Here is a 115,343-nt window from a genome sequence, read left to right on the forward strand (position 1 = left end):
ATCAGGTCTTCCCTTCTGAAGCTGCCTTTCAGAATCTTTCCGGCTTCCACAAGAGCCTGGTCCCCGGCATCATGGCCCCAGGAATCATTGATCTTCTTAAACGAATCCAAATCCGTCATAATGACTCCGAGCGCGGCGCCCTCCCTGCCGTTTTTAATCCAGCCCCGCATATAGTTTTCCAACTGCCTGCGATTGTAAAGCCCGGTTAAAGGATCCGTGTACAGTTGGCTGTTTTGAATATTGAGAAAGATAATCATAATGGAAAGCGCCGTACAGGCCCACACAATGGAAACCCCATAAAACAAGGCTTGGATGATTCCGCCGAGAAAGGGCGGCAGCGCAAATAAAAGCAGCGAAATGTAAACCTTTTTTTTCAAGGGACTCTCTGTTGCGAACGATGGAAATGACGGAATACACAAGGTAGAAATAGCAGACGCCGGCCATGAAGTAAAAAAGACCGCCCCGGTGGTAGATGTTATTTTGATCGATGACAAACAAAAATCCGTAGAAAACGCTCAAAAAAGTAAGAAGCAGATTGAGGATTAAAGGAATTACCATCGGAACGAACCGTTTTTTAATGCGGTCTTCGTCCTTGTAAATCTGATAGTCCGCATAGATGCTCCAAAAGAAGCAGGGAAACGGAGTCATCGCGCAGTAGACCGTCGCTGTCAGCAGCGAAAGGATCCTCATGACTGCGCCCGGCTTTCCGATCAGAATCCATTGCAGTGTGTCCAGGACAAGCAGAACCGCATTCAATGCCAGCATCGTTAAAAATACCCTTTGGTCATAAAGATATTTTTGACCTTTGTTGCGGACATTTAAAAATATCACAAAAAGAAATGCGAATGCGAAACTATTAAGCTCTGAATAAGCGAGAATGTTCATCTTCCACCTATATCCTCCGAATGCCCGGATTCCGCCTCATTTCACGATTCTGTTCGGATAAGGACAGAAAGTCAGAATGTTTGCCGACCCGGGAACCGTCTGATACTTCGCTCCCTATGAGTTTGCTGAAAGCAGATAACGGTCGACGGCTTCGGCGCAGCCGTCGTGGTCGTTGTCCGCGACCACCACATCGCATATTTTTTTGATCCGCGGCAGCGCATTGCCCATGGCAACGGATAAGCCCGCGATGCGCAGTACCTCCGCGTCGTTGTCCGCGTCACCGACGACGACGGTTCGCTCCAGCGGGATCCGAAGATAACGGCACAGCCAAACCAGCCCGCTTGCTTTACTGACATGAAGCGGCGACAGCTCCAGCGAAGTTTCTTCCGAGTAAGCGATGGAAACGGGAAGCTCCCGAATACGCGCGTAAATCCGTTCGCGAATCTCGGCGGAGGCCGAGAACAGATTTAATTTCTCCACAGGAATCTGAGTAGACCGGTAATAGGCAGCAAGGTCGTCTTTTTGATTCGCCGTGCGATTCATCATATCCTGATAGAGGCCCATATGGAAGTGGCTTGTATTGGAAACCTCTCTTCGGTTTGCAAAGGGAGCTCCGGCGCTCATCATATACACCATGACGTCTTCCGCCGCCGCAATCTCAAGCACTCTTTCCACTGTATCCCTAGGAAAAGTTTCCGAGTGAAGAACGCTTTTTAAGGCGGTATCATAGATTAGCGCACCGCTTTCGCAGACATAGTAGCGGACATTTTGAAGAAGATCTTCAAACTCTTTCAGCTCACTGATGCATCGGCCCGTCGACAGGATCACCTTCTTGCCCGAAGAGGCCGCGCGGTTTACCGCATCCAGCGTGCGGCCGGATATGGTCTTTTCGCTGTTTAATATTGTCCCGTCCATATCGAAGCCAATCAAATCATATGTACTCATAAATTTTCCTCACACATTTCTGTGTCCCCCGGTTCTATCGCAATGATAGGAAGGGACGAAGTACGCAAAAGCCCCCGATTCCGGCATCTGCTTCAAAAAGCCTTTGCGCCGTACGTCGGATTTAATCCTGATTCTGCTCCGCGATTCGGTCCGCCAGCTCATTTAAATAGACCCATCGCTCCGTTTTCTCATCCAGCTCCGCTTCCAGCGCTTCTTTTTTCGTCGTCAGCTCCGTCAGGAGAAGGTAGTTGCTGGATGCCTGCTCTATTTCACTGTTAATTTGAGAAATCTGATTTTCGAGGTCCGCGACGGCGGCGTCAATCCCTTCATATTCGCGCTGCTCTTTGAACGAGAATTTCAATTTACCGGGTTTCACTCGCGGACTTGATTTTGGTCTGCTGACGGCAGCCTTCGGTTCGTTCTGCTGTCTTTGTTCTTTTCGTATGAAATAGTCTGAATAACCTCCGATGGTATCGAGAATTTCTCCATTCTGCTCAAAGGAAAACACATGCTCCGCAATCTTATCAAGAAAATAACGGTCATGTGATACCGCAATGACCGCGCCTGAGAAATTTTGCAGGTAATCCTCAAGAATCGTAAGCGTCTGAATATCCAGATCATTGGTAGGCTCGTCGAAAAGCAGAACATTCGGCGCCTGCATCAAGATTCCCAGCAGATACAGTCTGCGCCGTTCTCCGCCGGAAAGTTTTCGGATGGCTGTATACTGCAAGTCGGATGAAAACAGAAATTTTTCAAGCATCTGGGATGCCGTCAGGGTTCCCTCCGGCGTTTCAATTTCCGACGAAATATCTTTGATATAATCCATCACGCGCAGCGCCGGATCCATTTCTTCGCATTCCTGCGAAAAATAACCGATCCGCACCGTCTCCCCGATATGGACTTCGCCATTATCCGCGGGGACGGCACCGAGGATAATTTTCAACAGCGTGGATTTTCCGCAGCCATTCGGGCCGACGACGCCAATGCGGTCCCGGCGCAGCAGGTTGTAGGAAAAATCACTCATTAACTGCCTGTCACCGTAACGCTTGGAAACGCCGCAAATCTCAATGATTTTTTTCCCAAGCCTTGAACTCATGGAATTCATTTGCAGGTTTTCCTGTTCCAGGTCAACCGACTCCGAGCTCATCTTTTCAAAGCGTTCCACCCGGAATTTCTGCTTGGTTCCCCGTGCGCGGGCTCCCCGGCTGATCCACGCGAGCTCCTTTTTGAGCAGACTCTGGCGTTTCCGCTCGCTTGCGGCAACCATGCTTTCCCGTTCCGCTTTGAGTTCGAGATACTTCGTGTAGTTTGCCTGATAGGAATACAGATTCCCGTTGTGCAATTCCATAATTTTATTTGTGACGCGGTCCAGAAAATAGCGGTCATGCGTTACCATAAGCAGAGCGCCGTTATAACCGGCAAGATAGCTTTCCAGCCAGTCCACCATATCGTTGTCCAGGTGATTGGTGGGTTCATCCAGGATCAGCACTTCCACCGGTGTTACCAGAGCGCTCGCAAGTGAAACGCGTTTCTTCTGTCCGCCGGAAAGCCGGCTTAAAGGCGCGTCAAATTCATGGATTCCCAGCTTTGTGAGGATCGCCTTGCACTCGTATTCTTTCGATTCCCTCTGCTGCTCCGAAATTCCCCGAACGACCTGCCCGAGGACGGTGACGCCTTCTTCGAACAACGGATTCTGCGGCAGATAGCCCACACGAACCCCGCCGGATCTTGTGACGGTTCCGGCGTCGGGGGGGTCCAATCCCGCAAGGATCTTCAGCAAAGTGGATTTTCCCGCGCCGTTGATTCCAATCAAACCGATCTTGTCCCCGCTGTTAATCCCAAAGGAAGCCTCTTTCAGCAGCATTTTTTCATTGTAACTCTTACGAATCTTTTCCGCAGTTAATAGCAGCACATTATTATCCTCTTTTAGCATCATGATGGTCTGTATTAATTTCATTATACCTTTAGCGGGCAGCGTCCGTCAAATAAAGTAAACCAAAACGCGGTGAACATTTTAGATAAAAAGATTCATAAAAATTGATGCAACTAACTTTCACTTCGTCGAGATAAAAATTCCATACTCTTTCGGAATGTAAATTTTGCCGTTTGTTTTTCGTTTTTCAAGGATTTGGCGAATGATTTCTTTGGAAACAATCTATTGCCGTATTTGTTATAAAATACCGTTGACCGGTTTTACTGAAGCAGATCAAGCCGGTCCACGTCCATCCGGTAGGTTACGTCCTTGCGCTCAACGATAATGCTGATCTTATCGCCGAGCGGTTTATCCTTCCGGATATTTGTAAGCAATTCCCTGGTTGGATTGATCACGAACGGATTGCCGACGAGCTTCAGCATGGCGAAATCACCGTTCGTATCTCCGTAAGCATAGCTGGCCGATAGGTCGATGCGATATTTTTCGGCGATTTCAAGAACCGCCTTTCGTTTGCTTTCGGCATCCCACATAGGGGTTATTTTTCCGTTGTAGATTCCGTTGCCGTCCACTTGGTAAATAGTCCCTTTGTAGTCATCCATGCCGTATTTAGCAGACATCTCGCGCACCAATTCGATGGGAGAACCGGAAATAGCGATCACCAAATGCCCCTGCGCCTTATGCCACCTAATTCTTTCGCGCGTGTAGGTATACACACGTTCCCCCTTCTGCTCAATCACCTTTTTAGCGATGTAGGCAACATGGAAAGAATCCGTGTTCTTGACGGTCTCGGTATAAATATCTACCATTTTCTGCAGATAGTCGTCGTAATCGCCGACACGCTTGTCCCATCTTGTAAAGGCCGGTTCCACCTCATTATACCATTTGCTGCTGTTGATCAGCTCGTATTTGATCATTTTTTTGAACATCTCACTGATTAAACCTTCACGGGAGATTGTCCCGTCAATATCAAAAAAAGCGGTGATGTTTCTCATTGCCGAAATCCTCCTCCAGGCGCGATGGTATGTCTGCCTTCCCATATTATGAGTGCCAAACGACAGTTTACTCCGCGTGCTCAGGCCGCAAAATATTATAAATTTCACCTTCAATTACCGGCATTAAATTTGATTATGACTTTTTAGAATAACACCAGCATGATGTGAGGTCAATTTGTTCAGTCTACTTTTCAGTTTAAGAAGCCTTTGCTCTGATTCTGTTCCACGATTCGGTCCGTTAACACAGATGGCATACATTCACTCGTAGAAAAGACCTCCTGCAAGAAGCGTAATCGGAGTGGTAACGACCGCTTCCGCCATTTGGGGCCAAAGAACCATACTGAAACAAACAAGATGGGGGTGTTGCAAAACGGCACGAAAAAAAGTCGGAGCAACCATACGAAAAGGTATTGGCAGCTCCGGCTTTTTGCTTTAAAATTTAGTTGTGAAAGAAAATAAAAAGCTCTTAGAGCATAACAGATTTGAGCGAAAAAATCAACAGTTGACGCTCCCAATGGATATGGAAATAACAATACCGCAGGATGATCCGGTACGGCTTGCCAGCGCGCAGCTTGAGGAACTGGATTACAGGGAACTGTATCGCGCCTATTCTTCACAGGGAAGGAAATCGGCGGCTGAACCCCGGATCATCTTTGAGGTATTGGTGTACGGTTACATGTGCGGCATCTACTCGACGCGAAAGCTGGAGGAGGCCTGCCGGAAACGCGTGGACTTCATGTGGCTGCTCAATGGAGAACCGGTGCCGGACTACAGCACGTTTGCGAGGTTTCGCACCGGACGCACCAAAGAAGCGGTGGAAGATTTGTTTTACCAATTTGTCCGGCGCCTGGAACAGATGGGCGAGACGGAGCACGACGAGGTATTCATCGACGGCACCAAGCTGGAGAGCCGGGCGAACCGCTACACGTTTGTCTGGCGCAAGACGACGGAGAAATATTTGGCCAAAGTGAAGGATGCCGTGCGTGAGGAATTTGAAAGCCGTGGAATTTCCGGCAATGTGACCCTGAAAAAGTTCCGTGAATTGGTAAAATCGGAAAAGGCGGCCTGTGAGAAAAACGGAATTCATTTTGTACATGGAGCCGGTCGCCGCAAGCCGCCCCGGCAGCGGGCGTATGAGAAGATTTTTACATTGCTGGAAAAGTGGGAGGGCTATGAGAAGAAGCTGTTTTTAATGGGAAACAGTCGTAACAGTTATGCCAAAACAGATCCGGATGCCACCTTTATGCATATGAAGGAAGACCATATGCGCAACGGGCAGCTCAAACCGGGCTACAATGTGCAGATTGCCGTGAACAGCGAGTACATCACAGGCGCCGCGGCTTTTTCGAACCGGACGGACAGCGGGACGCTGCGACCCTTTTTGCGCAGACTCGAACAGCAGCATGGGGAACGCTACCGGGATATTGTGGCGGACGCGGGCTATGAAAGTCTGGACAACTACCTGTATCTGGAGGGAAACGGGCAGACCAGCTTCATCAAACCCATCAACTACGAAGCACAAAAAAACAAAAAGTTCAGGCAGCAGATCGGCCGCCGGGAGAATATGCAATATGACAAACAGCAAGACTGCTATGTCTGCGCGGCCGGCAGAAAGCTTCTTTTCCATCACGAAAGTACGCAGCGGAATCGGCAGGGATATTTCCCAACGACGGCGTATTACCGGTGCGATAGCTGCGTCGGCTGCCCGTGCCGTGAAGCTTGCTGCAAGGCAAAAAGCGGCACGCCGAAAGAACTGAGAGTGAAAACGGATTTGGTTCGCCTGAGTGACGATTCCCGGAAAAACATTAAAACCGAACGTGGAATTACGCTTCGGATGAACCGCTCTATCCAGGTGGAAGGGGCCTTCGGCGTTCTGAAAAGCAACCGCAAATTCAAGCGCTTTCTTACCCGGGGCCGGGCAAACATTTCAACGGAGCTTTACCTTTTGTGCATGGGCTACAACTTGAACAAGCTCTGTGCGAAATGCAACACAGGAAGGTTAAAAACACATTTGTTTTGCCTTCAAAAAGAGTAGATTCCAGAAAAACAGAAAATGATTGATTTTTCAGCTTCGCTTTACGGCGGAGCTTAGCATTGCTATTCCTATTTCGACGATTTGTCTCGCAAAGTTTTCAACAAAAGCTTCGTATTTAGATCACTTTTCAACATGAACGGGGGTGTTGCAAAATTTTCATTTTGCAACACCCCCATCTTGAAAAAGCCCCATAAGGGGACAGGCGTTTGACTTTAAATCCGACAGCGCAAGAGTTTCTCATATGACTCAGCGGAATCAAAATGAGCGTTTCGAAAAAAGTCCTGCACATTGCCTGATAAAATGCTACCACCGGACTTCAACAGAGGTCCGGTGGCTTTTATTTTACGGAACTGTTCCAGAACACGGGAACAGGATGCATCTGATCATGCGTGATTAAGAATCCATCGGACAGCGTCCAGCAAATCCTCCGCTATATAGGCGGCCCTGTCAGGATTCCATTGATTGGAATACAGGCCCATTGCTCCGTTACCCGCACCAGTTTTTACCAGTATCACTTTTGTGCCTGCACTTAGCCCGGAAGCCATATCGCTCCACCTGTCACCAATTACAAAACACTCTGAAAGTTGTAAATGATACTTGATTCTCATTTGATTAATCATATATGCGCTAGGTTTCCGACAACTGCAATGGTCGGCCGGTCTATGAGGACAAATACAAAGATCATCGAATCCTAGAGAGTAGAGTTCTGTTTCAAAATCTTTATAGGCTACTTTTCCCTCTGAAAGATCCGGTTGATTTGTAAAGGCAAACAATTTGTATCCTTTATTTTTCAGCAGTTCAATCGCTTTTTGGGAAAATGGAAATAGTTTAAACTCTTGTGGGAATGTAACTTCATCTCCGCCGCCGATGGTTCCGTCACGATCTATAAAAACCGCTTTCATTTTTTCTCCTGTGTTTTATCGTGTTCAATCAAAATATCGAAACAAGTTCAAACTTTCTCCATTCTTCAAGACTCAAGAATTCCAAGTATTTCTATCATGGATTGATTATATTCGTCGTCTGAGGAATTTTTGAAAACTAATAAATCGTCTTTGCAGGACGGATCGTCGAGTTCTTTGGGAATGTTGAAATTTACCCCCGCAATATATTGATCCCAGTTGGCAAGTTTCCATGAATCCCTGTCACTGTTCCGCTGAATCATTCTCTGCTTGACCACTTCAACGTCTGTCTGCACCCAGATCACGATCAATTTCGCATTCTTCCGCCTGAGTTTTTCTCTCAGGTGATCCATGTAGCTTTTGTCCCGGACTTCTTTTGTAAAAGGAGCGTTAATCAGGACAATATCATCGTATTCCAATGCTTCAAGCGCAAGATCAATAATAGCGGCGTATTCATAATCTCTGATATTCTTTTTAAAAAACTCAGAACTTCTGTTGTACTCCTCGTTCGCAACGGCAAAAATCTGTTTGGACAGCACAATGAGCGTATCCTTGTCCAGATAAACAACATGCTTCAGATTTGTTGCAAGCTTCCTCGAGATATAAGTTTTCCCGCAGGCCGGCGGAGACGTGACAAGGATCAGCTCTTTCATATTTTTACCTCTTCCTGTCTGTTTTTGCTCGAATTTAGTTCATAACGCTCAATTTGCTTCATGTTCCATAAAGAAACAATTTTATGAAAGCAGCAGGCCGCATTTGCCGGCTGCAAGAATTTCAGGAATAAACGCAGGCCGTTTTAACGGCTGTCACGAAAACACGTTGAATGCTGTTTTTCCTTAAAAACACAAAACCGGCGCATTTGTGAACACGCTTACAGCCGGTTGTTCCCGGGCCATTTCCAGAAGGGAAAAAGACGAGCCGCTCCAATTTCTTTCAGGTTGGCAAATGGGACTGCTTCGATTGTTTGCAAATTTTTAAAAAGCGCTGCATGGGAACGGTCAGAAACTTATCCGTGCGGTAAATAATGGAGAGCGCCCAGGGAAATTCCGGATTTTTCAGATGGAGCTGACACAAACGGTTGGCATACAGCTTGTCAATCAAGGGCTTTGGCAAAATGCTGACGCCCTGATTATTTGCAACCATTTCCAGGATCAAATCCCACTGAGAGCTTTCAAACACGATGTTTGGCGTAAAGCCCGCCGCTTTGCAGCGCTCCAGCATTACATCGTAATACATATAGTCCGGAGAAACCATTAACAGACGCTCCGACCCTAAAGATCCAAAATCAACGCTGTGTTTCGCGGCAAGAGGATGCTGCTTGGGGACAACCAGAACGGCCTCTGAGGAAAAAACAGTTTGACTGTAAAACTTACTGTCTGAAAACGGTTCGATGACTACGCCCAAGTCGAGCGTTCCGTCATCGACCAAATCCCTGATCAATTTAGAGGTAATCTCCGTAATCTGTAAGTCGGTTTCCGGATAGGCCTGACGAAATTGATAAATCAGCGAAGAAAAATAGATGGTTCCGGCGGAGGGAGGAAGCCCGAGAGTCAGGGTACCGCCTGCACAACGCAGTTTTTCCTCCAGCTGCTGCGTCTGTTCATGATAATAGTCCAGCAAATTGGTTGCGTATTCGTAAAATGCCAAACCGTCCTGCGTAATCAGAAGATCTTTCGAACGCCGTCCGATGAATTCCGCCTGAAATTCATTCTCAAGTGCGCGAATGGCTTTGCTTAGGGTCGATTGGCTGACGAAAAGTTTCTCAGCCGCTTTTGTAAAACTGCGTCGTTTTACAACTTCCACATAGTAAGCTAGCTGAACCATTGTCATTGGAAATTTCCTTCTCAATTATTATTTTCTTTTTTATTATACTTGAAAATTGTTTAATTGCAATTCTAAAATCACTGAATAAGGTTTTTTGTATGAATTTGATTCATACGGGTATGAATTTTTTGTATTTTTGTTCCGAAAAACGCCGTGTTATAATAATAAGCGGAGAGATTGCTTGGCCAAAGCAGACAAAATTGAATGAACTGCTTGTGTGCGGCCGTATGCAAGCGAGAGGAGCGATCGTTGTGCAAGCGCAAGAGAAAAAAGTATCTTCCGCGAGAGCCATTTTAATTGAAATGGTGATGTTTTTTACATACGCTTTCTTTGCCGTAAACTGGGTCGCCGGCAGTACGCTTACCCCGCAGATTATGAAGTATTTTAATTTGCAGTCGTTTGCGTCGGCAACCTTTATTTCCAATGCCATTACCATTGCCAAAATCATCGGTAACTTTATGGCTGCCGGAATTCTAGTCAAGCTGTTGCCAAAAAAGGCGATCGGCTTGGGTTCCGGGCTTATTGTAGCAGGCAGCGTGATGGCTGTTCTGGCCCCGCAGTATTGGATGTTTATTTTAGGACGTTTTCTTATGGGCTTTGGCGGCGCGCTGTATGTGGTTTATTTCAACCCCGTTGTCATTCACTTTTTTGCCCCGGAAAAGCGCCCGACGGTCAATGCGTTTAATAACGTGGCCTACAATGTCGGAGGGATCATCGCAATGCTGATCGTCGGACCGGTGATCCGCTGGTTGCAGACCTGGCAGTACAGCATGGCATTCTTTGCGGTGATCAGCGCCATACTGTTCCTTGCTTGGCCGGCTTTGGGAGAGGATTTTGAGCTGAACCGTTCCGCTGCCGGGGACACGGAAAAATACACCTTAAGAGATGCGCTCAAGGAAAAAATCAACTGGTTATTGCCTCTTACCTATTCCGGACTGCTTACCTTTTACATTGTACTGCTGAATATTTTCCCAATCTCCGGCGTAACGGCAATCAGCTCTAAAACACTCAGTACTTTGGTAGCCGTCGGCGGTGTCGTCGGCTCTTTGCTGGCAATAGTCCTTTCGAAAGTATACTTTAAACGCCTGCCTGTAATCCGTTGGAGCGGCCTTGCCATGACATTGTTCGGCGCGTTGATGTTTCACGCAAAAAACGACGTTCTTTCGGTGATTGCCGCTTTCGCCATCGGCGTTGTCATGTTCCTGCCCGTCACCTCCCTTGTGTTGATTCCGCAGGAATTGCCGAATATGTCCCCTGCAAAGTTAACGACCATTATGGGCCTGTTCTGGGCATTGTCCTACGTAATCGAATCGGTTGCGTTTTATCTGATTGGCATTGCAATCGACAAAGCCGGGTATTCGGTTGGACTGACCATCGCGCTGGTACTGAGTGCAACCTTCTTCGTGGGATCGTTCTTTCTCACGGAAACAGGGCGCGCAGCAAAGAAAAAAATCAGTGAATTCAGAAAGGAGCTCTTTTCATGAAAACGTTTGAAGAATTATACCGGGAGAAAAAAATGACCGCCGAACAGGCGCTGGAATTGATTCAGGATAACGATTATATGTTTTCGTCTCAAGCGGCCGGGGAACCGGAAGCGATTCTTGAAAAATTACAGCACCTGAAAAAAACCGGCGTAAAAAACACGGTTCTGAACACCTGCCTGCCCCTGAAGTATTACGAGGCCTTCAAAGACCCGGAAATGAAGGGGATTATGGCGCATAACGGATGGTTTTTCAGCGCCGGTCTGCGCGATGCGCAGACGAAAAAGCTGGTGAGCGATGTGCCCCAAAGCTCCACCTCCATTCTGCGCAAAACCCTCGACCGCATCGCTTACGAAAAGCGCCGTCCCGTGTTGCTGGCCACAGTGTCCCCCATGGACCGGCACGGCTATATGTCCCTTTCCGTCAGCGCGATTTATGAGCGCGACATCATCAACAAAGGGGCGTTGGTCCTTGTAGAGGTGAACCCCAATTACCCCCGTACTTTCGGTGACACACAGGTTCATATTTCAGAGGTTGCCGCGGTTGTGGAATCCGACCGCCCCATTTTCAAAAGCAAAGTGGGTCAATACACCGAAACAGACGCGGCAATCGGCAAATATGTTGCTTCTCTGATTGAGGACGGCTCTACGATTCAGCTGGGAATCGGCAATATTCCGAACGCGGTGGCAACGGAGCTGAAAAGTAAGCACCACTTGGGAATCCACACGGAAATGTTTACCGAAACCATGGTGGATTTGATCGAATGCGGCGCAGTAGACAATTCTCAAAAAGGTCTGCTCAACGGTTACTCGGTATGCTCTTTCACAATGGGCAGTCAGAGGCTGTACGATTTCATTGACAACAATCCCTCTGTTCTGTTCAAATCCTGTACCTTTACCAACGACCCGTTCACCATCAGGAAAAACAACAAATTTGTCTCGGTGAATGCCACGCTGGAAATCGATTTGACCGGACAGTGCGCTTCGGAAACGGTCGGCCACGTCCAGTGGTCCGGTACGGGCGGACAGTCGGAAACCGTGCAGGGCGCACAGATGTCTCCCGGCGGCAAGTCGATTATCGCCATGCACTCCACCTACACCACCAAAGACGAAAACGGCAAGGAGGTTCTCCACTCGAAGATTGTGCCGTTTTTACAGAAAGGCTCCGTCGTTACCACGTCCCGCAACGACACGGATTACGTGGTAACGGAATACGGTATTGCCTGGCTGCGCGGGCTAAATGTGAGCCGACGCGTCGAGGCTCTCATCAGCATTGCGCATCCGGACTTTCGCGAGGAGCTGCGCCGCCAAGCAGAATTGAATAGCATTTGGTAAAATAAGAAATTTCACTTTCCTATTGCCCCCCTGTTGTAGTTGTTTTTCTACAGCAGAGGGGCATCGTAATTGGAGAGGCTCCGCCGAAGCGGCGCCCGGAAAGCATTTCCGTTTCAGGCGTTTGCGAGCTTCTCCCGGATCAGCCCCGCCGCCTGCTCCGCACAAAGGCGGTAACCCTCTTCCGTAAGGTGAAGCCCGTCGCCGCATTTGTAGTAGTGATTCCCTTTGAGCATCAGCGCATAGAGATCGTTTACCGCAATATTTTCCTGCGCCATCAGCTTTTTTGCGGCCTCATTATATGTTTCGACCCATGAATTGTCATAGCTGATCCCCGCGCCGATGCCGTCAAGGGCAAGCCCCCGCTCCGCCACAGGCGTCGTGGTGGCAAAAATGGCCTCGGCGCCGTTGCGGCGGATTTCGCGGATGATTCGTTTCAGAAAATGCAGATACTCGTCCACAGGGTGCATCGCCTCCGTCATCGGGGCCTCCACGTTCATATCCCAATACCCGTTGTTCCAGTGCACGACGTCGAATTTTCCGTAATTTTTAAAAAGCTGATTTGCCTGCCAAAGCGTGTAGGAAGAAAAGCGCCCGTTGTCCTCGTCGTAATAAACCTCGCATTCGCCCTCAAGCAAATCCTTTACAATCCCGTCGTAGCCCATCCGGATCGAATCCCCCAGCAAAAGCACTTTTTTCACGGCGCATTTCTCCGCTCCACACTGCCGGGGTATTTCTTCAGGACGACGGAAAGCGCCGCGTCGTCCGCCACAACCGTCACACAGGGGTGCATCTGCAGGATGGAAGCCGGAACCTCCGGCGTTACCGGGCCGAACAGAGAACGGCAGAGCACCTCGGCCTTTTCCTCGCCGCTAGCGATAAGGAGGATTTTTTTCGCCTGCATCATCGCCTTGATTCCCATGGTGACCGCAAACCTCGGAACGGCGTCCGCGCTTTCAAAAAATCTTGAGTTTGCGTCGATGGTCGCCTGCTTCAGTCGGACCTTGTGGGTCTTTTTGTCAAAGTCTTCGTTCGGTTCGTTGAATCCGATATGGCCGGTGCTCCCAATGCCGAGAAGCTGGAGGTCAATGCCGCCGAGGCTCTCGATCAGCCGATCGTATCTTTCGCACTCCGCGTCAAGGTCGGCGGCCATGCCGTCCGGCACGTTGGTATTTTCCGGCCCGATGTTGACATGGCTGAAAAAATAATTCCGCATATAGTAAGAATAGCTTCTGCTGTGGTCCGGAGGCAGCCCGACGTACTCATCCAGATTCACGCTGTGCACCCTGGAAAAATCCAGGTCGCCCTTTCCGTACCAGTCAACCAGCTGCCGGTAAACGCCGAGCGGTGTGGAGCCTGTCGCAAGTCCTAAAACGGAATCCGGTTTCAAGATCACCTGCGCAGAAATAATATTTGCCGCTTTTCGACTCATTGCCGGATAATCCGGCGCCCATAAAATATTCATTTGATCCGTCTCCTTTGTTTTTTTGTACCGGAAATTTCGCCGCTTCTTCAGCCGAATACCCGCATGGCATCGACAAAACGCCTGGTGATTTCACGGGGCCTTGTAATCGCCGTGCCGACGACCGCCGTCCAGACGCCGAGGTCAAATGCGGCGCGCAGCTGTTCCGGAGTCCAGATGCCGCCTTCCGCCACGATCGGCAGTCCCAGCGTTTCCGCATACTTTTTCATCAGATCGAAATTGGGGAGTTTTACGTCCCTGGTATACTCCGTGTAACCCGACAGGGTGGTTCCCACAAGGTCGAATCCGAGGGCTTTCGCCTCCACGCCCTCCTCATAGCAGGAGGTATCCGCCATAAAAATCCGGTCCGGGTACTTCTGTTTGACCGCCGTAAAAAATTCCCGCAGCGTCAGGCGTCCCGGCCGCATCCGCGCCGTGGCGTCGACCGCGATGATATCGGCTCCGACCTTCACAAGGCCGTCCACTTCTTTCATCGTCGGGGTCAGATAAACCTCGCTGTCCGGATAGTCCACTTTATGAAGCCCGATGATCGGAAGATCAACGGCACGCCTGATTTCGGCAATATCGTCCGGCGAGTTCGCGCGGATGCCGACCGCGCCGCCTTCCTGAGCCGCGGAAGCCATTCGCGCCATGATTTTCGGGCTGTGCAGCGGTTCTGTCTCAAGGGCCTGGCAGGACACGACCAGTCCGCCCCTCAGACGGTTCAGCACCTCGTTTTTCTTCATTGAGCATCTCTTCTTTACTCTAGAATGGATTTGATATTCTCAAGCAGGACGTGAAGATTCATATAAAACACGCCGTCCCATTGGAAGAACAAATCGTCGATCACGATGTCGGCTCCCTGATAGCTGCTTCCAAACTTTTCGCGTATCAATTTATTCAGGCGGTCCCTGAAATATTTTTCCACTGAGGCGCGGTGCCCGCCCAGCGCAAACGGATCAATCCGCCCCTTGGTTTCCGCCAGAAAGCTGCGCAGCACATTCGCCTGATAAAGCCAGTCGCAGACGATGCTGCGCATTTTGAATTCTTCCGACAGGCGGAATTTTTCCGCGTTCCCGAGGAAGCGGTCATAGTAGCTCGCGATCACCGTCTGGGCAAGAACCACGCCGATGGTGTTCTGCGAAGTGTTCCAGCCGCCCACGGCCTGAACCTTTTGCAAGACGCCCGAAAGTGCCGCGTAGTCCATAAACTCATTTTCACAGCCGTTGCAGACGGATACCTCCGCCAAACCGACGGCCTTGCGATCGCTTCGCACGTAGTAGTCGATGTACCGAAGGAACTCATGCATATTGCTGTGGCTTGTAAAGGTGAGGTCTTTCTCGTCCTGATCCATCGACTCAATCATATATTTCCCGGGGGAATTAACCGCCAGCATACAGTCGGAGCGGTCCGAGCAGTCTTCCACAATTCCGCCTGCGGAAGTAATCTGCGACTTGATGCTTTCATGGAGCGGGCGGTCCTCGTACAGCGGCACGACGGTCGGTCCCCACGTGGAAGAATAGCGCACATAGACCCGCGGAACATATCCCTTGATCAGGTTAAACACCCTTGTAAAGATCACGCAGCCGACCTCGTCGGCGCCCGGGTAAACAAGGACCCGGTCCATGAGCCGCCCGGCCCGCACCCTTTTTGCAATGGCGGCCTGGTCCATCGCGGCATATCCATATTCCGCCGTGTCGTCTTTCGGGATGGTCAACACGTCAAAAACGCCCTCTTTTACAAGATCGACGCAGCAAAGGTTGGTAAAGCGGTCTACTTCGCGGCGGGCTAGGAAATCGTTCAGGCACTCTTCCGGGACGGCGCCGTCCAGCCGCCGCAGCTCCGCTTTTTCCTCGTCGCTTGCGTGGCCCCGGCCAACCTTGTCGGTAAGGTAGGCAATCCGCCAGATACCTCTGCCGTATTTCGCCCAGTAATCCGGATCTTCATGCGAATCATTGCAGGCGGCGACCCTTGCCACCAGGTTAAACGCGTGGATTTTAAGACCCGGATTGTTTTTTTTCAGCCTTCTGAAATTCTCAAGGGTCTTTTCACACTCCTCGCGGGTCCGGCGATGCGTTCTGGAATTGACGATGTTTCCGTAAACCAGGGTATCCACGGAAAGAATCGCGTATTCGCACGCCGGAGCGTTTTGAAACACCCACTGCCAGATTCTCTCGTAATCCGCCGGAATCTTCAGCTTCCCCATCATTTCGCACGGCGGCACAAGGAGCTCGATCCCATCGGTCATCTCCGCTAACAGCCGGGGGAACGCGTAGTTGCACGCTCTTTCATCCAGCGGAACGTAAAGCACTTTCCTCATATTTGCAAATCCCTTCCAAAATCATTTCGGCTTTCGGCACTGCTGTTTGATCGCTCCGCGGAAGCCGCGGGAATTTCTTTTTACAGTATAGCACGATAAAATATTTTTTCAATTATTACCGAAATATTTTTTTATTTTTTGCTTTTTATCGCGTATTTTGCGTTATTGAAGAATATTATTAAAAATATCTCTTATAATAAAAAATATTTCTTTTATTTTTAATCTCTCCTTGCATCTTTAATAAGGATTGACAAATTTCTTTTCGTGATTTTTATCAATTTTGGGATTATTTTTCTCAGACGCAATTTAAAAAAATTTTTCAATCCCTTATAATGAAGTCAGCATTGCTATGCTGAAAGACGGAAGGTGTTTTTTTGAGAATCGCAGCTCTTGATATCGGCGGAACCGCCGTCAAATACTGCCTGTATGACAGCCGGTGCGGCTTTGTAAAAGAGGACGTCCGCGAGACGCCGACGAACGCGGAACTCGGCGGGAAGGCCGTGCTGGAACAGGCGATGAACCTCGCTGCCGAACGGAAGTGCTTTGACGCAATCGCAGTCAGCACCGCGGGCCAGGTAAATCCGGAGACCGGAGCTATCATTTACGCGACCGACAACATTCCGGGCTACACCGGAATACAGCTAAAAAGGGAGCTTGAAACGCGGTTCCGCGTTCCCGCTTTCGTGGAAAACGACGTAAACGCCGCGGCGCTCGGCGAAGCGGCCGCAGGGGCCGGACGCGAATACGGCTCTTTTCTGTGCCTTACCTACGGGACCGGAATCGGCGGCGCCATTATTCTGAACCGCGAGGTTTACCGCGGCAGTTCCTTTTCCGCCGGTGAAATGGGGCACATGATCACCCACGCCGGCGGGCTGCCGTGTACCTGCGGGAACCGCGGATGCTATGAGCAATATGCCTCCGCTTCCGCGCTGATCCGCTCGGTTCGGGAACAAACCGGCAGGAACCTAAACGGCAGGGAGATCTTCAAACTGCTGAAAAGCGATTCCCGCATCGAGCGCGCGGTCTCCGTCTGGATCGACGAAATTCTCTACGGGCTTGTTTCCCTGATCTATATTTTCAATCCGCCGGCCGTCATTTTAGGCGGCGGAATCATGAACGAAGACCTTCTCTGCGACAGCGTCCGGCAGCGGATCGGCGGTCTTCTCATGCCAAGCTACCGCGGAGTTGAAATTTTAAAAGCTTCTCTTGGAAACACCGCCGGATTGCAAGGCGCGATTTGGCTGGCGGAAAGAAGCCTGAAGGAAAGAGGTCGTGTCGATCATGCTGTATGACATATTTGCAAAAATCAAGTCGTGCGACAAAGTGTTTACCAAGGCCGAACGCAAGGTGGCCAATTTTGTGCTGGAGTTCCCGCGGGAAGCCCTTTATATGTCGATTACGGACCTGGCGTCCCGCTGCGGTGTCGGCGACACCTCGGTTTTCCGTTTCTGCAAAACCCTGAAGCTCAACGGGTACCAGGATTTCAAAATGACGCTCGCGCAGTCGCTGAGCAGCAGCGAAGGCGCATACAGCATGACTCTCTCCGACGAAATCAATCTCGGAGACTCCACGGACGAGGTCTGCCAAAAGCTGCTGCGCACCGATATCGACGCTCTGAACCAAACGCTGGACAGGATGGACCCGAACGATATCCAGCGGGCGGTGGATATGATTAAAAACGCGCGCATGATTCATTTTTTCGGCGTTGGCTCCTCCGGCATCACGGCGCTGGAGGCGAAAAATAAATTCGCGCGGATCCTGCCCAACGTCGCCTCCGCTCAGGATTCCCACATGCAGGCCATGTCCTCCGCCCTGCTGAACGAGCACGACCTTGCGATCGCCTTCTCCTATTCCGGCTCCACGAAAGACGTTCTCGAGATTTTAAAGCGCGCGAAGCAGAATAAAGCCAAAACGATCTGCGTCACCCATTACGCGGAATCCCCCATGACCGCTTACGCCGACATCGTCCTGCTGTGCAGCGCGAACGAAGGGCCGTTCCAGGGCGGATCCCTCTCCGCGAAAGTCGCCCAACTTTACCTGCTCGACGTGTTGTATACGGAATATTTCAAGCAGAATTTTGCCATATGCGACTACAATAAAAAGCTTACGACCCAATCCATTGCTTCTAAGCTTCTGTAGCCGCGGCCCTTTTCGCGGGCCGGTCATCCCCGAAGCGCGGGCGGAATACTTGTGTATTCCGCCCGCGCTTCGTCTTTGCTACAGGTGCGCAAGGGTATTCTGCGAAACAATTTTACGGTATGAATTGCAGCAAACGTATACCTCGTCGGAGAAGTCGCCCTCCGTAAACGGAAGCGGATCCTCCTCCAGCTCTTCCACGGCAGAGATTCTGTGACCGAGGTAATCGGCAAGCCGCGCCGTCGCCGTATCGATGCGGCCGGCAAGCCCGCCGAGACGAATATCCATGATCTCGAACCCCTGCCCTTTGTTTTCGTAAAACCAGACCCGCGCGAACTGCTTTTTAAACGTCAGCACATCCTCTTTCAGACGCGGCAGGGTCGTTTGAACGATTTCTCTCAGTTTTTCGTCGTCCCTTCCCCGGTACGCGCTGCGAATCTCGGAACCCAACGCGGCCTTTTGGGCCAGCACGCGCGCAAGGGAGGCATACATGCGAAACAGGCGGGAATAGCGGCCCGCCCTCCCCGCAATTTCCAGCAGGCGCTTTTCGCACGCGGTATAGTGGGATGCAATTTCCGGCTTGTCGAAATACCGGTCAAGAGCGCCGAGCAAAAGGTCCTGATAAAGAATCTGCTTGGACGGATTGCGCGTTTTCAGGTTCGGATTTTCACAGCCGGGGAGAATGTCAAGCTGTTCTATCTCGCAAAAATCGCCGAGGGAAAGCCCCGTCAGGAATTCGCACCGGCGGCTGACGGCGGCTTTGTCGGAAGGTTCGCCGAAGCAGCGCTCGCCAAACAGGATGATGCCGGGCAGAATTGTCTCGACCGGCGTCTCCGCACCGTCGTCGGCCCACGCCGTCGCCATGATTTCGCTGACCCTGTGCCGTTCGCACGCGGCAAGCGCGGCGTTTGAGGAGACAAAGGTTTTGGAATAGCCCGGCACAAATCCCATCCAGCGCCACACTCCGCCGGCAAAAATAATCCGGTTGGGAAAGCCGTCCCGCAGGGCCAGCAGCTCATCATATTCCTTTTCCCTGTCGTGGTAGTAATCCCAGAAGACAAGGCTCATGTTTTCCGGCACCCGCGCGAGATCCTCCCGGCTCAGCCGGATATCCGTATTGTAATACTCGTGATTGGCGTCATGCGTGCGGTAAAACATGTCGTCGCACATGATCGGAGACATCCCGTATTTCCTGACAATCCCGTTCACGCGGTTCAGGTGCCGCAGCATCAGCTGAAACTGGTTTTCAAACCCGTGCTTTCTCAGGTAGGCGCCGGTCCCGAGCGCCATTGCTTCATCCATGCCGATATTGATCTTCTTCGTGCGGAACGTGCGGTCCATTGTCGCAATCATCGCTTCGATCAGTCGGTAGGTTTCCTCTTCCCCGACAAACAAAATGTCGTCGGTATCCCTCATCGATGCGGCATAGCCCCACTGAAGCGCGTTTTTCAGGTGTGCGAGCGTCTGAATCCAAGGAACAGCCTCAATGCCGAGGGAGTGCGCAAAGCCGTCGATCTCCCTGAGTTCGTTCAGGGAATACCGGCCGCGCAGATAACCGAAATACGGGTAACCCGGCAGTTCGTAGGTGTCTTCCATGTACAGGTAGCAGCGATTGTGCCCCGCCAAAGCCATGAAACACAGCAGCCGTTTCAGCTCGTCTACCGTGCACACGGCGTTTCGGGAAAGGTCGAACATCGTGGAGCATCCCTCAAAGCGCGCGGTCTCCTGCTTTTGAAAGTCCCGTTGAGTCCTGTGCTGCAGCAAGATGGAAAGCGCGCGAAAAAACGCGGCCGTTTCCCGGTACGCGATGTGCAGCCCGTTTTTCGTGCCGACCCTGAGGGAAACCGGAGCGTCTTCCCCAAGGCGCTCCACAGCGATGCTGATTTTCTCCTCCTCCGGCACGCCGGGGAAAGAATAATACTCCAGAAGGTTTTTCAGGCCCGGTTCCACCTCTCGGGAAACGCCTGACAGCTGAATGTTCGTCATGCCGCTCGCCCTTTCTCATTGTTGGATTCCATCCGGGTCGGAAACGGGGCAAATTAAAGATTCCGCCCGCCGCGGACCGGTCAGCGATTCATATTCAGGTCGATTTTCGTTTCGGAGTCCTTTTTGATCTGTGTCACCGTCGTGGTCACATATGAAATGCAGCTCGTCTTGTCGGGCCACATATACCGGTCCGCCGTGCGGTCCGCCGTCCACGGACGGCTTCCGGAATCGTTGTAGAGACAAAGGTCCGAGCCGACGATGTTTTTCATATATAGATCTTCATCCGTGTTGTAAAGGGTGATCTGCTCCCAGTCGGTCGACGGCACCTTTTTTGTGTCCAGACGGACATCCTCGGGAAAATCCATTGCGTAGTCCTGGTAAACCGCCAGGTTGCCGCCGTCTTTTTTCGCATAGTACAGCGTAAAGGTCTTGGAATCGACCTGCCTGTTTTTCTCCGTCACGTCGAAAATCGTGAGCGTGACCTGTTCGTCCTTTTGGGAGGCATCCAGCACAAGCTTATAATCGTGGGTCATATCCAGTTCTACCGAAGACTCCCACCACTGGTCCTCATCCGGCGAGACGGAGTAGCGGTTGACACAGGCGTGGCATTTGCAGGTGCTCCCGATGAAGCCGAGGCCGGCGTCGATGCAGTTTACCCACTGATTTTCCTTGCCGTTGTAGACATCCATGCCGAGGAAAGCATACCCGTTCAGGCTTTTTCCGTCGCTTTTGCGCACAAGGTTCACTTTCATCCGGCTGACCTTGATCACCTGAGAAGCCTTGTTGTAACCTTCTTTTGAATAGACGACGTAAGCCGGCCCGTCGTTGTCCCCCATCTTATCGCCGTTGTTCTCCCAGGTCAGATTCGTCCATAAGCCGTTCGTTTCGCTGCTGACGCCGGAAGAAACCGATTTGGATGCCGCCGCGAGACTCTCCGTCGCCGCGGAATTCCCCGAGCAGGAGGACAAATAGAGAAGGCAGGCCGCCCCAAGCATCAGTGTTTTCAGCTTTACTTTCTGTCGCATACAAACGCTCCCCTTCACCGGTTCATATCCAGCTCAATGATCAGCTCGCGGTCCTTTTGCACGTTATAAACCGTTGTGCAGACATAATTGATTTTTCTTGTCCGGTCCGGCCACAGAAAGCGCTCTTCGGTGCATTCCTCCGTCCACGGGCGGCTTCCGGACGGGCCATAAAGCGTCGCTTCCGAAATTCGGATATTTTTCAGGTAAAGATTCTCGTTCTCATTGTATGCCATCACATGATCCCAGTCCCTGAAATCATGCTCCCGCTTGTCGTCGCAGACGTCATCCGGGAAATCAATCGCGTAATCCTGATAATAAGCCGTGTTGCTTCCATCCGGAAGAGTTCCCTTCATAGGAAAGCTTTTGCTGTCTACGGTTTTGTTTCCCGCGGTAATGTCAATGATTGTGAGTTTCAGCCAATTCGCTTTTTCAGAGGTATCCAGAACAATTTCGAAATCGTGCGTCCGGTCAAGTTCTTCCTGCGATTCCCACCAGGATTTTTCACAGTCCTCCACCATAAAACGGTTTACAAACGCGTGAAATCCGCAGTCAGCCCCTCGAAAGGCAAGGCCGGCGTCCGCGCAGTTCCTCCATTCGCCCGTTGCCCCGTCATAAACATCTATGCCGAGAAACAGGTACGCGTTCACCGTTTTTCCGTCGCTCCTGCGGACAAGGTTTTGTTCAATCCCGCCAACCGCGACCGCTTCGGACGCCTTATAATAGCCCTTGTTGGAATAGACCACATAGGCCGGACCGTCGTTGTCGCCGACTTTGCCGCTGTGATTTTCCCATGTAAGATTTGTAAAAATCTGATCCATACCGTTCGGCCTTTCTTTTGGTAATCATGTTAATGGTTCAGGTCAATATTCACGGTTTCTTCGTAATCTTTCCGAACCGACTGCAGCGTAATGCAGGGATATTGAATTCCGGTTGCTTTCGTTGGCCAGAGGAAACGGTCTTTGGTGCGGTCCGCCGTCCACGGATGGCTGCCGGAGGCATCGTAAAGAGCCGCATCCTTCAAAACGGCATTTTTAAAATAGAGCCCCTCGCCGGTGTTGTACTTCAGCACTTCCGCGTAATCCGTGCTGGCCCGCCCCGCAGGATCCATGCAGATGTCCGGCGGAAACGCCATTGAAACACAGTCGTAGTAAGAGGTCGTGCTGCCGTCTGCTTTCGAGTAATAAAGGCCCAATGTCTTGGAATCGACCATTTTGTCCCCCGCCGTCACATCAAAAACACGCAGGGTGATCTGCTCGTCTTTCTGCGAGGAATCCAAAACCAGCCTGTAGTCGTGGGTTTCGTCGAGATTCACGGAGGATTCCCACCATTTCGATTCGTCCGGGTCGGCCAGGTAGCGGTTTGCGCAGGCATGCCACTTTCCGCCGTTGCCGGAGCGGAGCAGGCCGGCATCCACGCAGTTGGTCCACTGTGTTCCGCCGCGGTAGACGTCGATGCCAAGGAACGCATAAGCGTTGATAAATTTTCCGTCAGATTTTCGGTCCAGATTTGTTTTCGCCCTGCTGAGACAGAAAACCGCCGAAGCCTTTCGGTAGCCGACCTTCGAGTAGACGGAATAGCCGGGGCCGTCCTCGGGGCCGTCCTTAATCCCGCTGTTCGTCCAGTGCAGATTATCCTGCGGAACCTCCGCGGCGGACGAAGAGGAGGAAGTCCCCGGTTGAGAGCCGTTTTCCGCCGGTGAAACGACGCCCGCTTTTCCGGAGCAGGCCGTGCAGAAAAGCAAAAAGGCAAGGCAAATGCTTGCCAACCCCAACTTTTTCAAGCAACCCCCACCTTTTTTACAACTCTTTATATGCCGCCAGATAAGTCCTCCACGGCTGAAAACCGAACTGCCCGTAAAAATCTTTCAAAACCGTCCAGTCTATATTTACATTGCGGGCGCCCCCGCGCTGCAGATGTTTTAACGCGTCGCGGAGAAGGCGTGCGCCGAGCCCCCTGCCCCGCGCGGCCTCCGAAATTCCGATCGGACCCAAAGCGCCCCAGCTTTTCCCAAGCTGCGAATTGAACTCGCCGTTTCTCCCGTCGTGATTCACATGCACTTTACAGAACCCGCAGACTTCGCGGCCTCTGCGAAGCAAAAGAATTTCGCCGGGATCGCCCCCGCTTTCAAGATGACGCATGACTTCAAATTTCCATCTTCCGGGAAACTCCCGGTCGAAAAAGCGCCTCATTTCAGGGAAATCAAGCTCCGTCGCGGGACCCGTGACAAAATCGGACGTCTCATTCATCGGAACGCCGACCCGGTCGAAGTCAATCCTTGACACGTCCGCGGAAAGGTCGTAGTGCCTCACGTCGTTCAGGACAAAGCCAAACGATTGAAAAAACCGCTCCGTTTCCGGCTCCGGTTCCGGGATACCCGAAAAAAAATTGTGCATCTCACCGCCCGCAATCACCGTGCGGACGCCGCTCTTTTTCAGCTCTGCTTCGGCCCGGCGGTACAAAAAGCCGCCGAATCCCCGCCGCCTGCAGTCCGCGTCCGTTACCAGAGAGCTGAGCCAGGCAGTCCGGTGATACTCCGGTAAAATTCCGTCCGAAATCTTCGCGGCAACCGCCGCGGTGATGCCGTTCTCCCCGCGCAGGGCCAGCGTGCCCGGAACAAACAGATCCCCGTCTTGTACCGTTTTTTTCATCAGCCAAAACTCCGTCACATGGAACGCTTCCGGAAAGTTCCGGTTCCACAAAGCGGCGATTTCCGGGATGTTCCGCTCACTCCACGGTTCCAATGAAACCCCTTTTTGCACCGATAACGCTTCCTTCCGCAGCAGATTAACCCTTTACCGCTCCGGCTACCGCTTCAATGTAGTTTTTCTGGAAACACAGGAATACGAGAATCACCGGGATAATGGAGATAATCGTGCCTGCGGCTATGTAGCCAAATTTGTAATTGAACATGCCGTTGAGGTACTGCAAAGCCGTCGCAAGAGGATATTTCTGAGGGTCCTGCATAATAATGACCGGCCACAGGAATTGGTTCCAGTTGCCGATAAAGTCAAAGATAATCACCGTCGTGACCGTCGGCTTGATTTCCGGCAGCATGATTCTGGACCAGATTTTCAGCTCGCCTGCCCCGTCGATCTTCGCGGCGTCCATCAGCTCTTTCGGGATGCCGAAATAGGCCTGCCTCAGCAGGATGATACTGAACGCGCCGACCGAGCAGGGCAGGATGCAGCCCATAAAGGTGTTGAGCAAATGCATATAGGTTATGGTAAGGTACGTAATGACAAGCCCGGCGGCGGCCGGGACAATCATCAGCGCGACTAAAATACCGAAAACCGCCTTTTTGCCCGGAAACTTCATCATTGCCAGCGGATAGGCGCAAAGCGATGAAAAGACAACGTCTATCGCAATTGCGCCGACGGTAATGATCAGGGTGTTGACAATATACTGCGGAATATTCATGAATTTGATCACGCCGACAAAATTATCCAGGCTGTAAGCGCCGACTAAAAGGTTCAGATCATACAGATTGGCTCCCGTGCGAAAAGAAGTAATCAGCAGCCAGAGAAAAGGGCCTGCGAAAATCGCGGCGATCAGGGTCAGAACCGCATAACGCAGGATTTTCAAAACCGTCTTTTTGGCGTGCCTTGCCGCGCCGCCCTTTGCGGCGGCCGCATTATCCGTCATAAGTCATGCCCCCACCCTTTTTGCCGTACAGGAACACGGCTATGCTGAAAACGCTTGTAATCACGGCGAGCACCAGTCCAATCGCCGCCGAATAGCCGAATTCATAATCATTGAACGCTTTATAATAGGAGTAGTAATTGATCACCATCGTGGAATCGTTCGGCCCGCCCTGAGTAAGGACAAAGACGATGTCGAACACGCCGACCGCGGAAATCAGCGAGGTCAGAGTGCAGAACCAGACATACGGCTTCAGCAGCGGGATCTTCACCTTGACCATCGCCTGGAATCTGCTCGCTCCGTCGATCAGCGCCGCTTCGTCCAGCTCCGCCGGAATGGACTGGATGCCCGCAAGATAGAGCATCATGTAATAACCGAGTCCCTGCCAGACGGTGATGAACATGATGCACAGCATGGCGGAGTCGGGACTGTCTTTAAATCCGAGCGGCTGGCTGATCCAGCCCCACTGCATCAAAAGGTTATTGATCGCGCCGTTGGAATCGAAGAGAAATCCCCAGATAATGGAAACGGCGACCATGGAGGTGACAACCGGTATGTAATAAAGCACTCGGAAAATACTGATTCCGCGTATCTTCTTATTCACAAAAATCGCAAGCAGAATCGACAATATCTGCAAAGGAGGTACCGTAAGTACAAACAGCACGGAATTGAGGATCGCTATTTTGAATTCCGGGTCGTTGAACGCGCGGATAAAGTTTGCAAAGCCGATAAACTTCGTCTGCCCCAGCACGGAGTAATCGCAAAAGGCCAGGGGAATGCTTCCAACCACGGGAATCACGGCAAAAAAGAATAAAATAGCAAGCGCAGGCGCCATAAAACAATAAGCGACGATTGTTCGGCGTGTTTTGGGCTTTAATTGGCTCATGACCAGTCGCACCTTTCACCCTACAAGATTCTGAAACATCGTCATTTCTCAATTTCTCCGATCGTTTCCAGCCAAAACGCCGAATTTGGCGCCGCGGGCGGGGATAACGCTCCCTGTCCGCGGCGGCGGGTATTCTCGGCGCCGGAGTTATTGATTTTCGGCAAGAATCCTGTTTGCGCTCTCTTCGGCATCCTGAATCGACTTTTTGGGGTCCGTGCCCCCTTGGACGCAAGCTTCGTAAATTTTATTGATTGCGTTCTGAAAATTATCCTGATTCGGGATTCCGAGGCAGATATCCTTGGAATCCGCCAGCGTCTTCGCGGAGATGTCGCGGACCTGCCCCTCCAGCGTACTGGTGTCTGAAGAGAAGAACGGGTCGGCGGCCGCTTTGATTGTAGACGGCGAAACCGCGCATGCCTTGCACAGCGCCAGCTGGCACTTGTCGTTCGTAATATAATTGGCGAAATCGATCGCGGCCTTGTGGTTCTTGCTGGCCGCAGGAACAACCATATTCATCAGCGCGTCGTAAACGAACCCTGATTTTCCGACCATGGCGTTCGCAATCGCCGTCGTTTTGTAAATATTCGGAGCCTCATCTTTTATTCTGTTGATTGTCTCGCCGGATGAATTGATGACGGCAAGCTTTCCGGTTTCAAACAGCTTAATCGACGTGTCCCAATCGCCCCAGCCGGTCTTCGGCAGCAGGCCCTTCGACGTCATATCTTTCAGCTCCGTGATTTTGGAAAGCGTCCGGTCATTGTTGAAGGCGGCGGTCTTCTTGTCTTCGCTCAGCATCGGAACGCCGTCGAGGAACAGCGCGTGATTGAACTCCTCCGGCATATAAAGGTAAGCGCCGGTCTTGTCCTTCATGGTTTTCGCGAGTTTATCGGCTTCTTCATAGGTCTTCGGAACGGAAGCGATGCCGGCTTTTTCGAACAGCGCCTTGTTGTAAATCATCACGCACGGAGCCGCATACCACGGGAACGCGTAAACGGAATCGCCTATGCGCGCGGAATCGTAAAGAGATTTTATGTAAATTCCCTTCTGCTCCGTCGTTGCTTCCTTTTCCAGATCGACGATTGCGTTTTTGGCGACAAGCGCCAGCGTCATCTGCGTGTTCAGGTTCACAACATCCGGGGATTTTCCCCCGGCGGAAGCCGTGATCAGCTTCTGCTGAATGGACTCATACGGAAGATCAACCCATTTTATGGTAACGTTCTTATGCTCCGCTTCGTAGTCTTTGATCAGGCCGTTGAACAGGTCGGTAAAAGTCGGCTGCATGGAGATGGTCCACCATTCCACCGTAACCGGCGCGGAATCGGAACCGGAGCTTGTTTTTCCGGCCGCGGCGCTGCTTGCCGGGGAAGAGCCCGAACAGCCGGACAGAGCAGAACCAACTATGCCAAGCGCAAGGATTGTTGCAAGGATTCTCTTGGAAACACGCATATTGACACCCCCTCTTAAAAGTTATTGAAAGCGATACCGCAGTGAAAAAGCGGACACGTCTTCCGGCGAAAGCCCCTGAATGGAAGAAGGACCGGTCTGTCGAATGCGATAACACTTGCTCCCCCTGAAAATGAAGTTTTAAATTTTGGAGCGGCATCCGGCTGCCGTTCCCCGATTTGCTGGTTCAAGTATAGCACAATAAAAAATATTTTCAATAGATTTTGAAAATTATTTTTTATATACAGTTTTATTGAGCATTTTATAAAAATATATGTCTAGTTACTATATAATATAACCATAAATCTCTTACAAAAAAATAATAAGCTATGAATATAAAAAATATTTTTATTTTTTTCTTTTTAGAGGCAGAGCCTTGTGCCGCAGACCTGCCGCTTAAATTCCTTTTAATTTTGAAAGTTTCAAGCTTCCATAATGCAATTTTTTTGAAAAGTCTCCGTTTCTTTTAAAGGGATCGCTCCTCCCGCGCTTGACGGAAGCACCGGCAAAAGCTAGAATAAATCCGCCGACAGGAAAAATCACGAATCGGCTTCAAACAAATTGAAACGGAGGCATTTGCCATGGAACTGCAGTACCTGGGGACGGCCGCGGCGGAGGGAATCCCCGCGCTGTTCTGCCAATGCCCGCTTTGCAAAACGGCGCGCAGTCTCAGGGGAAAAGAGATCCGCGGACGCTCCGGCCTTGTCGTCGACGGCCGGCTGATGATTGACTTCCCTCCGGATATCTTGTCCTATGCCGTCCGGTTTGACCTTGACCTTGCCAAAATCAAATTCCTCGTCGTCACTCACAGCCATACGGACCATTTCGCACCGGCCGATCTCGTTCTCAGGCTCCCCGGCTGCTATTGCAGCATCACGGACGGCGAACCTGTGATCCGTGTGTACGGGAACAGCGAAGTTCTCCGTCTGACAAGGCGGGCGCTTCGCGCCGAATATCAAACGGACCATGTTGATTTTATCAGTACCGGTCTGTTGAAGGCATTTTGCAAGGCAGAACTCGACTCTTACGAGGTCACCCCCCTTCCGGCCGCGCACAAACCCGACGAAGAGGCTTTCATCTACCTTCTGCAAAAGGGCGGGGTCTCCCTGCTTTACGCCCATGATACCGGTTTTTTCCGTCCGGATGTATTCGAGTATCTGAAAAAGAGCAAAGTGAGGCTGGATATGGTCAGCCTTGACTGCACCTGCTGCGCGTCCAAGGAAGGAACCGCGCACATGGGTCTTCCTGACGACCTGGAAGTACTCAAAACGCTGCGAAGCTTCGGCGCCGTTACCAGTGAAACAAAATGCGTGATCAGCCATTTCAGCCACAACGGCGGGATGACCCACGCCCAGCTGGAGCAGGAAGCGAAAAAGCACCGTTTCATCGCCGCTTACGACGGCATGAAAATCAGTCTGCCGGAAACCTGACAATCCGCACGCCCGCAAGGCTCCTTCCTGGGCGTTCCCTGTTCTGATCCTCGGTCAGTCCGTCCCGCTCATTGAACTGTCTATTTTCAAAAAAGGCCGGGGCAGCCATCCCTTTCAGGGTGGCTGCCCCGGCCTTTTTTGGGGAAAATCCGCGGCCCTGCGAAGATGCAGGCGTGCGGATTTCCTATAACAAAGGCTTGGATTCCGGCGTCTTTCCAAAGGAAAAATAGAAATTTATATTTTTGCATGCAGAGAAGCCCTTCTCCTTGAAAGCCGCTTCAATTCTCGGGCGGGTTTCCGGGGTCACGGTCGTAAGGATCCGGCCATTTTCCGTTACCATTGAAATAAGCTGCTGAAAAAAGCCCTCCGGATAGGCCAGCGCTCCCGTATCGTATTCCACCACGATCAGGTCAAACCCGCCGCCGGAGAAAAACCGGCCGACATCATCCGGCGAACCAAAAACACACGGCTCGCAGATTGTGGCAAGATCCGCGAGGGTCTCCTGCGCCGTTGTCAGATAAAAGAGCCTCACTTCGCTGTTGCCCCATCTGCGATATTTGTTCTTGATCTGAAGCAGCGACGCCCCGCAGGAAGAGCCGATGCCAAGAATCCGGACCGGATCCGTTTTCCTACAGTCGGCCAGAGCCACCAGAGTGTCGTCGATTTCACTCGCAACCCAGGAATCGACACCGAATTTTTGATGAAACAGCGAACGGTTTCTTACCGCCAGATTATCTTCAAAGTATTCGTTGTTGAAGGTGACGGAACCGAAATGATGCACATAGGTATCCGCGGCGAGAACCAGCCGGTAACCCAGCCGCCGGATTCGGAAGCTGATCGCATCGTCGTCGTACGAGCCCGGATTAAAATCCTCATCGAACCCGCCGATTTTTTGTATTGTGTCCGTGCGGAACAGGCAGGTGTAAGTCACCAGGCGCAATCTGTCTTCCCAGAAGCGCGAGTTGCTGTGGTTATACTGGTCCGCGACGTTCTGCATTTCTTCCATGGAGCGGTACGGCAACGTAATCTGCTGCCGGTTGGAGGAATAATTACAGACCGGGACCGCCATTCCGATTTTGGGGTCCGATTCCATACAGGCGACCAGATTCTTTAACCAGCGGCTTGTCGGAACAATATCGTTGCTGAGGTTCATGGTGTATTTCCCCTCCGCAAGCCGGAACCCGCTGTTGATCGCCCGATCGACCCCGACATTTTTCGGAAAGCTGACCTTTTTCTCATTCGGAAGACTGTTGAAAAACTCTTCCGTACCGTCGGAGGAGCCGTTGTTCACGGTAATCAGTTCATAATCCACGTCCGTTGTATACCGGTACAGGTTTTCCACGCAAAGCTTCGTATAATCCAGATGGTTATAGGCCAGCAGCACGACGCTGACGGTCGGTTTTTTATGCTCAGACACAAACCTCAGTCCTCCGTTCCAACGGTCTTTTCCGCAGATTGGGAAAGAAAGCGGCGCAGCACATCAAGAATATAGTGAATCATTTCGTTTGTGATGCCGGGATACACACCGATAAAAAACGATCCGTTCAGGGCCTTTTCCGTGTGAATCAACTCTCCGGCGGTACGGCTTCGGATGTTCCGATACCCGGGATGGCGCAGAATATTCCCGGCAAACAGCATTCTGGTTTCAATTTGATTCTGTTCCAGATACGTGACGATTTCTTTCCGTGTAAACGGCGCGTCACCCCGTACGGTAAGGGGAAACGCAAACCAGGACGGCTCCGCCTTTGGCAGCGCCCTTGGCAAAATGAAATATTCTTCGTACTGTTTCACGCCGTTAAAAAGCGTTTCAAAGTTCTCGCGGCGCCTTTTGGTAAACTCCGGCAGCTTTTTCAGCTGTTCGACTCCGACCGCACACTGCAGGTCGAGCGGCTTCAAATTGTAGCCGATGTTGCTGTAAACATATTTATGATCATAGCCGTCCGGCAGTCCGTCAAAGATCTGGTCAAACCGGTGCCCGCAGGCACCGTTCGGATTTCGTTCCCCGGTTCTGCAGTAGCAGGCGCGCCCCCAGTCGCGCAGGGAAAGGGCCTGCCGGTACAGGTTCAGGCTGTTGGTCAGCAGCGCGCCGCCCTCTCCCATGGTGATGTGGTGCGCCGCGTAAAAGCTGTAGGTCGAAAGATCCCCGAATGTTCCGCAGCGTTTCCCATCGTAAAAGGAATCCAGCGCGTCGCAGGTGTCTTCCAACACATACAAACTGTGTTCCTTTGCAAATTCCATGATACGGTCCATTTCCGCGGGGTTTCCCAGCGTATGTGCCAGCACGACGGCGCGGGTCCGGTCGGAGAGCGCCGACTCCAGTCTGCGTGCATCCAGATTGTAGGTTCCTTCTTCCACATCGACGAAAACGGGAATCAAACCGTACTGCAAAATCGGATTCAGCGTTGTCGGGAATGCGAGCGCCGTGGTGATTACCTCATCGCCCGGCCTGAGCGGATGCGCAAGATTCGGCGAACAGAGCGCGCCGACCGCCAGCAGGTTGGCGGAGGAACCCGAGTTGGTCACAAGGCCGTAGTTCATCCCCATGCGCCGGGAAAAGTCGGAAACAAACCGATCCCCCTTTTCCCCAAGCGTCAGCCAGAAATCAAGCGCGCAATCGACGGCCGCCTGCATCTCCCGTTCGTCAAAGACGCGGCCCGCGTAATGGATTCTGCTCTTTCCCGGAATGAATTTTTCCTCCTGTTGTCTCAGTTTGAAAATTTCCTTTGTTTTCTCCAGTATCTCACGCCGCAGCGATTCCTCCGTCTCCACGGTCCCGCCCTCTTTCCTCATAGAAGCTCCAGAAAAGTATCGCAGACAAAATCCACGTCCTCATCGGTCATATTTGCCGCAGACGGCAGGCAGATACCCTTTTGCTCGATCGCCGCGCAGACCGGGTTTTCAAACCGCTGTTCGTACATCGGGAAACGGCTCATGCGGGGGAACGCGGGTCTTGCATGGATATTCCGGGCGCGCAGTGCCTCCAGAATCCGGTCGCGTTTTTCCTGCAAAACGCCGGGCAGCAGCAGGGACGGATAGCAATAGTTGCTTCTGCAGCCCTCCCGTTCGCGCACCAGCCTGATTTTGCCGATTCCCCCAAGATCGCTGTCGTAGCGCTCAAAAAGATTTCTCTTCTTTTGCATCAGATCATCCACGCGTTCCAGCTGTGCCAATGCCAGCGCGGCGGAAAGATTGCTGATGGTGTACTGGTACCCGAGCTCGTCGGACCAGAACACCGCCTCGCGGTCCGTCCTCCCCATATCCGACAGTCGGTAGGCCTTCCGGTAAAGATCTTCGCTGTCGGTCAGCAAAACTCCCCCTTCTCCGCTGACCGTCATTTTGGCTCCCTGAAAGCTGAAGCAGGAAAAGTCGCCGAACGAACCGACCTTTTTGCCGTGATACTCCGCGCCGACCGCCGGAGCCGCGTCCTCAATGACGAAAAGGCCGTACTCCTCCGCGAGCTTCATAATTTCATCCATCATGGCGGGCTGGCCGAACGAATGCACCAGCATGATCGCGCGGGTTCTGGGCGTGATCGCCTTTCTGACGCAGTCCGGATCGATCGTCCAGGTATCCGGCTCCACATCGGCGAACACGCATTTCGCCCCCGTGTAAGCGACCGCGTGGGCGGTGGCAACCCAGCTGAAATCGGTGACAATGACCTCGTCACCCTCTCCCAGTCCCAGGGCGGCGCAGGCAAGATGCAGCGCATGGGTGCAGCAGTGAACCGCAATCGCGTACTTGACGCCCACGTATTCGGCAAACGCTTTTTCCAGGCGTTTGATGTAATCCTCACAATGTTCGTACCATCCGTTTTGCACGGCGTCCAGAACATAGGACACTTCCTTTTCCGTAATGGACGGTCCCGCAAAGCTGATTTTATGGTTCAACAGATTTCCCTCCCGTTCAATTCGTTTCAGTAGTATTTTCTTCGCTATACCGCATCACCGTATGACACTTTCCCTCTCCGTTCTCGCCCGGCTGTTCTTCCCGCTCCACCACGAACCCGTTCTTCCTGTAAAAACGGATCGCATGGGGATTATCCTGAAACACCCGCAGGCGGATTACTTGAAGGCCAAGCTCGCGCCGCCCCCAGCGCAGCAGCGCCATGAGCGCGAAGCCCATCAGACCGGGGCGCGCGCTTTTTTCTCCGCGCAGGACGGCATCCACCTCGCAGCTCTTTTCCTCATAATCAAAACCTGCCAAGCCGATGTGGCCGACCGGCTTTCCGCCCGGCGCCTGAATCAGGAATAAAAGACGGTCCTCTTTTCCGATGACCAGGCGGTCTAGCCAGACGGCGGTTCCTTCCGGCGTCGCCGTAAAGGGTTTTGCATTCAATCCCGGATTTTCATTTCTCCATTTTGAAAGCAGGGATTCGATTCCCGGCAGGGAGACGCGGAAATCCGCCGTAACCGGCCTCAGGAAAGCCGCGGCGGCGCCGCTTTCATCCGGCACCGGAATCCTGCGCGGCGGAAAATCCCCGCCGACGCCTTTATACCGGTCGAAAACCGCCCTGATTTTAGCGCGATACCGCCGGGCTTCCCCGTACGGCTCGACAATCATGTTCCTGCGCAGTTCTTCCCGCAGCAGCAGGGGATTCTGGTCCTCGACCGGGCGGCCGACCTCCAGCTTCGGAACGACCAGAGTCGTTTGCGGCAGCGCAAATTCAATCAGCGCCGGCTCAGGCGAATTGAGCAGCTCCGACAGCTTTTCCGGGGATTCCCCCTCTCGTACGCGCGTATTTTCAATTCCGTAGGCGCCGGCAATTTTGCAAAAATCCGGCGCTCCGTAATCGTCGACCGTCGCGTTGAGTCTTCCGTCGAAATACAGTTCCTGAAACTGCCGTATCATGCCGAGACTTTGATTGTTGAACACCAGAATCTTTACCGGGATACGGTCCCGCGCAAGGACTTCCAGCTCCTGCAGGTTCATCTGCATGCCGCCGTCGCCCGTGACCGCCAGAACCTTTCCCCCGCTTCCGGCATACCACGCGCCGACGGCGCAGGGCAGCGCGAATCCCATCGCCCCCATGCCGCCCGAGGTCAGAAGCCGGTTTCCTTCCGAAAGGTGAAGGGACTGCGCCGCCCACATCTGATTCTGCCCTACGTCCAGACAGACGGCGTCCTCCGGGCCGATCAGTCCGGAGAGACGTTCAAGAATCCGGTTCGGGTTCCCCGGCCCGTTTTCGTTTCCGGCAGGATACCGGTTTTGATAACCCCGAACGGTTTTCCTCCATTCCTCCGTATCGGAGCAAATCTCGCCGGCATGGGAAAGCAGCTCTTCCAGGAACGCCCCCGCGTCGGCCTGAATTTGAAATTCATTTCTTTTTACCTCATGTTCGAGTTCGTCAGGATCAATATCTACCCGGATCAGCCTTGCGCCCCTGGCAAAGCTTTCCGGGTCTGTTCCGGTCTGCCGGGTATCAAGACGCGTTCCAACCGCCAGAACAAGGTCGCTGTTCGCAACGGTGAAATTCGCGCAGCGGCAGCCGTAGGAGCCGATCATGCCGACCGAGTTTTCCAGTCCCGCGCAAACGTCCAGCCCCATCAGCGAGGAAACGACGGGGATGCGAAGCCGCCCCGCCAGTTCCCTGAATTTCTGTTCCGCTCCGGACAAACGGATTCCTCCCCCCGCAAGAAGGACGGGGCGGCGGCTGGCGTTCAGCAGTTCTACGACTCTGCCGACGTCCGGTTTTGTTACGGGCGGCGGTGTTTCCCGATCGCCGTCCAGCGCTTCCGGCGGCACATCCTCCCGCTGAAGATCCATTGGGAGGTCCAGCAGCACGGGCCCCGGCCTTCCGGAAACCGCGATTCGCATGGATTTTTCCAGTTCTCGGCGAATCTCCATCGGATCCGTCACCCGCACGGCGTATTTTGTAACAGGAGCGGCAATCGAAACAATGTCGGTTTCCTGAAAACCGAGCTGTCTCAGTTTTTTCCTTCCCTTGTACTCGTAAGTATTGACCTGACCGGTCAGGTAAACGACCGGAACGGAGTCGAAATATGCGCTTCCGATCCCCGTGATCAGATTTGTCGCGCCGGGACCGCTGGTTGCCATGGCGACTCCCGGCGCGCCTTTCCTGCGCGCGTATCCTTCCGCCGCAAACGCCGCCGCCTGCTCGTGGCAGCATCCGATCAGCCTGATTCCGGGGGTACGGTAAAGAGAATCGATCAGATGCGTAACCGCGCCTCCGGGATAGCCAAACACATACTCACAGCCCGTTCCGGCAAGAAATGCCGCGATATAATCCGAAACCTTCAACCTGCTCTATCCCCTTTCTCCCCGCTTTGCTTCCCGCGGCTTTCTTCCACACGCGCGGTATAGTCCCGGATCTGCCCGAGGCACAGGGCGGAAACATCCGGCCTTTCAAACCCGCGGTACCATTCCATCGTCATCCCGAGCGATTCCTTCAGGGAAAGCTGCGGAAACCAGCCAAGGAGTGCGTTTGCCTTTGTACAGTCAAGGTTTAAAAACGAGGCCTCGTGGTCGGAATCAGGGTCGGATAAGTCCTCCCAGCTCCCGTCCCCCCACAGGCCGATTACCGCGTCCGCCACTTCCCCCACCGATGCGAGTGACCCGCCGCACGGTCCGAAATTCCAGGCTTCCGCGGTTTTTTGGGGGTCCGAAAACAAACCCGCAGCCAAAAGTAAATAACCGTACAGCGGTTCCAGCACAAACTGCCACGGCCGAACCGCGTCCGGATTTCTCACCCCGACCGGTTCGCCTTTTCTCAGCGACCTGATACAATCCGGCAAAAGCCGGTCTTCGGACCAGTCCCCTCCGCCGATCACATTACCCGCCCGTGCCGTGGCAACGGGCATGGAGAAGGACCTCCGATACGCGGAAGCCACAAGCTCCGCGCAGCCCTTGCTCGCGCTGTACGGGTCATACCCGCCCATCGCGTCGCTTTCCCGGTAGCCCCAGATCTGCTCCCGGTTTTCGTAGCATTTGTCGGAGGTGACAATCACACAGGAACGCACGCTCCCGGTCTTTCGAACGTTTTCCAGCAGATTGACGCAGCCCATGACGTTGGTCTCAAACGTCTCGGCGGGAACGCGGTAAGACTTTCGTACGATCGGCTGGGCGGCAAGATGAAAAACGATCTCCGGCTGAAAGACATCGAAGATTTCCGCAAGACGTTTGCGGTCACAAACGTCTCCGCGCAGATCCGTCAGTTTGTCCTTCAGCCCGCACAAGACAAAATTCCCGTAATCGGACGCCGGCGGCAGCGCATAACCGATTACCTTCGCCCCCAGGGCGTCGAGCCACATCGAAAGCCAGGAGCCTTTGAACCCGGTGTGGCCGGTTACAAGAACCCTTTTGTTCCGAAACACTCCGCCGAACAAATCCTTCTGTGCTAACTCCATACTTTCCAAGGCGCATCTCCCCTGTTCCAAAGAGCATTTACCCGTTCAACGTCCTTGTAAGTATCGATTGCGGTCCAAAATCCGTCATGGCGATAAACGGATATCTGGGAATCCGCGGCAAGGCGGTGCAGCGGTTCCTGTTCAAACGCGCAGTCTTCAGAAGGGATATACTCGAAGACCTCTTTTTTCAGAACCATAAATCCGCCGTTTATGATGTCCTTCAGCACGGGCTTTTCCCGGAAGGCCGTGACATTTCCACCCCGAAGCTGCATAACTCCGAACGGCGAGACCGGGTTTACCCCCGTCAGCGTGGCGATTTTGCCGGACCGCGTGTGACAGTCCTGCAGAGCGTGTAAATCCACATCACTCAGCCCGTCGCCGTAGGTCAGCATAAACCGATCCGAATCAATGTATTCCCGGATCTTTTTGATTCTGCCGCCCGTCAGCGTCTCCGGACCCGTGTCGACAACCGTAACGTTCCAGTCCTCATCCCGGCTGGTCAGGTACCGGACCTCCCCGCTGTGCCCGGTTTGAATTGAAAAATCGTTATTCAGCCACCGCATTTCCATAAAGTATCGTTTGATCATGTCGCCCCGGTAACCGACGCACAGGATAAAATCATGCAGTCCGTAAAAAGAATAATGCTTCATGATATGCCAGAGAATCGGCCTTCCGCCGACCTGAACCAGAGGTTTGGGCCGGAATTCCGTTTCCTCCCTCATCCGCGTTCCTTTTCCTCCGCACAGGATTACCGTTTGCATTGCATCTTCCGCTCTCCAATCGTCTCATCTATATGCGCCGTTCATAACATAAATCCGGTCTGACTCAGTATATGCGGGATCTCTTTTCCAGGTTCAGGATACGGTACATAATTCCATATATGAATTTTATCCGTTTCCATGGGAACGGCGCCTTGTTTGTACGCATATACTGGCAAAAGCCGCAGGAAGCATCCATGGATCATTACAGCGGCTGGAAATTTGATGTGCAGGTGAAATATATGAGCAATATAGCATTGCAAATCGAACGGTCGGCAAGCGGGTCGATCGCAGCCGGCAGCAATGTAATTTTTGATACAACCGTGTATCTTGCGGGGAATGTCACCTATAACAGCACGACCGGAGTCATTACCTTTTTAGAGGCCGGCCGATACTCACTAAGCTGGTGGGTAGCCACGCAGGCGACGCTTTCCAGCAACGGAACCGTTTTTGCCCTGTCCTCTTCGCAGGGGGATTTTTTGGAGGGGAATTCTCCGTTAAGGGCGGATGAAGTTTCCGGGATCGGCATTATCGACGTGACTGTGGCGCCCGTAACGGTTTCACTGGTGAACGCCAGTACAACCGATGTGTTTTATGCGAACGTTGTCCCGTTGAAAGCGACCCTGGTTGTAATTGAGGACGATCTGGTCGGACCGACGGGAGGAACTATCGGGCCGACAGGGCCAACAGGGCCGACAGGACCAACGGGTGCAGCCGGACTGACAGGACCGACCGGAGACACCGGACCGACCGGACCAATCGGAGATACCGGACCGACAGGACCGACCGGGGACACCGGACCGACAGGACCAGTCGGAGATACCGGACCGACAGGACCGACCGGGGACACCGGACCGACCGGACCAATCGGAGATACCGGACCGACAGGACCGACCGGGGACACCGGACCGACCGGACCAATCGGAGATACCGGACCGACAGGACCGACCGGGGACACCGGACCGACCGGACCAATCGGAGACACCGGACCGACCGGGGACACCGGACCGACAGGACCGACCGGAGACACCGGACCGACCGGACCGACCGGGGACACCGGACCGACCGGACCAATCGGAGATACCGGACCGACAGGACCGACCGGGGACACCGGACCAACAGGACCGACCGGAGACACCGGACTGACAGGACCGACCGGAGACACCGGACCGACCGGACCAATCGGAGATACCGGACCGACCGGGGACACCGGACCGACCGGACCGACCGGGGACACCGGACCGACCGGGGACACCGGACCGACAGGACCGACCGGAGACACCGGACCGACCGGACCGACCGGGGACACCGGACCGACAGGACCGACCGGAGACACCGGGCCAATAGGCCCAACGGGCGACACCGGACCGACAGGCCCAATCGGCGATACCGGACCGACAGGACCGACCGGAGATACCGGACCGACAGGACCGACCGGGGACACCGGACCGACAGGACCAATCGGAGACACCGGACCGACAGGACCGACCGGAGACACCGGACCAATAGGCCCAACGGGCGACACCGGACCGACAGGACCAATCGGCGATACCGGACCGACAGGACCGACCGGAGACACCGGGGCAATAGGCCCAACGGGCGACACCGGACCAACAGGACCGACCGGAGACACCGGGCCAATAGGCCCAACGGGCGACACCGGACCGACCGGACCGACCGGCGATACCGGAGCAACCGTCCAGTTACGTGGAATTCAGACTCAGCTTGACGACAGCCCCGGAGGCACCGTGACCGACGGTTCAGCGGTACTCTTCAATACAATTCTTAGTGACCAAAGCCCCAATATCTCTTATAATGCCGCAACCGGTGAATTCACCATTACCGAAGTAGGAATTTACTATGTCAGTTGGTGGATTGCAGAAGACAGCGCCGGTGTTGCGACATCGGTAAACTTCAGCGTAACACTGAACAGCGTTCCAGGACCGGTCGCATACTCGCCATTAACGACGGGCCAGGTCAATGGCAGTGCAATCGTCACGGTAGGCGCCACTCCCGCTACCGTCACTTTAACGAACCAATCGGGAGCTACCGTAACCTATTCCACTACAGCTGTTCAGGCAGGCATAACCATCATTGAAGTAAGCCTTTAATGAACTCGGGAGGAAAGTAATTTGAGCAATATTGCCCTACAAATAGAACGAACCGCCGTCGGCGGGAATATCGCTCCGGGCGGAAACGTCATTTTTAATAATGTTATTTATTCATCAGGCAATATCCTATATAATTCCGCGACCGGCGTCATTACAATCGGCGATAACGGAAGATATGTTTTTAACTGGTGGCTTGCCACTCAAACCTCATCCGGAGCATCCGGGATCGACTACGCGCTGGTTTCTTCGCAAGGCGACAATATTGAAGGCGTGCTGCCTATTCGAACCGGAGAGGCTTATGGCATAGGAATTATAGAAGTAAACACTGCGCCTGTTACTGTATCTCTGCAAAACGCAACTGCAGGTACTACGATTTTAACCTCACAGTTTTCTCCCAACGCATCCCTTACCGTCGTGGAAGACGACACGTTGGGGGAAACCGGACCAACCGGGCCGACAGGACCCGCGGGCGGACCAACCGGGCCGACTGGGCCAACCGGACCGTCCGGCGGACCCGTGGGACCAACCGGACCGACAGGGCCAACCGGACCAACCGGCGTAACAGGTCCCACGGGCCATAGCGGAGCACAGGGTCCTCAGGGAGCAATGGGATTTGTGGGACCGGCAGGACCGGCAGGGCCGACCGGTCCGACCGGGCCGTCCGGCGGACCTATGGGACCGACCGGAGCAACCGGACCAACCGGGCCGTCCGGGTCGACCGGGCCGAGCGGAACAACCGGGCCGACAGGTCCGACGGGATCTACCGGTGATACCGGACCGATCGGACCGGCGGGCGGACCAACGGGGCCAACCGGGCCAACCGGACCTGGCGGACCCGCGGGCGGGCCTACGGGGCCAACCGGACCGACAGGGGCCGCGGGTTCCGTCGGAGCAACCGGACCTACAGGACCGACAGGGGCCGCGGGTTCCGTCGGAGCAACCGGACCTACAGGACCGACTGGGGCCGCGGGTTCCGTCGGAGCAACCGGACCTACAGGACCGACTGGGGCCGCGGGTTCCGTCGGAGCAACCGGACCTACAGGACCGACTGGGGCCGCAGGTTCCGTCGGAGCGACCGGGCCAACCGGAGACACTGGACCGACTGGGGCCACGGGTTCTGTCGGAGCGACCGGGCCGACCGGCGACACCGGGCCAACGGGTGACACCGGAGCAACCGGACCGACCGGAGACACCGGAGCAACCGGACCTACCGGGCCGACTGGAGACACTGGACCGACGGGTGACACCGGACCGACGGGACCAACCGGCGATACCGGGCCAACCGGCGATACCGGGCCAACTGGCGACACCGGACCAACTGGCGACACCGGGCCGACGGGGCCAACTGGAGACACTGGAGCAACCGGAGACACGGGGCCAACCGGCGACACCGGACCGACGGGCGACACCGGACCGACCGGAGATACCGGGCCGACGGGCGACACCGGACCAACCGGCGATACCGGGCCAACCGGAGACACAGGACCGACCGGAGACACAGGACCGACGGGCGACACCGGACCGACGGGCGACACCGGACCAACCGGCGACACCGGACCAACCGGCGACACCGGGCCAACCGGAGACACCGGACCAACCGGCGACACCGGACCGACCGGAGACACCGGAGCAACCGGGCCGACTGGCGACACGGGACCGACCGGAGACACGGGGCCAACCGGTGATACCGGGCCAACCGGCGACACCGGACCAACTGGCGACACCGGACCAACTGGCGACACCGGGCCAACTGGAGATACCGGGCCGACTGGAGACACTGGACCGACGGGTGACACCGGACCGACGGGGTCAACCGGTGATACCGGACCAACCGGCGATACCGGGCCAACCGGCGATACCGGGCCAACCGGCGACACCGGACCGACGGGTCCAACCGGGGACACCGGACCAACCGGCGACACCGGACCAACCGGCGATACCGGGCCAACCGGCGACACCGGGCCAACGGGGCCAACCGGTGATACCGGACCAACCGGCGATACCGGGCCAACCGGCGACACCGGACCGACGGGCGACACCGGACCGACGGGCGACACCGGACCGACCGGCGACACCGGGCCAACTGGCGACACTGGACCGACTGGAGACACCGGGCCAACGGGGCCAACCGGTGATACCGGACCAACCGGCGACACTGGACCGACGGGCGACACCGGACCGACGGGCGACACCGGACCGACGGGCGACACCGGACCCACCGGCGACACCGGACCGACCGGCGACACCGGACCAACTGGAGATACCGGGCCGACTGGAGATACCGGGCCGACCGGAGACACAGGACCAACTGGACCAACGGGTGACACCGGACCGACGGGTGACACTGGACCGACCGGAGACACCGGGCCGACCGGAGATACCGGGCCAACTGGCGACACTGGACCGACCGGAGACACCGGGCCAACGGGGCCAACCGGTGATACCGGACCAACCGGCGACACCGGACCAACTGGTGACACCGGACCGACCGGCGACACCGGGCCGACGGGCGACACCGGGCCAACGGGCGACACCGGGCCAACGGGCGACACCGGGCCAACGGGGCCAACCGGTGATACCGGACCGACTGGAGATACCGGGCCGACCGGAGATACCGGGCCAACTGGCGACACTGGACCGACCGGAGACACCGGGCCAACGGGGCCAACCGGTGATACCGGGCCAACCGGCGACACCGGGCCAACCGGCGACACCGGACCAACCGGCGACACCGGACCGACCGGCGACACCGGACCAACTGGAGATACCGGGCCGACTGGAGATACCGGGCCGACCGGAGACACAGGACCAACTGGACCAACGGGTGACACCGGACCGACGGGTGATACCGGACCGACTGGAGATACTGGGCCGACCGGAGATACCGGGCCAACTGGCGACACTGGACCGACCGGAGACACCGGGCCAACGGGGCCAACCGGTGATACCGGACCAACCGGCGACACCGGACCAACTGGTGACACCGGACCGACCGGCGACACCGGGCCGACCGGCGACACCGGGCCGACGGGCGACACCGGGCCAACGGGCGACACCGGGCCAACGGGGCCAACCGGTGATACCGGACCAACCGGCGACACCGGACCAACTGGTGACACCGGACCGACTGGCGACACCGGGCCAACTGGGCCAACTGGTGACACCGGACCAGGCGTAACAACCTTCGGTTATGTTTACAATTCAGGAACACAGGCCGTTGCCAGCGGCGCCGACGTCACATTCAGCAACAACGGTCCTCTCAGCGGAATTACCCATACCGCCGGTACAGCCCAAGTAACCGTGCCGTCCACAGGAACGTATCAAATCGACTATTATATCAACATTACGGCGGGAACGGGAGCTTCCCTCTCCATTGCAGTGAACGGAACTCCGGACGCATCAACGACCATCGATCTGCTGGTCGGGACCGGCGTGGTTTCCGGCACCGCAATGCTGACGCTGGCGGGCGGCGATGTTTTGACCCTTAGAAACAGTTCCGGCGCCACCGCATTTACTTTGGGAACCTCTGTCAGCTCGCAATTTGACGTAATCTTTTTAAGCTAATCCTTTTCGGGGGCCGCCGCTGCGGCGGCGACCCCCCAGTTTTATAAAAGAGGTGTTTTCATACGGGCAACTATAAAATCTGCGTTTACGCAATCACCAAAAACGAGGAGCAGTTTGTCGACCGCTGGATGGACGCTGTCAGCGAGGCCGACCTTGTCGTCGTCGCCGACACCGGCTCCACCGACCGCACGGTTGAAAAGCTCCGGGCGCGCGGCGCGCAGGTATACCGCGAAGAGATCAAGCCCTGGCGTTTCGATGCCGCAAGGAACGCGGCGATGGACCATATTCCGGAAGACGTTGACATCTGCGTGCCAAACGATCTGGACGAGGTTTTTGAAAAAGGCTGGCGGGAAAAGCTGGAGGCGGTCTGGCAGCCGGACCTTACACGCGTCAAGTATCTGTTCACCTACAGCTACAAGGAAAACGGAACACCGGATAAACAATACATGATGGAAAAGATTCATTGCCGGAAGGGATTCCGCTGGATTCACCCGGTCCATGAACTCTTGTCCTACAGCGGTGGCAGACCGGAAAAAAGCGTGTGGGTTCCCGGTCTCATTCTGAATCATTATCCGGACCTTTCCAAACCGAGAAGCCAGTACCTGCCCCTGCTGGAACTCTCCGCCAAAGAAAATCCAGAGGACGACCGGGTCATTTTCTGGCTCGGGCGCGAGTATCTGTATTACAAAAGATATGATGAAAGCATTGCGACGCTGCGGCGCTACTTAGACATGCCAAGCGCTGTCTGGACGGAGGAACGCTGCGCAGCCATGCGCTTTATTTCGCAGTGCCTCGCCGAACAGAAAAAGCCGGATGAAGCGAAAGAGTGGCTCTACCGCGCAATCGGCGAGTGCCCTTCCGTAAGGGAGCCTTATTATTACATGGCGAATCTTGCTTATCTGCAAGGCGACTGGTTCCTTCTGTTTGACATGTGCGAGCAGGCGCTCACCATCAAGAACCGTTCGGGCAGCTATTTGCTGGAACCCCGCTGCTGGGGATCGTTTTTTTATGATTACGGCTCCATTGCGTGCTATCGCCTCGGCCTTTACCAGAAGTCACTGGAATACGTGCAGAAAGCCGCAGAGCTTTCGCCGGACGATCCGAGGATTCGGCGGAATTTCGACCTGATCCGTGAGAAGGCTGATTTGGATGCCGGGAAGGAGTGTGCAGACCATGAATCGGTATAAAATCTGCGTCTACGCCATCTGCAAAAACGAAGAGCAGTTTGTCGACCGCTGGATGGATTCCATGAGCGAGGCGGACCTGGTGGTTGTCACCGATACCGGCTCCACGGACAAAACCGCGGAAAAGCTGATTTCGCGCGGGGCGGTCGTCTATTCCGAAGAGATTAATCCCTGGAGGTTCGACGAGGCAAGGAACCGCTCTCTTGACCACGTTCCGGAGGACGTCAATATCTGCGTCTGCACCGATCTTGACGAAATTTTTGAAAAAGGCTGGCGCCGCTGTATTGAAAAGGCGTGGCAAAAGGGTACAACCATGGGCAAATACCTGTATAACTGGAGCCTGAAGCCGGACGGAACCCCCGCGGTGCAGTTCCGTTACTTTAAATGCCACGCAAGACACGGCTACCGCTGGATTCATCCCGTTCACGAATGCCTTGGCTATGTCGGGACTGAGCCGCAGCAAGTGGTCTTTATCCCCGGAATGGTTCTGAATCATCACCCCGACCCGAACAAATCGAGAAGCTCCTATCTGCCGCTTTTGGAAATGGCCGTAAAGGAAGAGCCGAACGACGACCGCATGACGTATTACCTCGGCCGGGAATATATGTACCGGGGCCGCTGGCAGGACTGTATCAATACCATGCTGCGTTATCTCTCCCTGCCCACCGCCGTCTGGCGGGAGGAGCGCTGTGCTTCCATGCGCTGGACCGCCGCTTCCTTTTTCAGCCTGTCGCAGGTTTCAGAAGCATACCGCTGGTATTACCGCGCAATCGGCGAAGCCCCCTGGATGCGCGACGCTTATGTGGAATTTGCCAGGATGGCTTACCGGCTCGGCGACTGGCCGACCGTATTTTGCATGACGGAAGAAGCGCTCAAAATCCGCGAGCGCTCCCCCGTTTATGTCAACGCGGCTTACTCATGGGATTATACGCCCGACGATCTCTGCTCCATTGCCTGCTTTCAGCTGGGGATGTATGAGCGTTCCCTGGAGCACGCAAAGGCCGCGCTGGCATTCAGCCCGGAGGACCAGAGACTGAAAAACAATCTCAGTCTGATCGAGAAAAAGCTGAAAGAAACTTCGCCGGAACATGAGAAATCCCCCGGATGATAACAAAATTCATCCGGGAGAACCGCATAGGACTGTTCGGTTGATTTTACTTGACGGCTTTGAGGTAATCGCAGGCAAACCGGGCATAAAACGCGGAGCCGTGCCGCAGGGCCGCCTCATCCACCTTGAATTTGTCGCTGTGGTTGGAATAAACCGCGCCGATGTCCGGGTTGCCCGCTCCGAGAAATGCGAAATAGCCGGGCGCTTTTTCCATGTAATAGCAGAAATCCTCTGAACCCGTCAGTTTCTCGACCGGAATGATTCCATCCTCTCCGTACAGACCGACGGCGGCGTCATGCGCAACACGGTTCAGAAGAGCATCGTCGTTACTGACCGGATCCGTGAATTTTGCGTATTCCAATTCCGCGGTCGCGCCGAATACCGAGGCGGTCTGCTGTGCGATTCTCCTCAGCACGTCTTGTGCATCGTCGGCCGTTTTCCTCGAAAACGTGCGCAGGGTTCCTTCCATCTCCACACGCTGTGGAATAATGTTGAACCGGTCGCCGCCGTGAATGGTGCCGACCGTTACCACCAGCGGGCTCAGCGGGTCGTTCATCCGGCTGACATAGCTTTGCAAATTCATGACGATGGAGGAGGCCGCTGCAATCGCGTCCGTTCCGAGGTGAGGGGTGGAACCGTGAGCGGCCGCGCCCTTCACAATGATTTTAAAGGACGCCGCGGCAGCCATGCGGCTGCCCTCCTGAACATTGATTTTCGGGCCGCGCATCACCGCGAAAATATGCATTCCCATCACGGCGTCGACGCCGTCCATCACGCCTTCTTTCACCATGTATTCCGCGCCGTTGCCGGCTTCTTCGGCAGGCTGAAAAATCAGCTTCACGTCGCCTTCCAGCTCGTCCCTGATCTCCGTCAGGATTTTTGCCGCGCCGAGCAGCATGGAAATATGGCAGTCATGCCCGCAGGCGTGCATTTTACCGGGATTCAGCGAGCGGAACGGAACCTCCGCGTTTTCCTGGATCGGAAGGGCGTCGATATCCGCCCGAAGCGCAACCGTTTTTCCGGGTTTTCCGCCATGGATCATACCTGTTACCCCTGTTTTGGAATAGCGCTTTGTTTCAATGCCCATGTCCTTGAGTTCGGCTTCAATGGTATTGGTGGTATTCTCCTCTTCCCAGCTCAGCTCCGGGTGCTGGTGAAAGTATCTTCTTTTTTCAATGACGTAGCTTTCATATTTTTCCGCAAGTTCTTTGATCGGCATCCTGTATCCCTTCCTTTTCTTATTACAGATTTTTCACAAAATCGGAGATCCGCTTTACGCCTTCCAAAAGATTTTTCTGAGAAGTGACATACGAAATCCGAACATACTCCGTTCCGCCCGGCCCAAACGCGGTTCCGGGTACCACAGCCACCCTTGCTTCGCGCAGAAGCCGCATTGCGAAATCCTCTGAAGTGAGTCCCGTTCCCGAAATATTTACATAAAGGTAAAACGCCCCGTTCGGCTTTACGCATTTTAAACCTTCAATTTTTTCAATTCCCTCGACCAGCAAGTCTCTTCGAACGCGAAATTCGTCGATCATTTGCCCAACGGAATCCTGCGGGCCGCTCAGCGCTTCCACTGCGGCGTACTGCGCCATCGTGTTGACGCAGGAAATCACGTCGTCCTGCATGCTGATCATCAGGCGGATCATTTCCGGAGAAGACACCGCATAGCCGACGCGCCACCCCGTCATCGCATAAGTCTTGGAAAAGCTGTCGATGATAACCGTCCGCTCCTGCATGCCGGGAAAAGACGCGATGCTCACTACGGGTACTCCCCCGTAATTGTAATCCTGATATACCTCGTCGGAGATGACATAAAGATCATGTTTCACGGCAATTTCCGCTATTTTCCCAAGCGTCTCCGGGCTGATGATACTCCCGATCGGATTGGAAGGAGAGTTCAGCAAAATTGCTTTCGTTTTCGGTGTAACCGCTTTTTCCAGATCTTCACAGTCCATGATGAAGCCGTTTTCCTCACGCAGGGTGACAAATTTCGGCACGGCGCCGATGGAAATCGCCTGGCCGAGATAATTGGAAAACAACGGAACCCCAATGATGATTTCGTCCCCCGGATTCAGCAGCGCTTTCATGGAAAGGTACAGTGCTCCGGTCGCCCCGTTTGTTACAATCACCTGCTGTTCCGGGTCTGCGTGAATTCCTTTCCTTTTCCCTACGCTTTCGGCGATCAAGGCTCTCAGCTGAGGAATGCCCGCGCTGACGGTGTATCCGGTTTTTCCCTCGTGAAGCGCCCTGCAGGCTGCTTCCACAATATGCTCCGGCGTCGGGAAATCCGGCTCGCCGACCATCAGCTTGACGCAGTCGTCCATTTTTACGGCAAGATTGAAAATCTTGCGGATTCCGGAAGTCGGCGCGGCCAGCGCGTTGACGGATAAACTTTTCATCGTATCTCTCCTAACTTGATTTCAGACAATGCCGATTACCGGAGCGCCGCTGGTTTTACCTCCGGCGGAATCGGGCAAAGATAGCTCTCTCCATGCAGGGTTTCCTTCCACTCTTCCCGCGCCCGGCTCACGATTTCAGGGTGCTCAAAAAGCTCCGCCGCGGTCAGCGCGATGGTTTTCGCCGCCAGCAGCATTCCCTTGTGGCAAATTCTCGACTTTCCCTGCGAAACCACCTGCCAGGAGTGCCCGGGGGTACCGAAGGCCTGCGTCACGGCGGAGCACTGTGCGGTGGGCACAATCCAGCTGACGTCACCGACGTCCGTTGACCCGGGCATCGGCGTATCCGATTTTTGATACGGCCTGACAAAACCGGCAATTCCGGTTTCCCGGATGACGCCGAGCTCTTCCCGGTCGCGAACCCGGGCGTTCGCGGTGGCTTTCTGGGTCGCAGTCAGCGTTTCTCCGATTTCTTTCGCGAACCCGATCTCCTCGCCGTCAGCCTGCCACGGGCCCAGCTCTTTCATCTTTTCGCTCATCAGGCGACTCAGGGTATCGTTCGGAATATAATCGGTGTAGCCGCTGTCAATGACGGTTTCAAAGTCGGTGCCGGTCATCAGTGCCGCACCGTTTGCGATTTTAACCACGCGGTCAAAAATTTCTTTCGCCTGCCGGAATTTCGGGGCGCGAACCACGTACAGGACTTCCGCGTTTGCCTGCACCACATTCGGGGAAAGCCCGCCCGCGTTCGTGATCGCGTAATGGATTCTTGCCTCCGGAATCACGTGCTCGCGCAGATAGTTGGCGCCGACGTTCATCAGTTCCACGGCATCCAGCGCGCTGCGGCCAAGCTGCGGAGCCGCGGCCGCGTGAGAGCTGATTCCGCTGAATTTGAAATACGCCTGTGTCACGGCAAGGCTGCTGCATCCCCAGACTTCGTTCATATCGCCCGGATGCCAGGAGAGAGCCGCGTCCAAATCGTCAAAGACTCCCTCGCGCGCCATAAACGCCTTTCCGCTCCCTACTTCTTCCGCGGGGCACCCGTAGTACCGGACCGTCCCCGAAAGTTGATGCTCCTTTCTATAATCCTTGACCGCAACGGCGGCCGCCAGGGCACCGACGCCAAGGGCGTTATGGCCGCAGCCGTGCCCGCTGCCGCCCGGAACCAGCGGCTTTTTTTCCGTAATTCCGGCTACCTGGCTCAAGTCAAACAGAGCGTCAAATTCACCCAGGATCCCAATCACGGGTTCCCCGCTGCCGAAACTGCCGACGAAAGCCGTCTGCATTCCGGCAAGCCCTGTTGTAACCTCAAACCCCTCTTCCCTAAGAATTTTACAGAGCAATTCCGCAGACCGATATTCTTCAAACCGTGTTTCCGCATAATCCCAGATGGAATCGCTTGCCCGCTCGTAAAGCTCCTTTTTCCCGTCAATCAGCATGGATATTTTTTCTTTGCACGCCATATTTCAGTCCTCCTTTCATCCGTCAGCGCGAGGCATGCGGCTGAAAGCCTTCCGGTATCAGGCAGTCGTATGGTTCTCCGTTCAGCCTTTCTTTCAGTTCCTCTTTCGCCTGTTCGCAGAGTTCCGGCTTTTGAAACAGCCTGAGCCCCGTCAGGGCCATTACTTTGCCGGCATACAGCATCCCCGTGTGGCTGATCCCGGATTTTCCCTGTGAAACGATCTGCCAGGAATGCCCCGGCGTGCCGAGCGCCTGCGTGGCGGCGGTCAGCTGAACCGTCGGTACCTTCCAGCTCACGTCGCCCACGTCGGTGGAAAACGGCGTCGCCTTTTCCGTCGGATGGTAGGGCATCACAAATTCGGCCAGGGCGCAGCTTTTCAGCCGCTCCGCAGTTTTTTGGTCAAACCGTCCCAAACAGGCCGCTTTCTGCTCCGGAGTCAGGGTCTTTTCAATTTCCCTCGCAAACGCCTGGTCTTCCTCACTGAAAACCGGTCCTCCCAGTTCTTCCATCACTTCCTGCATCACCTTGCCAAGCGTGTCGTTTGGAACCAGGTCGGCGGTCCCCCCGTCCGGAATCATTTCCACCTGCGTTTCCGTCATCAGCGCCGCGCCCTTTGCGATGTCGCAGACACGGTCATAAATTTCCCGGACCTGAGGAATCGTCGGCGCGCGCAAAAGAGAAAGGACTTCCGCTTTCGCCTGAACCACATTCGGGGAAACTCCGCCCGAATCGGTGACGGCATAGTGCATTCTGGCGTCCTGCATCACATGCTCCCGCAGAAAATTCACCCCCACGTCCATCAGCTCCGCCGCGTCGAGGGCGCTGCGGCCCAGGTGCGGGTCGCTGGCCGCGTGGGAGCTGGTCCCGCTGAAAACAAAATAGGTTTCAATATTGGCGAGCGTTCCGGAAGCCATGACGCGGTTCAGGTCGCCCGGGTGCCAGGTGATTGCCGTATCCAGTCCGTCAAAGAGATGGTCGCGGGCCATAAAAACCTTGCCGCCCCCGCCCTCTTCCGCCGGGCAGCCGTAATATTTTACGGTGCCGCAGCCTCCGGTCTCCTTCAGATAATCTTTCAGCGCAATCGCTGCCGCAAGCGACGCCACGCCCAGCGCGTTATGTCCGCATCCGTGCCCGTTCGCGCCTTGGACCAGCGGCTTTTTCTCCGCGACGCAGGGCTCCTGGCTCAGGCTGGAAAGCGCGTCGTACTCGCCGAGCAGGGCGATTACCGGCTTGCCGCCGCCATAAGCCGCGATGAACGCGGTGTCCATACCCGCAACTCCGGTTTCGACCTGAAAGCCCTCCCGTTTCAGGATTTCACAAAGCAGCGCGGCCGATTTGGTTTCCTGAAAGCGGGTTTCCGCGAATTCCCAGATCCGGTCCGCCGCATCAAGATACCGTACGGATTTCTCGTCGATGGAAGCCAGTATCGATTCCGTTTCCGTCATAAGGCAATCCTTCTTTCAAAACGCAGCCCGCCGTCGCGGCGGGCCACAGTCGTAATTTCATGGTCAGGACATGCTTTTGGGGTCGATCGCATCCCGAAGACCGTCGCCGACAAAATTGACCGCCAGAACGCTGAGCATGATCATCACTCCGGGCGGGACCCACAGCCATGGCTGAGAGGTCAAAATCGTCAGGGACTGCGCGTCGGTCAGCATGTTGCCCCAGCTTGCGGTCGGCGGCTGTACGCCGAGCCCTAGGAAGCTCAGCCCGGCTTCCATCAGGATGTTGCCGGCGATGCCGAACGTCGCGTTGACCAGAATCGGCGCAAGAGTATTGGGCAGAATGTGCTTGAACAGCTTGCGCGGAACGTGATATCCCAGCGCGGTGCAGGCTTTCATATAATCGGACTGCTTTACGCTCAGCACATTGCCGCGCACCAGCCGCGTCACCTGCGGCCAGCCCAAAAGCCCGAGGACCAGGGTAATGTTCCTTGTGTTCGGCCCGACAATGCTGACAACCACGAGGATCAGCATCAGTTGGGGGAACGACATGAAAATATCGCAGATTCTCATGATCAGCATGTCGATCGCCTTGCCGAAATAGCCGCTGATCAGGCCCAGGACCGTGCCGATGACAACGGAGATGGCGACCGTCAGGAACCCGACGGTCAGGGAGACGCGCGTACCGAAGATCAGACGGCTCAGCACGTCTCTGCCGACACGGTCCGTGCCGAGCGGATATTCTGCGGACGGCGCCGCGTTAAAGGTATTCGTAATCGCGTTCGGGTCATGCGGGGCAATCGCCGGGGCAAACAGCGCGCATACAATTAAAAGAAGAACGACCAAGACCCCTGCCACCGCAAGCTTATGTTTCAGAAAGCGGCGTATCACCATGTGCAAATAGGTTTCCTGCACGGCTCCGAATTCCAGCGTATCCGGCGTATCGGGTTCCGGTGCGCCGGGATTTACTGCGTTCGGTACTTTCAGTTCTGCAACTGCCATGTCTTCCGCTCCTTTTAATTGTATTTGACGCGCGGGTCCACCACGGAATACATAATATCCGTCAGCAGATTCGCGGCCAGCACCATGACCGCGGCGATCAGGTTGATCGCCATTAAGGTCGGGTAATCGCGGCCTGAAATCGAGTCGATGGTCAGCTGGCCGATTCCGGGCCAGGCAAAGATCTGTTCCGTAATTACCGCGCCGCCAAACAGAAGCGGAATCTGCATGCCGATGACCGTGATGATTGTAATCAGCGCGTTGCGCAGGGCGTGCCGGTTTATAACGACGGATTCCTTCAATCCTTTCGCGCGCGCGGTTCTCAGGTAATCCTGTCCCAGGATTTCCAGCATGCCGGAACGGACGTAACGAATATCCTGCCCGGCGATCTGCACCGCGAGCACAATCACAGGAAGAACCAGATGCGCGGCCGTGTCGGCAATGCCGTTGTTGCCGCCCAGTGTGAACATGCCCGAGGACGGGAGAACTTTCAGCCTGACCGCGAAGATATAAATCAGGCCGAGGCCAAGGAAAAAATTCGGGATGGAGACGCCGAAAAACGCTCCGCCGGTCGCGACGTAATCCAGCGTGGAATTCTGATGCGTCGCGCTGACAATGCCGAGCGGCACCGCGATCAGCAGCCCGACAATCAGCGAAAGACCCATCAGCAGCATGGTCGGACCGATCCGCTGTGCCAGCATATCACCGACCGGCTGATACGTCGTCATGGAATAGCCGAAATTCAGCTGCAGAATGTTCACCAGCCAGTGCCAGTACTGCACATACAGCGGCTGATTCAGGCCGAGAGCCGCCTTCTTTAATTCCAGCGCGGCGCCCGTCACATTCGGGCTGACCATCATGTCGACCGGATTTCCGGGGGCCATATTGACAATCAGAAAATCTATAATTGTAATCCCGAGCAGAATCGGAATTGCAATCAGAATCCGTCGGATAATATAGTTAAACAATCCAGTTCACCGGCCTTTCCTCACAAATCGACTTTCAGGCAGGCGACTTTGTGAGCCCTGCCCTTTAATACGGGGGTCTGCCTGCTGCACTCTTCGGTCGCCATCGGGCAGCGGGTATGGAATCGGCAGCCGGAAGGTGGATTCGCGGGGCTGGGAACATCCCCTTCCAAAACGATTCGTTCCTTGCCCCGCAGGTGCGGATTCGGAATCGGATACGCTTCCATCAGCACCTTGGTGTAGGGGGTGCAGCGGGCGGGAAAAAATCTCATCCCTTGACGCGATTTCAACGATTTTGCCCAGATACATCACCGCGACGCGGCTGCTGACGTAGCGGACGGAGCCGAGGCCGTGCGCGATAAACAGATAGGTCAGATTCATTTCCTGCTGCAGGTCGCGAAGCAGATTCAAAATCTGTGCCTGAATCGAAACATCCAGAGCGGACACGGGCTCGTCGCAGACAATCAGCTTCGGGTGCACCGTCAGGGCCCGCGCGATTCCGACTCTCTGCCGCTGTCCGCCGGAAAACTCGTGCGGATACCTCTGTTTGCATCCTTTGGGGAGCCCGACCAGATCCAGCAAACGGTCGACCTCCGCGCTGATTTTATCTTTGGGAACAATGTGATGAACGATCAGCGGTTCCTCCAGAATATCCACAATACGTTTGCGCGGATTCAACGAAGAGTAAGGATCCTGGAAAATCATCTGCAGCTTGGTTCGAATGCCATAGAGTCTCTTCTGGTCCATCGCTTCAATATTCTTGCCTTCGAACACAATCTCTCCGTCCGTCGGCGTTTCCAGCCGGCAAAGAGTTCTGCCAAGAGTCGATTTACCGCAGCCGGATTCCCCCACCAGACCGAGCGTTTCCCCGGGGAGAATGCTGAGGTCCACGCCGTCGACCGCCTTTACATAGCCTACCGTTTTTGAAATAATGCCCCGGCGGATGGGGTAGTAGAGCTTGACCTGTTTGGTTGTGAGTATGGGAGCCTGCGCTTGATTCATCTCAGCCATCCGTCAGGCCTCCTTCTTCTGTGGCAGATTTCCGGCGAAAAAGCACCGCGCAAGGTGGCCCTCGCCCTGCTGTGTCAGCGGAGGCGCCTCGTTCCGGCAGCGTTCCGTCGCGTATTTGCAGCGGTTGCAGAAACGGCACCCCCTGATTTTCTGGTACATGGAAGGCACGGTGCCGGTTATGGATTCCAGCCGTTTGGAATCGTCCAGGTCTATGGTCGGAATCGAATTCATCAGGCCGATGGTATACGGATGCGCCGGATGATCAAACAGAGTGTAGACATCCGCGGATTCAATCACCTGGCCGGCATACATCACGATGATGCGGTCCGCCATCTCCGCAACGACGCCGAGGTCATGCGTAATCAGCATAATGGAGGTTCCGGATTCCTTGCGCAGCTTCTTCATCAGCTCCAGAATCTGCGCCTGAATGGTTACATCAAGAGCTGTTGTCGGTTCGTCCGCAATCAACAGCTTCGGTTTGCAGGAAAGTGCCATTGCGATCATCACACGCTGACGCATCCCGCCGGACAGCTCATGAGGGTAGTTGTCTATCACGGATTCCGCACGCGGGATTCCGACCTTTTTCAGCATTTCAATCGCATAGGCGCGTGATTCCTTCTTTCCCATCTGAAGATGAAGGCAAATTGTTTCCTGCATCTGATAGCCGATGGTGAAAACCGGGTTCAGGGACGTCATCGGTTCCTGAAAGATCATGGAAATCCGGCCGCCGCGAATTTTTCTCATTTCTTTTTCGTTCATCTTGGCAAGGTCCTGATTCTCAAATTGAATCTCGCCCTTGCTGATGCGTCCGTTTTTTCCCAGAAGCCGGATGATCGACAGGGATGTTACGCTTTTGCCGCATCCCGATTCCCCTACGATTCCCAGGGTTTCTCCGGGGTTCAGGTCAAAGCTGACATCCTCAACGGAAACGATTTCTCCCGCGTCGGTATGGAACGCCGTTTGCAAATCCCTCACGGACAGCATGTATCCCATTCCTTACAACCTCATTTCTTCCTATCATGGCTTTGCCGCGGCTGCGGCCGTGATCAATAAGAATGATGCCAAACGGAAGCGCCGCGCTTCCGTTTGGCAGGCAGGCTACGCTGATTTGTGCTTACTTGATATCCCAGTCCTGAACATTGACGGTCATACCGTAGATTTTCGGCTTCCCGGTAACGATTCTCTTGTTGACCGCCATCAGCTCATAAGAAGCGTACAATGCGGGAGTCGGCATTTCGTCGGCAAGTATTTCCTGCAGCTTCATATAATCTTCCTTGATTTGGTTTTCATCCGTCTCAACATAGGCGGATTCGATCAGGCTGTCGACATCCGGGTTGCTGTACTCGTTATGATCCATGCCTGTTTCATACAGGAACTGCAGCCAGCTGGTGGGGTTGGTCGGGGTCGTGGAGTTGCCGACAATCGTCAGGTCGTAATCCAGGCTGCGCAGCTTTGCTCATGATGGTCGGGAAATCGTATTTCTGAATCTGGACGTTCAGGCCGAGCGCAGTCAGGTTGCTCTGCACAACGTTTGCGACGGATTCACGGGTCGTATTGCCGGTCGGGACGTTAAAACGAATAGTCTTGCCGGTATCGAATCCGGATTCGGCAAGCAGCTGTTTCGCCTTCGCGAGATCGAACACCGGAGTTGAAACATCCTGATTCAGGAATTTGTAATCGCTGGCAAACGGAAGCTGAATCAGCTCGCCTTCGCCTTTGCACAGATTGTCGTTGATGGACTTGCGGTCGATTGCCATGGAAATCGCCTGACGGACTTTTTTGTCGGTGAAAGTTTTGTTGTTGATAAACAGATACTGAATGGTCCACGGAACGCCGGGGATAATGGTGAGGTTGTCCATTGCCTTGACCTTGTCGTAATCCTCCACCGGAACGTTGCCGATGCCGGGCCAGTTCATATCGATTTCGCCGCTCTGAAGTTCCGCGGTGATATTGCTGCCCTGCATGATTTTGAAATTGAGCTCGTCAACTTTCGGCGTTCCCCGGAAATAGTCCTTGTTGGCGGCAAGCTGTACATACTGGCTCTTCTGGAAGGATACCAGCTGAAACGCGCCGTCCGTCACGGCCGCATCCTGAACCTGTTTGCTCGTGAGGACAGTGGCGGGGTCAACGTCCTTAAAAACGTGCTGCGGAACCGTTTTGATGTTTTTACAGACAGAATCTTTAAAAACATCCATCCCGGCCTTGCTCTTCAGTGTGAACTGAACGGTATGGTCATCGATCCTTTTCACGCCGGAGACTGTGTCGCCGGTGGATTTACCGGTTTTATCCGTCCCGTCAATCAGGTTAATATAAGAGCTCAGATTGGAGTTCGTTTTCGGGTTGCAGACCAGATTGGTTGTAAAAACGACGTCGTCCGCGGTAACCGGCTGACCGTCGGTCCATTTGGCGTCTTCATTCAGGTGAACCGTATAAACCTTGTTGTCCGTCGTTTCCACCGAATCGGCAAGCTGGGGCTTATAGGTTCCGTCTTCGTCAAGGTCCATCAGCGGCAGATAAAGAATCTGTGTAATCCATGTGGTCGCGTTGTCGACAAAGTCCAGAGGATCCAGATTCGCGGGCGTATTGGTCAGTCCTACATTAATGGTCTTTTTAGAAGCCGCCGATGAGGTCCCCCCGCCGATGGGCTTGCAGTTGCTGTACTTCCGCCGCATGCCGCCAGCGAGGACAGGATGGTCGCGGCAGCCAGCAGAAGCGCAATTTTTTTCATAAACTTCATTACTTTCACTCCATTCTCAAAATTCGCAATTCATAAAGCAAACGGCTTATTATAATCATTCCGGTGATCCCGGAAGCATTACCCGCGTAATTTCCTTCGGTAAAAAACGGGGGCCCTAATCCGATTCTTTTCGGATCAGGGCCCCTTTGCCGCATGTGTATAATAATTCCGTTGAAAACAAATAAAAATGAAGCCCCATATCGTTCGATACAAGGCTCCATTGCCGGTAGACTAAGAGAAATTCAGCTTTACAGGTAATTATCTGTCAATTAAATTATTAATAGCATAGCGTGTCTGCGGTCATCTGTCAAGAGAAAGCGGTATATTTCATTGCAAAAATATACACAATATTTATTTCCAATAGCGAGTAATGTATGTCATCCTTTGTTTCATAAGCTTATTTTTTATAAGATACCTACAACCATTTTTCCTGATTTTAAAAAAACATGATCAACTTAAATATTGACCATTTCCTTTGGCGGACGTATAATTAGGAATCCAAATAAATAGGTACTCTAACTAATTTTCGAAAGGTTGTTGTCAAATGCCCGATGAAGACCGTACAGAAGAAGCAGGAAAAATGCTGCTGACTGCCCTGGTCCAGTTCGAACGCCTTCGGGGAAAAAATTATGCGGAAAAGAAGCGGGAAAACAAACCGTGCAGGCACAGCGATATATTGATTCTGTTCGCATTGAAACAAATGGAATCTAGCTGCCCGGACGGAGTCAGCATCTCGGAGCTCAGCCGGGAGCTCCATGTGAAATCGCCCACGGTAACACCCACCGTTTATCATTTGGAAACCCTGAAGCTCGTGGCAAGGGACACGGACCGAAAGGACCGGCGGATTATCCGCGTACGGTTGACCGAAGAGGGAAACCGCCTTCTTTCAGACCATCAGAAGCACTTTGCCGCTCACGTTGAGGGAATGGTTCACTATCTCGGTGTGGAGAAAAGCATTGAATTTGCAAATTTGCTCAACGAAGTATACGTCTACGAAAGTTCCAAAAGCCATGAAAACAGTAAACATCACAACCCATAAGCTCAGGAGGTTTCTGAATGCTGAAAATTTATCGGAACCTGAAGCCATATACCGTCTCTATCATTATGATTCTGGTATTTTTGTTTCTTCAGGTGATGTCCGACCTCTATCTGCCGACTCTGATGTCGGACATTGTCAACAACGGGATCATGACCGAAAATATCGGTTATATCTGGAAAACAGGGGAATACATGCTTCTGATCGCGGCGGGAGGCGTAATCTGCGCCGTCGTGGCGGGCTTTCTCGGCGCCAGGGTGTCCGTCGGCCTGGGCAGGATTCTGAGAAACCGGATTTTCCGCCGTGTGGAAAATTTTTCGCTGCATGAGTTCGACCGATTCGGTTCTTCCACTCTGATTACCAGAACAACCAACGACATTATCCAAATTCAGACCGTTACAATCATGATCATCAATATGATGATCCGCGCTCCTCTGACCTGCGTCGGAGGTATTTTTCAAGCGTATCATCAGGACAGGACCCTGACACTGATTCTTGCCATCGCGCTGCCCGTCCTGATTTTAATCATCTATCTGGTCACATCCAAAGTAGTTCCGATTTTCCGTCAGGTTCAGCGAAAACTGGACCGCATCAATCTGATTCTGCGCGAAAACCTGACCGGTATCCGTGTCATCCGGGCATTTAATAAAATCGACCACGAAAAAGCGCGGTTTGAAACCGCCAACAAGGATCTGACGGATACTTATATTCATGTAAACCGCATCATGGCGGTCCTGATGCCGATGATGATGTTGATCATGAACCTGGTCACCGTGTGCGTGCTCTGGTTCGGAAGCAAAAGAATCGACACCGGGGAGATGAACCTCGGCGCACTGATGGCTTTTGTCCAGTACGCGATGCAGATCATGTTTTCGCTTCTGATGTTTGTCATGATGTTCGTCATGATTCCGCGCGCCCAGGCAGCCGCAGACCGTATTAACGAGGTTTTGAGCACCGAGCCTGAAATTATCGATCCCCAGCTGCCGGAACCCGCCGCAGCAGAAAAGGGCTACGTGGAATTCCGGAACGTAACCTTCCGGTATCACGGCGCGGAGCAGTCCGCGATTCAAAATGTTTCATTTTCCGTAAAGCCGGGCGAAACCACGGCGATTATCGGCGGCACCGGCAGCGGCAAAAGCACGCTGATCAATCTGATTCCGCGTTTTTACGACGCGGATGAGGGTCAGGTTCTTGTCGACGGCATCGACGTAAAGGCGATGCCGCAGGAAGAGCTTCGAAACAAAATCGGTTTCGTCCCGCAGAAAGCAAGGCTTTTTACAGGCACGGTCGACGAAAACCTGCGGTACGGAAAAGAAGACGCGTCGGAAGATGAAATCCGCCATGCGGCGGACGTCGCGCAGGCGTCCGAATTTATCTCCCAGATGTCGGACGGATATGATTCCATGCTGTCTGAAGGCGGTCAGAACCTCTCCGGCGGACAAAAGCAGCGACTTTCCATCGCGCGGGCCCTGGTCCGCCGTCCGGAAATTTATGTGTTTGACGACAGCTTTTCCGCGCTCGACTTTAAAACGGACGCGAAGCTTCGCGCCGCATTGAAAAAAGACACCCAGAAAGCCACCGTCATAATTGTCGCGCAGCGCGTCGGAACCGTTATGGACGCCGACCGGATCATAGTTCTTGACGAAGGTTCGGTCGCGGGAATCGGCACTCACAGCGAGCTGCTGAAAAGCTGCGGCGTTTATCGAGAAATCGTGGCTTCGCAGCTTTCCGAGGAGGAATTGGCATGAGCGAAAATCGGAATAACACCAGCCCGGCGGAAAGGCCGGGCGCCATGGGGCACAGAGGCGGGCCCGGCGGCTCCATCGGAAGGCCCGTGGAAAAAGCCAAAGACTTTATGGGAACGCTCAAGCGCCTGGTCAAATACCTGAAGCCGCACACCTTTAGACTCGCCGCCGTCGTTCTGTTTGCGCTTTTATCAACCGCTTTCACCGTTCTGGCCCCGAGAATCAGCGGAGACGCGATCAATCAGCTGACCGATGGCTTCATCGCAAAGCACATGATTTCGGAAGTCACCAAAGCACAGGAGTCCATGAGTAAGCCTCTGAAAGCCCGGCTGGATCAAATCGACTCCGCGCGCAGCCAGGCTGAAAATCAGGCTAAAGCGGCGGCGCGCGCGGCGCTGGAGCAGGAGGGAGCTTCTCAGGACCAGATTGCGGCGGCCGAACAGCGGGCCGCGGCAGCCGCGGACAATGCGTTCGACGATAAAATTTCACAGTCCGTTACGCCGCAGGCGCTGAGCGCCATGCGTGAAATGGTAAGCCTTCCCCGCATCAGCGACATTGCCGGCGCGGATGAAAAGGCGGACACCGTCAGCCGGTTCGCCTCACTTGCTAAAAAGCTTCCCCAGTCGGACAGCTCCGTCCAATCGTTCCAGCTCAGCGACGAAGACCTGCAGAAATATCTGGGTGATATCCGCGAGACCAACGGCGTCATTCCGTTTGACGCCATCATCAAAACCCTTCTGTTCCTTTTATTTGTCTATCTTCTCAGCTCGCTTTTCACCTTCCTGATGCGGTATATCATGGCAAGCGTTTCGCAGGTAACGGTGTACAGCCTTCGAAAGGATCTGAACGACAAGCTCGCACGCCTGCCGCTGAAATACTATGACGGACACACCAGCGGCGATATCCTCAGCCGCATGACCAACGATATCGACACGGTTTCAAGCACTCTTCAGCAAAGCATGACCCAGCTGATTCAGTCCGTCTGCCAGATTCTGGGCTATATCATCATGATGCTTCTTTACAGTCCGATTCTGACGCTGATCGTACTGTGCACCCTGCCGCTCTATATCGGCGTGACCATGTTTATCGCCTCCCATTCGCAAAAGTATTACAAGGCGCAGCAAAAACATCTCGGCACGCTCAGCGGACACACCGAGGAAATGTTTACGGGACATATCATTGTAAAAGCGTTCGGGCGTGAAAGGGAGTCCATCGAAACCTTTGAAAAAGTCAACGACGACCTTTACAACGTAGGCTGGAAAGCCCAGTTCATGAGCGGCATTATGTATCCGCTGATGAATTTCGTGAGCAATATCGGCTATGTTCTCGTCTCGGTGGTCGGCGGCATTTTCGTCACGAAAAGCTTTCTGAACATCGGCGACATCACCGCTTTTATCCAGTATTCAAGATCCTTTTCCATGCCGATCATCCAGACGGCGAACATTGCGAATATTATTCAGTCCACCATCGCCTGCGCGGAACGCGTCTTTGAGATTCTTGACGAAGAAGAAGAAATTCCGGACACCGAAGACGCGGTCAAGATCGAACATCCGAAAGGCGATATCCGTTTTGACCATGTAAAATTCCGCTATACCGAATCCGTCCCTCTGATGGAAGACATGAACCTTGATTTCAAACAGGGAGAAACAGTTGCGATCGTCGGCCCGACCGGCGCAGGGAAAACAACGCTCGTGAATCTGCTGATGCGCTTTTACGAAGTCAACGGAGGCGCAATCACGTTTGACGGCGTCGACATCCGGGACATCGCGCGCGGAAATCTGCGGACCATGTTCGGAATGGTTCTTCAGGATACCTGGCTCTTCAACGGTACCATTGAGGAAAACATCGCCTACGGCCGTGAAAACGCGACTCACGAACAGGTTGTCGCGGCGGCAAAGGCCGCTCACGCGGACCACTTTATCCGTTCTCTTCCGGAGGGCTACCGGACGATCCTGAACGAGGAGGCCTCCAATATCTCCCAAGGACAGAAACAGCTTCTCACCATCGCGCGCGCGATTCTCGCGGACCCGACCGTACTGATTCTGGACGAAGCGACCAGCAGTGTCGACACCCGCACGGAGGTTTTGATTCAGAAAGCCATGGGAGTGCTGATGCGCGGCAGGACCAACTTCGTCATCGCGCACCGGCTTTCCACCATCCGCGACGCCCACCTGATTCTCGTCATGAATCACGGAACCATCATCGAAACCGGCAACCATGACGAGCTCATGAAGAAAAATGGATTTTACGCCGACCTTTACAACAGCCAGTTCGTCGGGGCTAATCTGGAATAAGAACAGACGGGTAGCTGCTGCGAAATAGCCTCACCAAAAAACAGGTACAGAAAATGCGTCTTAATCGGGCTTAGCAGCCGTTTTAAGGCGCATTTTTTGCTTTTCGGGTGGGGTTTTGTCCCCTGTAAAAATCAGCGATCTTGTACGGGCGGAACAACCGGCATGACGGAGCCTGCCGTGAATTGCGGCAATCTGCAAATTGCTTTTTCAGCGTTATTCCACTATAATAGCAGCAAAGCAGAAAAAGACAATTCATAAGAGAATTTGTCGAGGGAGGCCCCGCATGCTGATCTTTTTCCTGTCTATGCTGGAAACAGACGAGGACAAAAACAAATTTACGTTGTTGTACGAGAAATATCGAAAACTTATGTTTTATATAGCCAATCAAATTTTAAAGGACGATTATCTCTCTGAAGACGCCGTCCACCAGACATTTCTTAAAATAATTGACAATCTTGAAAAAATCTCTGAGGTTGATTGTCACAAAACCAAGAGCTATATTGTTATAATGGTTAGAAACTGCGCAATCAATCTTTATCGGCAACGAAAAAGCCATCCAACAGTTTCACTGGATGAGGATTTAGAAATTGCCGATGATCAGCCTTTTGCAATAGATGAAGCAGATGCGCTGACAAGATCAGTCGCACGTCTGCCAATAATCTACAAAGATATCCTTACGCTAAAATATGTTCAGGAGTTTCCAAATGAGGAAATTGCAAGGATGTTAGGAATCTCGGAACCGACTGTCCGAAAGCGATTGGAGCGCGCGAAAGAAAAAATCCAGCAATTTTTGAATGAGGAGACAAGTGGAAATGCCAATTAGCTATTCGGAAGAATCCCTAAAAGTTGCCGTTATAGCAGCTGATCGTCTGTTCGTAGACGCTTTGCCATCCGACGGCGAAATTGATCATGAGTTTTCCAAGCGCTTTACGCGCCGCATGAATAAACTCATACGCACATATAGCTCTGGGAAAGCCAACATAAAGTCGCATATCGGAAGAAAACGGTTGATTGCTATCCTCGCCGCAGTTATTATGGCTTTCTCCATGGCATTGAGTGTGTCCGCTGTGCGGGAATCAATTTATAAATTTGTGTCCCAAGTTTATCAAAAATACACACAGATTTTTTTCAGTCAAACCTCATCGTCCTCTCACATAGAAAGCCTTATTTTTGAAGCTAACATCCCCTCATATATCCCCGACGGTTTCCAATTGGTTCATCAGGAAAAGAATGATATGATGATGCTCGAATATGAGAAAGGCAAAGACTTTATTTCATATGATCAGGAACCGCTTGAAAATGTATCCACCCGTATCAATACGGAAGGCGTCAAAATAGAAAATACTAAACTAAATGGGGCGCCTGCACAATATTATTCCAATAAAGGAATACAGAATCTGATCTGGTACGACGATCATTACATGTACACTGTATCGTCAACATTAGACCGTAAAACAGTCTTCCAAATTGCTGAAAGTATACCCTTGAAAAAAAAAATAAAAAATCCCCATAATTTTTGTCACAAAAAGCCTCTCTAATTTGTCTTTATGTATAGAAGACAAAATTAGGGAGGCTTTCTTATGTTATCTAAAAAAATCATTTCCTTTACAGCGAGTGCTCTAATCGTTTTTTATGCCGCATGTCCTGCTCTGGCTGCCAGTACACCCAGGTCGACTAAGGAATCTTCACCCATACACGTCGATTATGTTTATATCAATAGGGCCAGCAGCACCTTGAGTATTTCTAATGGGACAGCCCATATTTTCGGGTATGTGCAAAGGACAACTTCCGGAAAGAGAATTTATGTGGAATCCACTCTTGAAAGTTACTCCGGCGGTTCTTGGAATGAAGTCGCAAGTTGGTCCGCATCTTCGAGCTCCTATTCGGCATCAGTATCTAAAACCTATAGGGTTTCCGGCGGAACTTATCGCGTCGCAACTTATTACTCTGTGAGCGGCTCGAGTGGTTCGGAGTCAGATACGCTTTATAGTAAAACTGTCTCCTGCTAATTGACTCCTATAAGCAATAGCGCTTTAAGCGCCTACTCATAACAAATGGAAGAAAGCGGTGAGTCCATTGGCTTTAGAATAAGCAATACCTCTTGTCCGCAAAAAACGTGAAATATTTTACAGGGAGAAATGAAAAATGGAAAAACTAAAATTAGCAAAACACGCAGTTGCAAAATCTATTCTTTGCTTGATGATTGTTGGATCTATGGCAGTATCTACAGGAATGAGTGCTTTTGCATCTGGCAACTATAAAGACAGTCGTTACGCAACAAGATATTCCGGTGATGGATCGGATGTTGTTACACCGAGAAGAGCAAAACAAGACAGTACAAAATCTTACATTTATAACGACAAATCCGACTACTATTTTTCTTATGTGAATGTCGTCGGATGTAATAAAACCGGAAACGGAGAATGGTGTACCGATGAATATAACACCTTTGTTGCAAAAGGAAAATCCAAAAAAATCGGAAATACTGTGCGTAAGGACGGATATGATCATGCACGATTAGCCGTCAATCCGGGGCCGCAGAAAGAGCAATACGTTTCTTTTCTGTGGAGTCCTGATAGTATCTAAATATATTTTAATGCCTGTTTAAATTCAAATATGGCCTGTTTTTAACAGGCCATATTGCTCTTTGAAATTGCTCTTTGAAGTGGAGATTTTTATGAATAAGTCAATTAAGGCTATTATGCTTGCTATTATCATAGTTTTAGTAATTCTTATTGTAGTTCCCTTAACGATCAAACTCAATCTTTTACCTTCGGGTAGCAAAGATAATATGTGGAATAAGAGTTTAGATAAAACATCATCAAGTGTCTCTGTTGGTTCTGAGAAAACTCATGAAGATAATACACTCTATCATGTCGGCGATGAAGTAGAAACTGATGGTGCCGTACATAGCTTTAAATATAGAATTAATAAAGTGACTGAGTCAAAATCCAGAAATATTATAAATTTTCCGGTTACTGAAATATGGAATGAAGTAACTGCCGACAGCGAAGGAAATATTACGAACAAATTTTCTTACATTTTATTACAGATTGATATAACAAACATGTTTAATCAAGAACAAGAATTATACTTAAATACAAATAGTTTAGATTTTAGGGATAAAAATGGAACCGCAGGAACTGAAATGTATAGCACAGAACCAGTTGCTATGAATCATAATATTGAAAACTCGAAAAAAAAAGATGCAATGCAGTTTGTTTTTAAGCCAAAGGAACATGTAGCGTTTGAATTAGTTTATATTGCAGAAGATAAATACCTAGATAGCTCATATACAATGGTGTTTAGCATAACAAATGAGTCTGCATCCATGGTTTATGATCCTAAGACTAAAAAATATTTAAATAGTGATGAAGCTAAATTTATTCAAATTCGGCAGGAGGACATAGAAAAAAAGTGAAAAATTTGCTTAAAATTGATTTATATCGTTCTATTTTTAATTGTCAATTTTTATTTGCCTGTCTTTTAGGGTCACTCATTGCAATTTCTAATTTTGTTCAACAAGTTTTCCCTGCTTTTCTTAGAAACAATAGACTTGCGGCATCAAATTTTAGTCAAAATTTGCCACCGGCCAATGTCTTTCAAGTATGGTTAGGAGCAAATCCAGTGGGAATGGAACAATTTTTATATTATCTTTTGCTTCCAATTATTGCAGTGTTACCTTATGCAGATTCATACTTTATAGACAAAAAGACAGGGTATTTAAAAAATTTCCTAATCAGAGTAACAAGAAAAGATTATTTCATTTCTCGTTATATTGCTGCCTTTATAAGCGGCGGTCTTGCATTCTCAATCCCATTACTTATAAACTTTTTGGTAACGAATCTTCTTTTGCCATCAATGGCTCCAGATCCATATTATTCAAGTATTGGTGAAACAAGTATGTGGAATACCCTCTATTATTCAGAACCAATATTTTATACTTTACTATTCATTATTATGGCCTTCCTTTTTAGCGGGGCATTTTCAACTATTTCACTGTTAATCAGTGATTTTGTAGAGCACCGCTTTATTGTTGTGATTTTTCCATTTTTATTATATATAGCTTTCTTTTCAATTATGACTTATATTAGTACAAACTCGCAAATGTTGGCTTGGATTCCTGAGTACTTTTTAACCCCATCATTTCCATATGCGAATTTCAAGATTGTTTTATTGGAATTTATGATTTTATTGCTCGGTACTTTCTTAGGAGTCGTTTGGAAAGGAATAAAGCGCGATGCTTTGGATTAAGGATTTTTTTAGAAAACTCAATTTAAACATAAATCTTCTTATGATCATAGTAAGCTTAGATATCTTATTAATTTTATTGGATATTGGAAACCTTTCTAATCTTGTCCTTAAAAATAACAGTTGTATATCTTTGGCAGATTGTCTCATTGCCTCCTCAAACAATTTTATATTTGCACTATGTTACATTCCTTTGCAGCTTTTCTTTATTCAAAATTTGATGAAATATGAGCTTGATACAAATTTTGTTTTACGAAATTCAAATAAGCACAATTTATGGAATAAGATGTGTATAAAAATACTGCTAGTTTCTATCCTTTTTATTTTACTACTATCGCTTTTCACTTGTTTCATAGGGAGTTTCTATTCAGTTAGTTGTATCAATTGGATTTCTAAGACCAGCTATTATTACAGCGTAATTCTGCGCATAAATTATAGTACGCAATTTCATCAGGTCTTAATTCGATTTTTTTTAATAAATATCTTAAGAGCATTATGTACAGGGATAGTATTTGAATTGATCGTATGGATGTCCAATAAAAGCATTATCGCTTGGTTGGTTGTACTAACTTTTAATTGCTTTTCTGTCTTCTTTCCGAACTGGTCTTTTCTATATGGAGAAACCATGTCTCTTCAATATACTTCTTGGCTTGGAGATTATAACTATATAAATTTATTACCTATTATCCTATTTCTTTTGAGTGTTTATTTACTCGGTTATATTATGAGTAGTCGAAAGGAATTTATAGATGAAAAGAAATAAATATTCATTTTTTTATCTTTTAAAATACGATTTTTTAGTTGGAGTTATATTATCTTGGAAAAAATATTTTGTAACAGCTTGCATTTTTATTATATCAGCACTATTTTTTAATCAAGCAATATCTGTTCATTTTTTAAATATAAAAGTTGGTTTTCTTGACTATATCATAGAAATATTCAAAGGTGTTCCGATATATATTCCTAGCTCTTACAAGACGTTTTCTATTCCAGGTATATGGATTTTATTATTTTTATATTTCTTTTATATGTTTAATTGCTATCCATTATCGGATATACACTCTTATGGACAACAAGTTTTATTACGTTCACAAAAGCGGATTTATTGGTGGTTAAGTAAGTGCCTGTGGCTAGCTATTGGTATTTTTATTTTTTATGTAATTGGTTACTTCATCTTGCTTTTGTTTACACTAGGTACAGGTCACACCTTTTTTGAAATGAATCACGAAGTGAATGCAGCCGTAACAAAAATTAATACTAGCAATGCTCGGACACAAGATATTTTTTATGTAGGGATTCTACTTCCTTTTATTGTGTCAATGGCTATTGCTTTCATCCAGTTAATTATTTCATTTATAACAGATAGTTTAATTTTTGGATATATTGCAATAATTATTTTATTGGTCGCTTCAGCTTACAAATGTCATCCACTTTTGCTCGGTAATTATTTAATGCTTAACCGAAATAATCTTTTCATTTCAGATGGAGTTTCGGCAAATACAGGCATTATTATTAGCATTATATGCATTGCATTATCCATCGCTATTGGAGCTAAAAAAATACAACACTATGATGTTATGGCTTCAAAAAAATGATAGAAGGGAGTCTCGATATGTATATTAAAATTAAAAACTATACAAAACTTATTGAGCACAAACAGATTTTACATGATATTAACCTTTCTCTGGAGTCAGGACATATATATGGACTTAAAGGGAAAAATGGCTCCGGGAAAACAATGCTTATGCGTGCCATTTGCGGATTGATTCTACCAACTAGTGGTGAAATTAATATCAACGGAGATATCTTGGGTACGCAAATTTCATTTCCTAAAAGTATTGGTGCATTAATAGAATCACCTGGATTTATTGATGCATATTCAGGATTTAAAAATTTAAAGCTTTTAGCTGAAATTAAAAATATTATTTCAGCGCAAGATATTGCTGATACTATGTTATCTTTAAGATTAGATCCTTATGACAAAAAGAAATTCAAAAAATATTCTCTAGGAATGAAGCAAAAGCTAGGAATCGCTGCTGCAATTATGGAAGAACCAGACATTATTATACTTGATGAACCAATCAATGCATTGGATGAAGAAAGTGTTCAAATAGTAAAAGAGCTTTTAATAAGTTTAAAAAATGATGGAAAACTAATTTTAATTTCTTGCCACGATAAGGATGAACTAGAATTTTTATCCGACCAAATTTATGAAATTGAATCAGGCGAAATTAAAAATTTCTATAAGGTAGATGCTATATGAAAATAAAAAGGAAATTTCTTTTTCTTTGCGTAGCACTGATGATTGCTTGTTTATATAGAATCCAATTCAATAATATCAATCACAAATACCCCCCTGCACAACTTATTTCTTATGCTAAAGATCAAACAGTCTCTTATGATGGGTTTAGCTTGAAAGTTTTAAGTACAGAATTTTTTAATGAAAACGATCTAAAGAAAAACAATAAGGAATTATATGAAAATATTTATATAGAAAACGAAGAAATAAAAGCAATTGTTGTTGACATACAAATTACCAACAATAATAAACAAAATGCTGAAATTGATATCTCTGATGCCTGGTTACAATCTAATTACTGGGTTAATGGAATCGTAATGAATGCGTTCGTTGCAATAAATCCAGCGGGAACTTCTTTACATCCAAAATTAAAGTCAGGAGAAACTGTGAGACTAAAATTACCGTATACAATGATTCCTGCTCATTTTAAAGAAATGGATTGGAATCATGTTCAAAACAGGAAGTATGATTTGATTTTAACTTTTTATCCAATCAAGAGAGCGTTAGCGCTAAATTAGTGTAGAACCAAGCTTTAGGCTAAGATTTCACAACATGCTATAATTGGATAAAAAATTATTATCTGAATTCGCTATATCCAAATTAGTAATATCATACTAAAACGTTCGATTTGCATATTATATGCTTTACTGAATTTTTCAACAAACTAAAACGGCCGACAGGCAAGGGCGCAACGCAGCAGGGTCTAACGTGTTTTTTTAAGCGCCATGACAGAATGTGCAATAGCCATGAATACAGCACGATTTCGGGGATGAGTAAATAAAGCGTCTGTACTTCTGTACTTAGGAGTTTTATTCATCCAGAAAATGCAAGGATTATGTCTATGCGATATAATCCTTGCATTAAGTGCTTTACAGATGGCTATTTCAACTTTTTTCTCATTGTTTTTGGAGGACAATTACATGAAAATTAAGGCAAAAACCACACCGAAAAAAAGTATGATCCGAATAGTTGTGTTAGTGCTTGCCGTTTTAATTGCCTTTCCTTTTTTGTATCCGGTAGTCGCCCCATATAAAAGCGTTGAACAGATGAAAGATTATCACGGCATCACTACCGGTACAATTGTTTCCGTTACCGTATCAAACATGGGGATAACCGGCACGAAAACGACCGATTCGGAAATTCTTGAGCAATGGAACAGCTTTATCAAGGAAGCAAAATATAAGCCAAAATGTATTTTTATTTGTGGGACCAAGCCCAATTGGGTTAAAATCGTGATGTCAACCGGAGAAAAATATTTTTTCGAACGGTGGCCATATTTTGAAAACGGGCATTACCTTTACCAGTTCGATGATCCCGAATCCGCAAAAAAGCTGTTTGATCTCGTACTACATGACCCAAAGGGAATCGACGATTCATGGAAATAGAAAATTAACGATTGATATTACAGGTGAATTTTATGCAGCGTAGTAAAAAGGTAGTCGGGATCGCAATACTCTCATTGATTTTAATGGGCTTATTTTTCATCATATATTACTTTCATCAGCCACAAATATCAATTACAATTTATAATCATACAAATTGCGACATCAGCAACCTAAAAATAGCTTATCACCACAATGAAAAAGACCTAGAAATTCCGACAATACAAAAAGGATCTAAGTATCGAGTGGGAATTACCCCAAATGAAGAATTTATTGAAAATTCCATGTGGATTTTTTGTTTTGATAAAGAGGGTAATAAGCACGAAAAACAGTTATTGGATATTTTGAGAAAGGATACCGCGTTAACGCCAATGTCATTATAGAATCGATTAATAATGATGGAATTATCACTTTTAAAAGTCAATAAGTAATTCATCCTCCGGCAAGGGGTGCTGCAAAGAAAGAACCGCCCTCCACAGCGAAGGGCGGTTCCACTATTGATGAAAGTGCACGGAAAAGTTGCATTTGTCCCCCCGCGTGTAAGAACGCGAGTATTCGATCACGCGATCGTTCTCATCATAGCTGACACAGGTAAACAGCAGCACGGCGAGCCCCGGGTCGATGTTCAGCATCCGCGCGTCGCTCGCCTCCGGCTCCGCGATATCCAGCGTCTGCCAGGCGCGCTTCAAATGAATCCCGTAAAAATCGTACACCTCGTACAGGCTGAAAACCGAGAGATCGATCCCCTCGAGCTTCGGCACCACATCGTGAGGCACCAAAATTTCCTCCAGGGAGATCGGCTCCCCTTCGGCAAGCCCGAGGCGTCTGATGTAGTACAGCATATCCTCGGGCTCGATCCCGAAGATATGGGCGTATTTGATCCCCGCGCGTCTTTGGGTCTTCACCAGTATCTTTGTTCCCGGCCTCGCATGCTTTTCGCGCATCGTCTGACGAAATCCGCCGAGGGTTTCCAGGTCACGCTCGATCTTGCTGCCGACCACATAAACGCCCTTCCCCTGAACGCGCTTCAGCATTCCTTCGCCGACCAGCGCGTCGATGGCATTGCGAACCGTCAGGCGGTTGATCCCGTAGAAATCCGCCAGCTCGTTTTCAGAGGGGATCGCCATTCCGGGCAGATATTCGCCCTCTTCAATTTTAGAGCGCACCACTTCTCTCAGCTGTAAATAGATCGGCGCGTGGTAATCAATCACATGATCATTGGACAAAGCGAATCAACTCCCGATTTTCCTCCCGGAGAAAATCACCATGCGCCATGATATTCCAGCGTGACGCTGCTGTTCGCGGCGCCCATGCGCATGCATTCCCCGATCGGTTTTTTTTGTAAAATACCGCGCAGGAACCCGGCGATATAGCTGTCGCCGGCGCCCATGGTGTCGACCACTCTGCATGGAACGATTCCGCCAACGGTAAAGTCCCTGCCGTCAAAAGCGACGCTGCCGTCTTCCCCAAGGGTGACCACAACGACTTTCGGGCCCCTCGCGTGCATTTTTTTCATCTGTTCGCGCAACTCGGACGTATCCCCGTCGTCGGAAGCATAGAATAGATAATCGACACTGGCGATGGCGGCGTCCACAGCCGGATCCTCCGGTCTTGTGGCACAGTCAAACGCAACGGGAACCCCGCGCGTCTTGATCTTCCAGAGGTCATGTTCCACCATGCCCCAAAGACCGGTCACAACCAGGTCGTGTCCGCACAAAAAGTCGATGTCCTCCTCCGTCAGCCGAAACTGAGAAAGGACGCCTTCCTCATACTCCCCAAACACGCGCTCTCCATCGACCAGCTCAACATGCGTAATCGCCGTGCCGCCTTCCAGCACCTTAACGTGGGAGGTATCCACTCCTTTGCCGCGGATGGAATCCACCATCAGTTTTCCATAAGAATCCGTCCCGACCGCCCCGGTGTAAGAGGCCTGACCGCCCAGACGGACAAAATAAACGGCGACGTTGACCGGGTTCCCCCCGGGGTACGCTTTGCCGAGATTTTCATAAACATCCATACAATTGTCGCCGACTGCAGCTAATCTCATTAAAAACTCAATCTCCTTCCGTAAGAAGACAGAGCGATCGTATCATCTCAACAGAACGCTTGCAAAGCGAATATACTCGGAACGGGCAATCGATTTAAAATACTCCACCGGCACATTGTTCTCATCCGAAACCACGCCTGTCTGGTACAGGACGGGCACGCCCTCCGGGATTCCCAGAAAAGCGGCTTCTTCCTCGTCCGTATAGGTCACGTTCAGCTTCTCTTCCCCGTGGATGATCTTAATATTGAAATGCTCCTGCAGCACGCTGTACAGCGACAGCTTTGAAAAATCGTAATTCTCAATGCCCTGCAGCCGCCGGGCGTCCAAATACGCCGTCTCCATCAAAACCGGTTCATCCTCCAGAAGCCGCACACGGATCAGTTCGAACATCCTGTGTCCCAGAGGCAGCTTCATCTTCTGCGAAATTTGTTTGCTTGCTTCGCGGAATCCGGCGCGAATAAGCCGCGTTCCGGGCGTCCGCCCGGCCGCCCGCGCGGCGCTGCCAAAGCCCTCGGCATCCTGAAGGTTGCGCACCAGCTTCTGCGGTGCCACAAACGTCCCGGAACCCACGCGGTTGTAAAGCACGCCCTCCGCCACAAGGCGGCGGATCGCACTGCGAAGCGTCGTGCGGTTAAACCCCCACATGGCGCACATGTCCCGCTCCGACGGCAGCTTTTGGTTCGCTTCAAATCTGTTTTCAATTATATAACACTCTATCTTTTCCGCCGCCTCATCACACGGGCGGCTGCGGTATTCGCTCGTCATCGCAGATCCCCCATGGCAGATTTTCAGCCTTTTCTTAATAAGACAGTATAGCATATCATTCCATTTTACACAAGTACGGCAGGAACGACAGCAATCCGCCAGGGGGGCGCTGCACGACGGTGCGTCCTGGTAAAAATCCTTTCGCCCGCAGGACGGTCTACTTAACGTCAGTATCCGTGCCCGCCACGTTTTTCCGGTTCCGCTTGTCCCAAAAATGGTAAACCGGAAGCCCGGTGCCTACGGCGATCGCCGCGCAGACAAGACCTGCGACCGGCGCCCAGACAAAGGTGGAAACAATCAGCGTTCCCGTCATGAACATGGCGATTCCGGCCATCAGGTACCCCGCAGGCATCCTCCACAGAGGTTTATAGTGCTCTTTTCTGCGAAGCACAAAAATGGTGCCGAAGGTCAGGAAGTTTTTCAGCAAAGCCACCAGCGTAAAGTAACCGAGCAGGTCGGAGAGCGAGGACGCGAAAATCAGGACGATGGCGACCGCGCACTGCACCAGAATGGAAAAATAGGGCGTTTCGTATTTCGGGTGTACTTTCGCAAAGGATTTAAAAAACAGGCCGTCCTTCGCCATCGCATATTCAATGCGGGGCTGGAACATAATACAGCTGGACAGCGACCCTATAATGACAACGATTGCCATCACGGCTGTGACCGTGCCGGCTGCGCTGCCGATTTCAGGCAGCTTGGAGGCCAGAAGGGCGATCGGCGCGTCGGAAGACGCCAGCTCCTGTACCGACAGCATTCCGGAGGAGACAAACGTCAGCCCTACGTAAATGACCACAACGACAACAGCCGTAAGAATCAGGCCCATGGGTATGTTTTTCTTCGGGTTCTTGATCTCTCCGGACATGTAACAGGGAGCCGCCATTCCGTCAAAGGACCATGTGGTCGCCGAAACGCCGGCCAGAAGGGCCGCAATCCCGACGGGCGCGCCTGCCATCGGCGCGGCGGACATCAGCATGTCGCCCCGCAGGAAGAACAGGCCGATCCCGATGATCAGGGCGAACGGAAGAATCTTCAGCGCGGTGATAAAGGTCTGGAACGCGCCGCCGCCTTCCACGCTGCGCAGGTGAATCAACATGAAAACAAGGACGAGAGCCACGGCGATGAACTTGAGGGCCAGACCTCCGACCGGAACAAAATACGCGAGATAATTCGCGATCGCAATCGCCATGATCGAGATGGACGGCGGATCCGTGGCCCAGAAGCTGATCCATCCGCACAGAAACGCCAGCGGGCGCGAACCCGCCTCCCGAAAATAAACATACTGGCCGCCGTCTTCCGGGAACGCCGTGGCAAGCTCCGCATAGCAGAGGTTTGCCGGGATCTGGACCAGGCCGCCGATGAGAAACGCCAGCACCAGGAACAGGGAGCTGCCCGCTGCGCCCGCCACTTCATTCAGGGATGAAAAAATGCCGGAGCCGACCGTTGTGCCCACGCCGAGCGCGATGACCGCGCTGAGTCCGAGTTTTCGCTTCAGATCTCCGCCCGCAGTGGTGGTTCCCGCCTTTTCGGAATCAGACATAATAGATTCTCCTTTCCAATTTAAAAAACATGGTATTGCCGTCAGACAGGCTTTCCGACCGCTCGAAAAGCCCTTGCATCTTTAGTACATAACATATTGTTTATTCCATACCACTTCGTCTATAATAGTATCACAGTTAACAAATCAAATCAATAATAATTAAAAAAATAAAACATTTATACTAAAATATGTATGTTTACACGAAATATTTTCTAAAATATCGTCGATTTACCGAATCAATCCTTTTATATACATATATTTTACTAGTTTTATAAGTCCAATATGACCAATTTTTTGTTTTTTGATACAAAAATAACAGGATATCCGGCAAATTGGTAGTATTAACCGGATATCCTGTTGTCAAAATCGCCTTATCCGACAATCTGGACCCGTATGGTCCGCTGAGAAGGCCCGTCAAACTCGCAAAAATAAATATCTTGTGCGCCTCCGCGTACCATTTTCCCGTTTTCAATGAAAAAATGGCAGTGATTTCCCGTTATATGGGATTTCAGGTGTCCCGTCGGATTCCCGGCCGTGGAGCCATAGTCCTTCAGCATGCGCGCATGGGCGTACGGCCGGTCCTCCGGGACAAGCCTCGCCAGAAACTGTTCAAGGTCGCTTTCAAGGCATTCCAGCGATTCGTTCACGGCAATTCCCGTCGTTGTGTGCATGGAAAGCACCGTGACCATGCCGTCTTTCACGCCGCTCTCGGCAACCGCCCGTTCCACACGGTCCGTAATCAGGACAAATTGGTTGTAGCGCTCAGTGAGCACCTGGAACGACATCGTCTTGACCGTCATTCTTTGATCCCCTTTCCTTCATACGCTTCCGCCGAGAAATTCAACCGCGTTGCCGCCCCGGATCAGGTCCAGCGTGCTGTCGCGCAGGCCAAGGCGCCCGATCGCCTCCGCCATGCGAATCTGCTCGAATCTGGGATTGTTGCTTCCGAACATCACCTGATGCCTCAGGCTGCGGTCCAGCCAGGTCAGGGGAATTTCTTCGGTAAACAGCCTTTTGTAAAACTCCCGAGCGCTGTCAAAGTACAGCGCGCCCGTGTCTGCGTAAAGATTCGGGTACTTGACCAGCAGCATCGCGGTCTCCCGCACCCAAGGCCAGCCGAAATGCGCCAGACAGAGGCGCAGCTTCGGCCTTTTGTAAGCCAGCTCTTCAAATTCGATCGGGCGGGAATATTTCGAGAGCGTGTCCGGCTCCCAGGAAAGGCCGCTGTGAAAAACGATGGGCCGTCCGTATCTTTCGCAGATATCGTAAACCGGCGCCAGGCGGGGGTCGGAGGGATAAAAATGCTGACGGGACGGATGCAGCTTCAGGCCGCGCAGCCCAAGGTCGGCAAACGCATGCTCCAGCCGCTGCGCCGCCCCGTCGAGGAACGGATCCACGCTCGCAAACCCGATAAACCTTCCGCTCGCGAGATCAACCAGCTTTTTGATCTCCTCATTGGTCACGACGGCGGTCCCCGTTTGGGTTGTGTAATCCTGCGGAAGCAGGCAGAGCCTGTCCAGCCCGGCACAATCCATCTGATGAAAGACGTGTTCCAGCGGAGCCGTTCCGTTCCGGTGGATGTTCAGTACGTTATGGCGCATTTCCTCACGCACCGGGTCTTCGTTGATCGGCTCAAAAAAAGCCGGATGCACGTGCATGTCGATAAACAAAGCGCACACTTCCTTTCGCATTGATCCCGTTAAAGCCGCCCGGCCTGTCACCAGCCGGCCTGCTCCATCATCGCGCGGACATTCCGGACGGCCCGGCGCGCGTACAGGCGGGGCTCGTTGATATAACCGAGGACCAGCTCCAGCGTCGCGGTTCCCTCATAACCGAAATCCTTCAGCTCCTGAAACAGCTCCGGCATGGGGATGGAACCTTCGCCCGGCATGATGTGGCTGTCCGTCCCCTGCTCGCCGTCGATGATGTGCATATGGTACATTTTTCCCCCGAGCTTTTCCAGATACGCCATGATGCTTTCATGCTGAACAAACGGCGGCACGATGTCGCACATTCCGACAAGAAAAGGGGAATCGATGCGCCGGAACAGCTCCAGCAGGTCATTTGCGCTTTTAAACGCATTGGATTCATACGGGGTCAGCGGCTCCACCACGAGGCGGACTCCGACTTTTTCCGCATATTCGGTCAGTTCCCTCAAGGTGCGGGTCATACGGTCCCAGATCTCCTCGTAGGTGGCGAGGTACCCCGCGTGCGCGGGAGAAACCAGCATGTAGTCCGCCCCCATTTTCTTCGCCATATCAAGGCTCAGCTTCAGGTAATTCACCGCGTCCTCGCGCTGCGCTTCGCTTCCGATCATAAAATTGTAAGGGTACGCGTTATGTTCCGGCGTATAACCGAGCACGGGCATCTCATATTTTTCAATCAGCCGGTTCAGCCCGCGGATATCCCCGGACGCAAGGTCTGGGGCGAAGGCGTGCGGGCGGCCGCCCCAAAGCTCGATATAATCATAGCCGAATCGCTTGGCGTCAAGAAAACAGTCCTCCAAAGGGTTGCGCTGATAGCCGGAGGTAAACAGTCCCAGCTTCATAAGTTATCTCTCCTCGTATAATTGTTTTTGCGGGAAAAATCAAAGGCGTTCCTGCTTGGTCGCCGGTCTGAAATGACAGTGGGCAGGTTTTCCGATACCCGTGATATAATTGTCGTGAATCGGCAGGGTCAAGTTCTTTCGCTCCTTTTTTATCTCTTTTCAAAATTAACGCAGAGGTCCGTCCAGGGTTCAAAGACTCCTACAACTTCCGAGGCGACGCGCGCGCCGGTTTCCAGACATTCCGGGACAAAGCGCCCGCGCAGAGCACCGGACAAAAAGCCCGCGATAAAGCTGTCGCCCGCGCCCACCGTGTTGACGACTTTCGCGGGAAAAACGGGACCGTCGTAAAAATCCCTTCCATCCCACGCAAGGCTTCCCTTTTCGCCGAACGTAGCCACCGCGATCCTCATCCCGCGGTTCACCTTGTCCTTCAGGAAAGCCTCGATGAACGGATCCCGCGCCTTGTGGTACGAATAAAATCCGTAGTCCACGTAAGGCAGCGTCGTTTCCACCAGCGGATGGTCCAGCCGGTCCGCGTAGTCGAAACTGACCGGAACGCCGCGCGAATGAATCGCGGGAAGCGCTGCTTCGGCCTTTCCCCAGAGCGCCGTATGCACCAAGTCGTGCTCCGACGCGAACGCGATGTCGTCCTCGTCAAATGTGATCGTCTCCAAAACACCCTCCGCATACTCCCCGTGCACGCGGTCCGTTCCGTCCATCTCCATGTAAGTGACAGCCGTCGGTCCGTCGGCGGTCTTTAAATGACTGGTATCAATCCCTTCCTTCCTCAGCGTCTCAAGCATCCATCGTCCGTTGTCGTCGTTTCCCGTCGTACTGATGATGGAAACCGGGATGCCGAGCTTTCGCAGGTTCACCCCTGTATCCACCGCGTTCCCCGTCGGGTATTTTTTTCCCAGGCGTTCGTACAGGTCAATACAGTTATCACCCATTGCAGCTACTTTCATCTTAAAAACCTCCCATCGTTTGAAGCAGTATGGAAACGGTTTCCGATGAAACAAATGCTTCGTTAGTTTTTATATATGTGTTCTATATAAACATACCATTTATGCCATGATCATAGCACTATTTTTACAAGATTGTCAATATTACGGTTATAATAATATAATTTTTATAGATTACAACAAAATACCTTGCTTATATTTAGGAAAAATCTCCTATATCCATTCTTATATGTTTTAAATATAAATACAGTTAAACCAATTTTTGACGATCTTTCTCTAAAAATTTAATATGTTGTCTAAATATTCTCGTTTCAGTTGTAAAACTTGCTGAAATTCACCCTCATAGCGTATTTTGCATTGCGCCGTCAGATGATCTGTGCTATATTTGATTGGTATGTAATATATCACATCTTATACATAACACCCATCCGCTTCTTTTGTCCGTTCTGCGCCGGGGAAAAACCGCGCCTCCCGCAGATGTCACCGTTTCCAGTTTTTTGTGAGGAGTGTTATACTATGTTGAAAGCTTCTGATCTTCTGCTCCGTTCCAACGCCGTCTTTACCGGCAGCGGCGAAAGACCCCGTCCGGGCTTCGTCGCCGTTGCCGGCAACCGGATTGCCGCCGTCGGCGGGGGGACGGCTCCGATTTCGCCGGCCCGTCCACATGGATCTACGAACTGGGGGACAGGCTGATCTGTCCCGGCTTCTGCGATACGCACTGCTTTTTCACCGGCTATCTGCTGACGCAGTCGGGGGCTCTGCTCTCCGACGCGCGGACGGCGGACGAAGTGATCCGCATGGCGAAATCGAGCCCGGGCGCGCTTGCCTGCGGGGGAGCCCTGATCCTCGGCCGCGGCGTGCGCCCGGAAATCGGCCCGCCGAAAAAAGAGGTGATGGACGAGACGTTCGGCGAAACTCCCGCCGTCCTGTTTGTAAGCGGCGGCGACTCCTGCTGGATGAACTCCGCGGCGGAAACTACCTACGGCTTCCCTCCGGACGCCTGCTGGTCCGAAAACTGCTGGCGGCTGCTGCGCGCGCTGTTAAAGGACCAGGAACGCTCCGTCCCCGCTTTCCGGAATTATCTTACCATGCTCAACGCCAGGGGCGTGACCTCCGTCAAGGAAATGGGATTCGACGATTTTTACGGCTTTCCGGACGCGCTCGGACAGTTGGAGCAGGAGGACGCGCTTTCCATGCGCGTGCATTTTATGAGCCAGCCCGTCGGCGCGCCGATGAACCTGGAATACGGCAAGGCCATGCGCAGCCGTTTTTCGGGCGGCTTCGTCCGCTTTTCCGGCTACAATCAAATGACGGACGGCTCCATCAGCCAGCTGGAAGCGGAAATGAAGGAGCCTTATCTCTGCGCGGACACATGCTGCGCGAAGAAAATCGACTGGGCGGGGCTTGAGGCAGACACGCTGGCGGCCGACGCCGAAGGCTTTCGGTATTCGCTCCACGCTCAGGGCGACGCGGCCATCTGCAAAACGCTGGATATCTTTGAAAAATGCCGTCGCGGACCGGACGGCAAAGTCCTGAACCGCCACGCGATGACGGACCTGGAATGCAGCGATCCGGCCGATCTGGAGCGCATGGGGCGTCTGGGCGTCACGGCGGAGGTTTACCCGCAGATCATGTCGATCGCGGACCGCGCGGGCAAGCTTGCCATGATCCGGGAAAAGATCGGCACGGAACGCGGGCGCAACTACTGGAACCGCCGGAAAATGCAGGACAGCGGCGTCGTCCTCTCGTGCGCCACGGACCTGCCCCTCCTGGTCGACAACATACCCGAGTCGGTCTACCACTCGGTGTACGGGCTGTTCCCGGAGGGCGGCGAGCCGTTCAATCGGCAAAACACGCTGACGGTGGGCGAGCTGCTGACCGCGTGGACGCGCGGCGGGCAATACAACCTCGGCCGCGAAACGGAGCTTGGCACGCTGGAGGCCGGAAAGCTGGCCGATATTGCCGTTCTGGATACCAATCTGTTCCAAGCCCCGCCCGATGAGGCGCGCGCCGCGCAGGTATGCCTCACCCTTGTGGACGGACAGGTCGTATGGGATTCTCTGCGCTGAGCCCCTTGGGCGGAAAAGCAATACAGGGAGGAAAACAAATTTGCAACCGTACTACGCGGGGGTGGCTTTCCCTGCTGGCGCCGATCCTCGCAATCACTCTGGCTCTCTTCACAAAAGAAGTGATCACTTCTCTGATGGTGGGCATTTTATCCGGCACGTTTCTCTATGCTCTGGGGACGGGCCTCAATCCGCTGGCCGGAACCGTTGAAACCGCATTTGCGGTCATGGTGGACAAGGCCGATTTGTACATTATCATATTCTGCTGCCTGCTGGGGTCGCTGGTCTCCGTTGCGTCGCTCGCCGGCGGAAGCGGCGCTTACGGACGGTGGGCAACTTCCAAAATCCGTTCGAAGCGGGCCGCGCTTCTGTCGACAAGCCTGCTGGGCATTCTGATTTTCATCGACGATTACTTTAACTGCCTGACGGTCGGCACAGTGATGAAGCCCGTCACGGACAAATACCGTGTGTCACGGGCGAAACTGGCGTACATCATCGACTCGACGGCGGCGCCGGTCTGCATCATCGCACCCGTTTCGTCCTGGGCCGCCGCAGTTGGGAGCAACCTTCGTTCCACCGGGCGCTTCGACAGCGATTTTTCCGCGTTTCTGGCCGCGATTCCATTTAACCTGTACGCGATCCTGTCGCTTGTGATGGTGGGGACGATGTGCCTGAAAGACCTGGACTTCGGGCCGATGGCCGAGCGGGAAGCCATGGCGCGCGCTGGCGAGCTGGGCGCGGTGGAATCCCCGGAAGAAGCCGGGGCCAGCGCATCCGGCCGGGGAACCGTCGCCGACATGCTGCTGCCGGTCGGCGCCTTGATTATTTTTTCCGTCGCCGGTATGCTCTACAACGGCGGCTACTGGGGCGCCGACCCGGCCTATCGCCACAGCATTGGCGCCGCATTCGGCAATTGCACGGCCGCATCCGCGCTGACATGGGGATGCTTTGGCGCGCTGGCCGTTTCAGCCGCCCTGTTTCTTCCGCGCCGTTTGATGACGTTTCAGGATTTCATGCGGGGCGTCACGGACGGCATTAAAACGATGGTGCCCGCCTGCACCATCCTTCTGCTGGCCTGGACGATCAGCGGCGTGTGCCGCGACCTGCTGCAAACCGCGGAATTTGTCAAAAACGCGTTCGGCGGCTCTATTCCGGGCGAACTGCTTCCGGCGCTGATCTTCGTGACCGCCGCATTCCTCAGCTTTTCCACGGGCACGGCCTGGGGAACCTTCGGGATTCTGATCCCCATCGTCGTCCCAATCGCGGAAGCCGTCGCGCCGGCCCTGCTGGTCGTATCGCTCTCCGCGACTCTGGCGGGAAGCGTATTCGGGGACCACTGCTCCCCGATTTCGGACACGACGATTCTCTCTTCCACAGGGGCGGGCTGCCCGCACATGGATCACGTCTCCACTCAGATGCCCTACGCCGTTCTGGTGGCGTCCTGCTGCATTGCCGGCTACCTTGTGGCCGGGTTTACAAACGCCAACGTATGGCTGACCCTCGGCACAGGCCTTTTTCTGCTTTTGGCAGCCATCGCGTTCCTTCACCGCAGGGCGTCGGGGTTAAAGACCGGACGCGGGCGGACGGGCTGAACCTGTCTGATGAAGAGCCGGGCAACGAAAGTTTTTACCATTCCGGATTAAAAATGCGCCCAGAATCGGAACGACCGATTCGAGGCGCATTTTGTTTGACTCAGGCTTTCTCCTTCCCCGTTCGAGCTTCGTTTCTAAGAGGAGCGGAGAGCTGGGATCAGTAATCCAGTCTGCGGTAATAGCGGCGAATCTCCATCGGGTGCCGGTTGATCAGCTCAAGATACGCGTCGATTCGCTGCGTGACTGCGTGCATAACAAGGTGGGAGATATACCCGCGGAACTCCGGGCTGATCCCTGTCAGCTGAAATTTTTTGGTATCAATCACAGTGTAATTGCCGCAGATGCGAGGCAAAAAGTTTGCAACGCGCTCCGCAAGCGGGCGCTCCGCGTCCTCGCCCACGAACACGGTTACCGGAGTGTCGCGGTCTACAATTTCCAGCATCCCGTGGAAAAATTCCGCCGCGTGGATCGACTTGGTGCGGATCCAGTGCTGCTCCTCCCAATAACACATGGCATAGGAATAGGTTGCGCCGTACTGTGCGCCCGCGCCTACAAAATAATGAATGGCGTCGTCCTTATGCGCTTCGGCGAAATTCCGGCCAAATTCATCGGACTCCTTCTCCACATCCGCCAGGGCCTGCGGCAGATACCGCTCCATCTCGGCATAATACCTGTCGTAGTCGGAAAAGTCTCCGTTATTTTTCATAAAACGGTCCGCGACCATGAAAAACTTCAGCTGTTCGTTGGCGGGATACGCAACTTCATAGTCAACCATCTTCGCAAGCTCGGCTGTTTTCACATCGACAAAACCGATGACGCACGCGCCGTGCTCTTTGGCTTTTTTCACAGCCTCTACCATTTCCTCCGTGCAGCCCGTCACCGAGGAAATTACCACAACGGACTTTTCTCCGATGCGGCGGTTCCCCGTGGTTGTGTACACGGCGGCGTTTTCCACAAAAGCCGGTACGGAGCTCATGCTTTTGATATGATTCACGGCCTGCAGGGCGGAAGCGTAGGTTCCGCCGATGCCGATATAATAAACACCGTCGTACCCTTTTTCGCAAATGGAATCCACGATTTTTTCAACTTTGCCGCGCAGGGCCAGCGCCCCCGCCACACTTTCAATCTGTTTCTGCTCGTCAAATTTTAGCACAAAATCAATCCTTTCTAAAAGTGAAAGCTAAAATGGTATAAATAAGTCGACAGGTTGTTGCTTGCACCTTTATTATAAAGAAGAACGCCGACAAAATCAATGTACAAGTTATACTAAAAACTAGTCCAAAATTTATCTACGGCTATTCCCGAGCGGTTTTTCGGGAATCCTCGGCTGATTTGGCCCCTCTTACACAGACTTGTTTTTGACATAATTGGAGATATAAACAGAAAACGTATGCTGAAAACAGTGCTGTTGGTTGTTTCCTCCGTTCCGGCGTCTTTCACCACTTGTTCCTATCTTACCGCTTTACAGCAAAAAAGCCCAGCTTTCGCTGGACTTTTTCAACAGTCTGGAGCGATGCGAAATGAAACCTCGCACTGCTTTTCGCCGGTTTAGGGAATTATCACCACGCGGCGACCTGACCGTCCGCGCGTGATTCGCTTCCGCCCGTCAAGACTCCGTCCTGATCTCTCCAGATAATCTGCCCCCTGCCGAATTCGGTCGGTTCCGCCGCAATGCTGACCTCATGTCCGCGCTCCGAAAGTTCCCGGACCAGATGATCGGGAAAGTCGCGCTCCACCTCAACTTTTTTTCCGCCGAGCCACCGCCAGCGCGGAGCGTCCAGGCTCTGCTGTGCGTTCAGCCCGAAATCCACCGTGTTCGTCACAACCTGCAGATGCCCCTGCGGCTGCATAAACCCGCCCATCACCCCGAACGGCCCGACCGGAACTCCGTTCTTTGCAAGAAACGCGGGAATAATCGTATGGTAGGAGCGCTTCTCCGGGCCGATGAAGTTTCCCGATTCCGGATTCATGGAGAAATTCATGCCGCGGTTTTGAAGCGAGATCCCCGTTCCCGGCACCACCAGGCCGGAGCCGAAGGCGCAGTAACTGCTTTGAATGTAGGAAACCATATTCCCTTCGCCGTCCGCCGTGCAAAGGTACACCGTGCCTCCCTTTTCAGGCTGTCCCGCCTTGGGAAGAATCGCCCGGTCGCCGATCAGCCCGCGCCGCTCTTCCGCATACAATTCACTCAGTAAAGCCTCGGGGGATACTTTCATTGTCGCCGGGTCGCTCACAAATTCTCTGCCGTCTTCGTAGGCCAGCTTCAACGATTCGATCATGCGATGAATGCAAAGCGCACTGTCCCTGCTCTCCATCGGAAATCCTTTCAAAAGATTGAGCGCCATCAGCGCGACAATCCCGTGCCCGTTCGGTGGAATCTCCGAGACCTCATACCCGCGGTAACGAACGCTGATGGGGTCCACCCAGTCCGACGAATGCTGCTCCAGATCGCTTTTTCGCAGCAGTCCGCCTGTTTCCTGTGAAAAGCGGTCGATTTTCTCCGCCAGCCGTCCGTGGTAAAAGCTGCCGCATCCGGTTTCGGCCAGTTCCCGCAAAGTCGCCGCCAGTTCGGGCAAACGGAACCGTTCCCCCGCCCGCGGCGCCCTTCCTTCCGGGAAAAAAGCCCGATGAAGCGGGGCATATTCCGTCCCTTTTAATGCTTCGAGGGATCCCCGCTCGAACCGCTTCCAGTTGAACGCGGTCACAGGCGCGACCGGAAAGCCTTCTTCTGCATAACTTGCTGCGGGTTCCAGCGTCTGCGCCAGAGAAAGCTTTCCAAAGGCGCCGGAAAGCTTTGCCCAGGCGGCCGGAACGCCCGGAACGGTCACAGGCAGCCACCCAAAACGCGGGACCTCATCGCAGCCTCTCTCCCGGACGGCCTCGGTATTCAGCAAAGCCGGCGACCGGCCGCTGGAGTTCAGGCCGTGCAGCCGGCCTTTCGTCCAGACCAGCGCAAACGCGTCGCCGCCGATCCCGTTGGACATCGGTTCCGTAACGGTAAGAACCGCGGCGGCCGCGACCGCCGCGTCAACGGCGTTTCCCCCTTTTTAAGGATGTCCAGCCCGGCCTGCGCGGCCAGAGGCTGGGAAGTCGCAACCATCCCTTTCGTCCCGAATACCACTTTGCGGGTCGAAGAATACCGGTATAATTCGTTTCGATCCAACCTTATTCCCCCCCCGATTTTTAAGTTATTCCTGCGAAAGTCCCGTGCGGTACAGCGGAATCACATTGATCACCGGCACCTCGTAGGGATGCGCCGCTTTCACGGCGCGGATGGTTTCGTCCACTTTTTCCTGTTTGCAGATGACTTCCACCTTGTACTCTCTGCCGGTGCAAAGCCGGCCGACTTCCCCGCTGTAAGGGCGGCTTCCTTCCAGAGGTCGCCAGCAACCGGTTACTTCGCCGTAGGAAAGGCAGCTGTCATAATTTCCGATATGACCCGCGTCTGCTCTTTGCAGCGCCTGCCGGATTTCTTCCAGATGAGTGACCGGAACAAAAATTTCCATTTTGCAAAATTCAAATTCCAACGCCGACCCTCCTTTCTTTGTTTTATTATAATCTTCGGATTTCAACCTGTAAACTAATATAAGAACGATATTTATTATTATATAAAAATCCTTCGTTTTTTCCCTAAAATTTCTGTGTTTCACCGGTGGATTTTACCATAAATTCAGGGTATGATGATAGCAGAGAAAAGATCAAAAGAAATGAGGTGCTCCCTATGACCGATACCTTTTTAAAAGTGCTGGAAAACCGTCGATCCGTTTATTCCATCGGCAAAGAACCCAGTGTTTCAGAGGAAGAGATTCTCTCCATCGTGCGCCGCGCAGTCATCGCGTCGCCAAGCGCATTCAACTCGCAAAGTTCCCGGGCAATCGTTCTGTTTGGAAAGGAACACGACAAGCTGTGGGATGACACCAAAGCCATTCTGAAAGGGATCGTCCCCGCAGAAAACTTTTCAAAGACGGAAGAAAAAATCGACTCATTCCGCGGCGGAACCGGAACCGTCCTCTATTTTGAAGATCAGGACGTTGTCACCGGCCTGCAGGAACACTTTCCTTTATATAAGGATAATTTCCCGGTCTGGTCCCTTCAGTCCTCCGGGATGCTGCAGCTGGCCGTCTGGAGCGCGCTGGAAGAAGCCGGGCTCGGCGCGAGCCTGCAGCACTACAACCCGCTGATTGATGAAAAAGTGAGGCAGCACTGGAGCGCTCCGAAGAACTGGAAGCTGCTGGGTCAAATGCCGTTCGGCAGTGTGACGGGAAACCCTGGTCCAAAGGAAAATCTGCCCGTAGACGAACGAGTCAAAGTATTTCGGTAGAAACGGAGGCCCGCAGATGAAACTGGTCTTGGTTCGGCACGGAGAAAGCGAATGGAACAAAAAGAATCTGTTCACCGGCTGGACGGATGTTGACCTGACCGACACCGGCAGGCAGGAAGCCGCAAATGCGGGCGAACTGCTCCGCCGGGAGGGTTTTGACTTCGACCTCTGCTATACTTCGTATTTAAAAAGAGCCATCCGCACCCTGAACCTCGCTTTAGAGCAGCTCGACCGGGAATGGCTGACGGTCATGAAAAGCTGGAAGCTGAACGAGCGGCATTACGGTGCGCTTCAGGGGCTGAACAAAGCGGAAACCTCGCAGAAATACGGCGAAGAGCAGGTGCGGGTGTGGCGGCGCTCCTTCGACGTCCGGCCGCCCCTCCTCAACGAGGACGACGACCGGAATCCCCGCCGTCTGGAGCAATACCGTGCCGCCCCGCCGCAGGAGCTGCCGCTCGGAGAAAGTCTGGAAGACACCATTGCCCGCGTCGTTCCGTATTTTGAAAAAACGATTCGCAAAGAAATGCAGAACGGAAAGCGCGTCCTGATTGCTGCCCACGGGAACTCCCTTCGCGCTCTGGTCTATCATTTCGAAAAGCTGTCAAAAGAGGAAATTACCAAAGTGAACATCCCAACCGGCGTTCCCTTGGTCTATACCTTTGACGAAAACTGGAATGTAACGGAGAAGAAATACCTTGGCGACCCGAATTTGATCCGGGCAAAAATCGAGAGCGTTGCAAACCAGGGAAAGAAACAGTAAACTCTGATAGAAACCTCCCCGCAGCACATACTAAGCGGGGAGGTGATTTTTATCTCAAAAGCAAGCGTTTATTTCAGCTTGAAGCATCCGGAAGATCAGAGAAATTGTGAAGAAATCAAGCGCAATCTCGATTCGATTCCCGGAGTGATCTCCGTAAGCATCAGCAGAGACCGCGACAGGGTCGCCGTCGATTACGATACGACCGGCACCGGACCGGACCGCCTTCGCAACAAGCTGGGCGAATGCGGATGCTCCATTGAAGCAGAGCACTGGCAGGAACACAAAATGTAAAAAAGCCGCGCGGATAAATTGCAGCCGCGCGGCTTTTCTTGATTTTTACAGCTCTATTTTTTTCCTGCGGTTCTGCGGCCCCGGTAGGGCGCTCCCCCTTTGCCTTGCCCTCGCCAGCTCTTTTTTGGGGTTCCCTGCCGGCGCTCCTGCTGCCCGGTCTTTCCGGAAACGGTAAAATGAACCGTGCGCTGGCGGAACTTCCACGCGGACATTTTTCGGGCAACCAAAGCGGCGTCTTTCTCGGAAAGCTCAATCGTGGCATATTCCCGGTAAATATTGATTTTTCCGATCGCGCCGACCGGGAGCCCCGTGGCGGCGGCGATTTCCGCAATCAGAATTTCGGGCCTGATTTTGTCGTTGGTTCCGATGTCCGCATGAACCCGCATCGTCCCGGTTTTCTCCGGTTCCGGCTGCACCCGGCGGATATTGCGGACAGAATCAAGCCTGCGGTTTTTTCCGGCGGTCAGCGTGCAAAGCGCGGCAGCCACCCGCAGCGGAGAATATCCCTGCTCTTCCAGCGATTTCAAGTAGGGAATCCACGTTTCGCCGCTGTTTTCATCCGCAAGCTCCTTTAAATTCCCCAGGAATTTCTTCAGACGCCGCTCATGGATCTCTTCAAGATCCGGAACCGCGGCCTCGCTGATTTTTGCATTCATAAACCGTTCCAGCGACCGCATCCGCTCCATCTGGCTCCGGTTCGCCGCGAGCGTGTGGGATGAACCCGTCCGGCCCGCACGCCCGGTCCGACCGATCCGGTGGATATAATACTCGTTTTCCTGCGGAATATCAAAATTGAAAACCGCGTCGATATCCTCAACGTCGATGCCGCGCGCTGCAACGTCGGTCGCAATCAGCAGGCTGCTGCGGCCGTGTTTAAAATCGTTCATAACCTGCGTGCGCTGGCTTTGCTTCATGTCGCCGTGCAGGGCTGCCGCCTGAAATCCGCTGTCGTTCAGGTCGGTGCAAAGCTCCTCTACCATTTTTTTCGTGTTGCAGAAAATCAGCGCGCGCTTCGGGCGGTGATATTCCAGAAGAAGCTTGAGCGCATTCACTTTGTCTTTCTGCGGCACGCGGTAATAAAACTGCGAAATGCCGTCCACGGTCTTCTGGCCTCCGTCCACCGCTACCATGGCGGGGTCGGTCTGGAAATCCTTTGTGATCGCCATAATCGCCGGCGGAATCGTCGCGCTGAACAGCACGGTCTGCCTTTTTTCCGGCGCCTGCTTCAGGATGGTCTGAATATCCTCCAAAAAGCCCATGTTCAGCATTTCGTCCGCTTCGTCGAGGACTACCGTCCGCAAATTATCGAGCGTCAGCGTTCTGCGGCGCAAATGATCCATGACGCGCCCCGGCGTGCCGATGACGATCTGCGCGGTTTTAAGCTGGTGGATCTGCCCCGGCATCGACTGCCCGCCGCATACCGTGGAGATTCCAATCCGGCTGAGATATTTTGAGTATTTGTGTATTTCGTCGCTGATCTGCATGGCAAGTTCCCGCGTCGGGCTCAGAATCAGCGCCTGCCCTCTGGAGCCGTCGCCGAGCGCCGTCATCTGCACGACCGGAATGCCGAACGCGGCGGTTTTTCCCGTTCCCGTGCTGGAACGCCCGATAAGGTCCCTGCCCTCCAGAATCAGGGGAATCGATCCCGACTGAATGTCTGTTGCGGAGGTATATCCCATTTCTTCCACCGCGCGTAAAATTTCTGGTAATAAATTCAATTCTTTAAACTGCATGTTGCTTCCTTAATCTCAATATTATTTTTTATTTCCCTTTATTATAGCATAGATCGGAAAGGAATCCTATATGCACAGAGTCGGTCCGTTTTCGGTTTTCTTCACAGATTTTGTCACAAAAGCCTTCGTATCCTCAAAATTCCAACTTGAAAACAGGGCCGGAAAACGGTAAAATAATTTTACACAAGCTGGAAGGAAGCAGAAAGCAATGAACCGAAAACGACTGAAAAAAGTCATTGATCAGATGCAAAAAGAAGGATTGAGCCAGATTCTGATAACGGCCGCCCCGTCCGTTTATTACCTGACCGGAATCTGGGTGGAGCCGTTTGAGCGCATGTTCGCGCTGTACCTGCGCGACGACGGCACCGCAAAGCTGTTCGGAAACGAATTGTTCTGCCTGCGGCCCCAGGAAGGGCTGGAACTGATTCTGCACAAGGACGGCGAAAATCCGGTGGCCGGCCTGTCCGCCGCATTGCGGCCCGGTAAAATCGGAATCGACAAAACCTGGAAAGCCGGATTTCTGATCGGCCTTCTGCAAAGCAGAAGCGATCTGACGCCCGTCGAAGGCTCCGCGCCGATCGACCTTGCCCGCATGCGAAAGGACGAGGAAGAAATCGAGGCGATGCGTCACGCATCCCGGATCAACGACCGTGTCATGGCCGCGGCGGTCGGCATGGTGCGCGAAGGCGCCCGGGAAAACGAAATTGCGCTCGCCGTTCAGAATCTGTACGCCCAAAACGGCGGCGACCACTCCCCCGAAATTGAAATCGCCTCGTTCGGCGCAAACGCGGCCGATCCGCATCACGAACCGTCCGACACCGTCTTAAAAGACGGCGACTGCGTTGTTCTCGACCTGTTCAACCCGATTCACCGCTACTGGTGCGACATGACGCGAACCGTCTTTTTCCGCAGCGCGGGAGCGCGGCAGCGGGAAGTTTACGACGCGGTGAAACGCGCAAACCTGGCGGCGGAAACTTTCATCCGCCCCGGCGTGCCGATGAGCGAAATCGACCGCGAGGCGCGGCGCGTGCTGGAACAGGCGGGTTACGGGAAATACTTCACGCACCGGCTTGGCCACGGCTGCGGACTCGACTGCCACGAGTCGCCGGACAACGGCCCCTCCTGCGGGGTGATCGCCCGGCCTGGCATGGTGTTTTCCGTCGAACCGGGCGCTTATCTGCCGGGCGAATTCGGCGTGCGAATCGAAGACCTTGTGCTTGTGACGGACTCCGGCTGCGAGGTTTTGAACCGTTACACGAAGGATCTGACCGTGATTTCATAAACAATCAGTAATAACCAAGCGTCAATATACAGGAAGTTTGAGCAAAAAACAAACTTCCTGTTTTTTTTTGCTAGAAATCTCGCGTGAAAATATCGCTGTGCTCCAAAAGGCTCTCCACCGTGTCGAATCCAAGCCGGTGCAGCAGTTCGATGACAAAGGGATTGTCGATCGGCGTCGGGTACGTCGCCTCGTCCCCATAGCGGTAGACGTTCCTGCGTCCCTCCTCCGCCGGAATCAGTGCCTTCGGCCCGCCGACGCATCCGCCGACGCACCCCATGCCCTCGATGAAATTCGCCGTGATTTTTCCTTCCAGAACGTCGCCGAGCATTTTTTTGCAGCCCGGCACTCCGTCCGCCTGCGCGGCGCGCACCGTGATTTTCCGGTCGGGGTTCAGCCGCTTCACGGTCTTCTGAACCGCCTCGCTCACGCCGCCCGTGCTCGCGTAAATCCTACCCGCCCGGGAAGAGTGGTCGCGCTCGTCCTCCGGCATTTCCGCGGGGTCGATTCCGGCAAAATCGAAGATGTCCCGCATCTCCTGAAAAGTGAGAACATGGTCGGTCGAATCCGCCACATCCTTTTCGCGCGCCTCGGCCTTTTTGGCGAGGCACGGGCCGATAAAGACGGTCAGCGCCTGCGGATACAGCGCTTTGATCGACCGGCCGCAGGCGACCATGGGGGAAACGGACCCCGGAACATGCGGAATCAGCTCGTGATAGACCCGGCGGATCATCGCGATCCACATGGGGCAGCAGCAGCTGGTCAGCTGATAATCCTCTTCTTTCAGAATATTGCGGTCGAATTCCAGCGCCTCCTTGAGCGTCAGGATATCCGCAAACAGCGCGACCTCCACCATCCCGGCGAAACCGATGCGCTTAAAGGCCGTGCGAAGCTTGCCCGGCGTGACCCTGCCGCTGAACTGGTTGATAAACGCCGGGGCAATCATCGCGTAGACCGGCGCGCCGGAGTGATGAATTGCTTCCAGAGCGGGCAGAATATCGCGGCTTTCCGTCAGCTTATGCGCCTTGCAGGCTTCCACGCAATCCTCACACCCGACGCAAAGCTCTTTGTTTACCGTCAGGTTTCCCTTCTCGTCCCGGTACAGCGCATCGAACAGGCATTTTCCCGCACAGGCCGCGCGGTCGTTTTCCGAGCAGGCGCAGTCCCCGATGCGGATCACCGGCGGATGACGCTCCGGGTTCAGCAGGCAGTCCAGCTGGTGCGGATCGTATTTTTCCCGCCGAACCTGCTCCAGCTCCTCCGGCAGCCTGTCCTGAACGGAGGCCCTGACCAGCCTTTTGTACAACTCGTCAAATGTCATCGGAATCGCCCTCTTTCCTTGCTTCCCTGATATAATTCCCTTTTTGTTCGCTTTTAGCAGATATGCCGAAAATTCCTGCTTTGGTTCAGACCGATCCGGCCGGAAAAAGATTGTTACAACTTTGTTTATTGAAAAATATAAAGAATTAGAATACAATGAGAATTGTTATATTTTGGGAGAAATGCGGACTCGGTCCGAAGGGGGAATTCTATGGACATGATCAGCATCCGCGACATCCGGAAGGTGTATCATATCGGCACGGAAAAAGTCGTCGCGCTGGGCCGAATCAGTTTAAGCGTCGCGCAGGGGGAAATCTGCTGTATTCTGGGGACCTCCGGTTCCGGAAAATCCACGCTGCTGAACGTCATGGCCGGTCTGGAACGGCCGTCGCGCGGCAGCGTGATCATCGGCGGCACGGACGTTACCAAGTACTCTGAAAAGCAGTGGGCTCTGTTCCGCCAGAAAAACGTCGGCTTTATTTTTCAGTCCTACAATCTGCTGCCGACCATGACCGCCATTGAAAACGTCGCGCTGCCCCTCGCGTTCCGAGGGGTCGCAAAAGAGCTCAGAACCGGGAAGGCGGTCAAAATGCTTCGCGCGGTGCGGCTCGGGGACCGGCTGCTTCACCGGCCGACCCAGATGAGCGGCGGCCAACAGCAGCGCGTGGGCATCGCGCGCGCCTTTGTCGCAAGACCGAAGCTGATTTTCGCCGACGAGCCGACCGGGAATCTGGACAGCAAAACCGGGCAGGAGGTCATGGACCTGATGGTCGCGATGGCGCGGAAATACGGCGAGACCCTGATCATCGTGACGCACGACCCGGAAATTGCAAAATACGCCGAGCGCATCATCACCATCCACGACGGATGCAAGGTCTCGGACGAAAGCAATCCCGCAGCAGCGGGGAAAAAGGAGGAACCTGAATCATGAGAAAGAAAAAAGGAAGGGCGGCGGCGCTGCTGCTGTCTGCGGCGCTGTCGCTTTCGGCTGTGTTAGTGACACCGGCGCCGGCAGCCGCAAGCACAACCGCAGATAAGGTACCGGACCCGCGCGCCACTGCGACGGTGACGCCGGCGGAACCGGGAGTCGGGAGCCCGTTTGATGTGGACTTGAAATTTTCTCAAGACATCACAAAGTTCGACGATTTTAAGCAAAACGATAATAATCTTATCTGCGGTTATACTGTTAAAGCAGATGTTACTGAAGCTAGTGATTCTATTTCTGTCAGCCATTAAGGAATATACCGCAACCTCGGTTGGTCCTGACGACTCCGATGATAATGCTATATCCTATGATTTATATATACCCCAAAAATATCTAAAACGCACCGGAAGCGGCTATGGCGTTTTGAAACTTACCATTACATATTATAGTGCATATGATAAAGACGACAAAGTGATTGCTCAAGCAGACGGCCATGACTTGAAATTTACCGTCGAGTACTTGGTGTTTAACAAGCTGGATTCCAGCTCGGAAACGGAAAACGACGGGCGCCTGACGGTCAGCTCCTACAAGCTGGACCACACGCCGGTGAAGGAGGGCGAAAAATTCAGCCTCACCCTGACCGTGAAAAACTCGAGCAGCCTGGCCTGCACCCACGCGGTTTCCGTTCTGGACCTCTCCGGCGCGGAGGGCGTCAGCATCAGCGGCGAAACCGACACCAAAACGCTCGGGAACCTGAACGCCGGTGCGACGACGACCGTCACCTATCCGCTCAAGTGCCTTTCCAAAATGACGACCGGGAGCTACCCCGTGGCCGTCTCGCTTTCCGCAGACGACGTGACCGCGGCCTCCTCCAAAATCTATCTCCCGATCACGGGCACCAAGGCCGGAAAGGACGACACCGGCGAGGTCGGCGACAGCAAGCCGCAGCTGATCATCGAAAGCTACGACTTCGGCGGAAAGGCCGTCACCGGCGGGCAGGAATTCAACCTGGTCATGAACGTGCGCAACACCGGCTCCGTCCCCATCGACAACTGCAAAATGACCGTCGGCTCGGATACGGGGGATTCGGATTCCGACAAGTCAACGGCCGTCGGAAGCGTTTTTACGCCGTCCCAGTCCTCGAACACGTTCTTTATCCCCTCCCTCGGCTCGAACGCCAGCGTAAAAAAAGAAATCGCGCTGCTGCCGAAAGCCGACGCCGCCCCGAATTCCTACGGGGTGATCGTCAATTTCAGCTACGACGCGGTGGTCGACGGGAAACGGCAGACCCTGACCTCCGAGGAGACCATTACCATTCCGCTCGCGCAGCCCATCCGCTTTGAAGTCGGCGACCCCGTTCTGAGCAATCCGTTTTATATGGGCGAAGCCGGGCAGATCAGCATCGATTACGTCAACAAGGGGAAAAGCAAGGTCTACAACGTATCCGTCGAATTGAAAGGGAATTTCGACACGGAAGAAAGCAGCCAGTACATCGGCAATCTGGATTCCGGCGCAAGCGATTCCTTTCAGGCGAACCTGACGCCGCAGAAGGAAGGCTCTTTATCCGGAACGGCCACGTTCAGTTATGAGGACGCCTCCGGAAAGGTTCTGACGGTTGCCAAGGATTTTTCCTGCGACGTTCAGGCCGCGGAGGCGCCGACGATGGGCGGGGCGGACGGCCTCAACCCGGACGGCACGCCGGGGGCGAATCCGGAAAAAACCGGACCGGGCTGGAAACTGTGGGCCGGCATTGCGGCCAGCGCGGCAGTCGTCGCCGCGGGCATCGTATTTTTCCTGAAAAAGCGGAAAGCCAAAAAAATGCGTCTGCTGGAAGAAGCGGAAGATTACGACGACACGCCCGGCGGGGGAATATGACATGAAGTTCCGCGACATGATTGCAATGTCCCTTTCCAACCTGTTTCACCGCCGCGTCCGCACGGTGCTGACCGTCATGGGCGTCGTCATCGGCACCTGCGCCATCATCGTCATGCTTTCGCTCGGGTTCGGGATGCGGCAGAGCATGGAGGACATGATGAAAAGCATGGGCGACCTGACCGTCGTCACCGTTTACGGCGGCGGAGGTTCCAGGGGGTCCGGCAGTCTGGACGACAAAGCGCTGAAAAACATGCAGAAGCTTCCGAATGTGACCGCCATCACGCCGGTCTATTATCTGGACCCGTCCTGCGTAACCGTCAGCTGCCGGAAGTATCAGTTCAGCGCCATGGTCTACGGCGTCGCGATGGACACGCTGAAAACGTTCGGTTTTCAGGCGGAAAGCGGAAATCTGCCCGGCTCCGACTTTAAAAAGACGGACATTCTGTTCGGCAGCGAATCCGGATACGATTTTATGGACCCCAAACGGCAAAATGACGGCATGATGGACCGCACGCCGGACAAAAACGGAAACATGCCGAAACCGTTCGTGGATTTGGAAAAGGATAAATTCACGCTCAGCGTCAATCTTCCGGAGGATTCCACGGCGAGAAAAAAAGACGTCAAACTCAATGTGCTCGGCGTTCTGGCACAGGATTACAGCAAAAACCCGAACCCGAGCGACTGCATCTTTATGGATATTGACTACGCCAAGGAGCTCAAGGCAAAATACAACAAACTGAACAACGTGAAAAGCAGCGAGTCCCAGGATTCCTACAGCCAGATCGTCATCAAAATGGACTCCATTGAAGCCGTGCCGGACGCCGTGCAGCAGATTACGGACCTGGGGTACCAGTCCTACAGCATGGAAAGCCAGCGCGACGCAATGGAAAAACAGCTGCGCACCATTCAGATGATACTGGGCGGACTGGGAGCCATTTCCCTCTTGGTCGCGGCGCTCGGCATCACCAATACCATGGTCATGTCGATTTACGAACGCACGCGTGAAATCGGAATTATGAAAGTTCTGGGCTGCATCGTGTGGAATATCCGCGCCATGTTTCTGGTGGAAGCGGGAACCATCGGTTTTCTCGGCGGCGCGGCGGGAATCGGAATCAGCTATGGTATTTCGGCGCTTTTAAACTCTTTGGCGGCAAAAGCGGCAACGTCCGGGCAGGAGGGAGGTATTTTCGGCATGGGCGGCAATATTTCGATCATACCGCTCTGGCTGGTGTTCGCTTCCCTTGTTTTTTCCACAATGGTCGGCCTCATTTCGGGCATTCTGCCCGCGAACCGCGCAATGAAAATCAGCGCGCTGACCGCGATCAAGCAGGAATAAACGCAAAATAACCGAAAAGGCAGGAGCCCGCGCAAACTGCGCGGACTCCTGCCTTTTTTCACGCCTGCGGCAAGCTCATGTGACGGACGCCCGATAGATCGCGCGGACGGATTCGGAGAGCGTCAGGTCGAATTCTTTGTCCGACTGCCCCGCCGATAGCCCCTGCGCGAGCGCGCGCGAAAAGCTTGCGATCAGGCCGTGGTTGCGCGCCAGTTTTTCATCCGCTTCTTCCTGCGAATAACCGCCGGACAGCGCGACCACGCGAACCACATGCGGATCTTCCATCAAATCAAGGTAAAAGTCGTCCTTCGTCGGGATGGACAGCTTCAGCATCACGCGGGTATCCGGCGAAAGCCGGAAAAGCTGTTTCTTAATTTCATCCTTCAAAAGCTTCTCCGCTTCTTCTTTTTCCCCGCTGTGAATATCGACCTCCGGTTCGACAATCGGAACCAGGCCCGCCGCCGCGATCCGCCGCGCAAGGGTAAACTGCTGCTCCACCACGGCGCGGATTCCTTCTTTGTCCGCAAGCCAGATCACCGAGCGCATTTTTGTGCCGAATATGTTCTTTTGAACGGCTTTTTGCAGCAGCTGGTCCAGGCCGGGCATCGGCTTCATCAGTTGAACGCCGTTTTCCTTCTGCGCAAGTCCCTTGTCCACCTTCAAAAACGGTACGACCCCCTTGCTGTTCCAGAGGTAATCAGCGGTATAGGAACCGTCGATTTTGCGTTCCATCGTATTTTCAAACAGAATGGCTCCCAGAATATAGTCCGAACAAAACGCGGGGCTTTTGACGATCCGGGTCCTCATTTCATGCACCAGACGAAACATTTCCTCATCGTTCGAATACGCGTCCGCCCCGATGCCGTAAGCCAGAAGCGCCTTCGGCGTGCTTCCGCCGCTCTGGTCCAGCGCGGCGATAAAACCCTTTCCGTGTTCCATGCGTTCCATTTGTTCCTGATTCATAAAAATGCCTCCATTCCTTGGTTCGGTCAGGGGCTCAATATCAAATTGGCCCGCCGGTAAAAAACGGTAGTCGGATGATTGAAACATTTTCCAGCATCATTATATTCTTTTTCCATTCCAATTTCAATAACTTTTCCTGTTTTTGCCGCAAAGGAGCCGCATTTTACGCGCCTTTTTCCTTTTTGGAGTTTTTCCTGCCTTTTGGCGCCGCCTTATCCTTGTTCTGGTCCAGGCTGGCTTTCAGCGCCTCCATCAGATCGATGACATTGCCGCCCTCCTTTTCCTCTTTGGCGGCGACGATCTCCTGCCCGCCGATCTTTTTTTCGATCAGCTCCTTCAGCTTGACCTGATATTCGTCGTGATACTCCGACGGCTGAAAGGGCGTGTCCATGGTATCGATCAGGGCCTGCGCCATTTTCAGCTCCTGCTCCGCCACCTGAGGGCGATTGTAGCTTTTCGGCAGCGCTTTGACCTCATCCTCATAAAACATGGTTGAAATCAGCATCCCGTCCTCCCGCGGGATCATTGCCATCAGCGTGTCCCGCGTACCGAAAACAGCTTTTCCAATCGCGATTTTCTGCTCGTCCATCAGCGCCCGGCGAAGCAGCTCGAACGCCTTTTCGCCGCCCGGCTGCGGGATAATCTGATAGGTTTTATCGTAATAAACGGGAGAAATCTGGTTCAGCTGTGCAAAGTGAAGAATCTGAATCGACTTTTCCTTTTCCGTCTTGATTTTTTCGATCTCCTCGTCCGTCACGACCACATAGTGGTCCTTGTCGTACTCGTAGCCCTTGACAATGTCCCCCGGCCCGATCTCCTTTCCGCAGTGCGCACAGGTTTTTTTGTATCGGATGCGGGAATTGTCCTCCTTATGCAGCTGGTTAAAATGAATATCGTTGTCCTGCGTCGCCGTATACATGGCAATCGGGATGGCAACAAGGCCGAAGGAAATCACGGATTTATGAGCAACCGCCATAAAAATATCGCCTCTGTTCGAGTTTTTCTTTAGTATGGCTCAAACAGAGGCTGATTATTTCATTTTTTGCTTGCCGTCGGGTCCCCCCGATTACTGTGCCATCGCGGAGCATTCGTTCGCGCAGCTTTTGCACTCGTCGGCGCATTTGACGCAGTGGTCGTCTTTAAACATGGCGCAATCCGCCGAGCATTTGTTGCAGACCGTCGCGCAAAGATTGCAGAAAGCCTTCGCGTACTGCGCGTCGAAAGACATAAAGCAGGCGGCGTCCCTGCAGTACCTGGCACATTCAATCAGCGTCGCGATGCAGTTTTTCCTCGCCTGCACGTCCGGTTCGTTCAGGCACAGCTTGAGACACTCTTCGCAGGCCTGCGCGCACCGGTTGCACTGGTCGATACATTTCTGATACTTGTCGGTCGCAGTCGATACGATTCCCATAAAAACACCTCTTTTCCGTTATGATATATTTGATCAATGCCCCGGCGGAAACCCTAATCTTTTTCCATCAGCTGGAGCATTTCATCCATGTTGGCGGGCTGAGCGGAAAAATCCCCGCGCAGCATTTTAACCGCGAATTTTTCATTGCTGATTTCTTCCGGCGTTCTGATTCCAAACCGCCTGATGACGGGCAGCGGAGGGCACCATCCCATAAGCGCGTGCATGAGAAGGAAAAAGCCCGCGCAACCTGTCAATGCGAAACAGGCGCAGTTCTTCTTCTGATAACCGCCGATCGACGCCATCAGCACAATGGAGGCCGCATGAGCCTCCAGAAACCGCTCGGTGTTCCACTCTTCCTCCAGTTTGCGGATTCTGGCGGTAAAGGCGGGCTCGCCGCACCCCTGAATCGCGTTCAGACCGTCGACGGTCTGCGCCCGGATCTCCTGATTGACCTGACTTGCGGTATGGTAAGCCACTCTTTTCGCGGTCGGCGGGAAAATACATTTTTTCATATTCCCAAATTCCTTTCTAAACGATTTTCGGGGAATCGTCGCTCTCATTCTCTCTGAAGACGGATAAATTCCCCTGGCTGTCCAGCTCTGCCAGCAATACATCCTTTTCCTCCGGGAAACCCGCGGAGGCAAGCTGGTCCATGAGCCAGCCGCGGTCCAGCTTTGCATAGACGAGATTTTCCTGAATCACCTTTCCATCGACGAGCAGGGGCAGCGAAAGTCCTTCATAGGGAGTTGAAATCCGGATGTCCTTCGGTTTGACGGGCCTTTCCTGCGATTTTGGAATGACAGACAGATTTCCGTTCGGCTCAATGATGGCAAACTCCACATCGGACAGTTTGGAGTATCCCTTCAGCCTCAACAGCGAAAGCAGAAACGGAACATTCATCTGATTCTTCTTCAGCTCGCTTTTGATCAGGGAGCCATTTGCGACCACAATGCTCGGTTTGGAATCCACATTGTAGAATTTATCTTTGAGGGATAATTTTCCGATCAGCAGTGTCGCGACGGCCAGCGTCACGACCCCGATTGCGGCATTTGAGGCGATTTTATAAACCAAAGGCTCCGCCGCCACCGTCGACAGCAAAAGAATGCCAGAAAGCTCGTACCCGGTCATCTGCGCGATGGACTTTTTCCCGATGATCCGAATGCCGAGCCAGGTAACCAAAAGCTGAAGGACGCAGCGAATCACATAAACCAAAGTACTCATGGGCGCTCCTTATGGCAGGGGGACAGGTTTCGTACAGTTGTCAAGCAGGGACTTAATGTTTCTTGAATAGAGGTCTGTCTCATAGGCTTTTCTGCTGAGAACGGCGGCCTTCAAATTTTCAACATCGCGATTCAGGGTTGAAAAACTCTGATCCGCGTTGTTAAACTGAACATAGTATTCCGCCCCGTTCCAGAAGTTCTCAAAACGGTTCAAGGCGTCGGCGGCGGACTGCCAGTCCTCCCCCTGCGCGGATTTGGAAACGGTGTCTAAAACTTCGGCGTACCGGCTGCCTGTGAAGCGCAGATTTAAAATCGTGAAATACAAGAGGAAGATGGTAAGGACTCCCCAAAAGAGAATCCGGGTAATGGCTTTGTTGCTCATGAAAATCCCCCCTACTCAATTCCATGCTGCCCCGGCTGTTCTTTCTCTTTCATACCTTTCGAAACATACAGACTTCCGGAAGAATCCAGAGCGGCGAAAAATACTTCTCCCAAATTGCTGATTCCCTGTTTTTTCAATTCCTCGTACAGCCATTCCTTCGTAAGATTGGTTGCTTCGAGATTTTCACTCAGCAGGACTCCGTCGATCACGATGTCTCTGGTCAGCCCCTTTTCGGGCGGATGCAGCTGCAGTTGTGACGGGGTCACCGGCTTTTTTCCGCTCTTTAACTGAACCGACAGCTTCCCGTCATTCTCCAGCACGGCGTTATTTACGTCCGCGATATTGAACGCATTCTTTTCCCTGAGCAAAGAGGTAAGATCATTCAGCGTGATTCTTGACTTTTTCAGATTCGGCTCAACAATTTGGCCGTTCTCAATCAGCACCAGTGGTTCGGAATTAACCGCTTTCCTGAATTTCATGCTCTTTGTATGCAGATAGCCTGTCAGAATCGTCAGCCCTGCGAGGGTAAACATCATGACGATGGCCGTGCCAATGGAGTCGTTTCCGGTCAGGCCGATTTCAGTTGTTACGGAGCCCAGCGTAATTCCAACGCAGAAATCAAAAAAGGTCATCTGTGAAATAGCTTTTTTCCCCATCAGCCTTGTGACCAACATCAAAAGCAAAAAAGCCGCGACTGAGCGGAGAAACGCTTCAAGAATTCCGATCACGTTGAAACATCCTTTAAATGATTTGGCGGTCCACTTTTCTATTTTCCTGCTTTGAACGGAATTTATACATCGTCATGCCGGCTTCGAATGATTTTCAGACATTGAAAAAGGGGCGTCTTCCCCGAAAAGAAGACGCCCCTTTTGTTCTTTAGATTTCTTTTATCTCCGTTTCGAAATACTCCTGTAAAAGAGATCGAACCTCTGTCGCGTTCCGGCAACGGTCCGCTTTTTCGGCGAGCTCACGGCAGCTTCCGGTATCCAGCCTGCTCAGAATATATTTTGTCTGCGCCAGCGAACCGGCGGCCATGCTGAGTTCGGAAAGCCCAAGCCCGACGAGGAGAGGAACGGCAAGCGGATCCCCCGCCATTGCTCCGCACATTCCCATTGGAATTCCTGCAGAGGACGCTGCGTCGGCAGTCAAGCGGATCAGCCGTATGACGGCCGGGTCGAAATAATCGTAGAGATATGAAACCTTTTCGTTGCCGCGGTCGACGGCGAGGGTATACTGAACCAGGTCGTTCGTCCCAACGCTGAAAAAATCAGCCTCTTTGGCAAGCGCTGAGGCCATCAGAGCGGCGGACGGTATTTCCACCATCATTCCGATCCGGATGGATTCATCGAACGGCTCGCCCTTCCCCCGAAGCTGCTCCTTTGCTTCTTCCACCATGGTTTTGGCTGCGGCCAGCTCCTGCATGCCGGAAATCATCGGGAACATGACTGCCAGTCTGCCGAAGGCGGAAGCCCGTAAAATCGCCCTGAGCTGAGTCAGAAAGATTTCTTTCCGATCCAGACAATAGCGGATCGCACGATACCCCAGAAACGGATTGGTTTCTTTTTCGATCCCCAGATATTTGATCTCCTTATCTCCGCCGACATCCAGGGTTCGGACGATCACTTCCTTGGAGCCGAAGCATTCCGCCACTTTTCTGTATACTTCAAACTGCGCGTTTTCATCCGGAAGCGATTTTGTGGAAAGGTACACCTGCTCCGTGCGAAAGAGCCCGACGGCTTCCGCTCCCTTTTTCAGCGAATCCTCCGCGTCGGCCGCAGAGCCTATATTGGCGGCGGCGATGATTCTCGCTCCGTCTTTCGTCTGCGCGTTCCGAGACGCGAATCTGCCAAACAGCTCCGCTTTCCGGTGTTCTTCTTCCATTTTCGCAAGATACACTTTCCTGGTCTCAGGCTCAGGGGAAGCAACGCATACGCCCCGATTTCCGTCGAGAATAAGAGTTTCGCCGTCCGCCACTTCCTCCATGATTTCCGGCACGCCCACAACCGCCGGAATACCCAATGATCTTGCGAACACCGATGTATGAGAGGTTTTCCCTCCTTGCCGCGTGGCAAAAGCGAGGATCATTTCCCGGTTGAGCTGAACCGTATCGGATGGAGACAAGTCGTCCGCAATCAGAATCACGGGATGATCGATTTTAGACAGGCCGGAAGATTGCACTCCTGAAAGATAATTCAGAAGCCGTGTGCCGGCGTCTCGGACATCCGTGGCGCGCTCCTGCATATAGCGGTTGCTCATTCCCTCAAAAACGGCGGCGTACCGGTCCGTGACCTCGCGAACCGCCTTTTCCGCCGAATACTGCCTGCCAAGGATCAGCTTTTTCATTTCCGGGCAATACGCGGGGTCCGCCAGAAACGTTTTCTGGCCCTTGATGACCGCGGCGTCTCCGCTTCCGAGCGTCTCGGAAGCGCGCGCGATCAGGCGATCGATTTCCTGTCCGGCCTGTTCGACGGCACGATCCAGGCGTTTGACTTCCGCCTCCGTTTGCTCCTTTGATACGGTCCTGTTCGTGTCGGGTTCCGGCTCGCGCCGGTAAACAAAAGCGATTCCGCTGCGGATTCCGTCGGAGACACCGATTCCCTGATAAATTTTCTCAGCCATTTCATCACTCTCCGGTTAGCTTTATTCCCCGAAATTCGTGCGGAACAGTTCTTCCACAACCTCCATCGCTTCAAGCTCGTCGTTTCCGTTTATATCAACCCGGACGGTCTGGCCGTCGTTGAGGCCAAGGCTCATCAGCCCCAAAAGGCTTTTGGCGTCCGCTTCCGTCCCGTCCTCCTTCTTCATCTTGACCTCGCTCTCAAACGGGGTCATCTTTTCCACCATCACCTGCGCGGGTCTGAGGTGAAATCCATACTGACTGTTAATCGTGAACTCTTTGCTCAGCATTGTATCCTCAATCCTTCCATATGGCGTTTTTCGGGTTTCATTGATACGGAAACCGGGAACATGAATCTTTCCCTGTGATCTGTCTGTATCTTTCCGCTATTCCCAGTACAAGTTTACCGCTTTTCTCCAGTCCCGTAAACCGTTGAACGGTATTTTCTATTCCGTTTTCCCTGATGCTTTTCTGAATTTCAACCGCCTTGGGGTCGTCTGCAAAATCGTAGGCAAAGCCGGACGCGATGGCGTAAAGAATCCCGCCGCATTCGACTCCGTGCTTTTCACACATCAGCAGCGGAGAAACCAGCCTGTCGTTGTTTGAAAGCTTCCGGACCGGGTCCCGGCCGACCCGGGTCAGTTCGTCCTTCAGATACGGGTTTTGGAACCTCGCGATCAGCTTTTCCGAATACTGCTTCAGATCGCTTTCTCCCATGCTGTATTCCAGGTGAAGAGCCCGCGCGGCCTCCGAGTGAAATTCCCGCGCGGCCGTCAGGATCTCGGGGTCCCGGATCGCCTCGTGTACAAACCGATACTGTTTTCGGTAGCCCGCGTAGGAAATCAGCGCATGGGCCCCGTTGAGCAGGAATATCTTGCGCTTTAAATACGGAGCAAGGTTTTCCACATAATTGACGCCCCGGATCTGGCTGTTGACCTTTACTTTTGCGCTTTCAACATCCCATTCGTAAAAATCTTCGACGGAGACGTCGATTGGAGATTCCTTTTGAACCGACGCGTTTGGAACGATCCTGTCGACCGCACAGTTCGGAAAGCCGACCTTTTTCCTCAGATAGTTCTGAAAGTCCTCCGCCGCGCCCTCCTCAACGGATTCCCTGAGAAGATCCGTGGCAAACAAGGCGTTTTCGCAGGCGATCACGTCCAGGGGCTGCTCCGGGTTCCGGCTCCGGCGTTCCTGGAGAGCGTCCCGAAGGACCTTGCCGGTGTCTTTCAAATGGTTCGCGCCGATCGACAGCGTAATCAGGTCGGCGTCTTCCACGGCTTTTTTCAGTCCGGAGTCATCCTGCAGGACAACCGCCCGGATTCCGCCGACGGTTTCCTCCCTTTTTTCGCCTCCGAGCGAAACGACCTTGTATGTGCCCAGACGGTTGAGATTGCCGACCAGTTCCGCAGAAATATCGACAAAGGTGAGGTCATACCCCGATTTGGAAAGAAGATAACCGATAAAACCCCTGCCGATATTGCCCGCGCCGAAGTGGACCGCTTTCATCACATGACACCTTCTTCTATGATGGAAAGAATCTCCCGCGCCGTTTCGGCAAACCGAAGCCGCTCCACGTTCCCCTTATCCTGAACGGTCAGCGCAATTTTGGTCAGGATCTCAAGATGTTCGTCGCCTTTGCCCGCGATTCCAATGACGATATAGGCCGTGTTTCCTTTGCCGAAATCCACGCCGTCCGGATACTGTACGATCACAAGACCCGTTTCCATAATCTCGTTTTTATATTCGTTGACTCCGTGTGGAATCGCAATTCCGTTGCCGATGTAGGTGGTAAACTTTTCTTCCCGTTCTTTCATTCCGTCAAGATACTTCGGGGTGACATAGCCGCTGTTAACCAGCATGCCGCCCACCCGTTCGATGGCTTCCCATTTAGTCTCCGGTTTTTGTTTTAAGATAATGTTCTGCGTGGTCAGAATCTCTTTTGCCATGCGTTTATCCCCTTTCTTCCTTTGTTTCCAGAAGCAAATTTTCAAATATCTTACGCAATTCTCCCAGACTGCTTTTTCGCAGCCTTTCGGGAAAATCCTTATTTTCAATCAGAGAAATGCTGATGTCGCCCATCTTTTCCAGCACGACGGAGCTTTCGCTGCTCCGTGCCAGCATCAGCAGATAAGTATCAACCGGTTCCTGAACAAACCCGACCCCATCCATCATGATTTCACCCTGCAGTCTGTAAACGCCGACAAACGGGGAAAAGACCGAGTCGGACCGAATATGCAGAAGGGAAACGCGGGTGCCGGGAATCACGACGCTGCCGATCTTTTCCCGCTTCAAAATCAAAGCGCTGATTTCATGCCAATCCGCGACGGTTCCCCGTTCGGCCAGTTCGGCGGTAATCCTTCCGACGACCGCTTCAAACGGTTCCGCCGGAACGGTTTGAACGCATAAGCCCTCAATCATGCGGTGAATCATCGCAAGATCATCCGCTTTGGCCGGGATCGTCCGGACAGCAGGCGCCTGTTTTCTGATCCCGCCGGAAGCACGCTTGCGTATCATCGCCACGCGGCTGTTTATCCTTGCGATATCGTCGTCGCTCAGGAACGGCGAGACAACAAGCATGTTTTCGCGTCCGGTTTTCGCGTCCAGCTCCACCGTGGAAAGAATCAGATCATATTGCTCGCAGTTGCTTTCCGACCAGTCTTTTAATGAGGCGAGATCGATGCGTTCGATATTCCTGACGACGCTTTGCACCTTGTTGAGCAGAATACGGGAAGCAAACAGGCCGTTCGGGCAAATGATCAGCACGGAAACACTTTTGTTCCGGTCTTCCTTGGCTTCCAGCGCAGCGCCGATATTCATCGTAATAAATCCGATCTCATCCTGTGACAGGCGGATATTGTATTTGGAAAAAACCAGCTTACAGGCAATTTCAACCGTCTGAAACAGAGTGCCGTAATGTTCCCGCACCTGGTCGAGCAGGGAATTTTTCACCTGAATCCCCATATTGATCCGGTAAATCGCCAGATTAAAATAGTGCGACAGGCCGGCGATCACCTGGCTGTCTTCGGCGAGGTCGATTCCCAGTCCTTTCCGGACCTCATACAGGACTTCCTCCGCAAGTTTACTGACGGTCACGTCCAGGTCCCTGAATTTCTGATCCGTGTCATACAGACAGCCTGACGGAAGATGGATGGAAATATACGCAATCTCGCTTTCCACCGCCGGAATCTCCCGCTCTAGCAAAAGCTGTTTCAGCTTTTCGTCGAAATGGAAGCTGTTCGCGGAAACCGCTTCCCGGATGAATTCATCCGGCAGGGAAATCGGGTGCCCGGCAACGATCTTCTGAATGGAAATCATCGTGTGAAACAGAAGGGTCAGATAGGGCACGTCGTCGTTTGATTCTTCCGGAATCAGGGCCATGACTTCCTTTGATATTTTCAGAATCCGGTCCCCGAACAAAAGCCTGAAAAACGAATGGAGAACCGGGTCTTTCTTTGTTTCGTAAATATAAGGCAAAAGCTCTTCGACCGGCTTGTATTCATAAATTAGTGTTACCAGCGCATTGCGTCTGTTCCATTCGGAACCTTCTATCCGGATTCCATATCTTCTTTTCCTGCTCAAGGTAAGATTTTTCCCCTTAAGCCACTGTTCAATACTGTCCATATAAAGGCTGACGGTCGCCTCGGCAACATTCAGCTGAAAGCTGAAAAACGTGGATTTATACGGTTCATCCGCCAGCAGCAGCTGCGCCGTGATAAACAGGATTCTCTGTTTCGGCGTCAGCAAAAGGCGCTTGGGAACATTCCCGAGCATTTGCCTGAGCGTCTCTTTCTGTTCTTCCCCGCCGGCAGCGAGAACCAGCGCGGCGTTTTTTACAGAAATTTTGATTTGCTTATCTTTCAGCGCACGGTTTATGGAAGAAATTTCCCGAAACACCGTCCGCTGGCTAACCTCCATCTGTTTCGCAAGCGCTTCAACCTCCAGCCTGTCTGACTCCAGCAGCAGGCCGAGAATAAACTTTTGTCTGGTTGAAAGTTCTTCCGTATTTCATCACTTCCCTGTTTTATCGTAACGGCCGGATCTGCGGCCCGAAAGAAAAGAAAGGGGGCTCCGACACGGGTGCTTTGTGCCGGGCCCCGATTGGTTTGCAGTTAAGATTTCGACTGGCTCCGTCCCTTCAAAGCGGAAATGTACTGGTCATAAGCCGCGCTGTCCAGGAAATTGTTCACCGTGATAATCTGCGCGTTCGGAACGACTCCTCTTGCCCGTTCGGCAAGGCTTTCCTGCGTAAACACGACTTTGGCATCCGCCGGAATTTCGCTCACGGGCGCGTGATGCACCGCAATATCCAGGCCTGCGTCTTTCAGTTTCTTTTTCAGGATTGTTTCTCCCATGGCGGAAGAGCCCATCCCTGCGTCGCAGGCAAAAATGATCAGGCTCGGAATTTCACCGGAAACGATCTGCCCCGCGGGCCGGGCGGCGGCGCTTTGCTTGCTTTCCGCTTTCATGTTCCCGACTGCCGCCTGCGCCTGCGCAAAGGAACCGTCGTCCTTTTCGCCGGCGCCGGAGCGTTTGACAATCGCCGCTGACACCAGGAACGACACCACCGCCCCGGTTGTAATACCCGCAAGAACCGGCAGAAGGCCGCCTTTCGGGCACATGGCGATTTCCGCGATGATGCTGCCGGGGGAAGGAGAAGCGACTAGGCCCGCCCCGGTAATCACGAACACAAAGTCCGCGGACATACCGCCCAGAATAACGGAAATCAAAAGAAGAGGATTCATCAGAATATAGGGAAAATAAATCTCATGAATTCCGCCGAAGAAGTGAATGATCACGGCGCCCGGCGCGGAGCTTTTCGCATTGCCCTTGCCGAACATCCAGTAGGCGAGAAGCACGCCGAGTCCCGGTCCGGGATCGGTCTCAAGCAGGAAGAAGATGGATTTTCCGAACTCCTTCACCTGAGAAATACCAACCGGGTCAAAAATGCCATGGTTAATCGCGTTGTTCAGGAACAGAATCTTACCGGGTTCAACCAGTACCGCAATCAGCGGCAAAAGCTTTACCGATGTAATCCACTGGGCGGCGTTTCCGAGTGCCGTTGTCATGCCGCCGACGGCCGGACCGATTGCGAGGAAACCAAGAACGGAAATCAAAGCGCCAAGGATGCCGGCTGAAAAAGTACTGACCAGCATCTCAAATCCCGCCTTTACCTTGCCTTCTACCACCCCGTCAAATTTTTTGATTAAGTATGCGCCAAGCGGGCCCATAATCATGGCGCCCAGGAACATGGTCACCGAAGAACCGATAATCACGCCCATGGTGGCGATTGCGCCGACGACCGCGCCGCGCTTGCCGTAAACCATGTTACCGCCCGTATAACCGATCAAAAGCGGCAGCAGATACGTAATCATCGGGCTGACCAGCTTGTTCAGCGATTCGTTCGGAATCCAGCCCGTAGGAATAAACAGAGCCGTTAAAAGCCCCCATGCGATGAATGCGCCGATATTCGGCATAACCATGCCGGCAAGGAATCCGCCGAACTTCTGAATTCCCGCCTTTGTCCCCATTTTCTTATCGGAGACCTCTGCGTTTTTTGCATCAACCACTAAAACTCCTCCTTCACTCCATCATATTTTGTAAATAATAACAGTCTGTAGTTTTAATATAACATCGCATATATTTTTATACAAGAACATTTACTTTAAACCTGTCGGCACAATTCTATGACAAAATTGACAATAACCAACTTAGTATGGCTGCAAATTAAATCATTATGCCGAAGGAACCGGCAATCAAAGGACTTTATGCAAAAGTTTCCGCGGCAGCGAGGATTTTTTCAGGAACAATTTCACTTGAAAATGTTAATCTGGTATTGTATGATATGTTTTGGCTTTCAAAAGAAAACACAGCGCCAGAACTCGTATTGCGCGAGTTGACGAGGACAAGGAGAATCGAAAATTCGGCGGATGCCTTGCGGTACGGTACTACCGGAAATGTTGAAAAAAACAAAAAGCGATTTTTGAACAAATTCAACAGGGTACCTTGAAAGCCTGAATTCATTTATGAAAGGCAGGCAAAAAACATGTGCGGAATTGTTGGTTACATCGGCGATCAGGAAGCGCAGCCCGTTTTACTGAACGGTCTGTGCAGACTGGAATACCGCGGGTATGACTCCGCAGGAATCGCGGTGCTGAATCACAAAGGGGAAATGGGGCTTGCGAAAAGCAAGGGGCGGCTTGCAAACCTCGAGGAAAAACTGAAGGCCGCCGCTCTGTCCGGCACCACCGGCATCGGCCACACACGCTGGGCGACACACGGGGAGCCTTCGGAGACGAACTGCCACCCCCACACAAACGCAAAAAAGACCATCAGCGTGATTCACAACGGAATCATTGAAAATTATCTGCACCTGAGAGAATTTCTGATTTCAAAGGGGTATCGCTTTTATTCCGAAACGGATACGGAAGTGATCCCGAACCTGATCGACTACTATTACAAAAACGATCTGCTGGAGGCTGTTACAAAAGCGGTTTCCAAGCTGGAGGGCAGTTACGCGCTGGGCATCATGTCCGTTTACGAGCCGGATAAGCTGATCGCGGTCCGCAAGGACAGCCCGCTTGTCATCGGCATCGGCAAGAATGAAAACTTTATCGCTTCGGACGTTCCCGCCGTTCTGAATTACACCAGGGACTTTATTTATCTGGAGGATAAGGAGTTCGCCGTGATCCGGAAGGATGCGGTCGAGGTTTACACGCTGGAAGGCGAAAGAACGGAAAAGCCGGTCAAACACGTTACCTGGAACGCCGACGCGGCGGAAAAAGGCGGCTACGAACATTTCATGCTGAAAGAAATCTGCGAACAGCCGGGTGCCATCAAGGCAACCATGACATCCCGGATTCTGCCCGGCCAGCCCGTCAAGCTGGACGATATCGCGTTCACGGAAAAGGAAATCAAAGAGATTGAGAAGATTTATATCGTAGCCTGCGGCACCGCCTATCACGCGGGGGTCGTCGGGAAATACGTCATTGAAAAAATGGCGAGGATTCCGGTGGAAGTCGACATCGCATCCGAATTCCGCTACCGTGACCCGCTTTTGAACGACAAGACTCTTTTGATCGCGGTCAGCCAGTCCGGCGAAACGGCGGATACCCTTGCGGCCATGCGCGAAGCGAAAAGCAAGGGGGTCAAGGTTATGGCCATCACCAACGTGGTCGGCAGTTCCATCGCACGAGAGGCCGACAACGTTCTTTACACCTGGGCGGGACCTGAAATCGCCGTCGCCTCAACCAAGGCCTACACGACCCAGCTGATTACCATGTATATTCTGGGGCTGTATTTTGCTCAGCACAGAGGAACCATGACGAACGAAGAGATCGAGGCTGTGAAAAACGACATGCTGACTCTGCCCGAGAAAGCGGAGAAAACACTGGGTCACAGGGAGACGCTTCAGAAGTTCGCGTCCAATAATTACATGCATAAAAACATGTTCTTCCTCGGCAGGGGCATCGATTACGCCGTCGCCATGGAAGGGGCTCTGAAGGTCAAGGAAATTTCCTATATCCACTCGGAAGCCTATGCCGGAGGAGAATTGAAGCACGGCACCATCGCGCTGATTGAAGAAGGAACGGTCGTTATTGCGCTCGCCACACAGAGCAGGCTGTATGACAAAATGATCAGCAATATCCGCGAGGTTACCACCAGAGGCGCAAAGGTTCTCGGTCTGGCGGTTGAGGGAAACAACAGCATCGAAAAGGTGGCGGAAGCCGCTTTGTATGTCCCCCCTGTTCAGGACATCCTGATTCCTGTGCTCGCGGTGATTCCCCTGCAGCTTTTGGCCTATTACACCGCCGTTCAAAAGGGCTGCGACGTGGATAAACCGCGGAATCTGGCAAAATCCGTTACCGTCGAGTAATTTTAAGCTTTTTCATATGTGCTATCAGCGTACAAAAAGGCGCTTTTAATCATTTGAAAGCGCCTTTCCTTTTTGGGGGAATTGGTCCTGAAAAAAATTCCGGACCCCCAAAAAATATTCTTGCAGCCGAATTAATTGATATATAGAGCATTTTTGGGGGATAATTTCATGATGTACAGCGTTGTCCTAAGAATAAAAATTCAGGAAGACCGTTGGATCCGGATCGGAAGCAGCCACGATATCCTATGGGACGTGCGCGATCTGATTGAAGCCTCCAGCGGATGGACTGTTTTAAATCAGGATGACATCGGGCCCGCAAATTCCTTTCTATCATTGCTGGAAAGAGGAATTTGGGAACTGTCGAAATCGACGGATGCCTATCGGGATTATGAGGTCATGTACGGACTTGGAACCATCAAAGACACTTTAGCCTTTTACCGCGGTCTGCTCGAGGACTGCAAAGAACATCCCTACGCCGAACTGTACGGAAAAATCATCGCCTGAGCAAAACGGCAAATGCATCGTCACGGCCCGGAGCCGGCATTGCGATTAAAACGCTTTGCCGCCGCCCGGGCTCTTTTTTCGGTAAAATATCTTTCGTAATCAAGGGGCGCATAAATTAAATCGGAAAGCAGAAATTATACAGACAGGTTCTCCGAAAATAAACAACATCAGGTAATATGAAAAACATAAAATTGATTTTCAACCCAAGCTCAGGAAAGAATAAAAAATCCCCCGTGCAGTTAACGGATATTCTGACCCAGCTTCAGTCATCCGGCTTCACGGCGGAACCTTTTTTGATTGAACCCGACAGCGATCTTTCCCATATCGTCAGGGAATCTCTCTTGAAGGGAATCGACCTGTTTCTGGTGTGCGGCGGCGACGGAACCGTGTCCTCCGCGGTCAGAGCGCTGTATGGCACCAATTCCACCATCGGTATCATCCCGGCCGGAACCCAGAATAACATCGCATTCAGTCTTGGAATCCCCCTGGACATTCCGTCTGCCGTTTCCGTGCTTTCCGCCGGCCTGCGAACCAGGGCGGATGTGGGAATGGTCACCTGCGGCGGAATCCGCACTCCGTTTTTGGAGGTCTGCTCCATCGGTCTGCTGTCAAGCCTCTTCTCATCGGCGGATCAAATTCAGCACGGCAATCTGGTCCCGGTCACTGATTTTCTGCTTCAGTTTGTCAAAAACAAACCGTGCGAATTTGAGATTCGGCTGGATGACAGATTCCAGATTACCGGCGACGGTTACGCCCTTGTCGCGGCAAACATGCCCTATATTTTCCACCGCTACAGGGTTGGGGAGGAGCGCTCCTATCAGGATGGATTTTTAAATCTTTATCTTGTCGCGGAGATGTCCAAGCTGGACCTTGTGGGATGCGCGGTCAAAAGCAATCCCACGGAGGACCCCAGAATCCACAGGTTCCGCGCCAAAAGAATTGAAATCAAAACCCGCCCTGAGATGCCGGTCATGGCGGACGGTATCGACCTGGGAAAAGGCCCCGCCCTCGTTGAAATGAAAAATGCGTCCGTTCATATTTTAACAGCCCTGCCCGACGACCCGAAACGAAGGCCCGTCCTATGAAGCATACGCTTTCTTCCAAGCCGGACGGCGCCTCGGTCAATCGGCGCAAGCGGACCGACCCGGCCGTATGGCTTTTTCTGATTCTGATCACTTTTACCGCCGCCGCGGCCATCTGCCCGGTTTCCGTATGGTCTCTGCTCTGGCAGGCGGTCAAAGCAAGGCTTTTCCTTTCGGGGATGCTGCTCCTGTTTTGCCTGACCGCGCTCTCTCTGATCTGGAAAAAATTTCAGCGCATCGATGAAAGGATTTTCGAACTATTTAATTTTCAAGGGCAGCGGCCGCGGTGGCTTGACCGTCTCATGCTTGCGTTTACCCAGCTTGGCAACGGACTCTTTGCGGCCGCAGCGGCCCTTTTGTTTTATCTTCTGGGGCGCAGGCTGCTGGGTTATGAACTGATTCTTGGAAATTTGGCCCTGTGGCTTGTGGTGGAACTGATCAAAATGGCCGTCGACAGATCGAGGCCCTATCAAACAATCCAAAAGATCCGGATCGTCGGGGTCAGAGAAAAAGGGGCGTCTTTTCCCAGCGGGCACACCAGTCAGGCATTCTTTATGGCGGCCCTCCTTTCCCACTATTTTAATCTGGGGACCGGACAGGTACGCCTGCTGTATCTGGTCGCGCTGTGCGTCGGCATGACCCGAATGTATGTCGGCATGCATTATCCGCGTGATGTTATCGGCGGAGCGATTCTCGGCACCTGCTGGGGATTGCTGGGAATCACCGTCAACCAATATATTCTCAGTCTGCCGTTCTCGGCTTTATGGAAAATTTTTGGTCAAGGCTTATAAATGAGGCCGGACTCAAAATAATAAAATCAGCAGCGAAGCAGAGAAAGGAGAAAAACATGAAGGCAAAGCCGGACGACCGCAGCGACAATGTGGAACGCATCCAGGAAAATATCAATCATACGATCGAGAACATGCGCAAGGCGGACGAGATGATGGAAGAAACCCCGGACAAGGGAACGAGAGAAACTCTTCGTGAGAAAAACGACCGCCGTGCAAAAGCCCTGGAGGGGCTGCGCAGCGAAATCCGCGACGAAGCAAAAGCGCGCGGAAAAGGATAACGCAAACCCTCCGTTTTTTCCGGGCGGGCAACCTTTTTGAGGTCAGCGAACAGGGCGCCATATTGCTTCCCTGACGGTAACATGATATAGTTAGTCATGTTCGTTATCATTTCAGGCTTTGGTGAAGTATCATGAAAAAATTGGTCATTGGAATACTAGCCCATGTTGACGCCGGAAAAACCACTTTGACGGAAGCAATGCTCTATCGCGGCGGGGCCCTGAAAAAACTGGGCCGCGTGGATCATCAGGATTCGTTTCTGGATTCGGACGTTTTGGAGCGGGAACGGGGAATCACCATTTTTTCCAAACAGGCGGTTCTGCCGCTGGAACATGCGGAGATCACGCTGCTGGACACCCCCGGCCATGTGGATTTTTCCAGTGAAACGGAGCGAACGCTGCAAGTGCTTGATTACGCGGTTCTGGTCGTCAGCGGGACCGACGGCGTCCAGGGCCACACCCTGACGCTTTGGAAGCTCCTGAAGCGGCATCGGATTCCGGTTTTTTTGTTTATCAACAAGATGGATCTGCCCGGAACCGACCGAAACACCCTGACCGAGGACCTGAAGCGAAAACTGGACGACCGCTGTGTGGACTTCTGCGAAACGGCGGAGTCTGTTTATGAAAATGCGGCTCTGTGCGACGAAAGCCTTCTGACCCGTTACCTGGAACAGGGAACCGTGCCGGACGAAGAGATTGCCGCTCTGGCGGCGCGGCGGAAAATCTTCCCCTGTTTTTTCGGATCCGCGCTGAAGCTGGGCGGTGTAGACGGCTTTTTAGACGGCCTGGAACGATATACCGCAGCTCACGAGTACCCTGCCGAATTCGGCGCGAAGGTCTATAAGATTTCACGCGATGCGCAGGGCGCAAGGCTGACCTTTCTCAAGGTCACCGGCGGAAGCCTGAAAGTAAAAACATTGCTGACAAACCGGCGCGGCGGCGTTCCGGACGAGAAAGCATGGGAAGAAAAGGTCGACCAGATCCGCATCTATTCCGGCGAAAAGTATCGTACGCCGGGCGAGATTCCGGCCGGCACCGTATGTGCCGTGACCGGGCTGAGCCGCACCCGCCCCGGGCAGGGGCTGGGGTTTGAGTCAGCCTCCGAAGCGCCTGTGCTGGGGCCTGTGCTAACCTATCAGGTCCTTCTGCCGGAGGGAACCGACCCGCACGGCGCACTGCTGAAGCTGAGTCAGCTTGCGGAGGAAGACCCCCAGCTGCACATTGTCTGGAACGAGCATCTTCGCGAAATTCATCTTCAGCTGATGGGCGAAGTGCAGTTGGAAATTTTAAAGCGGCTGATTCTGAAGCGATTCGGCATGAAAGTGGAGTTCGGGCAGGGCAGCATTGTTTACCGGGAGACCATCGCGGCGCCTGTAGAGGGCGTGGGCCACTTCGAACCGCTGCGTCATTACGCGGAGGTTCATCTGCTGATGGAGCCCGGGGAAAGAGGCAGCGGACTTCAATTCGGCGCCGCCTGCAGCGAAGAGGTTCTAAGCCGAAACTGGCAGCGGCTGATTCTGACTCATCTGGAGGAACGGACGCATCCCGGCGTGCTGACCGGCTCCCCCATCACGGATATGAAAATCACTTTGGTAGCGGGACGGGCGCACCTCAAGCATACCGAAGGCGGCGATTTCAGGCAGGCGACCTACCGGGCGGTCCGTCAGGGACTGATGACCGCCGAATCCATCCTGCTGGAACCATGGTACGAGTTCCGCCTGGAAATTCCGGCGGAATTCGTCGGGCGGGCCATGTCGGATCTTCAGCGCAGATCCGGCGCTGTGTCCCAGCCGGAGCATTTTGGGGAAAATGCCGTTTTGACCGGCACCGCGCCGGTTCAGACAATGAGGGACTACGCCCTGGAGATTACCTCCTACACCAGGGGCCGGGGCAGGCTCGTTTGCTCGCTGAAAGGCTATGAACCCTGCCATAACCAGGACGAAGCGGTTGCCGCCATCGGTTACGACAGCGAACGGGACACGGAAAATCCGGCGGATTCGGTTTTCTGTTCCCACGGAGCGGGCTACGTGGTCAAATGGGATCAGGTTCGCAGGCATATGCATGTAAACAGCGGAATCATCCCGGCGGCGCGGGACGGGGATGCGGTAACCGAACCGCACGCCGCCCCGCGCCCGTCCGCTGCCGCCGGCTCTCTGGAACAGGACGAAGAGCTGAAATCCATTTTTGAGCGGACCTACGGCCCGGTGGAACGCAGAAAATTCACACGCCCGAAGAAGCCGGACCCGCCGGCGCGTGAATTCTCGGTTCAGCCCCGTTACTCCGGGCCGGAGTACCTGCTGGTGGACGGCTATAACATCATCTTCGCCTGGGACGAGCTGAAAAAGGCGGCGCGGGAAGATCTGGACACGGCGCGAAAACTCCTGTCGGACATTCTCAGCAACTATCAGGGGTTTAAAAAATGCGCCGTCATTCTGGTTTTCGACGCATACAAGGTTCCCCACGGCGCCGGAGAAATATTCCGCTACCACAATATCAGCGTGGTTTTTACCAAAGAGGCCGAAACAGCGGACGCATACATTGAAAAAGTAACCAATGAAATCGGGAAAACCCACCGGGTCACGGTCGCCACTTCCGACGCGGCCGAGCAGCTGATCATTTTGGGTCACGGGGCCCTGCGCCTTTCCGCCGACAGCTTCCGGGCGGAAGTGGAACGGGCCGAAGGCGAGATCGCGTCTATTCTTTCGAAAAGCCGCATGAAAAACAGATGTCCACCCTTTCACCGCGCCGTTGTGAAAGAACCGGAAAGTTCTTTTGATGCGGTGGAAAAGGATTCGGCTGTCCCCGGTTCCGAAGGCATGACCAGCCGATAAACACATCGCAAAAGCCCCCGAAATCAATTTCGGGGGCTTTTCTGTCTTATCGGAACAATATCATACAGTCACGCAGGATGATTATGAATTATACGGGTCCTGGGGCTCCGGGATTTTTCCCTTTCCCCCGCTGATAAACGAACGGGTCCACGAGGGCTGAGCCGGCGCCTTGCTTTCTTTCAGCATCTTCTGCCATTGCTCGTCGGTCAATCTGCTGTCCGACTCAAATTCGTAATAGCTGAACACCGCGCCTCTGGTTAAATAGAGCTTGCCGCCGATCGGAACCACCGCATAGATTTCATGCGCGGGCCCCACGCCCGCTTCCAAATAACCGCCCTGATCGAATTGATTCGGCGCGATCGTGTGAAAATCGGCGACAAGGGCCATGTTTTTATCGGTCTCGGATTCAATTTCAAACCACCTCAGCCCGTCGGTCGCGAAAGAAGCCGTCATTTCCTCCATGTTTTCCCCGTAGTCGTAAAGCCGGGCATACTCGTCGTTGGTCAGTTGTTCCCCTTTCAGCTCCTTAACGGAACAGTCCCGCAAAAATTGCAAAAGATCCTCCAGATATTTTACCGGGCCTTCCATATTGTTTTTGCCCTCTTCGTTTTCCCCGGTAAGCAAACCTCTCGCGGAGAGATTCGCTTCGGAATACTCCGTCAGCCACAGCAGCTTGTCGTACACCTCGACGGCGGGCTCCACATATCCGAGGACCTTCGGCTCCTCTCCGCCGCCTTTTTCAGCCCCGCTCTGCTTTCCGTACAGAATGGTGTCGTGGCGCAATTCGGACCAGCTGCCAAGCGCGGTGTTCAGCGATTTGTCCGTCCACGCCCGATTCATCATGAAGGAGGGGTATCCGTTCCCGTAAGGCTGCGTCAGCCCTTTCAGAACCCACAGCCAGCCGTAATACAGATTCGACCGCCACGTCTCTTCGGGAAGCTTTGAAAACTGCGCCCTTACACTTGTGAACTTCGCGGGGTAGTCTTTCCATTTATTTTCCTGTTTGGCAAGCTGGATCTGATACGCCCGGTCCGAGCCCAGAACCCCCATGACGTCAAGCCCGCTGGGGATCGGCCGCTCAATCGGTTCCACAAGCTCCTGAATCATTTCGGAATCGGCCAGATATCTCTGACCCATCAGCCGCAGCTGCTTGCCCACGGGGGTGTTTACCTGCGTATATTGAGCCGCAATTCTCGGTTCCGGGAGCGTCTTTGCCTCCTGATAGAACGCGTCCAGCCGTTCGCCGTCGCTCAAAGTCTCAAGGTTCGGCT

The 115,343-nt window shown here is 52.8% G+C and carries 102 protein-coding genes and 2 pseudogenes (2 of these 104 only partly in view); 41 read left to right on the plus strand and 63 right to left on the minus strand.

Annotated elements, in window-relative coordinates; all coding sequences use genetic code 11:
- The 5 genes from HCR03_RS07140 to HCR03_RS07155 all read right to left on the minus strand — a co-directional run.
- Window positions 1-170, minus strand: the 5' portion of a protein-coding gene (locus HCR03_RS07140) for a GGDEF domain-containing protein (protein WP_267459223.1). The gene continues 280 nt to the left of window position 1, outside the view; only the first 170 of its 450 coding nucleotides appear in the window; it begins with the start codon at window positions 168-170; the stop codon falls past the left edge of the window.
- Window positions 154-765: a hypothetical protein gene (locus tag HCR03_RS19750; RefSeq protein WP_228725231.1), complete on the minus strand. Its 612-nt coding sequence runs from the start codon at window positions 763-765 to the stop codon at window positions 154-156. The genes HCR03_RS07140 and HCR03_RS19750 overlap by 17 nt, the downstream gene beginning before the upstream one ends.
- Before the next feature lie 234 nt (window positions 766-999).
- Window positions 1,000-1,830, minus strand: a complete 831-nt coding sequence (locus tag HCR03_RS07145) for a Cof-type HAD-IIB family hydrolase (protein ID WP_156990523.1) — start codon at window positions 1,828-1,830, stop codon at window positions 1,000-1,002.
- Window positions 1,831-1,951: 121 nt separating this feature from the next.
- Window positions 1,952-3,742, minus strand: a complete 1,791-nt coding sequence (locus tag HCR03_RS07150) for an ABC-F family ATP-binding cassette domain-containing protein (RefSeq protein ID WP_187037354.1) — start codon at window positions 3,740-3,742, stop codon at window positions 1,952-1,954.
- A 281-nt stretch (window positions 3,743-4,023) separates the two neighbouring features.
- A complete protein-coding gene (locus tag HCR03_RS07155; RefSeq protein WP_187037356.1) occupies window positions 4,024-4,755 on the minus strand; it encodes an HAD-IB family hydrolase in 732 nt (243 codons plus the stop codon).
- A 514-nt stretch (window positions 4,756-5,269) separates the two neighbouring features.
- Here HCR03_RS07155 and HCR03_RS07160 point away from each other — a divergent pair.
- Complete coding sequence (locus HCR03_RS07160) at window positions 5,270-6,790, plus strand: IS1182 family transposase (RefSeq protein ID WP_187034602.1); 1,521 nt, start codon at window positions 5,270-5,272, stop codon at window positions 6,788-6,790.
- Between the two features lie 383 nt (window positions 6,791-7,173).
- Here the strand turns inward: HCR03_RS07160 and HCR03_RS07165 are convergent, their stop codons facing one another.
- From HCR03_RS07165 to HCR03_RS07175, 3 genes are all read right to left on the minus strand, one after another.
- Window positions 7,174-7,692 (minus strand): HAD-IIIA family hydrolase, encoded by a 519-nt coding sequence (locus HCR03_RS07165; protein WP_187037358.1) that lies wholly within the window; start codon window positions 7,690-7,692, stop codon window positions 7,174-7,176.
- A 65-nt stretch (window positions 7,693-7,757) separates the two neighbouring features.
- Complete coding sequence (locus HCR03_RS07170) at window positions 7,758-8,342, minus strand: AAA family ATPase (RefSeq protein WP_187037360.1); 585 nt, start codon at window positions 8,340-8,342, stop codon at window positions 7,758-7,760.
- 280 nt (window positions 8,343-8,622) lie between these two features.
- A complete protein-coding gene (locus HCR03_RS07175) occupies window positions 8,623-9,519 on the minus strand; it encodes a LysR substrate-binding domain-containing protein (RefSeq protein ID WP_187037362.1) in 897 nt (298 codons plus the stop codon).
- A gap of 245 nt (window positions 9,520-9,764) precedes the next feature.
- On the opposite strand from HCR03_RS07175, the gene HCR03_RS07180 reads away from it, so the two are divergent.
- Window positions 9,765-10,997, plus strand: coding sequence for an MFS transporter (locus tag HCR03_RS07180; protein ID WP_187037365.1), 1,233 nt, complete (start codon window positions 9,765-9,767; stop codon window positions 10,995-10,997).
- Window positions 10,994-12,328, plus strand: a complete 1,335-nt coding sequence (locus HCR03_RS07185; RefSeq protein ID WP_156989797.1) for an acetyl-CoA hydrolase/transferase family protein — start codon at window positions 10,994-10,996, stop codon at window positions 12,326-12,328. The genes HCR03_RS07180 and HCR03_RS07185 overlap by 4 nt, the downstream gene beginning before the upstream one ends.
- Before the next feature lie 113 nt (window positions 12,329-12,441).
- Here the strand turns inward: HCR03_RS07185 and HCR03_RS07190 are convergent, their stop codons facing one another.
- From HCR03_RS07190 to HCR03_RS07205, 4 genes are read right to left on the minus strand one after another with little or no spacing between them, the layout of a single operon-like run.
- The gene (locus tag HCR03_RS07190) at window positions 12,442-13,026 is read right to left on the minus strand and encodes an SGNH/GDSL hydrolase family protein (protein ID WP_187037367.1); all 585 of its coding nucleotides are present in this window, start codon (window positions 13,024-13,026) and stop codon (window positions 12,442-12,444) included.
- Window positions 13,023-13,790: a glucosamine-6-phosphate deaminase gene (nagB, locus tag HCR03_RS07195; protein ID WP_066643985.1), complete on the minus strand. Its 768-nt coding sequence runs from the start codon at window positions 13,788-13,790 to the stop codon at window positions 13,023-13,025. The genes HCR03_RS07190 and nagB overlap by 4 nt, the downstream gene beginning before the upstream one ends.
- 47 nt (window positions 13,791-13,837) lie before the next feature.
- Window positions 13,838-14,533 (minus strand): N-acetylmannosamine-6-phosphate 2-epimerase, encoded by a 696-nt coding sequence (locus tag HCR03_RS07200; protein ID WP_066643986.1) that lies wholly within the window; start codon window positions 14,531-14,533, stop codon window positions 13,838-13,840.
- A gap of 14 nt (window positions 14,534-14,547) precedes the next feature.
- Window positions 14,548-16,107 carry a DUF4127 family protein gene (locus tag HCR03_RS07205; protein WP_066643987.1) on the minus strand — a complete coding sequence of 520 codons (1,560 nt, stop codon included), beginning with the start codon at window positions 16,105-16,107 and terminating at the stop codon, window positions 14,548-14,550.
- 374 nt (window positions 16,108-16,481) lie between these two features.
- On the opposite strand from HCR03_RS07205, the gene HCR03_RS07210 reads away from it, so the two are divergent.
- The gene (locus HCR03_RS07210; protein WP_066643988.1) at window positions 16,482-17,399 is read left to right on the plus strand and encodes an ROK family protein; all 918 of its coding nucleotides are present in this window, start codon (window positions 16,482-16,484) and stop codon (window positions 17,397-17,399) included.
- Window positions 17,389-18,246 (plus strand): MurR/RpiR family transcriptional regulator, encoded by an 858-nt coding sequence (locus HCR03_RS07215; RefSeq protein ID WP_207727269.1) that lies wholly within the window; start codon window positions 17,389-17,391, stop codon window positions 18,244-18,246. Before HCR03_RS07210 ends, HCR03_RS07215 begins: the two co-directional genes overlap by 11 nt.
- A 78-nt stretch (window positions 18,247-18,324) precedes the next feature.
- Here HCR03_RS07215 and HCR03_RS07220 read toward each other — a convergent pair whose 3' ends face one another.
- The 8 genes from HCR03_RS07220 to HCR03_RS07255 all read right to left on the minus strand — a co-directional run bounded on the left by HCR03_RS07220 (window position 18,325) and on the right by HCR03_RS07255 (window position 27,225).
- Window positions 18,325-20,229, minus strand: coding sequence for a beta-N-acetylhexosaminidase (locus tag HCR03_RS07220; RefSeq protein WP_187037369.1), 1,905 nt, complete (start codon window positions 20,227-20,229; stop codon window positions 18,325-18,327).
- Between the two features lie 80 nt (window positions 20,230-20,309).
- Complete coding sequence (locus HCR03_RS07225) at window positions 20,310-21,254, minus strand: hypothetical protein (RefSeq protein ID WP_187037371.1); 945 nt, start codon at window positions 21,252-21,254, stop codon at window positions 20,310-20,312.
- A 14-nt stretch (window positions 21,255-21,268) separates the two neighbouring features.
- Window positions 21,269-22,072 carry a hypothetical protein gene (locus HCR03_RS07230; RefSeq protein ID WP_187037373.1) on the minus strand — a complete coding sequence of 268 codons (804 nt, stop codon included), beginning with the start codon at window positions 22,070-22,072 and terminating at the stop codon, window positions 21,269-21,271.
- Between the two features lie 29 nt (window positions 22,073-22,101).
- A complete protein-coding gene (locus tag HCR03_RS07235; RefSeq protein ID WP_066643993.1) occupies window positions 22,102-23,034 on the minus strand; it encodes a hypothetical protein in 933 nt (310 codons plus the stop codon).
- Window positions 23,035-23,050: 16 nt separating this feature from the next.
- Complete coding sequence (locus HCR03_RS07240) at window positions 23,051-24,013, minus strand: GNAT family N-acetyltransferase (protein WP_066643994.1); 963 nt, start codon at window positions 24,011-24,013, stop codon at window positions 23,051-23,053.
- 25 nt (window positions 24,014-24,038) lie between these two features.
- Window positions 24,039-24,896: a carbohydrate ABC transporter permease gene (locus HCR03_RS07245; RefSeq protein ID WP_083209978.1), complete on the minus strand. Its 858-nt coding sequence runs from the start codon at window positions 24,894-24,896 to the stop codon at window positions 24,039-24,041.
- Window positions 24,886-25,779 (minus strand): carbohydrate ABC transporter permease, encoded by an 894-nt coding sequence (locus HCR03_RS07250; protein ID WP_066643995.1) that lies wholly within the window; start codon window positions 25,777-25,779, stop codon window positions 24,886-24,888. Before HCR03_RS07250 ends, HCR03_RS07245 begins: the two co-directional genes overlap by 11 nt.
- A gap of 147 nt (window positions 25,780-25,926) precedes the next feature.
- Window positions 25,927-27,225: an ABC transporter substrate-binding protein gene (locus tag HCR03_RS07255; protein ID WP_187037375.1), complete on the minus strand. Its 1,299-nt coding sequence runs from the start codon at window positions 27,223-27,225 to the stop codon at window positions 25,927-25,929.
- Window positions 27,226-27,803: 578 nt separating this feature from the next.
- Here HCR03_RS07255 and HCR03_RS07260 point away from each other — a divergent pair.
- A complete protein-coding gene (locus HCR03_RS07260) occupies window positions 27,804-28,652 on the plus strand; it encodes an MBL fold metallo-hydrolase (protein WP_187037377.1) in 849 nt (282 codons plus the stop codon).
- A gap of 184 nt (window positions 28,653-28,836) precedes the next feature.
- On the opposite strand, the gene HCR03_RS07265 is transcribed toward HCR03_RS07260, so the two are convergent.
- The 6 genes from HCR03_RS07265 to rfbF are packed head-to-tail and all read right to left on the minus strand — an operon-like array spanning window position 28,837 to window position 36,777.
- The gene (locus HCR03_RS07265; RefSeq protein ID WP_187037379.1) at window positions 28,837-30,069 is read right to left on the minus strand and encodes a glycosyltransferase family 2 protein; all 1,233 of its coding nucleotides are present in this window, start codon (window positions 30,067-30,069) and stop codon (window positions 28,837-28,839) included.
- A gap of 5 nt (window positions 30,070-30,074) precedes the next feature.
- Entirely contained in the window at window positions 30,075-31,421 is a 1,347-nt protein-coding gene (rfbH, locus tag HCR03_RS07270) for a lipopolysaccharide biosynthesis protein RfbH (protein ID WP_228725142.1), read from the minus strand.
- A gap of 17 nt (window positions 31,422-31,438) precedes the next feature.
- Window positions 31,439-32,539 (minus strand): DegT/DnrJ/EryC1/StrS family aminotransferase, encoded by a 1,101-nt coding sequence (locus HCR03_RS07275; protein WP_187037383.1) that lies wholly within the window; start codon window positions 32,537-32,539, stop codon window positions 31,439-31,441.
- Window positions 32,540-32,555: 16 nt separating this feature from the next.
- Entirely contained in the window at window positions 32,556-34,910 is a 2,355-nt protein-coding gene (locus HCR03_RS07280; RefSeq protein ID WP_187037385.1) for a GNAT family N-acetyltransferase, read from the minus strand.
- Window positions 34,907-36,016 (minus strand): CDP-glucose 4,6-dehydratase, encoded by a 1,110-nt coding sequence (gene rfbG / locus HCR03_RS07285; RefSeq protein WP_187038048.1) that lies wholly within the window; start codon window positions 36,014-36,016, stop codon window positions 34,907-34,909. The genes HCR03_RS07280 and rfbG overlap by 4 nt, the downstream gene beginning before the upstream one ends.
- Window positions 36,007-36,777 (minus strand): glucose-1-phosphate cytidylyltransferase, encoded by a 771-nt coding sequence (rfbF, locus tag HCR03_RS07290; protein WP_187037387.1) that lies wholly within the window; start codon window positions 36,775-36,777, stop codon window positions 36,007-36,009. Before rfbF ends, rfbG begins: the two co-directional genes overlap by 10 nt.
- 194 nt (window positions 36,778-36,971) lie before the next feature.
- Between rfbF and HCR03_RS07295 the strand changes: the two genes are divergently transcribed.
- From HCR03_RS07295 to HCR03_RS07310, 4 genes are all read left to right on the plus strand, one after another.
- Window positions 36,972-38,885 (plus strand): collagen-like domain-containing protein, encoded by a 1,914-nt coding sequence (locus tag HCR03_RS07295; RefSeq protein ID WP_228725143.1) that lies wholly within the window; start codon window positions 36,972-36,974, stop codon window positions 38,883-38,885.
- 21 nt (window positions 38,886-38,906) lie between these two features.
- The gene (locus HCR03_RS07300; RefSeq protein ID WP_228725144.1) at window positions 38,907-42,449 is read left to right on the plus strand and encodes a BclA C-terminal domain-containing protein; all 3,543 of its coding nucleotides are present in this window, start codon (window positions 38,907-38,909) and stop codon (window positions 42,447-42,449) included.
- A 128-nt stretch (window positions 42,450-42,577) separates the two neighbouring features.
- Complete coding sequence (locus HCR03_RS07305) at window positions 42,578-43,636, plus strand: tetratricopeptide repeat protein (protein ID WP_187037389.1); 1,059 nt, start codon at window positions 42,578-42,580, stop codon at window positions 43,634-43,636.
- Entirely contained in the window at window positions 43,623-44,741 is a 1,119-nt protein-coding gene (locus HCR03_RS07310; RefSeq protein WP_187037391.1) for a tetratricopeptide repeat-containing glycosyltransferase, read from the plus strand. Before HCR03_RS07305 ends, HCR03_RS07310 begins: the two co-directional genes overlap by 14 nt.
- Window positions 44,742-44,787: 46 nt before the next feature.
- Here HCR03_RS07310 and HCR03_RS07315 read toward each other — a convergent pair whose 3' ends face one another.
- The 10 genes and pseudogenes from HCR03_RS07315 to HCR03_RS07360 form a co-directional block, all read right to left on the minus strand.
- A complete protein-coding gene (locus tag HCR03_RS07315) occupies window positions 44,788-45,960 on the minus strand; it encodes an amidohydrolase (protein ID WP_187037393.1) in 1,173 nt (390 codons plus the stop codon).
- 22 nt (window positions 45,961-45,982) lie between these two features.
- Complete coding sequence (locus tag HCR03_RS07320) at window positions 45,983-47,143, minus strand: pyridoxal phosphate-dependent aminotransferase (protein ID WP_066644011.1); 1,161 nt, start codon at window positions 47,141-47,143, stop codon at window positions 45,983-45,985.
- Between the two features lie 35 nt (window positions 47,144-47,178).
- The gene (locus HCR03_RS07325) at window positions 47,179-48,603 is read right to left on the minus strand and encodes a M20 family metallopeptidase (protein ID WP_187037395.1); all 1,425 of its coding nucleotides are present in this window, start codon (window positions 48,601-48,603) and stop codon (window positions 47,179-47,181) included.
- 22 nt (window positions 48,604-48,625) lie between these two features.
- A complete protein-coding gene (locus HCR03_RS07330; RefSeq protein ID WP_187037397.1) occupies window positions 48,626-50,047 on the minus strand; it encodes a M20 family metallopeptidase in 1,422 nt (473 codons plus the stop codon).
- A 63-nt stretch (window positions 50,048-50,110) separates the two neighbouring features.
- Window positions 50,111-51,046: an oligopeptide ABC transporter permease gene (gene opp4C, locus HCR03_RS07335; protein WP_066644013.1), complete on the minus strand. Its 936-nt coding sequence runs from the start codon at window positions 51,044-51,046 to the stop codon at window positions 50,111-50,113.
- A 14-nt stretch (window positions 51,047-51,060) separates the two neighbouring features.
- On the minus strand, window positions 51,061-52,011 hold the full coding sequence (locus HCR03_RS07340; RefSeq protein ID WP_066644014.1) for an ABC transporter permease: 951 nt from the start codon (window positions 52,009-52,011) through the stop codon (window positions 51,061-51,063).
- A 20-nt stretch (window positions 52,012-52,031) separates the two neighbouring features.
- A pseudogene (locus HCR03_RS07345) lies at window positions 52,032-53,019 on the minus strand (ABC transporter ATP-binding protein).
- A gap of 3 nt (window positions 53,020-53,022) precedes the next feature.
- A complete protein-coding gene (locus HCR03_RS07350) occupies window positions 53,023-54,012 on the minus strand; it encodes an ABC transporter ATP-binding protein (protein WP_187037399.1) in 990 nt (329 codons plus the stop codon).
- A 121-nt stretch (window positions 54,013-54,133) separates the two neighbouring features.
- On the minus strand, window positions 54,134-54,376 hold the full coding sequence (locus HCR03_RS07355) for a hypothetical protein (RefSeq protein ID WP_187037401.1): 243 nt from the start codon (window positions 54,374-54,376) through the stop codon (window positions 54,134-54,136).
- A gap of 7 nt (window positions 54,377-54,383) precedes the next feature.
- Window positions 54,384-55,691 (minus strand): ABC transporter substrate-binding protein, encoded by a 1,308-nt coding sequence (locus HCR03_RS07360; protein WP_187037403.1) that lies wholly within the window; start codon window positions 55,689-55,691, stop codon window positions 54,384-54,386.
- Between the two features lie 609 nt (window positions 55,692-56,300).
- Between HCR03_RS07360 and HCR03_RS07365 the strand changes: the two genes are divergently transcribed.
- The 13 genes from HCR03_RS07365 (at window position 56,301) to HCR03_RS07425 (ending at window position 69,146) form a co-directional block, all read left to right on the plus strand.
- Window positions 56,301-56,795 carry a MarR family winged helix-turn-helix transcriptional regulator gene (locus tag HCR03_RS07365; RefSeq protein ID WP_066644016.1) on the plus strand — a complete coding sequence of 165 codons (495 nt, stop codon included), beginning with the start codon at window positions 56,301-56,303 and terminating at the stop codon, window positions 56,793-56,795.
- A gap of 17 nt (window positions 56,796-56,812) precedes the next feature.
- Window positions 56,813-58,540: an ABC transporter ATP-binding protein gene (locus tag HCR03_RS07370; RefSeq protein WP_187037406.1), complete on the plus strand. Its 1,728-nt coding sequence runs from the start codon at window positions 56,813-56,815 to the stop codon at window positions 58,538-58,540.
- Window positions 58,537-60,831, plus strand: a complete 2,295-nt coding sequence (locus HCR03_RS07375; protein ID WP_187037408.1) for an ABC transporter ATP-binding protein — start codon at window positions 58,537-58,539, stop codon at window positions 60,829-60,831. Before HCR03_RS07370 ends, HCR03_RS07375 begins: the two co-directional genes overlap by 4 nt.
- 283 nt (window positions 60,832-61,114) lie before the next feature.
- On the plus strand, window positions 61,115-61,654 hold the full coding sequence (locus HCR03_RS07380; protein ID WP_187037410.1) for an RNA polymerase sigma factor: 540 nt from the start codon (window positions 61,115-61,117) through the stop codon (window positions 61,652-61,654).
- Entirely contained in the window at window positions 61,644-62,369 is a 726-nt protein-coding gene (locus HCR03_RS07385; RefSeq protein ID WP_187037412.1) for a DUF4367 domain-containing protein, read from the plus strand. Before HCR03_RS07380 ends, HCR03_RS07385 begins: the two co-directional genes overlap by 11 nt.
- A gap of 607 nt (window positions 62,370-62,976) precedes the next feature.
- A complete protein-coding gene (locus tag HCR03_RS07390) occupies window positions 62,977-63,417 on the plus strand; it encodes a DUF2712 domain-containing protein (protein ID WP_139104124.1) in 441 nt (146 codons plus the stop codon).
- 91 nt (window positions 63,418-63,508) lie between these two features.
- The gene (locus HCR03_RS07395; protein ID WP_066647522.1) at window positions 63,509-64,252 is read left to right on the plus strand and encodes a hypothetical protein; all 744 of its coding nucleotides are present in this window, start codon (window positions 63,509-63,511) and stop codon (window positions 64,250-64,252) included.
- Window positions 64,249-65,085, plus strand: coding sequence for a hypothetical protein (locus HCR03_RS07400; RefSeq protein ID WP_066647519.1), 837 nt, complete (start codon window positions 64,249-64,251; stop codon window positions 65,083-65,085). The genes HCR03_RS07395 and HCR03_RS07400 overlap by 4 nt, the downstream gene beginning before the upstream one ends.
- 746 nt (window positions 65,086-65,831) lie before the next feature.
- Window positions 65,832-66,677: a hypothetical protein gene (locus tag HCR03_RS07405; RefSeq protein WP_187037414.1), complete on the plus strand. Its 846-nt coding sequence runs from the start codon at window positions 65,832-65,834 to the stop codon at window positions 66,675-66,677.
- Between the two features lie 17 nt (window positions 66,678-66,694).
- On the plus strand, window positions 66,695-67,345 hold the full coding sequence (locus tag HCR03_RS07410; RefSeq protein ID WP_187037416.1) for an ATP-binding cassette domain-containing protein: 651 nt from the start codon (window positions 66,695-66,697) through the stop codon (window positions 67,343-67,345).
- Window positions 67,342-67,899 carry a hypothetical protein gene (locus tag HCR03_RS07415; RefSeq protein WP_066647509.1) on the plus strand — a complete coding sequence of 186 codons (558 nt, stop codon included), beginning with the start codon at window positions 67,342-67,344 and terminating at the stop codon, window positions 67,897-67,899. The genes HCR03_RS07410 and HCR03_RS07415 overlap by 4 nt, the downstream gene beginning before the upstream one ends.
- Window positions 67,900-68,301: 402 nt before the next feature.
- Window positions 68,302-68,766 carry a hypothetical protein gene (locus HCR03_RS07420; protein WP_187037418.1) on the plus strand — a complete coding sequence of 155 codons (465 nt, stop codon included), beginning with the start codon at window positions 68,302-68,304 and terminating at the stop codon, window positions 68,764-68,766.
- A 32-nt stretch (window positions 68,767-68,798) separates the two neighbouring features.
- Window positions 68,799-69,146, plus strand: a complete 348-nt coding sequence (locus tag HCR03_RS07425; protein WP_187037420.1) for a hypothetical protein — start codon at window positions 68,799-68,801, stop codon at window positions 69,144-69,146.
- 111 nt (window positions 69,147-69,257) lie between these two features.
- On the opposite strand, the gene HCR03_RS07430 is transcribed toward HCR03_RS07425, so the two are convergent.
- The 8 genes from HCR03_RS07430 to frlD (HCR03_RS07465) all read right to left on the minus strand — a co-directional run bounded on the left by HCR03_RS07430 (window position 69,258) and on the right by frlD (HCR03_RS07465) (window position 76,625).
- On the minus strand, window positions 69,258-69,989 hold the full coding sequence (locus tag HCR03_RS07430) for a GntR family transcriptional regulator (RefSeq protein ID WP_066644020.1): 732 nt from the start codon (window positions 69,987-69,989) through the stop codon (window positions 69,258-69,260).
- Between the two features lie 35 nt (window positions 69,990-70,024).
- Window positions 70,025-70,810, minus strand: coding sequence for a fructoselysine 6-kinase (gene frlD / locus HCR03_RS07435; RefSeq protein WP_175391659.1), 786 nt, complete (start codon window positions 70,808-70,810; stop codon window positions 70,025-70,027).
- Window positions 70,811-70,852: 42 nt separating this feature from the next.
- On the minus strand, window positions 70,853-71,575 hold the full coding sequence (locus HCR03_RS07440) for a GntR family transcriptional regulator (RefSeq protein ID WP_228725145.1): 723 nt from the start codon (window positions 71,573-71,575) through the stop codon (window positions 70,853-70,855).
- Between the two features lie 157 nt (window positions 71,576-71,732).
- Window positions 71,733-73,112 carry an amino acid permease gene (locus HCR03_RS07445; RefSeq protein ID WP_066644023.1) on the minus strand — a complete coding sequence of 460 codons (1,380 nt, stop codon included), beginning with the start codon at window positions 73,110-73,112 and terminating at the stop codon, window positions 71,733-71,735.
- Window positions 73,113-73,483: 371 nt separating this feature from the next.
- Window positions 73,484-73,912 carry a secondary thiamine-phosphate synthase enzyme YjbQ gene (locus HCR03_RS07450; protein ID WP_066644024.1) on the minus strand — a complete coding sequence of 143 codons (429 nt, stop codon included), beginning with the start codon at window positions 73,910-73,912 and terminating at the stop codon, window positions 73,484-73,486.
- A gap of 18 nt (window positions 73,913-73,930) precedes the next feature.
- A complete protein-coding gene (locus tag HCR03_RS07455; protein ID WP_407926842.1) occupies window positions 73,931-74,803 on the minus strand; it encodes an amidohydrolase family protein in 873 nt (290 codons plus the stop codon).
- Window positions 74,804-74,829: 26 nt separating this feature from the next.
- A complete protein-coding gene (frlC, locus tag HCR03_RS07460) occupies window positions 74,830-75,660 on the minus strand; it encodes a fructoselysine 3-epimerase (protein WP_066644026.1) in 831 nt (276 codons plus the stop codon).
- 149 nt (window positions 75,661-75,809) lie between these two features.
- Window positions 75,810-76,625, minus strand: coding sequence for a fructoselysine 6-kinase (gene frlD / locus HCR03_RS07465; RefSeq protein WP_187037424.1), 816 nt, complete (start codon window positions 76,623-76,625; stop codon window positions 75,810-75,812).
- A gap of 513 nt (window positions 76,626-77,138) precedes the next feature.
- Between frlD (HCR03_RS07465) and HCR03_RS19755 the strand changes: the two genes are divergently transcribed.
- From HCR03_RS19755 to HCR03_RS07475, 3 genes are read left to right on the plus strand one after another with little or no spacing between them, the layout of a single operon-like run.
- Entirely contained in the window at window positions 77,139-77,315 is a 177-nt protein-coding gene (locus tag HCR03_RS19755) for a hypothetical protein (protein WP_228725146.1), read from the plus strand.
- Between the two features lie 44 nt (window positions 77,316-77,359).
- On the plus strand, window positions 77,360-78,691 hold the full coding sequence (locus HCR03_RS07470) for an amidohydrolase family protein (RefSeq protein WP_330601180.1): 1,332 nt from the start codon (window positions 77,360-77,362) through the stop codon (window positions 78,689-78,691).
- Window positions 78,673-80,280: a Na+/H+ antiporter NhaC family protein gene (locus HCR03_RS07475; protein WP_187037426.1), complete on the plus strand. Its 1,608-nt coding sequence runs from the start codon at window positions 78,673-78,675 to the stop codon at window positions 80,278-80,280. The genes HCR03_RS07470 and HCR03_RS07475 overlap by 19 nt, the downstream gene beginning before the upstream one ends.
- Window positions 80,281-80,437: 157 nt before the next feature.
- Here the strand turns inward: HCR03_RS07475 and HCR03_RS07480 are convergent, their stop codons facing one another.
- The 3 genes and pseudogenes from HCR03_RS07480 to cutA form a co-directional block, all read right to left on the minus strand.
- Window positions 80,438-81,433, minus strand: a complete 996-nt coding sequence (locus tag HCR03_RS07480; protein WP_187037428.1) for an SIS domain-containing protein — start codon at window positions 81,431-81,433, stop codon at window positions 80,438-80,440.
- Between the two features lie 406 nt (window positions 81,434-81,839).
- Window positions 81,840-83,380, minus strand: a pseudogene (locus HCR03_RS07485) (gamma-glutamyltransferase family protein).
- An 88-nt stretch (window positions 83,381-83,468) separates the two neighbouring features.
- Entirely contained in the window at window positions 83,469-83,807 is a 339-nt protein-coding gene (gene cutA / locus HCR03_RS07490; protein WP_066649278.1) for a divalent cation tolerance protein CutA, read from the minus strand.
- A gap of 194 nt (window positions 83,808-84,001) precedes the next feature.
- Between cutA and HCR03_RS07495 the strand changes: the two genes are divergently transcribed.
- Genes HCR03_RS07495 through HCR03_RS07505 form a run of 3 tightly spaced genes read left to right on the plus strand, consistent with a single transcriptional unit; the run spans window position 84,002 to window position 85,652 of the window.
- On the plus strand, window positions 84,002-84,601 hold the full coding sequence (locus HCR03_RS07495; protein ID WP_187037430.1) for a nitroreductase family protein: 600 nt from the start codon (window positions 84,002-84,004) through the stop codon (window positions 84,599-84,601).
- 16 nt (window positions 84,602-84,617) lie between these two features.
- Window positions 84,618-85,361: a 2,3-diphosphoglycerate-dependent phosphoglycerate mutase gene (gene gpmA / locus HCR03_RS07500; RefSeq protein ID WP_187037432.1), complete on the plus strand. Its 744-nt coding sequence runs from the start codon at window positions 84,618-84,620 to the stop codon at window positions 85,359-85,361.
- 42 nt (window positions 85,362-85,403) lie between these two features.
- Entirely contained in the window at window positions 85,404-85,652 is a 249-nt protein-coding gene (locus tag HCR03_RS07505; RefSeq protein ID WP_166525051.1) for a heavy-metal-associated domain-containing protein, read from the plus strand.
- 53 nt (window positions 85,653-85,705) lie between these two features.
- Here the strand turns inward: HCR03_RS07505 and HCR03_RS07510 are convergent, their stop codons facing one another.
- Window positions 85,706-87,385, minus strand: coding sequence for a DEAD/DEAH box helicase (locus HCR03_RS07510; RefSeq protein ID WP_156989773.1), 1,680 nt, complete (start codon window positions 87,383-87,385; stop codon window positions 85,706-85,708).
- A gap of 208 nt (window positions 87,386-87,593) precedes the next feature.
- Here HCR03_RS07510 and HCR03_RS07515 point away from each other — a divergent pair, with 208 nt between their 5' ends.
- On the plus strand, window positions 87,594-88,667 hold the full coding sequence (locus HCR03_RS07515) for a M24 family metallopeptidase (protein ID WP_187037434.1): 1,074 nt from the start codon (window positions 87,594-87,596) through the stop codon (window positions 88,665-88,667).
- Between the two features lie 70 nt (window positions 88,668-88,737).
- Here the strand turns inward: HCR03_RS07515 and HCR03_RS07520 are convergent, their stop codons facing one another.
- Window positions 88,738-89,985 carry a [Fe-Fe] hydrogenase large subunit C-terminal domain-containing protein gene (locus HCR03_RS07520; RefSeq protein ID WP_187037436.1) on the minus strand — a complete coding sequence of 416 codons (1,248 nt, stop codon included), beginning with the start codon at window positions 89,983-89,985 and terminating at the stop codon, window positions 88,738-88,740.
- Window positions 89,986-90,195: 210 nt separating this feature from the next.
- On the opposite strand from HCR03_RS07520, the gene HCR03_RS07525 reads away from it, so the two are divergent.
- The 4 genes from HCR03_RS07525 to HCR03_RS07540 all read left to right on the plus strand — a co-directional run bounded on the left by HCR03_RS07525 (window position 90,196) and on the right by HCR03_RS07540 (window position 94,120).
- Entirely contained in the window at window positions 90,196-90,915 is a 720-nt protein-coding gene (locus HCR03_RS07525; RefSeq protein WP_187037438.1) for an ABC transporter ATP-binding protein, read from the plus strand.
- On the plus strand, window positions 90,912-91,220 hold the full coding sequence (locus HCR03_RS07530; RefSeq protein WP_187037441.1) for a hypothetical protein: 309 nt from the start codon (window positions 90,912-90,914) through the stop codon (window positions 91,218-91,220). Before HCR03_RS07525 ends, HCR03_RS07530 begins: the two co-directional genes overlap by 4 nt.
- A gap of 160 nt (window positions 91,221-91,380) precedes the next feature.
- Window positions 91,381-92,784, plus strand: a complete 1,404-nt coding sequence (locus HCR03_RS07535; protein WP_187037443.1) for a COG1361 S-layer family protein — start codon at window positions 91,381-91,383, stop codon at window positions 92,782-92,784.
- Between the two features lies 1 nt (window position 92,785).
- The gene (locus HCR03_RS07540) at window positions 92,786-94,120 is read left to right on the plus strand and encodes an ABC transporter permease (RefSeq protein ID WP_187037445.1); all 1,335 of its coding nucleotides are present in this window, start codon (window positions 92,786-92,788) and stop codon (window positions 94,118-94,120) included.
- Between the two features lie 75 nt (window positions 94,121-94,195).
- Here the strand turns inward: HCR03_RS07540 and HCR03_RS07545 are convergent, their stop codons facing one another.
- The 13 genes from HCR03_RS07545 to HCR03_RS07605 all read right to left on the minus strand — a co-directional run bounded on the left by HCR03_RS07545 (window position 94,196) and on the right by HCR03_RS07605 (window position 106,244).
- The gene (locus tag HCR03_RS07545; protein WP_187037447.1) at window positions 94,196-95,083 is read right to left on the minus strand and encodes a fructose bisphosphate aldolase; all 888 of its coding nucleotides are present in this window, start codon (window positions 95,081-95,083) and stop codon (window positions 94,196-94,198) included.
- Between the two features lie 163 nt (window positions 95,084-95,246).
- Window positions 95,247-96,059, minus strand: coding sequence for a non-homologous end joining protein Ku (gene ku, locus HCR03_RS07550; RefSeq protein ID WP_066649308.1), 813 nt, complete (start codon window positions 96,057-96,059; stop codon window positions 95,247-95,249).
- Window positions 96,060-96,149: 90 nt separating this feature from the next.
- A complete protein-coding gene (locus HCR03_RS07555; RefSeq protein ID WP_066649311.1) occupies window positions 96,150-96,494 on the minus strand; it encodes a four-helix bundle copper-binding protein in 345 nt (114 codons plus the stop codon).
- Between the two features lie 53 nt (window positions 96,495-96,547).
- Entirely contained in the window at window positions 96,548-97,006 is a 459-nt protein-coding gene (locus HCR03_RS07560) for a YgaP family membrane protein (RefSeq protein ID WP_066649315.1), read from the minus strand.
- 16 nt (window positions 97,007-97,022) lie between these two features.
- On the minus strand, window positions 97,023-97,715 hold the full coding sequence (locus tag HCR03_RS07565) for a DUF421 domain-containing protein (protein WP_066649317.1): 693 nt from the start codon (window positions 97,713-97,715) through the stop codon (window positions 97,023-97,025).
- Window positions 97,716-97,724: 9 nt separating this feature from the next.
- On the minus strand, window positions 97,725-98,096 hold the full coding sequence (locus HCR03_RS07570; RefSeq protein WP_156989770.1) for a DUF4363 family protein: 372 nt from the start codon (window positions 98,094-98,096) through the stop codon (window positions 97,725-97,727).
- A gap of 11 nt (window positions 98,097-98,107) precedes the next feature.
- A complete protein-coding gene (locus HCR03_RS07575; protein ID WP_187037449.1) occupies window positions 98,108-98,824 on the minus strand; it encodes a DUF421 domain-containing protein in 717 nt (238 codons plus the stop codon).
- Between the two features lie 148 nt (window positions 98,825-98,972).
- Entirely contained in the window at window positions 98,973-100,715 is a 1,743-nt protein-coding gene (gene ptsP / locus HCR03_RS07580) for a phosphoenolpyruvate--protein phosphotransferase (RefSeq protein ID WP_187037451.1), read from the minus strand.
- Window positions 100,716-100,736: 21 nt separating this feature from the next.
- Window positions 100,737-101,003 (minus strand): HPr family phosphocarrier protein, encoded by a 267-nt coding sequence (locus tag HCR03_RS07585; protein ID WP_066649323.1) that lies wholly within the window; start codon window positions 101,001-101,003, stop codon window positions 100,737-100,739.
- Window positions 101,004-101,040: 37 nt separating this feature from the next.
- Window positions 101,041-102,222: a mannitol-1-phosphate 5-dehydrogenase gene (locus tag HCR03_RS07590; protein WP_156989766.1), complete on the minus strand. Its 1,182-nt coding sequence runs from the start codon at window positions 102,220-102,222 to the stop codon at window positions 101,041-101,043.
- On the minus strand, window positions 102,222-102,662 hold the full coding sequence (locus tag HCR03_RS07595) for a PTS sugar transporter subunit IIA (protein WP_066649329.1): 441 nt from the start codon (window positions 102,660-102,662) through the stop codon (window positions 102,222-102,224). Before HCR03_RS07595 ends, HCR03_RS07590 begins: the two co-directional genes overlap by 1 nt.
- Window positions 102,663-102,666: 4 nt before the next feature.
- Window positions 102,667-104,688, minus strand: a complete 2,022-nt coding sequence (locus HCR03_RS07600; protein WP_228725186.1) for a BglG family transcription antiterminator — start codon at window positions 104,686-104,688, stop codon at window positions 102,667-102,669.
- Between the two features lie 137 nt (window positions 104,689-104,825).
- Window positions 104,826-106,244 carry a PTS mannitol transporter subunit IICB gene (locus tag HCR03_RS07605; protein ID WP_066649649.1) on the minus strand — a complete coding sequence of 473 codons (1,419 nt, stop codon included), beginning with the start codon at window positions 106,242-106,244 and terminating at the stop codon, window positions 104,826-104,828.
- Window positions 106,245-106,450: 206 nt separating this feature from the next.
- Between HCR03_RS07605 and HCR03_RS07610 the strand changes: the two genes are divergently transcribed.
- From HCR03_RS07610 to HCR03_RS07640, 7 genes are all read left to right on the plus strand, one after another.
- Complete coding sequence (locus HCR03_RS07610; protein ID WP_156989765.1) at window positions 106,451-106,723, plus strand: hypothetical protein; 273 nt, start codon at window positions 106,451-106,453, stop codon at window positions 106,721-106,723.
- A gap of 36 nt (window positions 106,724-106,759) precedes the next feature.
- A complete protein-coding gene (gene glmS / locus HCR03_RS07615) occupies window positions 106,760-108,589 on the plus strand; it encodes a glutamine--fructose-6-phosphate transaminase (isomerizing) (protein ID WP_066649344.1) in 1,830 nt (609 codons plus the stop codon).
- Window positions 108,590-108,757: 168 nt separating this feature from the next.
- Entirely contained in the window at window positions 108,758-109,093 is a 336-nt protein-coding gene (locus HCR03_RS07620) for a hypothetical protein (protein ID WP_156989764.1), read from the plus strand.
- 176 nt (window positions 109,094-109,269) lie between these two features.
- The gene (locus HCR03_RS07625; protein WP_156989763.1) at window positions 109,270-110,178 is read left to right on the plus strand and encodes a diacylglycerol/lipid kinase family protein; all 909 of its coding nucleotides are present in this window, start codon (window positions 109,270-109,272) and stop codon (window positions 110,176-110,178) included.
- Window positions 110,175-110,966, plus strand: a complete 792-nt coding sequence (locus HCR03_RS07630) for a phosphatase PAP2 family protein (RefSeq protein WP_187037457.1) — start codon at window positions 110,175-110,177, stop codon at window positions 110,964-110,966. The genes HCR03_RS07625 and HCR03_RS07630 overlap by 4 nt, the downstream gene beginning before the upstream one ends.
- A gap of 56 nt (window positions 110,967-111,022) precedes the next feature.
- Complete coding sequence (gene tlp / locus HCR03_RS07635) at window positions 111,023-111,244, plus strand: small acid-soluble spore protein Tlp (RefSeq protein WP_066649360.1); 222 nt, start codon at window positions 111,023-111,025, stop codon at window positions 111,242-111,244.
- Window positions 111,245-111,375: 131 nt separating this feature from the next.
- Window positions 111,376-114,072, plus strand: coding sequence for a translation factor GTPase family protein (locus HCR03_RS07640; RefSeq protein WP_187037459.1), 2,697 nt, complete (start codon window positions 111,376-111,378; stop codon window positions 114,070-114,072).
- Window positions 114,073-114,153: 81 nt separating this feature from the next.
- On the opposite strand, the gene HCR03_RS07645 is transcribed toward HCR03_RS07640, so the two are convergent.
- A protein-coding gene (locus tag HCR03_RS07645; RefSeq protein ID WP_187037461.1) for a DUF3160 domain-containing protein crosses the window boundary here: on the minus strand, window positions 114,154-115,343 show its 3' portion. The gene runs 1,042 nt beyond the window's last position; only the last 1,190 of its 2,232 coding nucleotides appear in the window; its start codon lies beyond the right edge, outside the window — the gene reads right to left on this strand; the stop codon is at window positions 114,154-114,156.

Source organism: Caproicibacter fermentans, from assembly GCF_014303955.1.
Classification (GTDB): domain Bacteria; phylum Bacillota; class Clostridia; order Oscillospirales; family Acutalibacteraceae; genus Caproicibacter; species Caproicibacter fermentans.

What these genes read in the sequence shown, in the direction of transcription:
- HCR03_RS19750 (WP_228725231.1), bottom strand. Translation starts at nt 765, where the DNA reads ATGCTGGCATTGAATGCGGTTCTGCTTGTCCTGGACACACTGCAATGG.
- HCR03_RS07145 (WP_156990523.1), bottom strand. Translation starts at nt 1,830, where the DNA reads ATGAGTACATATGATTTGATTGGCTTCGATATGGACGGGACAATATTA.
- HCR03_RS07155 (WP_187037356.1), bottom strand. Translation starts at nt 4,755, where the DNA reads ATGAGAAACATCACCGCTTTTTTTGATATTGACGGGACAATCTCCCGT.
- HCR03_RS07160 (WP_187034602.1), top strand. Translation starts at nt 5,270, where the DNA reads ATGGATATGGAAATAACAATACCGCAGGATGATCCGGTACGGCTTGCC.
- HCR03_RS07165 (WP_187037358.1), bottom strand. Translation starts at nt 7,692, where the DNA reads ATGAAAGCGGTTTTTATAGATCGTGACGGAACCATCGGCGGCGGAGAT.
- HCR03_RS07170 (WP_187037360.1), bottom strand. Translation starts at nt 8,342, where the DNA reads ATGAAAGAGCTGATCCTTGTCACGTCTCCGCCGGCCTGCGGGAAAACT.
- HCR03_RS07175 (WP_187037362.1), bottom strand. Translation starts at nt 9,519, where the DNA reads ATGACAATGGTTCAGCTAGCTTACTATGTGGAAGTTGTAAAACGACGC.
- HCR03_RS07185 (WP_156989797.1), top strand. Translation starts at nt 10,994, where the DNA reads ATGAAAACGTTTGAAGAATTATACCGGGAGAAAAAAATGACCGCCGAA.
- nagB (WP_066643985.1), bottom strand. Translation starts at nt 13,790, where the DNA reads ATGAATATTTTATGGGCGCCGGATTATCCGGCAATGAGTCGAAAAGCG.
- HCR03_RS07200 (WP_066643986.1), bottom strand. Translation starts at nt 14,533, where the DNA reads ATGAAGAAAAACGAGGTGCTGAACCGTCTGAGGGGCGGACTGGTCGTG.
- HCR03_RS07205 (WP_066643987.1), bottom strand. Translation starts at nt 16,107, where the DNA reads ATGAGGAAAGTGCTTTACGTTCCGCTGGATGAAAGAGCGTGCAACTAC.
- HCR03_RS07215 (WP_207727269.1), top strand. Translation starts at nt 17,389, where the DNA reads ATGCTGTATGACATATTTGCAAAAATCAAGTCGTGCGACAAAGTGTTT.
- HCR03_RS07220 (WP_187037369.1), bottom strand. Translation starts at nt 20,229, where the DNA reads ATGACGAACATTCAGCTGTCAGGCGTTTCCCGAGAGGTGGAACCGGGC.
- HCR03_RS07225 (WP_187037371.1), bottom strand. Translation starts at nt 21,254, where the DNA reads ATGCGACAGAAAGTAAAGCTGAAAACACTGATGCTTGGGGCGGCCTGC.
- HCR03_RS07230 (WP_187037373.1), bottom strand. Translation starts at nt 22,072, where the DNA reads ATGGATCAGATTTTTACAAATCTTACATGGGAAAATCACAGCGGCAAA.
- HCR03_RS07245 (WP_083209978.1), bottom strand. Translation starts at nt 24,896, where the DNA reads ATGACGGATAATGCGGCCGCCGCAAAGGGCGGCGCGGCAAGGCACGCC.
- HCR03_RS07250 (WP_066643995.1), bottom strand. Translation starts at nt 25,779, where the DNA reads ATGAGCCAATTAAAGCCCAAAACACGCCGAACAATCGTCGCTTATTGT.
- HCR03_RS07255 (WP_187037375.1), bottom strand. Translation starts at nt 27,225, where the DNA reads ATGCGTGTTTCCAAGAGAATCCTTGCAACAATCCTTGCGCTTGGCATA.
- HCR03_RS07260 (WP_187037377.1), top strand. Translation starts at nt 27,804, where the DNA reads ATGGAACTGCAGTACCTGGGGACGGCCGCGGCGGAGGGAATCCCCGCG.
- rfbG (WP_187038048.1), bottom strand. Translation starts at nt 36,016, where the DNA reads ATGGAGTTAGCACAGAAGGATTTGTTCGGCGGAGTGTTTCGGAACAAA.
- rfbF (WP_187037387.1), bottom strand. Translation starts at nt 36,777, where the DNA reads ATGCAAACGGTAATCCTGTGCGGAGGAAAAGGAACGCGGATGAGGGAG.
- HCR03_RS07295 (WP_228725143.1), top strand. Translation starts at nt 36,972, where the DNA reads ATGGATCATTACAGCGGCTGGAAATTTGATGTGCAGGTGAAATATATG.
- HCR03_RS07305 (WP_187037389.1), top strand. Translation starts at nt 42,578, where the DNA reads ATGGACGCTGTCAGCGAGGCCGACCTTGTCGTCGTCGCCGACACCGGC.
- HCR03_RS07310 (WP_187037391.1), top strand. Translation starts at nt 43,623, where the DNA reads ATGAATCGGTATAAAATCTGCGTCTACGCCATCTGCAAAAACGAAGAG.
- HCR03_RS07315 (WP_187037393.1), bottom strand. Translation starts at nt 45,960, where the DNA reads ATGCCGATCAAAGAACTTGCGGAAAAATATGAAAGCTACGTCATTGAA.
- HCR03_RS07320 (WP_066644011.1), bottom strand. Translation starts at nt 47,143, where the DNA reads ATGAAAAGTTTATCCGTCAACGCGCTGGCCGCGCCGACTTCCGGAATC.
- HCR03_RS07325 (WP_187037395.1), bottom strand. Translation starts at nt 48,603, where the DNA reads ATGGCGTGCAAAGAAAAAATATCCATGCTGATTGACGGGAAAAAGGAG.
- HCR03_RS07330 (WP_187037397.1), bottom strand. Translation starts at nt 50,047, where the DNA reads ATGACGGAAACGGAATCGATACTGGCTTCCATCGACGAGAAATCCGTA.
- opp4C (WP_066644013.1), bottom strand. Translation starts at nt 51,046, where the DNA reads ATGGCAGTTGCAGAACTGAAAGTACCGAACGCAGTAAATCCCGGCGCA.
- HCR03_RS07350 (WP_187037399.1), bottom strand. Translation starts at nt 54,012, where the DNA reads ATGGGATACATGCTGTCCGTGAGGGATTTGCAAACGGCGTTCCATACC.
- HCR03_RS07355 (WP_187037401.1), bottom strand. Translation starts at nt 54,376, where the DNA reads ATGGATCATAACGAGTACAGCAACCCGGATGTCGACAGCCTGATCGAA.
- HCR03_RS07360 (WP_187037403.1), bottom strand. Translation starts at nt 55,691, where the DNA reads ATGCGGCGGAAGTACAGCAACTGCAAGCCCATCGGCGGGGGGACCTCA.
- HCR03_RS07365 (WP_066644016.1), top strand. Translation starts at nt 56,301, where the DNA reads ATGCCCGATGAAGACCGTACAGAAGAAGCAGGAAAAATGCTGCTGACT.
- HCR03_RS07370 (WP_187037406.1), top strand. Translation starts at nt 56,813, where the DNA reads ATGCTGAAAATTTATCGGAACCTGAAGCCATATACCGTCTCTATCATT.
- HCR03_RS07375 (WP_187037408.1), top strand. Translation starts at nt 58,537, where the DNA reads ATGAGCGAAAATCGGAATAACACCAGCCCGGCGGAAAGGCCGGGCGCC.
- HCR03_RS07380 (WP_187037410.1), top strand. Translation starts at nt 61,115, where the DNA reads ATGCTGATCTTTTTCCTGTCTATGCTGGAAACAGACGAGGACAAAAAC.
- HCR03_RS07385 (WP_187037412.1), top strand. Translation starts at nt 61,644, where the DNA reads ATGCCAATTAGCTATTCGGAAGAATCCCTAAAAGTTGCCGTTATAGCA.
- HCR03_RS07390 (WP_139104124.1), top strand. Translation starts at nt 62,977, where the DNA reads ATGGAAAAACTAAAATTAGCAAAACACGCAGTTGCAAAATCTATTCTT.
- HCR03_RS07395 (WP_066647522.1), top strand. Translation starts at nt 63,509, where the DNA reads ATGAATAAGTCAATTAAGGCTATTATGCTTGCTATTATCATAGTTTTA.
- HCR03_RS07405 (WP_187037414.1), top strand. Translation starts at nt 65,832, where the DNA reads ATGAAAAGAAATAAATATTCATTTTTTTATCTTTTAAAATACGATTTT.
- HCR03_RS07410 (WP_187037416.1), top strand. Translation starts at nt 66,695, where the DNA reads ATGTATATTAAAATTAAAAACTATACAAAACTTATTGAGCACAAACAG.
- HCR03_RS07415 (WP_066647509.1), top strand. Translation starts at nt 67,342, where the DNA reads ATGAAAATAAAAAGGAAATTTCTTTTTCTTTGCGTAGCACTGATGATT.
- HCR03_RS07420 (WP_187037418.1), top strand. Translation starts at nt 68,302, where the DNA reads ATGAAAATTAAGGCAAAAACCACACCGAAAAAAAGTATGATCCGAATA.
- HCR03_RS07425 (WP_187037420.1), top strand. Translation starts at nt 68,799, where the DNA reads ATGCAGCGTAGTAAAAAGGTAGTCGGGATCGCAATACTCTCATTGATT.
- frlD (WP_175391659.1), bottom strand. Translation starts at nt 70,810, where the DNA reads ATGAGATTAGCTGCAGTCGGCGACAATTGTATGGATGTTTATGAAAAT.
- HCR03_RS07440 (WP_228725145.1), bottom strand. Translation starts at nt 71,575, where the DNA reads ATGACGAGCGAATACCGCAGCCGCCCGTGTGATGAGGCGGCGGAAAAG.
- HCR03_RS07445 (WP_066644023.1), bottom strand. Translation starts at nt 73,112, where the DNA reads ATGTCTGATTCCGAAAAGGCGGGAACCACCACTGCGGGCGGAGATCTG.
- HCR03_RS07450 (WP_066644024.1), bottom strand. Translation starts at nt 73,912, where the DNA reads ATGACGGTCAAGACGATGTCGTTCCAGGTGCTCACTGAGCGCTACAAC.
- HCR03_RS07455 (WP_407926842.1), bottom strand. Translation starts at nt 74,803, where the DNA reads ATGCGAAAGGAAGTGTGCGCTTTGTTTATCGACATGCACGTGCATCCG.
- frlC (WP_066644026.1), bottom strand. Translation starts at nt 75,660, where the DNA reads ATGAAGCTGGGACTGTTTACCTCCGGCTATCAGCGCAACCCTTTGGAG.
- frlD (WP_187037424.1), bottom strand. Translation starts at nt 76,625, where the DNA reads ATGAAAGTAGCTGCAATGGGTGATAACTGTATTGACCTGTACGAACGC.
- HCR03_RS19755 (WP_228725146.1), top strand. Translation starts at nt 77,139, where the DNA reads ATGTTGAAAGCTTCTGATCTTCTGCTCCGTTCCAACGCCGTCTTTACC.
- HCR03_RS07475 (WP_187037426.1), top strand. Translation starts at nt 78,673, where the DNA reads ATGGGATTCTCTGCGCTGAGCCCCTTGGGCGGAAAAGCAATACAGGGA.
- HCR03_RS07495 (WP_187037430.1), top strand. Translation starts at nt 84,002, where the DNA reads ATGACCGATACCTTTTTAAAAGTGCTGGAAAACCGTCGATCCGTTTAT.
- gpmA (WP_187037432.1), top strand. Translation starts at nt 84,618, where the DNA reads ATGAAACTGGTCTTGGTTCGGCACGGAGAAAGCGAATGGAACAAAAAG.
- HCR03_RS07510 (WP_156989773.1), bottom strand. Translation starts at nt 87,385, where the DNA reads ATGCAGTTTAAAGAATTGAATTTATTACCAGAAATTTTACGCGCGGTG.
- HCR03_RS07515 (WP_187037434.1), top strand. Translation starts at nt 87,594, where the DNA reads ATGAACCGAAAACGACTGAAAAAAGTCATTGATCAGATGCAAAAAGAA.
- HCR03_RS07520 (WP_187037436.1), bottom strand. Translation starts at nt 89,985, where the DNA reads ATGACATTTGACGAGTTGTACAAAAGGCTGGTCAGGGCCTCCGTTCAG.
- HCR03_RS07525 (WP_187037438.1), top strand. Translation starts at nt 90,196, where the DNA reads ATGGACATGATCAGCATCCGCGACATCCGGAAGGTGTATCATATCGGC.
- HCR03_RS07530 (WP_187037441.1), top strand. Translation starts at nt 90,912, where the DNA reads ATGAGAAAGAAAAAAGGAAGGGCGGCGGCGCTGCTGCTGTCTGCGGCG.
- HCR03_RS07540 (WP_187037445.1), top strand. Translation starts at nt 92,786, where the DNA reads ATGAAGTTCCGCGACATGATTGCAATGTCCCTTTCCAACCTGTTTCAC.
- HCR03_RS07545 (WP_187037447.1), bottom strand. Translation starts at nt 95,083, where the DNA reads ATGAATCAGGAACAAATGGAACGCATGGAACACGGAAAGGGTTTTATC.
- ku (WP_066649308.1), bottom strand. Translation starts at nt 96,059, where the DNA reads ATGGCGGTTGCTCATAAATCCGTGATTTCCTTCGGCCTTGTTGCCATC.
- HCR03_RS07555 (WP_066649311.1), bottom strand. Translation starts at nt 96,494, where the DNA reads ATGGGAATCGTATCGACTGCGACCGACAAGTATCAGAAATGTATCGAC.
- HCR03_RS07560 (WP_066649315.1), bottom strand. Translation starts at nt 97,006, where the DNA reads ATGAAAAAATGTATTTTCCCGCCGACCGCGAAAAGAGTGGCTTACCAT.
- HCR03_RS07565 (WP_066649317.1), bottom strand. Translation starts at nt 97,715, where the DNA reads ATGAGTACTTTGGTTTATGTGATTCGCTGCGTCCTTCAGCTTTTGGTT.
- HCR03_RS07570 (WP_156989770.1), bottom strand. Translation starts at nt 98,096, where the DNA reads ATGAGCAACAAAGCCATTACCCGGATTCTCTTTTGGGGAGTCCTTACC.
- ptsP (WP_187037451.1), bottom strand. Translation starts at nt 100,715, where the DNA reads ATGGCTGAGAAAATTTATCAGGGAATCGGTGTCTCCGACGGAATCCGC.
- HCR03_RS07585 (WP_066649323.1), bottom strand. Translation starts at nt 101,003, where the DNA reads ATGCTGAGCAAAGAGTTCACGATTAACAGTCAGTATGGATTTCACCTC.
- HCR03_RS07590 (WP_156989766.1), bottom strand. Translation starts at nt 102,222, where the DNA reads ATGAAAGCGGTCCACTTCGGCGCGGGCAATATCGGCAGGGGTTTTATC.
- HCR03_RS07595 (WP_066649329.1), bottom strand. Translation starts at nt 102,662, where the DNA reads ATGGCAAAAGAGATTCTGACCACGCAGAACATTATCTTAAAACAAAAA.
- HCR03_RS07605 (WP_066649649.1), bottom strand. Translation starts at nt 106,244, where the DNA reads ATGGGGACAAAGGCGGGAATTCAGAAGTTCGGCGGATTCCTTGCCGGC.
- HCR03_RS07610 (WP_156989765.1), top strand. Translation starts at nt 106,451, where the DNA reads ATGCCGAAGGAACCGGCAATCAAAGGACTTTATGCAAAAGTTTCCGCG.
- glmS (WP_066649344.1), top strand. Translation starts at nt 106,760, where the DNA reads ATGTGCGGAATTGTTGGTTACATCGGCGATCAGGAAGCGCAGCCCGTT.
- HCR03_RS07620 (WP_156989764.1), top strand. Translation starts at nt 108,758, where the DNA reads ATGATGTACAGCGTTGTCCTAAGAATAAAAATTCAGGAAGACCGTTGG.
- HCR03_RS07625 (WP_156989763.1), top strand. Translation starts at nt 109,270, where the DNA reads ATGAAAAACATAAAATTGATTTTCAACCCAAGCTCAGGAAAGAATAAA.
- HCR03_RS07630 (WP_187037457.1), top strand. Translation starts at nt 110,175, where the DNA reads ATGAAGCATACGCTTTCTTCCAAGCCGGACGGCGCCTCGGTCAATCGG.
- tlp (WP_066649360.1), top strand. Translation starts at nt 111,023, where the DNA reads ATGAAGGCAAAGCCGGACGACCGCAGCGACAATGTGGAACGCATCCAG.
- HCR03_RS07640 (WP_187037459.1), top strand. Translation starts at nt 111,376, where the DNA reads ATGAAAAAATTGGTCATTGGAATACTAGCCCATGTTGACGCCGGAAAA.